Raw genomic sequence first — 115343 nt, 5'->3', positions numbered from 1 at the left:
TGGCTTTATTGACCTGATTATTCCAGGTTTGCACAAAGCGAATGGTATCAGCCGCCTGCTAAAACGCTGGAACCTGTCTCCGCAGAACGTGGTAGCAATTGGCGACAGCGGCAACGATGCAGAAATGCTGAAAATGGCACGCTACTCTTTCGCCATGGCAAACGCAGCCGAGAGCATCAAATCCATTGCCCGTTATCAGACCAGTGATAACAACCATCAGGGTGCTCTGAACGTGATTCAGGCCGTGCTGGATAACACCTCCCCCTTTAACGCCTGAGCCTGTCTACCGGAGTACTCCACTCCGGTTTTCTCTCTTTTTGCATTCTGCGCCCCTCATCAAATTATTAAACTTGCATTAACTTATTTATAACTTATATTGTCATATGTAAGTTAAATTAGTTTCGAATGAAGATTTATGTGAGGTGGTTATGGCTTTTACTTTTACCAGCGACACATTGCCTGCTGATCATAAAGCAGCAATCCGTCAGATGAAGCAGGAACTGCGGGCGCAACTTGGTGATGTCCAACAGATCTTCAATCAGCTTAGCGATACCATTGCCACGAGGGTGGCAGAGATCAACGCCCTCAAAGTGCAGGGTGATGCCGTCTGGCCGATGCTCTCTTATGCCGATATCAAAGCAGGTACTGTCACATCAGAACAGCGTGAACTGATTAAACGTCGCGGATGCGCGGTTATCAAAGGCCATTTCCCCCGCGAACAGGCTCTCGGCTGGGATCAGTCAATGTTGGACTATCTGGACCGCAACCGCTTTGATGAGGTCTACAAAGGACCGGGAGACAATTTCTTCGGTACCCTGAGCGCATCACGTCCTGAGATCTATCCGATTTACTGGTCACAGGCGCAAATGCAGGCCCGCCAGAGCGAGGAAATGGCTAATGCGCAGTCGCTTCTCAACCGGCTGTGGACGTTTGAAAGCGAGGGTAAACAGTGGTTTAACCCGGACGTCAGCGTCATCTATCCGGACCGCATTCGCCGCCGCCCACCGGGAACCACCTCTAAAGGCCTTGGAGCACATACTGACTCAGGTGCACTGGAACGCTGGCTGCTTCCGGCCTATCAGCGCGTTTTCGCCAACGTCTTTAATGGCAATCTGGCGAAATACGATCCGTGGCATGCGGCGCACCGCACTGAAGTCGAAGAGTACACGGTGGATAACACGACCAAATGTTCGGTGTTTCGTACATTCCAGGGCTGGACAGCGTTGTCCGATATGCTGCCAGGCCAGGGGCTGTTGCACGTAGTGCCTGTTCCTGAAGCCATGGCCTATATCCTGTTACGGCCACTTCTGGATGATGTCCCGGAAGATGAACTGTGCGGCGTAGCGCCAGGAAGAGTGCTGCCGGTTTCAGAACAATGGCATCCGCTGCTGATCGAAGCGCTAACCAGCATTCCACAACTGGAGGCCGGAGATTCCGTCTGGTGGCATTGCGATGTGATCCACTCTGTAGCCCCTGTAGAAAATCAACAGGGCTGGGGTAATGTGATGTACATTCCCGCCGCACCGATGTGCGAGAAAAATCTCGCCTACGCCCATAAGGTGAAGGCGGCACTGGAAAAAGGCGCATCACCGGGCGATTTTCCGCGCGAAGATTATGAAACCGACTGGGAAGGACGCTTTAGGCTGGAGGATTTGAATATCCACGGCAAACGCGCACTGGGAATGATTTAATCATCATACAGGCCTTCTCTCTCTACGGCGGTGCGTCGTTTTCCCTGACGTATCCGCCGGACTGATTCACGTATTGTCAACGCGCCATTAAGCAACAGAGTGCCAATCGGGGCATCGGGTCGCACCAGCCGTTGCTGAAGCATATGTACCGCCTCAATGCCCAACTCATCACGTGGAACGTGTACTGCAGTTAAGAGAACATCCTGAACTGCCGCCAGATTAAAGCCATCAATGCTCATCACCGAGACATCCTGTGGTACCCGTAGCCCGTGCTTTTGCAGGGCACTGATCGTCCCTGCCGCCATAAAATCCCCGCCAACCAGAAACGCGGTCGGTAGCGTTTTCGCCGACGTCTGCTTCAGCCATTCGCTTATTTGTAGCTCCGTTTCTTTTGCACTGAAACTGGGCACCACCAGTAGATCGCGTTTGTCATTAAATTTCAGATTTCGCGATTGCCACGCATCGCGGATCCCTGCCAGCCGAAGCTCCATGGTGTAACGACGCAGACAAAGCACGTTGATGATTTCCCGATGTCCCATTTCAAAAAGGTATTCGGCCGCCAGTTCGCCAACCGCACGATGATCGGGAGCGATTGCAGGCAAACGAACATGCCTGTCGCGACAATTGATCAACACACACGGTTTGCCGACATCAACCATAAGATCATGAATATGCGGATCGTCAATGCCCAGCAAAATCACCGCCTGCGTTTCCGGCTCATTGATGCGTGTCAGAAAAAGCTGTGCATCACTATCCAACTCCTCCAGCGCGCAGTAACGCAGCCGTACTTCATGGGAAGCCAAGCCTTTACTTAAACTTTGCAGAACGCGGAAATAAAAGATATCAGACCGCTCATCGAATGCCCGTTGCGGTGCAAAAACCAACAGATTATTCAGCAGCAGTCGACCCGCAGCCATTCCCTCCATCACCCCCAGTTCCCGCGCACATGCCAGCACCTTACTCCGTGCTTTTTCGCTGGTGTTGGCCTTCCCTGCGAGAACGCGGGAAACAGTGCTGATAGAGAGCTGCGTCCGGGCTGCAATTTCTGCGATTTTTAACCTTTTATCCATTTTGTGATCTCGGTCCACCAGGTAAATGAAAAAATTTTCACAGCGTTCAGATTAAGCAGTAACTGACCTCGAAAGCATGATGCCAAATTCAGATGCATGGTTATGAGAAAGCTTGCACAAATTCTGCTATTACCGACCAAATTTCTCGCTTAAGGTTAATTTGCACAACGCTTCCATACTAGTTTGATATCAGTATTAATTAAAAAAACAATTAACTATCAAAGTGATAGATATATATCAATCGAAATGGATTTCCCCCTACATCGTCCGTCTTGTGGAGAGAAAAAATGAGTCAGGACATTAACAACACGGTTGCAGCAAATAAAACTCGCCGGGTGATTAAAAATTTGCGCTGGTATGTGCTGGTGCTTTTTTTACTTGGCGTGACGGTTAACTACATCACCCGAAACTCTTTGGGTATTCTGGCTCCGGAGCTAAAACTGAGCCTGGGTATTACCACCGAACAATATTCCTGGATTGTCGGTGCCTTCCAGCTCGCCTATACACTTTTTCAACCTCTGTGCGGCTGGTTAATTGATGTAATCGGTCTGAAGCTCGGCTTTATGGTCTGCGCATGCTTGTGGGCCATTGCTTGTATCGCTCACGCGGGTGCTGGTAGCTGGCTGCATTTGGCGATCCTGCGCTTCTTTATGGGTGGTGCGGAAGCCGCCGCCACCCCAGCCAACGCCAAAACCCTTGGCGAATGGTTCCCGAAAGCTGAACGTCCTGTTGCTGCCGGTTGGGCTGGTGTGGGTTTCTCGATTGGCGCAATGCTGGCTCCACCAATTATTTATTTCGCGCACGCCTCATTTGGCTGGCAGGGCGCATTCATGTTCACTGGTGTGCTGGCGCTGCTGTGGGTCATTCTGTGGTGGGTGTTCTACCATAATCCGGAACAGCACCCGAATCTTAGCAAAGACGAGCTGGCCTGGATCAAGCAGGATAATGAAGCCGCCCCGGTAAAACTGCCCTTTTTCACCTCTCTGAAAGATGTCGCTAAAAACAAACGTTTTTACGGTATTGCCATCCCTGCTTTTATGGCCGAACCGGCCTGGGCAGTGTTCAGTTTTTGGATGCCGCTCTACTTCGCCAAAGAATACGATATGGATCTGAAGCAGATTGCCTTATTCGCCTGGCTACCGTTTCTCGCCGCCGACCTGGGTAGCGTAGCAAGTGGTTATCTGACCAAACTCTATACCCGCCTGTTCGGCTGTTCACGAGTTAACTCAACCATCGCCAGTTCTGTCACCGGCGCATTCCTAATGATTTCACTTGCCGTGGTAGCGCTCACCCGGGATCCGATTATTGCCGTGATCCTGATGTCCATTGGCGGCTTCGGGCATCAGATCATCTCCTGCATGTTAAGTGCGCTGGTCGTAGAGTCATTTGATAAAGGCCAGATGGCGACCGTGAACGGCATGCGTGGTTCGGCGGCATGGATCGCCAGCTTCCTGTTCTCCCTTTTAATTGGGGTTACCGCTGACAAAATCGGCTTTAACCCGCTATTCATCGCCATGGGTTTCTTCGACCTGATTGGCGCTATTTTCCTGGTGGCATTTATTGCTGAACGTCGCGCCAAGCGCGCTTGATAGTGGATGTATTGCATATGAAAACCCTGAAGACCTGGACCGTTAATAAGCAGTCGGCTCATCATCTGGAACTGCTGGTGGATAACCAGCACCACCTGTGCCTGTACGTACTGGAAGACAATCTGTTCCGCGTACTGATTAGACGCAAAGGTGAACTGGCGCTGGACAGAACCTGGAGCATCGCCCCGCAGCAAGATGTCCCCTGGGAGGGGCGTCATCGAGATGATTTAAGCGGTTTTACCTGCCCTGCGTGGACTCTGGAACAACAGGATGAAACGGTGACAATCAGCACTGAACAGCTACGGGTCACTGTACATCACCCCCTGTGGCTGGAATGGCACTATCGTAATGACGCCGGAGAATGGCAACCTCTTGCCAGCGATCGCGCAACCAGTGCCTACCTGCTAAATGCGCACGGAGATGGCGTGGCGCACTACCTGAGTCGTCGCAAAGATGAGCGTTTTTATGGCTTAGGTGAAAAAGCAGGTAATTTGCAGCGCAATGGCAAACGCTATGAAATGCGTAATCTTGATGCAATGGGTTATAACGCTGTCAGCACCGACCCGTTGTACAAACATATTCCGTTTACTATTACCCGTCGTGATGATGTGAGCTACGGTCTGTTTTATGACAATCTGAGCAGTTGCTGGCTGGATCTGGGAAATGAAATCGACAACTATCACACCGCGTATCGCCGCTGGCAGGCAGAAGCTGGTGATATTGATTACTACATGTTTACCGGAAAACGCGTCCTGGACGTCACCAAAGCGTTTGTACGTTTGACCGGAAAAACCCTGTTCGGACCTAAGTGGAGCCTGGGGTATAGCGGCTCGACGATGCATTACACTGACGCCCCGGATGCACAGAATCAGCTAATGAACTTCATTCGCCTGTGCGATGAGCATGCAATACCGTGCGATTCATTCCAGCTCTCTTCCGGCTATACCTCGATCAATGGTAAGCGCTACGTCTTCAACTGGAACTACGATAAAGTGCCGCAGCCGAAAGTGATGTCCCGCGCCTTCCATGAAGCTGGACTGAAACTCGCGGCAAACATCAAACCGTGCTTATTGCAAGACCACCCACGCTATAACGAAGTCGCCGAAAAGGGCCTGTTCATTCGTGATTCAGAAACGAATGCGCCGGAACGCTCAAGTTTCTGGGATGACGAAGGGTCTAACCTCGACTTTACCAACCCACAAACCATTCAGTGGTGGCAGGAAGGAGTTACTACCCAACTGCTGGAAATGGGCATCGACTCGACCTGGAACGACAACAACGAGTTTGAAGTCTGGGACGGTGAAGCACGCTGCAACGGCTTTGGTCAGGAGATTGCTATCAAGCACATTCGACCAGTGATGCCACTGCTCATGATGCGTGCCTCGCTGGAAGCACAACAGCGGTTTGCCCCGGAAAAACGTCCCTATCTGATCTCGCGTTCAGGCTGCGCCGGAATGCAACGCTACGTGCAAACCTGGAGCGGCGATAACCGTACCAGTTGGGACACACTGCGCTATAACACGCGGATGGGGCTGGGGATGAGTCTTTCCGGGCTGTATAACGTCGGTCACGACGTTGGCGGTTTTTCAGGCAACAAACCAGATGCCGAACTGTTTGTACGCTGGATACAAAACGGCGTGATGCACCCACGCTTTACTATCCATTCCTGGAATGATGACCATACAGTCAATGAACCCTGGATGTACCCAGCCGTCACCCCGGCCATTCGCAGCGCGATTGAACTACGTTACCGTCTGCTGCCCTACTTTTATACGCTGCTCTGGCAGGCGCATGCCGACGACGAACCAATGCTGCGTCCTACGTTCCTCGACCATGAACACGATGAGCAGACATTCGAAGAGTGCGATGACTTTCTGCTTGGCCGCGATATTTTAGTCGCCAGCGTGGTCGAGGCGGGCCAACGCCAGCGTCGCGTATGGTTACCGGACAATGAAACCGGCTGGTACGATTTCTACACCCACGAATGGTTCTCCGGCGGTCAGTGGATCACCCGCGATGCCCCGCTGGAAAAACTGCCGCTACTGGTGCGTGCAGGTGCCGGTTTGCCAGTCAGCGAACGTATCAGTCACGTCAGTGTAGAGGAAGACAATAAGCGTGAGCTGAAGTTGTTCCCAGTCAAAGGTGTGGGAACGGCAACAGGTCTGCTGTTTGAAGACGATGGTGAAAGCTGGGGCTATCAGAACGGTAATGCCTTGTGGGTTGAATGGGAGATGATATGTGACAGTTCAACCATTAACCTCAAGGTTAAATCCCGTGGCGATTATCGTCCGGCGTGGAAAGCGCTGAAAGTTTCGTTACCGATAGGGGAACAACGCCAACTGTTGGTGAATGGTAAAGACGGGAGTGAGTGGGTGGTGTAATTGAATGCCGGGTGGCAACTTCGCCTTACCCGGCTTACAAGGCAGACTATTGGCCCGGTCAGCGTAGCGCCACCGGGCCACAATGTTTAGCCGTCGATCCCTTTACTACGCAGATAATCTTCGTAGTTACCGGTGAAGTCGATTACGCGTTCCGGCGTAATTTCAATCACGCGAGTTGCCAGCGAACTCACGAACTCGCGGTCGTGAGAAACGAAGATCAGCGTGCCCTGATACATTTCCAGCGCCATGTTCAGCGATTCAATCGATTCCATATCCAGGTGGTTGGTTGGTTCATCCATCACCAGAATATTCGGTTTCTGCATCATCAGCTTACCGAACAGCATGCGCCCTTTTTCACCACCGGACAGCACCTTCGCAGGCTTTTTGATATCGTCCTGGCTGAACAGCAGGCGACCGAGGAAGCTACGTACAACTTGCTCATCGTCCCCTTCCTGTTTCCACTGGCTCATCCACTCGAATACGGTCAGATCGTTTTCAAACTCATATTCGTGATCCTGCGCGTAGTAACCTACTTGCGCGTTTTCAGACCACTTCACCGTACCGTTATCCGGCTGCAGTTCACCCACCAGCGTTTTCAGCATGGTTGATTTACCCACGCCGTTAGCGCCCAGGATGGCAATCTTCTCGCCCACTTCCAAAAGCAGGTTGAAGTTTTTAAACAGTGGGCCTTCATCAAAGCCTTTAGCCAGCGCTTCCACTTCCAGCGCGTTACGGAACAGTTTCTTATCCTGCTCGAAACGGATGAATGGGTTCTGGCGGCTGGAGGCCTTCACTTCATCGAGTTTGATCTTATCAATCTGGCGCGCACGAGAGGTCGCCTGACGAGATTTCGACGCGTTAGCACTGAAGCGGCTGACGAAAGATTGCAGATCGGCAATCTGCGCTTTTTTCTTGGCGTTATCTGCCAACAGACGCTCGCGAGCCTGCGTTGCCGCCGTCATATATTCGTCGTAGTTGCCTGGGTAAACACGCAGCTCGCCGTAGTCCAGATCCGCCATGTGCGTACAGACCATGTTCAGGAAGTGACGGTCGTGCGAAATGATGATCATGGTGCTGTCACGCTCGTTCAGCGTCTGCTCCAGCCAGCGGATGGTATCGATATCCAGGTTGTTCGTTGGTTCGTCGAGCAACAGAATATCCGGGTTAGAGAACAGCGCCTGTGCCAGAAGCACACGCAGTTTCCAGCCAGGAGCGACTTCGCTCATCGGTCCGTAATGTTGTTCTACCGGAATACCCACACCCAGCAGCAATTCGCCCGCACGTGCTTCTGCGGAGTAACCGTCCATCTCGCCGTATTTCACTTCGAGGTCGGCAACTTTATAGCCGTCTTCTTCGCTCATTTCCGGCAGCGCATAGATACGATCGCGTTCCTGCTTCACTTCCCACAGTTCAGCGTGCCCCATAATAACGGTGTCCAGCACAGTGAACTCTTCAAAAGCAAACTGATCCTGACGCAGCTTACCGATGCGTTCATTCGGATCGAGTGAAACGTTACCCAGCGTCGGCTCAAGATCGCCGCCGAGAATTTTCATAAAAGTGGATTTACCGCTACCGTTCGCGCCAATCAGGCCGTAACGGTTGCCGCCGCCAAATTTGACGGAAATATTTTCAAACAGCGGCTTACTGCCGAACTGCATGGTGACGTTGCTGGAAACTAACACTGGCGTATCCTGAAAGAAATATGTGACAAACCGCTTATTATGCCATAACTCTAAAATAAGATCGCGCCTTCGTGCTGAAGGGATAAAGTGAAAGCAAACGGAAAAAAATGTGATTTAGTACACATCCGAATTCCTTGTTGCTCAGAATGCACATATAATGCGTGCCCAACACTACATAAATCTCAACCCACTAGCCTGCTTGGCTTCAGAATCTCGCAAAAATGAATATGAAATTGACAACGCTTTTCGCGGCGGCGCTCGCGGTAGTTGGTTTTTGTAATACCGCTTCAGCCGTCACGTATCCGCTGCCTACCGATGGTAGTCGCTTGATTGGCCAGAACCAGGTCATCACCATCCCTGAAGGTAATACCCAACCGCTGGAGTATTATGCGGCTGAATACCAGATGGGTCTGTCCAACATGCTGGAAGCAAACCCAGGCGTGGACACCTTCCTGCCGAAAGGCGGTACCGTACTGAACATTCCGCAGCAGTTGATTCTGCCGGATACCGTACATGAAGGTATTGTTATCAACAGCGCTGAAATGCGTCTGTACTACTATCCGAAAGGCACCAATACCGTGATCGTTTTACCAATTGGTATCGGCCAGTTAGGCAAAGACACGCCTATCAACTGGACCACCAAAGTGGAACGTAAGAAAGCGGGCCCAACCTGGACGCCAACGGCGAAAATGCACGCTGAGTACCGCGCTGCGGGTGAACCTCTGCCAGCCGTAGTTCCGGCAGGCCCGGATAACCCGATGGGCTTGTACGCACTGTATATCGGTCGTCTGTACGCTATCCACGGGACCAACGCTAACTTCGGCGTCGGCCTACGCGTCAGCCACGGCTGCGTGCGTCTGCGTAACGAAGACATCAAATTCCTGTTTGAAAATGTTCCGGTCGGCACTCGCGTACAGTTTATCGATGAACCAGTGAAAGCCACCACTGAACCAGATGGTAGCCGTTACATTGAGGTGCATAACCCACTGTCAACCACTGAAGCGCAGTTCGAAGGCGGGGAAATTGTTCCGATTACCCTGAACAAGAGCATTACCAGCATCACCGGTCAGTCTGATGTTGATCAGTCCGTCGTTGAGCAGGCAGTACAAAACCGTTCCGGTATGCCGGTTCGTCTGAACTAAGCAGACCAGAAACGAAAAAGGCGGATGAATCATCCGCCTTTTTTATTGCCTCTTTGCCGCTATCACATCAGCAACAACAATCCATATCCTACCAGCATCGCCCATATCAGCATCGGCACCGAGTACAGATGAAAACGCCACCAGATACGCCGGTCGTTTGCCATCCGTAATGCAATAATATTCGCCAGCGATCCCTGCAACAGGCCAAAACCGCCAATATTAACAGCCCAGGCCAGCAACTGCGTCGGTGGCACATAGTTCAACAGCAAAATCGTACCGGGAACATTACTGATAAACTGTGACAAGCCGATTGCCGTCAACCATAGCCCCGGCGCTGAGAGCGCCCCAATCTGGTTAGCTATCCCTTGCAACAGGGGTAATTGCGTCAGCAAATGTACATCAATGAACATCGCCATAAACACCAGCAATAACGTCCAGTCCACGCTGAGTATCACGCGACGAGCCAGGACCGTGAACCCCGCAGCCACAATCGCCAGCCCCCAGAGTTCCTGCTTCAATTCCAGAGCCGTCAAAAAGACGATATAGAACACCAGACAACTCCACACCAGCCGAGGTTGCCAGTCAGGCGCAGATGTACCGGTATGATAATGCAAGGCTTTATGCGGAAAACTGAACCAGCAGAGCACCACCAGCGTCAGCATCATGGCGCCAGCAAGCGGTGCCATTTGCCAGGTAAACGCCGCAAATGAAAGGCCAGAGCGTCCCCACATCAGGATGTTCTGCGGATTTCCTATCGGCGTCAGCAACGATCCGGCGTTAACCGCCAGTGCCTCAAAGATGATGAGGCGGTTAACCGGGATAGCGCACAGTTTTTTCAGGGTAATCGTCAGCGGAACGACAATAAATAAAGCAACATCGTTGGTCAAAAACGTCGACAGTAACGCCGCAGCCAGCACCATAAATATTGCCAGCTGACGTTCCGTGTTGAAACGGCGAGTCATTTTTCGCCCTAACACGTCAAAGTAACCGCTTAACTCCACGCCTTTGGTGAGTAGCATCAGACCACTGAGCGTAATGATCGTGTGCCAGTCAATTGCCCCCGGCCAGCTCCGGGGCGCAAACGGCGTCAACAGACTTAGAATAATCCCGACGATGATTAGCAACTGGAAAAAGCGATCGCGCTGCAAAGCGCGTAGTAAAGGAAAACTCATTCAGAGCCTGTTCCATGTTGTTGCGTAAACCGGCTAAAAGCCTCCAGCGTTTCCTTGCTCACGTGGTGTTCCATGCCCTCCGCATCACGACGGGCAATTTCTGGACTGATCCCTAACATCAGCAGAAAATTTTCCACAATCTGATGACGCTCGCGACTCTCCTGAGCCAGCTTCTCGCCCTCTGCGGTTAAAAACACACCGCGCCAGGGGATCATTTCAATCAATCCTACTGACGCCAGGCGCTTCAGCATTTTGGCAACGGTGGGCTGGGAAACCCCAAGACGTGCCGCCATATCCACCTGGCGCGCTTCACCGACTTCGATAATGAGATCGGAAATCAGCTCAACGTAGTCATCAATCAGTTCGCGTCGATGCGCCTCCCTGACCTGGCGAAACCCTTCAACGTGTTCTTCAACATTCACCAATTGCGTCACTTTTTTTGTTGTTGGCGTACCTGCGCGACGACTCATTCTGCTTCCTCGTTACTGTGACGCGTTAACGGCATCTGATTAGAGAGCGCTCATTGTAAACCAGAGTTGCGTGGGCACAAAAAATTAACGTTTTAGCAATAGCTATATAATATAGCCTGTGCTATATCTGTATATAATAAAGACATCCCTCAAGGACTGATGGGATCGTGAAGTCAGGAGGTTCATATGAATGAATTCAAGAGGTGTATACGCGTGTTTAGCCATTCTCCCTTTAAAGTACGGTTGATGCTGATCTCTATGCTGTGCGACATGATTAACAGCAAACCAGAGCAGGAAAAACCTTCAAGTAAATAATGCGGCGTCGCGGTACGCCGCTTCATTTTCCTGCTGTAACGTAGTTACGGTGACAGATTACGCCCCAATAACCCTTCTTTTTGTCCGTTTTGCCACTGCCATCCCAAAACAATTTCTTTGTAGTAGTTGACCTTCTCCTGCGCACACTCTATCTTTTCGCAGCCCTGCGTATATTGCGGCTCGCAGATGCGGACCTCATCCCTCTTCTCGCTCTCTCAGGCAGGCAATGACCCTTTGCGCCAGGGTAAGCACATGGCGTTTTTGCAACAGTGGCATATGAATTTAACCCTCAAAGACTCACTTATTGCTCGTAGCCGGGCTATTAGCCCGTGGACTGGCCTTTATTTCTTACAGTCTCTGCTGATCAACCTTGCACTGGGCTACCCGCTTAGCCTGCTCTATAGCGCCGCTTTTACCTGTATATTGCTGCTACTTTGGCGTTATGCGCCGCGCACGCAGAAAGTGCTGATTGGCAGTTGCTCATTGATTGCGGCGATGTACTTTCCGTTCGGCCAGGCTTACGGCTCGCCAAACTTTAATACCTTGCTGGCGCTGCACTCGACCAACATGGAAGAGTCCACCGAGATCCTGACGATCTTCCCCTGGTACAACTACCTGGTTGGGGTATTTATTTTTGCGCTTGGCGTTATCGCCGTTCGCCGTAAAAAAGAGATGAACAGACCACGCTGGAATAAGCTCGATAGCCTGTGCTTGCTGTTTAGCATCGTGGCGTTCTTTGTTACTCCCGTGCAAAACCTGGCCTGGGGTGGTGTATTTAAACTGAAAGACACTGGCTACCCGGTATTTCGTTTTGCTAAAGACGTCATCGTTAACAACAACGAAGTGCTCGATGAACAGGAGCGGATGGCGAAACTGGCAAGCGTCAAAGATAGCTGGACAGTGACAGGGGTAAAACCCAAATACCATACCTATGTCGTGGTGATTGGTGAGAGCGCCCGACGCGATGCGCTAGGTGCGTTTGGCGGTCACTGGGATAATACCCCATTTGCCAGTAGCGTTAATGGCTATATCTTTGCCGATTACATTGCCGCGAGCGGTTCAACGCAGAAGTCACTTGGCTTAACACTGAATCGGGTGGTCGATAATAAGCCTCAGTTCCAGGACAACTTTGTCACCCTGGCTAACCGCGCTGGCTTCCAGACATGGTGGTTCTCTAATCAGGGGCAGATTGGAGAATATGATACAGCGATAGCAAGCATCGCGAAGCGGGCTGACGAAGTACATTTCCTCAAAAACGGTGACTTCGAAGCCGATAAAAACACCCGTGATGAAGCGCTGTTGAAGATGACCGCTCAGGTATTGGCAACCGAGCGCACCCAGCCACAACTGATTGTGCTGCATTTAATGGGTTCACATCCGCAGGCCTGCGATCGTACACAAGGGAAGTACGAAACATTCGTCCAGTCGAAAGAGACCTCCTGTTATCTGTACACCATGACGCAAACGGATGACCTGCTGCGCCAGCTTTACGATCAGCTACGTAACAGCGGGGATAGCTTCTCGATGGTCTATTTCTCCGATCATGGACTGGCCTTTAAAGAACGTGGAAAAGAGGTGCAGTATCTGGCACATGACGATCAGTTCCAGCAGAACTTCCAGGTTCCTTTTATGGTACTGTCCAGCGATGATAAAGCACATCGGGTGATTAAAGCCCGTCGCTCCGCGAATGATTTCTTGAGTTTCTTCTCTCAGTGGACAGGGATCAGTGCGAAGGAAATTACCAACAGCTACCGTTTTATCTCAGAGAAAAAAGCCGGGCCGGTTTACATCACCAACTTCAAATTGCAGAAGGTAGATTACAACCATCTGGGTACCGACATTTTCGAGACAAAATCACGCTAGCATCCAGAACCGCACGCAAAAAAAATCCGCCCCAAGAGGCGGATTTTTTATATCACCGAAGTGATTAGAAGCGGTAACCAACACCCGCGATCCAGGTACCTACGTCAACGCTACGAATACGGCTCTGCTCGTAAGAGAAGTCCAGAGCAACGTTTTCGATCGGGTTGAACTGCACACCGGCACCGTAAGAGAAACCGTAGTCGCTGGTGGTGTGGTTGTCAGCAGGAGTTGCTGCATCCTGGAATTTACCGTAACCAACACCTACAACACCGTAGATGCTCGCCCAGTCATTCAGACGGTACGCAGGACCAGCAGTGATGCCGTAGTACTGAGTTTTGTTGTAGTCGCCAGAAGCGTCGGTACGATCTTTTTCAGTGTAAGTGAAGGAACCGATTACGCCCAGCGGGCTGTTGTCCTGCTCGTAGCGATACTTCAGGTTAAAACCGTTCATTTTGTTCGCTGCGCCCTGAGCATCGCTCTGAGCGTAACCACCGGTAACGGTAGAAGTAGCAGCTACAGCGGTACCTGCGGAGAAAGCCAGAACAGCGGCCAGTGCTGAAAGACATGCAATTTTTTTCATAACCACCTCAAATGTGCTTCAAGTAAATCCTAAGTTTTAAATATACCAAAAATTGATGGGAAACTCTTTGCGATTAGCGATGTCTAACGAGAATTTTCATGTAACAGAACGTTTCAAAACACCGCTATCTCTTTCAATTAACATCACTTTTCCAACGAATTATGCCATTATTGCGCGCACAACATGGCACATTCATCCAGATGATTCCTAATCACGCAGATTATTAATCCATCATTTTCATGCCATTGTACGGATCTCAGTAATTTTTTTTTCAACGAATACTCAACCAGCTGAGCGTATTTCCATTACACTCGCTCTTTTACTTTTCTATACACAAACTCATCCAGGCCGCAGTCCAACAGAGGCGGCCCGCAGTAGCAGGTGTATTAACATCATTTGACAGGAGAAAGGATGCCGGGGTCGTCACGTAAAGCGCCAGTATGGTTGCCTATTTTGGTTTTGCTTATTGCTATGTCCTCCATTCAAAGCGGAGCATCGCTGGCGAAATCACTGTTCCCCCTTGTCGGCGCGCCTGGTGTTACCGCGCTGCGTCTTGCACTGGGAACGATAATCCTCATCGCATTCTTTAAACCATGGCGTTTACGATTTGCAAAAGAACAGCGTCTTCCTCTGCTGTTTTATGGCCTGTCACTAGGCGGGATGAACTATCTTTTCTACCTGTCAATTCAGACCGTGCCGTTGGGTATTGCCGTGGCACTGGAATTTACCGGACCGCTCGCGGTGGCGCTGTTCTCTTCCCGACGTCCCGTTGATTTTATTTGGGTTGCGCTGGCCGTACTCGGACTCTGGTTCCTGTTGCCGCTGGGCCAGGACGTATCACACGTTGACTTAACCGGTGCTGCGCTTGCTCTGGGTGCTGGCGCCTGCTGGGCTGTCTATATTCTGACTGGGCAGCGGGCCGGCGAAGAACATGGACCTGCAACCGTGGCGGTAGGTTCATTGATAGCAGCACTCATTTTTGTTCCGATTGGCGTGATGCAGGCTGGAGATGCGCTGTGGCACTGGTCAATACTCCCGCTAGGTTTGGCGGTGGCTGTTCTCTCCACGGCCCTTCCCTACTCACTGGAGATGATCGCGTTGACCCGATTACCGACGCGTACCTTTGGTACGTTAATGAGCATGGAACCCGCGCTGGCCGCCGTTTCCGGGATGATTTTCCTTGGAGAAACGCTGACGATGGTACAGACGCTGGCCTTAGGGGCAATCATTGCCGCCTCAATGGGGTCGACACTTACCATCCGCAGAGAGCCACAAATTAAGGAACTAGACGTTAAATAACCTTCCATTATTCTGCATGGTTTGCATAACCATGCAGAATATCCTGCTGTTTATCGCAGTAATTATTATTCTTACACTTAATCCATTCTCATAATCATATTCATCTGCATCAGATGCACGCAAAATAAATATCCGATACTGACACAATAACAATATATCCAAATGATTTTATTGAACATTTTATATTCACCTCGCTCTCCACTATTAAAGTGATAGGTAAGGCCAGAAAAATAAATCCAAAATAAGGTCTATACTTACTCCCGTTGAATGACCTGGGACGTAAATATCAAGAGGATATGAAATTATGACTACCGCAAAACTGGTAAAAACAAAAGCATCCACTCTCCTTTATACCCGCAACGATGTATCCGACAGTGATAAAAAAGCTACTGTGGAGCTGTTGAATCAGCAGGTGATCCAGTTCATCGACCTGTCACTCATCACTAAACAGGCTCACTGGAATATGCGCGGTGCCAATTTTATTGCCGTACATGAAATGCTCGATGGCTTCCGTACTGCGCTAACCGACCACCTTGATACCATGGCTGAGCGCGCCGTACAGCTGGGCGGTGTTGCACTGGGTACAACGCAGGTAATTAACAGCAAAACGTCACTGAAAAGCTATCCGCTGGACATCCACAGCGTTCAGGATCACTTAAAAGAGCTGGCCGAACGTTATGCCGTGGTCGCTAACAGCGTGCGTAAAGCTATTAACGAAGCAAAAGACGAAGATACTGCCGATATCTTTACAGCAGCATCACGCGATCTCGACAAATTCCTGTGGTTTATCGAAGCTAACATCGAATAATAACTGTCATAAGTATTCCCTATAACACCCTCGCTCCCGCGGGGGTTTTGCACTTTTATGGTGCACAACATTGATCGTTCGTCACTTCAAAGTAAAATATTTGTAATAATCACCTCACACAATCGTTAACGAAAGATTGTTTTATCTACAATTTTTACGCTAAATAGTCATACCGTTTGTACTGCACTATTCATGCACCAAATCAGTGCCCCGAAACGGTGCAAATCACCAGCATTGCCTTACTTATTGTGCAGTAAAACGAAAGGCCTCCTTTTTAAAACAATAAGTTGCAAAACTGGCACGATTTTTTCATTACGTTTTAAGCTCTCACAGGGGATCGCCCCGTGGATATAAAAGGAAATGCTATGAAGTCTGTATTTAAAGTTTCACTGGCTGCACTTACCCTGGCTTTTGCGGTGTCATCTCATGCCGCGGATAAGAAACTCGTTGTCGCAACCGACACCGCCTTTGTTCCATTTGAGTTTAAACAAGGTGATAAATACGTTGGTTTTGATGTGGATCTGTGGGCTGCCGTAGCTAAAGAACTGAAGCTGGATTATGAACTGAAACCTATGGATTTCAGCGGCATCATCCCGGCGCTGCAAACCAAAAATATCGATTTGGCTCTGGCTGGTATCACCATCACCGAAGAACGTAAAAAAGCGATCGACTTCTCTGACGGCTACTACAAAAGCGGTCTGTTAGTGATGGTTAAAGCAAACAATAACGACGTGAAAAGCGTGAAAGATCTGGATGGTAAAGTCGTTGCAGTGAAGAGCGGCACCGGTTCAGTGGATTACGCGAAAGCGAACATTAAAACCAAAGATCTGCGTCAGTTCCCGAACATCGATAACGCATATATGGAACTGGGTACAAATCGCGCAGATGCAGTACTGCACGATACACCAAATATTCTTTACTTTATCAAAACCGCGGGTAATGGCCAGTTCAAAGCTGTAGGCGACTCTCTGGAAGCCCAACAGTACGGTATCGCCTTCCCGAAAGGCAGCGACGAACTGCGTGAGAAGGTAAACGGTGCGCTGAAAACACTGCGTGAAAACGGCACCTATAACGAAATCTACAAAAAATGGTTCGGTACTGAACCTAAATAAAACAGCCTGAACATCGGCTCGTCGAGCCCGGTAGCACTTACGCATACCGGGCCTACGTTTTGGCCCCAGGTCGGATAATCCGACACTGCTGGCTGTTTGAATATTTTCACCACGGTAACAGGAACGACATATGCAGTTTGACTGGAGTGCCATCTGGCCCGCCATTCCGCTTTTGATAGAAGGCGCCAAAATGACCCTGTGGATTTCGGTCCTCGGTCTGGCAGGCGGTCTGATCATCGGACTAGCAGCGGGATTTGCGCGTACCTTCGGAGGTTGGATTGCCAACCACGTTGCGCTGGTCTTTATCGAAGTCATCCGCGGTACGCCGATCGTCGTACAGGTGATGTTTATCTACTTCGCCCTGCCAATGGCGTTTAATGACTTGCGTATTGATCCCTTCAGCGCCGCCGTTGTCACCATCATGATTAACTCAGGGGCCTACATCGCGGAAATCACGCGCGGCGCGGTACTCTCAATCCATAAAGGCTTCAGCGAAGCTGGACTGGCGCTTGGCCTCTCACGTACTGAGACCATTCGCCACGTTATTTTACCTCTCGCACTGCGTCGTATGCTGCCACCGTTGGGTAACCAGTGGATCATCAGTATCAAAGATACTTCGCTGTTTATTGTCATTGGCGTCGCTGAACTTACCCGTCAGGGTCAGGAAATCATTGCTGGTAACTTCCGCGCACTGGAAATATGGAGCGCCGTCGCGGTGTTCTATCTGATCATTACGCTGGTGCTGAGCTTCATTCTGCGTCGTCTGGAAAGAAGGATGAAAATCCTGTGATTGAATTTAAAAACGTCTCTAAGCATTTTGGCCCAACCCAGGTGCTGCATAACATTGATCTGAATATTGGTCAGGGTGAAGTGGTAGTGATTATCGGGCCTTCCGGTTCTGGTAAATCCACGCTACTACGCTGCATTAACAAGCTGGAAGAAATCACCTCGGGTGAACTGATCGTCGATGGCCTGAAGGTAAATGACCCGAAGGTAGACGAACGATTGATCCGCCAGGAAGCGGGAATGGTATTCCAGCAGTTCTACCTTTTCCCACACCTGACGGCACTGGAAAACGTCATGTTTGGTCCACTGCGCGTACGTGGAGCGACGAAAGAGCAGGCAGAGAAACAGGCCAAAGAATTATTAGCGAAAGTTGGTCTGGCCGAGCGTGCTCATCACTATCCTTCTGAGCTTTCCGGCGGTCAGCAGCAGCGCGTAGCTATCGCCCGCGCACTGGCGGTGAAGCCGAAAATGATGCTGTTCGATGAGCCGACTTCAGCACTTGACCCGGAACTGCGTCACGAAGTATTGAAGGTCATGCAGGATCTGGCGGAAGAAGGTATGACGATGGTTATTGTGACCCACGAAATCGGCTTTGCCGAAAAAGTGGCCTCTCGTCTGATTTTCATTGATAAGGGCCGTATTGCTGAAGATGGTAATCCGCAAGCTCTGATTGAAAATCCGCCAAGCCAGCGTTTGCAGGAATTTTTACAGCACGTTTCCTGATACAAATACCTCCCTTCCCCGAAGGGAGGTTCTACACCAGAATCCTCTCATTTCAATTTTCTCCCGCACTGACATCTATACTTATCCTTTTGAATTTCTTTTCTCATGGGAGGAGTCATGCGGTGGATCCTGTTCATCTTCTTTTGTCTGCTGAGCGTCCCGGCTCAGGCGGTGACAATACCCGGTGTGACGTCAACAGCGTCCACCAGCCCACAAACAGAACCAGCGCCTGAACCTGACGTTGAACAAAAGAAAGCCGCCTACGGTGCGCTGGCAGACGTTCTGGAGAATGAAGCTTCCCGTCAGGAGTTGATTGGCCAGTTGCGAAAAGTCGCGGCAACGCCTCCTCCCGATCCCGTACCAACTATCGTCCCACCCACACTGACTGAAGAAAAAACGGTTCTGGAAAACGTTACTGATATCAGCCGTCATTACGGTGAAGCTCTCTCCGGCCGCTTTGCTCAGCTTTATCGCAACATCACTGATGCGCCGCATAAAACTTTTAATTCGCAAACGTTCACCAATGCCCTGACCCATTTTTTAATGCTGGCTGTTTCGGTATTCGGATTTTACTGGCTGATACGCCTGTGTGCGTTGCCGTTATATCGAAAAATGGGGCAATGGGCGCGGCGGAAAAACCGCGAACGCAGCAATTGGCTACAACTTCCCGCAATGATCATCGGCGCGTTTATCATTGATTTACTACTGCTGGCGCTCACGCTGTTTATCGGACAGATACTGAGTGACAGAATGAACGCCGGTAGCCGTACCATCGCTTTCCAGCAAAGCTTGTTTCTCAATGCTTTCGCGCTGATTGAGTTTTTCAAGGCTATTCTGCGCCTGATATTTTGCCCGACAGTGGCAGAACTACGCCCCTTCAACATTCAGGATGCGGGCGCACGCTACTGGAATCGGCGTCTGAGTTCATTAAGCAGTCTGATTGGCTATGGACTTATCGTGGCGGTTCCCATCATTTCTAATCAGGTCAATGTGCAGGTCGGCGCCATGGCTAACGTTATCATCATGTTATGTATCACGCTGTGGGCGCTGTATCTGATTTTCAGGAACAAGAAAGAGATAACACAGCATTTGCAGAATCTGGCGGAGCGCTCGCTGGCTTTTTTTAGCCTGTTTATCCGCGCCTTTGCGCTTGTCTGGCACTGGCTGGCCAGTGCTTATTTTATTGTGCTGTTTTTCTTTTCACTGTTTGATCCAGGCAATAGCCTGAAATTTATGATGGGCGCGACGCTACGCAGCCTGGTGATTATCGGTATTGCGGCGTTTGTATCCGGTATGTTCTCCCGCTGGATAGCCAAAACGATTACGCTATCGCCACACACCCAACGCAGCTATCCGGAACTACAAAAACGACTCAATGGCTGGTTGTCGACGGCGTTAAGCGTTGCGCGGATCCTGACCGTCTGCGTTGCGGTAATGCTGCTACTTAATGCCTGGGGTCTATTCGATTTCTGGAACTGGCTGCATTACGGCGCGGGAGAAAAAACGGTTGATATCCTGATCCGCATTGCGCTGATATTATTTTTCTCCGCCATCGGCTGGACGATCCTCGCCAGCCTGATTGAAAACCGACTGGCATCGGATATTCATGGCCGCCCGTTACCCAGCGCACGAACCCGAACTCTGCTCACACTGTTTCGCAACGCGCTGGCGGTGATTATCAGCACTATCACCATTATGATCGTACTGTCAGAAATTGGCGTCAATATCGCTCCGTTACTGGCGGGCGCAGGTGCACTGGGTCTGGCGATTTCTTTCGGCTCACAGACGCTGGTGAAAGACATTATTACCGGGATTTTTATCCAGTTCGAAAACGGTATGAACACCGGTGATTTAGTTACCATCGGTCCGTTAACCGGTACGGTTGAGCGCATGTCTATTCGCTCGGTAGGCGTGCGGCAGGACACCGGGGCGTACCATATCATCCCCTGGTCTTCGATAACGACCTTCGCCAACTTCGTGCGGGGGATTGGGTCAGTAGTCGCCAATTACGACGTTGACCGCCATGAGGATGCTGATAAAGCCAATCAGGCGCTAAAAGATGCAGTCGCCGCTGTGATGGGCATGGAGGATATCCGGGGACTCATCATCGGTGAGCCGTCGTTCGCCGGAATTGTCGGCTTAACGAATACGGCGTTTACGCTACGGGTCTCCTTTACCACACTACCGCTGAAGCAATGGACCGTGCGTTTCGCGCTCGACAGTCAGGTGAAAAAATATTTTGATCTGGCCAATGTTCGCGCGCCGGTGCAGACCTATCAGGTACTGCCTGCACCGGGAAATAGCTCAACGCAGTCCGGTGGGCAACTGCCGCCAACTGAGCCTACGATTTAGCGTTTACGCGTCATAAAACGTCGGCGCTGATCGTTATCCATAAAGGTCCAGGCAATAAAGCGACTCTGCTTTTGCCCCTGGGCCATCTCTTTTTTAACCACTTTCACCGCACCTGCGTCCGTTAACGCATGATACAGCGGTGGCAAATTTTCACCGCGCGATACCAGCGTTGTGAACCACATGACCTGCCGACCAAAGGTCTGGCTTTCAGCGATCATTTTCTTGATGAATGCCACTTCACCGCCTTCACACCACAGCTCCTGCTGCTGTCCGCCAAAGTTCAGCGCATCATCTTTGTCCTGCCCCAGATTGCGGCGTTTGCGCTCGCTTCCTGCACGGGCGGAGGCTGCAGAATCGTGGAATGGCGGATTGCAAAGCGTGGCTTCGTACTGTTCATTTTTATGAATAATACCGGTGAAGATAGCCGACGCATCTTTCTGACGACGCAAACGGATAGCCCGGGTTAACCCAGGGTTAGCGTTGATGATCGCCTGTGCGCTACTAAACGCTTCGTCACTGGTCTCACTACCGGTAAATCGCCAGCCATATTCATGCACGCCGATAAGCGGATAAATACAGTTTGCCCCCACCCCGACATCCAGCACGCTCGCATTGGCAGGAATAGTTCCCGTCGTTTCCCCCAGTAGATCGGCCAGATGATGAATGTAATCCGCGCGCCCCGGCACTGGCGGGCACAGGAAACCTTGCGGAATATCCCAGTTTGCCACAGCATAATAATGTGCCAGCAATGCTTTGTTCAGCGCCTTCACAGCCTGGGGATTCGCGAAATCAACGCTCTGCTCACCACCCGGTGTAAGGGTGAGAAATTGCGTCAGTTCGGGCGTAACCTGGCATAAAGTCGCAAGATCATAACGGCCATTGTGGCGGTTTCGTGGGTGTAATCCCGGTTTCTGGGGGGGCATAGCTTTCTCCTTTTAACAGCGGCGTAAGATACCCGCATAACGCTAAGTGGTAAACACACACAACAGGGAATCTCGAATTAATTAGGGTATAGCGCTGATTAACACAAAATGAGTTGTTCAAAAAATGCGCAGTTCAACATCAATTTTTTGCGTTAATTGTCATGTGATGACGTCCTAAACTTATCAGGTACTACCTGTTGTTTCTCAGAGGATATCATCATGAAAAAATGCCTCACATTACTTGCCGCTACCGTACTCACCGGCATGACATTTGCTTCTTTTGCTGCACAGCCCATCACCAGTCCTGCCACCGGTCCACTACAGGCTTCCGGCACAGTATCCGCTACAGGGGCGTCCAACCTGAGCGATCTTGAAGATAAGTTAGCGGAAAAAGCGAAGGAGCAAGGCGCAAAAGGCTTTGTGGTTAATTCTGCTGGCGGCAAAAACCAGATGTATGGTACAGCAACTATCTATAAGTAACTCACCCTCAGCTCAACTGCATTCGCCCTGAATGCAGTTTTCTTTTTGATGTTCTCACCACTACCCGCACAAAATGTGACCATCATGTTGGAATTTTGAATCCAATGTAAATAAATGTATTTATTTTTGAATTAATGAATGCTAAAAAGCTGCACTGATTAGCAATGCTAATCAAAATCATTATCAATTACATCTTTCATTCCGGCGAGACCTGCAGGGCACAACATCCACAGAGATGTCCCTTCGCATGAGTGAAACCTTCTACTCAAAAAATAATAAGTTACTCATTAATATGGATAAAAATCGCAATTTGCCGTCCAGTAGTTTTCACTCCCTCACCTTTTTTGCCGGGTTGTGCATTAGCCTGACTCCGGTAGCTCAGGCTGTCGCCGCGGGTGATCAAGATAAGAAACAGGAAGATACGCTGGTTGTAGAAGCGGCTAAGCCATCGCTGTATGCCCCTACGCAGTCTGCCGATCCGAAATTTTCTCGTCCGATTGCGGATACCACACGCACCATGACGGTAATTTCTGAGCAGGTTATCAAGGATCAAGGGGCAACAAATCTGACCGATGCGCTGAAAAACGTACCGGGTGTGGGCGCATTTTTCGCCGGTGAAAACGGAAACTCCACCACCGGTGACGCTGTTTATATGCGCGGAGCTGATACGTCAAACAGCATTTATATTGACGGTGTTCGTGATATCGGTAGCGTCACACGCGATACTTTTAACACCGAACAAGTTGAAGTGATTAAGGGCCCTTCCGGTACCGATTATGGTCGCAGCGCACCAACCGGCTCTATCAATATGATCAGCAAACAGCCGCGCACCGACTCTGGAATTGATGCGTCTGCCAGTGTAGGCAGCGCCTGGTTCCGTCGGGGTACGCTTGACATTAACCAGGTCATCGGTGACACCACTGCGGCACGTTTAAATCTGATGGGCGAAAAAACGCACGATGCCGGACGCGATAACATTAAAAACGAGCGCTATGGCGTTGCCCCATCTATCGCCTTTGGGCTAGGCACCGAAAATCGACTTTACCTGAACTATCTGCATGTCACCCAGCACAACACACCAGACGGAGGCATTCCCACAATTGGTCTGCCGGGCTACTCTGCGCCTTCTGCAGGGACTTCCGCCCTGAACCATTCAGGGAAAGTGGATACAAATAATTTCTACGGTACCGACTCAGATTACGACGACTCGACGACCGACACCGCGACTATGCGGTTTGAGCATGATCTGAACGACAGCACAACCATTCGTAACACCACGCGCTGGTCACGTATTAAACAGGATTACCTGATGACTGCGGTAATGGGTGGTGCGTCAAACATTACGCAACCGACCAGCAGCGTCGATACATGGACCTGGTCACGCCTGTCGAATACCAAAGATGTCAGCAATAAGATCCTGACTAACCAGACTAACCTGACCTCAAAATTTTATACCGGCTCTGTCGGGCATGACATCAGCACTGGCGTAGAGTTGACGCGCGAAACACAGACCAACTACGGCCTGGTTCCACTCACGCCTCCACCGGTTAATATTTACCATCCCAACAGCAACGTGAACCTGGGCGGATTGTCCCGCAATGGCGCAAACGCCAACGGTCAGACTGACACCTTCGGCATTTACGCCTTCGACACCCTGCAAATTACCCGTGATATCGAACTGAACGGCGGTATCCGACTGGATAATTATCGTACCGAGTATGACAGCGCGACTGCATGCGGCGCTTCTGGTCGTGGCGCAGTTGCGTGCCCGGCAGGGGTAGCTAAAGGGTCACCAGTCACCACCATTGATACCGCAAAGTCAGATAATCTGGTGAACTGGAAAGCCGGTGCGCTTTATCATCTGACCGATAACGGCAACGTTTACATTAACTACGCCGTTTCTCAGCAACCGCCGGGCGGCAGCAACTTCGCCCTTGCCCAGAGCGGAACAGGTAACAGCGCAAACCGTACCGACTTCAAACCGCAAAAAGCGAAAACCAGCGAGATCGGCACCAAGTGGGAAGTACTGGATAAACGTCTGCTGTTAACCGCAGCGATTTTCCGCACGGATATTGAGAACGAAGTTGAACAGAATGACGACGGGACCTGGTCCCAGTACGGAGAGAAACGTGTTGAAGGGTACGAACTCTCTGTCGCAGGTAATATCACTCCTGCATGGCAGGTGATTGGGGGTTATACCCAGCAGCGTGCTACGGTGCACAACGGTAAAGATGTTGCCCAGGATGGCTCATCCTCGCTGCCGTATACTCCGGAACATGCGTTCACGCTGTGGAGCCAGTATCAGGCCACTGATGATGTTTCCGTAGGCGCAGGCGCACGCTACGTTGGCAGCATGCATCGCGGCTCTGACGGTGCGGTGGGTACACCATCCTATACCGAAGGGTACTGGGTAGCCGACGCCAAGCTGGGTTACCGAGTGAACCGCAATCTCGACTTCCAGTTGAACGTCTACAACCTGTTCGATACCGATTACGTATCCTCAATCAACAAGAGCGGATACCGTTACCATCCAGGTGAACCAAGAACCTTCCTGCTCACCGCCAACATGCATTTCTGATCCATTACGTGGGGCGCAAGCCCCACTCTCAGGAGAGACACTAATGATGTACCACATTCCCGGCATCCTGTCGGCGCAGGATGTAACCTGGTTTCGCGAACAACTGAGCACCACAGGGTGGGTTGATGGCCGCGTAACCACGGGCGCTCAGGGGGCGCAGGTTAAGAATAACCAACAGGTTGATACACGCGACGAACGCTATGCAGCATTGCAACAAGCAGTGCAGAACGCCGTTAACAACAACGCGCTTTTCTTTGCCGCTGCACTGCCAAAAACACTTTCAACTCCGCTGTTCAATCGCTATCAGAACAACGAAACTTACGGTTTTCACGTCGATGGTGCGGTACGCAGTCACCCGGAAAACGGCTGGATGCGTACAGATCTGTCTGCCACCTTATTCTTAAGCGATCCCGACAGTTACGAAGGTGGAGAACTGCTGGTGAATGACACCTACGGTCAACACGCGGTGAAGCTCCCGGCAGGCGATCTGGTTCTCTACCCCTCCAGCAGCCTGCATTGTGTAACGCCGGTCACTCGCGGCATTCGCGTCGCTTCATTTATGTGGATCCAGTCTATGATCCGTGATGATAAAAAACGCGCAATGCTCTTTGAACTGGATAAAAACATCCAGTCCCTGAAGTCACGCCATGGAGAAAACACAGAGATCCTTTCCTTGCTCAATCTCTACCATAACCTGCTGCGTGAATGGTCCGAAATCTGATGCGTCTCCCTGATGGTCGTTTTTCCCCCATAGCATTCGCTATACTTATTTGTATACCGACTATGGGGAGGCATATATGGCATCCGGATGGGCAAATGACGACGCGGTAAACGAACAGATCAACAATACTATTGAAGATGCTGTTGCCCGCGCCCGGGGTGAATTACCCACGGGAGAAAGTCTTTATGAGTGTGAGGAATGTGGTGATCCTATCCCTCAGGCCAGACGTGAGGCCGTTCCTGGCGTGCGCTTATGCATCACCTGCCAGCAGGACAAAGATTCACATAATTCGGCTTTCTCAGGATATAATCGCAGAGGTTCGAAAGACAGCCAGCTACGTTGACCTATCTTTACCGAAAGTTTCAGCGCATACGATTTACTTTACGAGCACGGTTTTTCACACACTGTGTAGCAAAATGTGCCGTCCAGACTTTCTCTGTAAAGTGCAATGGCAAGAACTGTAAATCTCCCCTTCTAATTTATTAATATTCAATAAGTTATTTGTCATTCAATTTATTTGATGGATGCCGTCAATTCTATTCGATTTTCTCTCACATAAAAAAGCGTGATACTTCTCACATCGACAGAACAACGTCTACTTAACAAAACAACTGACTAACAGAACAACCTGCGAGAGATTAATCATGAAAAATATCAAATATGCTGTTGCCGCCATCGCCCTCTCTACCCTGTCATTTGGCGCTTTTGCTGCCGAGCCGGTTACTTCAACCCAGGCACAAAGCATGAATAAAATTGGTGTGGTATCCGCTGATGGTGCCAGTACGCTGGATGGCCTGGAAGCAAAACTGGCTGAAAAAGCTGCTGCCGCAGGCGCTAGTGGTTACAGCATCACGTCCGCTGTCGGCAAAGACAAAATGAGCGGCACCGCGGTTATCTACAAATAACCAACAGAATTTTTGTAGTACCCAATGCTCCAACCCTCATTGACCCTGTTTGTTACCCTTTGTTTGCCCGTCCGTCACTGGACGGGCTTTTTTTTTGCCTACTGTTCTAGTTGTTGACGGAATTCCTGCAACACGGCATCCGACATGCCTATTTGCTGTGCCGCTTCGCAAATAGCCTGCCAGCTTCCGGCGTCAAGCGGGATCCCCTGAGCCAGTCGCTCCTGACGGGTTTTCACCTCCCACTCACCCGGTAACAGAATGGGCGCATCCTCAGCATGCGGCGACGCTTTTACCCATTCAGCAAAGGCCGAAACCTGATTATCGCAGTCCGGTGCGCCAAATAATTCCGGGTTAATAATGATAGTCGTCATGCAGTTAATAATGGCGTCAGCGCTATCCTGTAAACTTTCTTTGTGCGTTGTTTTACCACCAGAAAGTGCACCACCCATGATTTCGCACATTGCTGCCAGCGCATAGCCCTTGTGCTGGGCGAAAGTCAGTAGCGACCCAAGCGGCGAAACCTGCATGACAGCCGGATCGGTGGTCGGTACACCATCAGCATCGATCAGGCATCCCGCTGCAACCGGCTCCCCTTTATGCCATGCCACGCGCGTTTTTCCGAAGGCAATGGCGCTGGTAGCGTAGTCCAGCAGCAGCGGGAAGGCATTTTTACGCGGAAAAACAACGCAGAAGGGGTTGGTGCCAAAACGACTATCACGACCATTAAATGGTGCGACCATCGGAATCCCCACCACATTTACAAAGTGAACAGAGACAAAACCCGCTTCCGCACACTGCTCCGCCCAGTAGCCAATTCGCCCGATATGATGAGAGTTATGTAGCGCCACAGCTGCAATACCGTACTGGCGTGCTTTTTCAATACCCAGCGTGATGGCTTCATGCGCTGCCACCTGACCAAATGCACAATCGCCATCAAGCGTGATCACCGCCCCCGCATCTTTCACCACTTTCGCATGACGGTTGATCTGCAAATGCCCCTGAGAGAACGAGCGGATATAGCTTGGGATCATCCCAATACCGTGAGAGTCATGTCCGGCCAGGTTCGCGGCAATCAGATGATCGGCAACCAGTCGCGCTTCTTGCTCAACGCTTCCCATTTGGCGGAAAACGGCCTGAATAAAAGCGTGCAACGTTGGCACATGGAAGCGATGTCCACTGTTCATTGTTATCTCCTGTTATGTTGCGTGTTTGTTGTGTTTCTTATTTTTCAACAAACTATGCTGCGCCACGATGACCAGGAGATCAATAAACGTGCAGAAATTTCACGTTACAGGAAGGGGGAAGAGCCGACGGGTCAGGCAACGACCCGTCGGAAGAGTCAGATAATCAGAAGCATTGTTCGACGCGGGTAACCCCTTCAGCCAGCGTCCCGACTTCGCCGGTTGCCACCAGGCAGCACGCCATCTGAATTTTCAACGAGGCCGGTATCGGCTCGCTTCCGGCAAGACAACGCTCAATCCAGCGAGCCGTTGTTTCAGGATCTTTTGCCACTGGCAATGGCACCGGCTCGTCCGGCATATCACTCTGCCTGTCCTGCAATACCCGAACGCCGGAATAGTCTATCAAGCTTATCTGTGGGCAGCGCTGAGGGTTAGCATACACTTCACCTTCCGTACCATGCATCAGCAGGCCACGCCCCCCGATATCGCCAAAGAATTTCGCCACCCGCGACACATATTCCGGGTGCGAAACACTGGAAAGGCGCAGCGCAACGTCCTCAGCAAACGGCGTGGCTAATTTCGCCAGCGTATGCGCACTGTTGCGTACGCCCATCCGCCAGCGCATCGCCAGCTGCTTCTCCAGTGGAGGGCATAAGGCACTCACCGGGATAAACACCGGCTCATGTCCATCCAGTTTTGCCTGTGCCTGCCCGGCATGCAGCGTTGGCGCAATGCCCAGCAGTTCAAAAATGGTTTCCGTCAGTACGCGAGTCGGATCCTCACTGACACCGTGTACCACCACCGGGAAGCCCAGCTTATGCAGCAAAATGGCCAGCAGCGGGGTCAGGTTCGCCTGCTTACGCGCACCGTTGTAGGTGGGAATAACAATTGGCATGGGTTTGGCGACAGGCGGTGTCAGACGAATAGTATGGTTTTGCATCGCCTCATAAAAACCGAGCATCTCCGCTTCCCCTTCCCCTTTGATACGCAGCGCAATTAATACGCCGCCCATCTCAAGATCGGGCACGTCGCCATTCAACATGTGGGTATACAGTCCGCGAGCGGTATCCTGGTCCAGGTCACGCGCGTGATTTTTTCCTCGCCCAATCTCTTTAATGATTTTGCGGTAATCCATCGAAAACTCCTTGCCTGTTGCTCACATCGTTAACGCCGCCGACGGCGCGTGGGTTTCGCTTTTTCTTTTGGTTTTACTATAACGTCTGGCACAGCAGGTTGCTCTATAGGAAAAATGGGTAACGCATTCAGTAAACGCTTACCATAGTTTTTGGTCAATAAACGCTTGTCATAAATAACCACTTCACCCCAGCAGCCGTGGCTACGAATGAGTCGCCCGACCTGCTGGATCAAATTGAACGACGCCGCAGGTAAACTCTGCACCTCAAAGGGATAACGATTCAGGCTTTTCAGCCACTCGCCTTCGGTAATCACCACCGGGCTGTCGATAGGTGGAAACGCAATTTTGTGGATATGCACCTGAGTCAGCAACTCGCCTTTCAAATCTAAGCCTTCGGCGAAAGACTGTAAGCCAACCAGCACGCTACGTTCACCGCTTTCCACTCGCTTACGGTGCAGCTCCACCAGACGATAACGCGGTTGATCGCCCTGTACCAGCAACAACAGGCGCAGATCGGTCACATGCTCAAGAAAACGCTGCATCGCGCGCCCGCTGGCAAACAGCACCAGCATGCCCTGATGTTTTTTGCTTTCCAGTTGCTCGCGAAAATAGGCCGCCATTTCCGCTATATGCTGCTCTTCATTATCAATCAATGGCTCATAGCGCATCTGAGGAATAACGATCTTGCCTTGCTCGACATGATTAAACGGTGAATCGAGCGCGACAAACCTGTCTCCTGCTTTTTCTTTCAGGCCGCTCATTTCCTGCAGGCGCGAGAAACTGTTGAGCGAGCGTAAGGTAGCTGAAGTGACAATAATATGCGGTACGCTGCGCCACAGCAGCCGTTCAAGCTGATCGCTGACGCGGATCCCCACGCAGTGGAACCAGACATGGATCTGTCCGTCACGCACATCGCGCGTCACCCATTTAGTCACCGGCGCACCTGATGATTGCGCAAGCGACGCCAGCCGCCACAGTTTGCTTTGCGCTTCAAACATGCCCAGCGCCCGATTCATCTGCAAAATGACCCGGTGCAGACGCACGATATCGTGGCTGCCGGTTTTTTCGCTGAGATCGTTGAGGAACAGTTCCGCCAGACCGCGCAACATTTCCGTCAGCTTCGCCAGACGCTGACAAATTTCCATCACTTCCGCAGGCAACTCGCCCATTGCAAAGCGGTGTTCGGCCTCCTGCGTGGCGGGCAGATACAGATTGAGAATGTTGTTTAATGAAGCGATCAGTTCGTACAGTTCTTCGCAGTGGGCGTTCAGCCGCTCAGGATTAGCCAGCGGTGGCGTGGTTTTCGGACGGAACTGCTCCAGGCAGGTACCGACTAATTTGCTGAACAGATCCAACTGGAGTCGATACCAGGGTGCCGTAATTTCCGCACTCATTTCCAGCGCATCGCGTGCAACATCTGGCAAGTGGTGACCTTCATCAAGAACCAACAACAGGTTTTTCGGTTCCGGTAAAACGGCCTCGCTTTCCATAGCCGCCATCACCAGTGCGTGGTTCGCCACCACCACTTCAGCTTCCTGAATTTCCCGGCGGGCAACAAAAAATGGACATTCACGATAGTAGTGACAGTTACGGTTCAGACAACTGGCTTTATCGGTGCTCAGACGCTGCCAGAGTCCGTCGTCAATGGCGATATCCGTATGGTCGCGAAGCCCGTCCCACTTGTAGCTGTCGAGATCGCCTTTCAGCCTGGCACAGCGCTTTTGTTCTTCCTGGTTATTTGGCGTCAGTTCATCGTCGAGGAACGCCAGCAGATCCTGCTGATTAGGTTCGGTACTGGCTAATGCAGCTAAATTTCGTGGACAGACATAGCGTCCGCGACCAAAGGCAGCGGTAAAACGCAGATCAGGGATAATTTTTCGCAGCAGCGGCAGATCTTTACTGTAGATTTGATCCTGCAACGCAACGTTGGCGGTGCTGACCACCAGCGTTTTTTGTTCTTCACGCGCAATGGCAATACCGGGGATCAGGTACGATAACGTTTTCCCTACGCCAGTCGGTGCTTCAATCGCCAGATGCCGCCCTTCTTCTCCAGTCAGCGTTTTAGCGACATCAGCAATCATCTGCCGCTGTGGTGCACGGGGAATAAAGTCGGGGATCTGTTCCTGAAGCGCCTTATACCAGGCGGCAATTTGCGCTTTTAGCGCAGCAGTTAATGCCATGAGAAAACCTGAAATACTGTATAAACAGCCACTATTGTGGCACATTTCAGGCGCTGGATGTACCTTTTTCCCCCCATACTGGAAAGCGCTTCGCAACTCGGGTTCACTTTGCCGGATGTCGGCTTACGCCTTATCCGGCCTGCATTTATACATATTGCAGGCCGAATAAGCGTATCGGTTAATAGTATCCCAGTAGCTTCCACCACAGCATACCCACGGCAAAAATGATAATCACATTCACCGTCACCACGCAGAGGTTGATTTTGTAAAAGCGCGGTCGTTCAAAATAACCTTGCGCAAAATAGATTGGGCCAGGTCCGCCGCCATACTCCGTATTACCCCACATCAGATTGCTGAAAATACCGAAGCAAATAGCCACCATCATCGGCGGTGCGCCTGCTGCGATCGCGGTGGCCGCAAAAGGTGCGTACAGCGCCGCTACATGTCCGGTCGCGGTTGCAAAGAGATAATGGACGTAAATATAGAGGATCCCCAACATAATAAAGGACTCTATCGCGCCAAATCCCTGAATACCGCTACCCAGTTTGATCGTCATCCATTTAATGAAGCCCAGATCGGCAAGCCCGGTTGCGAGGCTGATAATGACGCTAAACCAGATCACCGTATCCCAGGCCGCATGGTCATTGAGCAGGCTTTTCCAGCTCACGGCGCCCGAGGCGAACAGATAAGCAGCCAATCCCAGTCCGACTGATGTCGCAGACAATCCTGTGATCAAACTGGTGCCCCAGCCAACCAACGCCAGCACAAAGCCGAAAGCGACTTTTTTCTCGTTGCTGCTCATCGCGCCGAGTTCCCCCAGCGCCTGCTTACCCATCGCTTTTGCCTCTGGCGTACGCTTAAGCTCAGGATCCAGCAACTTATAAACCAATAGCGGCATCAGGCAAAAACAAACCATCGCCGGGACCACTGCGGAAACAAACCACCCGCCCCAGGTTATCTCAACGCCTAATGAGGATTTCGCCAGGCTCGCCACCAGCGGATTCGCCGCCATCCCGGTGAGAAATATCGCCCCGGTAATCGGCGTAAACTGAAAGCACACCATGGTTAAGAAATCGCCAATACGTTTGCCCGTTACCCCAGGAGCCGAGCCCAGCACATCATTAATTGAACGCGTGATAGGGAAAATAATCCCCCCGGAACGCGCGGTCACCGACGGCATTGCCGGGGCCATAATCAGATCGGAAACCCCCAGCGAGTAGGCGATACCCAGACTGCTACCGCCAAAAAGCGACAGCATCTTATACGCAATACGTTTCCCCAGACCCGAGGTGACAAACCCCAGAGAAAGGACATAGGCGCAGAAGATGAGCCATACCGTGCCGGAAGCGAACCCGGAAAGCGCTTTCGCCTCTGGCAACGTTTTGGTAAAAATCACCACGCAAAGCGCAATCAACATGACCGCCCCCGAAGGGAGCGGTTGGGTCAAAATGGCGGCAATAGTGGCGGCAAAAATAGCAAACATATGCCAGGCCTGAGGCGTCAGCCCCTCAGGTACGGGATAAAACCAAATGATTCCGCCAATCGCCAGCGGTATCAGGAATGACAGAATGGATTTTCCCGTGACAGAATTCGTTGACATAAAAATATCCTTATTCCGTTAGCCCGAGATAATTCATTTCCGCGACATATATTTGGCCAGCACCTGATCGACCATCGCGGGTGCCATCCCCAGGTAATTTGCCGGGTCGGTCAGCTCCTCAATCAACTGCGGATCCAGACGTTCTGAGACTGACGGCATCGCATTCAGTACATCGGCCAGTCGTCCCCCCTGTTCATTAACGATACGGCAGGCGTCGTACACTACGTCATGCGCATCCTGGCGGCCAATATATGGCGCCAGACCCATCATGACCGCTTCGGCCACAATCAAACCATTGGTCATACCGAGGTTACGTTTCATCGCCGCTTCATCAACCACCAGCCCCGCCAGCATAAAGTTGGCCTGATGCAACGCCCCCGCGCTGAGGACGAAACTTTCCGGGATAGCAATCCACTCGGCATGCCACGGCCCGGTTGCCCGTTCCAGGTCCTGTACCATCGCATCCAGCATGAGCCCTGCTTGCTGACGTACGCCTTTGGCACAGGCCAGCATCAGCTCACTGGAGATAGGGTTTCGTTTCTGCGGCATGGTGCTGCTGGCGCCGCGTCCTTTAACAAACGGCTCGTACAGTTCGCCAAACTCGTTTGATGCCATCAGCATCACGTCATAAGCGATCTTGCCCAGAGAACCAGTCATAACCGCCAGCAGGTTTACGGCTTCAGCAAAACCATCGCGCGCGACGTGCCAGGTAGATGTAGGTACATTGAGTCCCAGCTCTTCCATCATGGCTTTTTGTACCGCCAGCCCTTTATCGCCCAACGATGCCAGCGTACCGGCTGCGCCAGCAAATTCACCGACCAGCACACGTGGACGCGCCTGAGCAAGACGCTCGGCATGGCGTTCGAACATATCCAGCCAAATGGCAGCTTTATAACCAAAGGTCACTGGTAGCGCCTGCTGCAGATGAGTTCTCCCCGCCATTGGCGTATCGCGGTACCGACGAGCAAGATCGGCCAGCGTCGCACGAAGTTTGTCCATATCGGATTCGATTAATGCAAAAGCATCACGAATTTGCAGCACTACCGCAGTGTCCATAATGTCCTGGGTGGTCGCCCCCCAGTGCACGTAACCGCCGGACTCACCGGCCTGTTTTGAAATCTGATGCACCAGCGGCAGGATCGGATAACCCACAATTTCGGTTTCATGACGCAGCAAATCAAAATCAAGCGTATCGGCATTGCATTTCTCAGCAATTTCCTGCGCCGCAGCCTCGGGTATCACGCCACAGCGTGCCTGGGCTTTAGCTAATGCCACTTCCACTTCCACGTATTTGCGCACCAGTTCGCGATCGTCAAACACCGCGCGCATTGCAGGTGTACCGAAAGAATCCCTGAACAGAACAGAATCAAGCACATTCGAAGCCATAAATCCCCCTGGAAAATCTGATAATGATAAGATGCGTGTTTCAGGCCGTTTGTTGGAAGAACAAAGACCGCCACAATGTCCAGACATACAACAATGTCCGTACATTTAAATGTACGGACATTTATAGTATTCACGAGGAATGTATGGAATAGTCCGTACATATTTTTGTGATGAAGATCATTAATTTTTTGATGAAACTGCGATGAAAGAATCTCTGTACAAGCGAATAGCACGTGAACTGGCGCAGCAAATATCGGTGGGTACTTTTGCCCCAGGCTCGCTGTTTCCCACAGAAATGGAGCTGTGTGAAACATGGCAGGTCAGCCGCCACACCATACGAGAGGCATTGAGGGAATTAACGGAACAGGGGTTGATTTCACGCCGTAAAGGCGCAGGAACCCGCGTTTGCGAACCACAGGCAAACGGCGTCAACCACCCATTATCGCATCTTGAAGATCTGTTACTGCTGGCGAAAAACAATCTGCGCGTGATTAAAAAAATCGATGAAATTGTCGCGGATATTGAGCTTTCCCAGATGATTGGTTGTCCGCCGGGCTCCCGCTGGCTGCACATTGCCAGCACCCGCGAAGATGCGCAAAACCCGGACGCGCCAATCTGCTGGACCGACAGTTATGCCAGTACGGATTACGCCAAGCTGCGCGCTTACATCCGCAACGATCCACACTCGTTAATTAGCGATTTGATCGAAACCCATTACGGTATTAAAAGCCATGAGGTACATCAAACGATTACAGCCGTGGGCGTGCCTAAAAAGGTGGCGAAAATCCTCAACGTAGAACCTGATTCACCGGCGATGAGAATTGTGCGTCGCTATATGGACAGGGAAGGAAAGGTATTTGAAACGACGATTTCGATTCACCCGGCAGGACGGTATACCTGCTCAATCGTGCTGAAACCGCAGAGTTCAGGTGAGTAAAAAAACCTGCCGACATGGCAGGTTTTTCATTCGATTACTGTGCTGAAGACGGTCTGCGAGGACGACGTGGCGGACGAGGCTTATCGCCTGCCGGTTTGCCTTCACTGCTGCGCGGCTTCGCTTTTGGCGCTCCGCCATCCTGACGACGCGGTTGCTGCCCACGCCCTGCACCACCCTGTCCGCGGCCACCACCACCGCCACGCTGTTGGCGTCCGTTCTGGATCGGCTCAGCTTTGATGGACGGGTCCGGCTCGTAGCCCGGGATAGCAATACGTGGGATCTCTTTTTTCAGTAGCTTCTCGATATCACGCAACAGTTTGTGCTCATCGACGCACACCAGAGATAACGCTTCACCCGTTGCCGCCGCACGGCCGGTACGACCAATACGGTGTACATAATCTTCCGGCACGTTCGGCAGCTCGTAGTTCACTACGTGCGGCAGTTCTTCAATATCCAGTCCGCGCGCGGCGATATCGGTCGCCACCAGAACCCGAATATCACCGGATTTAAAATCGGCCAACGCACGCGTACGCGCACCCTGAGATTTGTTACCGTGAATGGCTGCACTGCGAATGCCGTCTTTATTCAGCTGTTCTGCCAGGTGGTTAGCGCCATGTTTGGTACGGGTAAAGACCAGTACCTGCTGCCAGTTACCCTGGCCAATCATCTGCGACAACAATTCGCGCTTGCGTTTTTTATCAACAAAATGAACGTGTTGAGTAACCTGCTCAGAAGCGGTATTACGACGGGCCACTTCAATTTCCAGCGGGTTATGCAGCAGCTTTTCAGCAAGCGCTTTGATGTCGTCAGAGAACGTTGCAGAGAACAGCAGGTTCTGACGTTTTGCCGGCAATTTTGCCAGTACGCGACGAATGTCATGGATAAAGCCCATATCCAGCATACGGTCCGCTTCATCCAGCACCAGGATCTCAATCTGATCCAGTTTGACCGCGTTCTGATGTTCCAGATCGAGCAAACGACCGGGAGTCGCCACCAGCACATCAACGCCGCCACGCAGTTTCATCATTTGCGGGTTAATACTCACACCGCCAAAAACCACCAGTGAGCGGATATTCAGATACTTACTGTAATCGCGGACGTTTTCACCAATCTGCGCAGCCAGTTCACGTGTTGGTGTCAGAATCAGCGCACGCACCGGGCGACGGCTTTTGCCATGCGGCTGATGGGTAATAAGATGTTGTAGCAGCGGCAGGGTAAAGCCTGCTGTTTTACCTGTACCAGTCTGGGCGCTGGCCATCAGGTCACGGCCTTCCAGCACTGCGGGAATTGCCTGCTGCTGAATAGGGGTTGGTTCACGGTAACCCTGCTCGGCAACGGCGCGCAAAATATCAGGATTTAAACCAAGGGAATCAAAAGACATAACTACTCCGAACCGCCCCGACCGTTACCGGTGTCGTTTTCAGGGAGATACTCGCAAAAGAGATGACAAAAACCACAATGTCATGAAGGGGCGGAGTGTAGCAGTTTTTGTGATGTACCGCATAAATTATCCCGCCAGCCGAAAAAACAAAATAAACCACCACACTGGACAATATCGAACATCAGTCATAATCTTAATCAATCGATTGATTAAGATTATGACCGTGCAATGAATACACCAACCATGACAACAAAAGGTGAACAGGCAAAGAACCAGCTCATTGCCGCCGCGCTGGCACAATTCGGTGAGTATGGCCTGCACGCGACGACGCGCGATATTGCCGCCCTGGCCGGGCAGAACATTGCCGCAATTACCTACTATTTTGGTTCAAAAGAAGATTTATATCTTGCCTGCGCCCAGTGGATTGCTGATTTTATCGGTTCACAGTTTCGTCCCCACGCAGAGGAAGCTGAGCGCCTGTTTGCCCAGCCAGAGCCGGATCGGGCGGCAATGCGCGAACTTATTCTGCGCGCCTGCAAAAATATGATCATGCTGTTAACCCAGGACGACACCGTTAATCTGAGTAAATTTATTTCGCGTGAGCAGCTTTCGCCCACCGCCGCTTATCAACTGGTGCACGATCAGGTACTCAATCCTCTACATACACACCTGACACGCCTGATTGCTGCCTATACTGGCTGCGATGCCAACGATACCCAAATGATCCTACACACCCACGCCATACTCGGCGAGGTACTGGCCTTCCGGCTGGGTAAAGAAACCATACTGTTACGCACGGGCTGGTCACAATTTGATGAGGATAAAGCCGCGCTGATTTCCCAAACGGTCATCTTTCACATCGATCTTATTCTGCAAGGTTTAACGCAAAGGAGTCTGGACTCATGAAAAAACCTGTCGTTCTTGGGCTGGTTATCGCGACACTCGTGGCCGTGATTGCCGGTGGAACGTGGTGGTATCAAAGCCGACAAGATAACGGCCTGACCCTGTACGGCAATGTCGACATCCGTAGCGTCAACTTAAGTTTTCGTGTTGGTGGCAGACTGGCCTCGCTGGCCGTTGACGAAGGTGATGCCATTACCGCCGGTCAGGTGCTGGGCGAGCTGGACCATGCCCCATACGAAAACGCACTGATGCAGGCAAAAGCCAATGTTGCCGCTGCACAGGCGCAATACGACCTGATGCTGGCAGGGTATCGTGAGGAAGAGATCGCACAAACCGCAGCAGCCGTGAAACAGGCTCAGGCGGCATACGATTACGCACAAAACTTTTACAACCGCCAGTCAGGATTGTGGAAAAGTCGCACGATTTCCGCCAATGACCTGGAAAACGCCCGTTCTGCACGCGACCAGGCGCTGGCCACACTGAAATCTGCCCAGGATAAACTTTCGCAATATCGCAGCGGTAACCGCCCACAGGATATCGCCCAGGCGAAAGCAACACTCGAACAAGCTCAGGCCCAGCTGGCACAGGCTGAACTTGATTTGCATGATACAACTCTCACCTCACCGTCTGACGGCACGCTGCTAACCCGAGCGGTCGAACCCGGCAGCATGCTGAACGCGGGCGGCACCGTGCTGACACTGTCGCTTACCCGTCCGGTCTGGGTTCGCGCCTATGTTGACGAACGTAATCTGAGCCAGGCACAGCCAGGACGAGAAATTCTGCTCTATACCGATGGCCGTCCGGATAAACCGTATCACGGTAAAATAGGCTTTGTATCTCCTACCGCAGAATTTACGCCCAAAACGGTTGAAACCCCGGACCTGCGTACCGACCTGGTTTATCGCCTGCGTATTGTTGTGACAGATGCGGATGATGCATTACGCCAGGGGATGCCTGTCACGGTGAAATTCAGTGACGAGGCGCGGCATGAATGACGCCGTCATTACGCTTAGTGGACTGGTCAAACGCTTCAAAGGCCTGGAAAAGCCGGCGGTTGCACCGCTCGACTGTACCATTCACGCTGGCTATGTCACCGGTCTTGTAGGGCCAGACGGCGCAGGGAAAACGACCTTAATGCGTATGCTGGCGGGCCTGTTGAAGCCAGATGACGGTAGCGCGACAGTGATCGGTTTTGACCCGATAAAAGACGATAGCGCGCTGCATGCAGTGCTGGGCTACATGCCGCAAAAATTTGGTCTGTATGAAGACTTGACCGTCATGGAGAATCTCAATCTCTATGCCGATTTACGTAGCGTGACCGGTGAAAAACGCAAAGAGACCTTTGCCCGTCTGCTGGAGTTTACCTCGCTGGGGCCATTTACCGGGCGTCTGGCAGGAAAGCTCTCCGGCGGGATGAAACAGAAGCTGGGTCTTGCCTGTACCCTGGTTGGTGAGCCAAAAGTTCTGTTGTTGGATGAACCAGGCGTTGGTGTGGACCCCATTTCTCGTCGCGAACTGTGGCAAATGGTGCACGAGCTGGCCGGGGACGGCATGCTGATCCTCTGGAGCACTTCCTATCTTGATGAAGCCGAGCAGTGTCGTGATGTGCTGCTGATGAACGAAGGTGAACTGCTGTATCAGGGCGAACCGACCCGACTTACGCAAACCATGGCGGGACGTAGCTTTTTAATGAGCAGTCCGCAGGAAAACAACCGGAAGCTGCTGCAACGGGCGTTAAAACTGCCGCAGGTCAGCGACGGGATGATTCAGGGCAAATCTGTTCGACTGATCCTGAAAAAAGAGGCGACAGCGGATGATATTCGTCATGCCGATGGCATGCCGGAGATTAATATCACCGGGACTGCCCCACGCTTCGAAGACGCCTTTATCGATTTGCTCGGCGGAGCGGGAACCTCTGAATCTCCGCTGGGCGCCATCCTGCACACCGTGGAAGGAAAAGCGGGTGAAACGGTCATTGAGGCCAAAGCGCTGACCAAAAAATTTGGCGACTTTGCCGCCACCGACCATGTGGATTTCGCCGTACAGCGCGGTGAAATTTTTGGCCTGTTAGGGCCAAACGGGGCAGGCAAATCCACCACCTTTAAAATGATGTGTGGCCTGCTGGTCCCCACTTCCGGTAAAGCACTGGTGCTGGATATGGACCTGAAAGTCAGTTCAGGGAAAGCGCGCCAACATTTGGGCTATATGGCGCAGAAATTCTCCCTGTATGGCAACCTGACGGTTGAACAGAATCTGCGTTTTTTCTCTGGCGTTTACGGCCTGCGCGGTCGTGCGCAGAAAGAAAAAATTGATCGTATGAGCGAGGCATTCGGCCTGAAAAGTATCGCCTCACATGCCACTGACGAGTTGCCTCTGGGGTTTAAGCAGCGTCTGGCGCTGGCCTGCTCACTGATGCATGAACCCGATATTCTGTTCCTTGATGAACCGACCTCCGGGGTCGATCCCCTCACCCGCCGGGAGTTCTGGCTGCATATCAACAGCATGGTGGAAAAAGGCGTTACGGTGATGGTTACCACCCACTTTATGGACGAAGCAGAATATTGTGACCGTATCGGACTGGTGTATCGCGGTAAGCTGATTGCCAGCGGCACGCCGGACGATCTGAAAGCACAAGCCGCCGATAATGATACGCCGGACCCGACCATGGAGCAGGCGTTTATCACGCTTATCAATGACTGGGATAAGGAGCATGCGCATGAGTAACCATACTCTTTCCTGGCGACGCGTGCGGGCGCTGTGTGTGAAAGAAACGCGCCAGATCGTTCGCGACCCCAGTAGCTGGCTGATTGCCGTGGTGATCCCGCTACTGCTGTTGTTTATCTTCGGCTACGGCATTAACCTCGACTCCAGCAAGCTTCGGGTGGGGATTCTGCTCGAACAACAGAGCGAAGAGGCGCTGGACTTTACCCACGCCATGACCGGCTCGCCATATATTGACGCCACCATTAGCGATAGCCGCCAGGAATTGATTGAGAAGATGCAGGCCGGGCGAATTCGCGGACTGGTGGTTATCCCGGTAGATTTTGCTCAGCAGATGGCGCGGCCAAACGACATCGCCCCGATCCAGGTGATCACCGATGGCAGCGAACCCAACACAGCTAACTTTGTGCAGGGCTATGTGGAAGGCATCTGGCAGATTTGGCAAAAACAACGGGCGGAAGATCGGGGAGAATCATTCGAGCCGCTGATTGACGTGCAAACGCGCTACTGGTTTAACCCGGCGGCCATCAGCCAGCACTTTATTATTCCTGGCGCAGTCACCATCATTATGACGGTGATTGGCGCGATCCTCACCTCATTAGTGGTTGCGCGAGAATGGGAACGCGGGACGATGGAAGCACTGCTCTCGACTGAAGTGACCCGCGTCGAATTACTGCTGTGCAAACTGATCCCCTATTACTTTCTTGGCATGCTGGCGATGCTGCTCTGCATGCTGGTGTCGGTGTTTATTCTTGGTGTTCCCTACCGCGGTTCGCTGCTGATCCTGTTTTTTATCACCAGCCTGTTCTTGCTCAGCACGTTAGGGATGGGATTGCTGATCTCCACCATCACCCGCAATCAGTTTAACGCCGCGCAGGTGGCACTGAACGCCGCTTTCCTGCCGTCGATTATGCTGTCGGGATTTATCTTCCAGATAGACAGCATGCCGGCAATTATCCGCGCGGTGACCTACATTATCCCCGCCCGTTATTTTGTCAGTACCTTGCAAAGCCTGTTTCTGGCGGGAAATATTCCGGTAGTGTTGATTATCAACGTGCTGTTTTTAATCGCTTCGGCGGTGATGTTTATTGGTCTGACGTGGCTTAAAACCAAACGTCGGCTGGATTAAGGGGACAGGCATGTTTCATCGCTTATGGACATTAATTCGCAAAGAGCTGCAATCGCTACTGCGCGAGCCGCAGACACGCGCAATCCTGATTTTACCGGTGCTGATTCAGGTCATCCTGTTTCCGTTCGCTGCAACACTGGAAGTGACCAACGCCACTATCGCCATCTATAACGAAGACAACGGCAAACATTCGGTGGAGTTAACCCAGCGTTTTTCCCGCGCCAGCGCCTTTACTCATATCCTGCTGCTGAAAAATCCGCAGGAGATCCAGCCCACCATCGACACGCAAAAAGCACTACTGCTGGTGCGTTTTCCGGCCGATTTTTCGCGCAATCTGGATACCTTCCAGCAGGCGCCCATGCAGCTAATCCTCGACGGGCGTAACTCTAACAGCGCGCAGATCGCCGCAAATTATCTGCAGCAGATCGTCAAAGAATACCAGCAGGAGCTGATGGAGGGTAAAGCTAAACCGAACAACAGTGAACTGGTGGTGCGTAACTGGTATAACCCGAATCTGGATTATAAATGGTTCGTGGTGCCGTCACTGATCGCCATGATCACCACTATCGGCGTAATGATCGTCACCTCGCTGTCGGTTGCCCGCGAGCGCGAACAAGGTACGCTGGACCAACTGCTGGTTTCCCCGCTCACCACCTGGCAGATTTTCATCGGTAAAGCGGTGCCTGCGCTGATCGTTGCCACTTTTCAGGCCACCATCGTGCTGGCAATTGGCATCTGGGCGTATCACATCCCCTTTGCCGGTTCGCTGGGGTTGTTCTACTTTACGATGGTGATTTATGGGTTGTCGTTGGTGGGCTTTGGTTTACTGATTTCATCGCTGTGCTCAACACAGCAACAGGCATTTATCGGCGTTTTTGTCTTTATGATGCCCGCAATTTTACTCTCAGGGTATGTCTCTCCGGTCGAAAATATGCCGGTATGGTTGCAGAACCTGACGTGGATAAACCCTATCCGCCATTTCACGGACATCACGAAACAGATTTACCTGAAGGATGCGAGTCTGAAGATTGTCTGGGGAAGTTTGTGGCCGCTTTTGGTTATTGCGGCCACAACCGGTTCAGCGGCGTATGCGATGTTTAGACGCAAAGTGATGTAGTTTCTTGTCTTTCGCCAGCAGTGAGACCACTGCGGGGCCGGCAAGGATAACCAGTCCCGCCAGTGCCAGTAACACGTTATTTTGCAGCACGCGGGACAGCAGCCACAGTACGATCATCGCCGCACCGAAATACCACGTGGTCGTGAGCTCTTCCAGCACATCGGCCACATCGCGCCAGCGCTGCTCATGATGACGCTGTAACGCCAGCATCAGTAAAACTGTTACGCCATAAATGACGCATAATCCCAGACCGACGCGCACCAGCGTGCCACTCATCCAGCCCATTACCAGCAACGCCACTACCAGTAAATGCAACACAATCTGCCAGCAACTAAGACCCGTTGCGACACGAACACGTTGTTGCCACCTCATGGCTTTTCTCCTGAAGGATTTTTAACTAATTATTCAGAGTACCGGACTTTACGGAAAATTCCGTAACACCGCATCCTTTTGTGACGCCGACTACACTATTTAAAAGAAAAATGACGCCGACAGGAGACCCATGACCGAACCAACCGATCGATTTTCATTCAATGTGCTCACTATTAATACGCATAAAGGTTTTACCGCCTTTAACAGACGCTTTATTTTGCCTGAGCTACGTGATGCCGTCAGGACGGTCGGTGCGGATATTGTGTGTCTGCAGGAAGTGATGGGAGCGCACGACATTCACCCGCTGCATGTGGAGAACTGGCCGGATACCACACACTACGAATTTCTGGCTGATACGATGTGGAGCGACTTTGCTTACGGGCGTAATGCCGTTTATCCACAAGGGCATCACGGCAATGCGGTATTGTCACGTTATCCCATCGAACATGATGAAAATCGCGATGTTTCAGTCGGGGGAAGCGAAAAACGCGGCGTGCTTTACTGTCGCATCGTGCCGCCAATGTTACCTCGCCCTATCCATGTGATGTGCGTACATCTTGGGTTACGTGAAGCTCATCGCCAGGCACAGTTGTCAATGCTGGCCGATTGGGTGAATGCCCTGCCCGATGACGAACCTGTCGTCGTCGCCGGGGATTTCAACGACTGGCGGCAAAAGGCTAATCATCCGTTGAAAGCCCAGGCCGGTCTTGAAGAGATTTTTACCCGGGCCCACGGACGCCCGGCGCGAACCTTTCCGGTGCATCTGCCGCTACTACGCCTCGACAGGATCTACGTAAAAAATGCCAACGCCAGTACGCCAACTGCGCTGGCGCTCCACAACTGGCGACATTTGTCTGACCATGCCCCCCTCAGCGCGGAGATTCATTTATGAAAAATGGCTGGCGTGAAGGCAATCAAATTCAGCTACTGGAAAATGGCGACCAATACTATCCCGCCGTCTTTGAAGCTATTGAGCAGGCACAACAAAAGATAATCCTTGAGACCTTTATCTGGTTTGAAGATGAAGTCGGAATACGGCTGCATGCTGCGCTGCTGAGAGCCGCTCAACGCGGGATCAAAGCAGAAGTGCTACTGGACGGCTACGGTTCACCAGATCTCAGCGATCGTTTTGTCGACGAATTGACCGCCGCCGGAATTGTTTTTCGTTATTACGATCCGCGCCCTCGCCTGCTGGGCATGCGCACTAACCTGTTTCGGAGGATGCATCGCAAAATAGTCGTGATTGACGATCGCGTCGCCTTCGTCGGCGGAATTAATTATTCCGCCGAACATATGTCTGATTATGGCCCTGAAGCTAAGCAGGATTATGCCGTGCGGGTTGAGGGTCCTATCGTGGTCGATATCCTGACATTTGTACTGGAAAACCTGCCAGGACAAAGCGCCGTACGCCGCTGGTGGCGGCGCCATCATCGGGCGATTGAGAATCGTCAACCTGGCGAAGCGCAGGCGCTATTTGTCTGGCGCGATAACGAAGAACATCGCGATGATATTGAACGCCATTATCTGAAAATGCTGACTCAGGCCAGACGGGAAGTGATCATTGCCAATGCCTATTTCTTCCCAGGTTATCGACTGCTGCATGCGCTGCGCAAAGCTGCACGACGCGGGGTACGGGTGAAGCTTATCGTCCAGGGGGAGCCGGATATGCCGATTGTAAAGGTTGGTGCTCGCCTGCTGTACAACTATCTGGTGAAGGGCGGCGTCCACGTTTATGAATACCGACGCAAACCTCTTCATGGCAAAGTGGCACTGATGGACGATCACTGGGCAACGGTTGGCTCCAGCAATCTCGACCCACTCAGCCTGTCGCTCAACCTGGAAGCAAATATCATTATTCATGACCGCGCCTTTAACCAGACCCTGCGTGACAATCTGGACCCTATTATTGCGCAAGACTGCAAACGCGTTGATGAATCCATGCTTCCAAAACGCACCTGGTGGAATCTGACCAAGAGCGTGATGGCATTCCACTTTTTGCGCCATTTTCCGGCGCTGGTCGGCTGGTTACCCGCACACACTCCGCGCCTTGCCCAGGTTGAGCCGCCTGCCCAGCCCACTATGGAAACACAGGATCGCATTCAGGCAGAAGATGCCGGAGGGAAACCCTGATGGCAAAATCTCATCCGCGTTGGCGATTAGCGAAAAAAATCCTCACCTGGCTATTTTTTATAGCAGTCATCGTGTTACTGGTTATTTATGCCAGCAAGGTGAACTGGGAAGAGGTGTGGACGGTTATCCGTGATTACAATCGGCTCGCCCTGCTCAGCGCGATTGGACTCGTGATCGTCAGCTATTTGTTCTATGGCTTTTATGACCTGCTTGGACGGTATTATTGCGGGCATAAACTGTCAAAACGCCAGGTGATGCTGGTATCGTTTATCTGTTACGCCTTCAACCTGACATTAAGTACCTGGGTCGGTGGTATTGGGATGCGCTATCGGCTCTACTCGCGCCTTGGATTGCCGGGAAGTACTATCACGCGCATTTTCTCGCTCAGTATTACCACCAACTGGCTGGGCTACATCCTGCTGGGCGGTTTTATTTTTACCTTCGGCGTCGTTCAGTTACCCGCGCATTGGTATATCGATGAGCTTACGCTACGCATTCTGGGCGTGTCGCTGCTGCTGATTATTGTCGTGTATCTGTGGTTTTGCGCATTTGCCAAACATCGCCACATCACGATTAAAGGTCAAAAACTGGTACTTCCATCATGGAAATTCGCCCTTATTCAGATGGCAATATCCAGTACCAACTGGATGGTCATGGGGGCAATTATCTGGCTGCTGTTAGGCCAGGGCGTGGATTATTTCTTTGTACTCGGGGTGCTACTGGTGAGCAGTATTGCCGGGGTGATCGTGCACATTCCTGCGGGGATCGGTGTACTTGAAGCCGTATTTATCGCCTTGCTGGCAGGAGAAGAGACCTCGCAAGGCTTGATCATCGCCGCCCTGCTCGCGTACCGGGTGCTCTACTATTTTATTCCGTTGCTGCTGGCGCTGGTGTGTTATCTGGTACTGGAGAGTCGGGCGAAAAAGCTGCGGGTAAAGAACGAGAAGGCGATGGCAAAATAGCCGTGAGATTTATTGCCGGATAGCATTGTTAACACCGCCATCCGGCAACAGATATTTAACGACGATTGCCGAAAATACGCAGCAGCATCAGGAACAGGTTGATGAAGTCCAGATACAGCGTTAACGCCCCGAGAATCGCGTATTTACGCAGGTTAGAGCTGTCACGCAAGTCGATCTGCTCGCCGATATTTTTCAGCTTTTGCGTGTCATAGGCAGTCAGGCCGACAAACACGATCACTCCAATGTAGGTCACCGCCCACATCAGCGCTTCACTCTTCAGCCAGAAGTTAACCAACGAAGCCAGCACTATGCCGATCAACGCCATAAACAACATATTGCCGAAACCACTGAGATCGCGTTTGGTGGTGTAACCATACAGACTCATGATGCCGAACATTCCGCCGGTAACCACAAAGGTGCTGGCGATAGACGAGTAGGTATAAACGATAAAGATACTCGACAGCGTTAGGCCGGTTAATGCCGAGTAGAGCATGAACAGCGTGGTCGCCATTCCGGCACTGAGCTTTTGCACCATGCCCGAAAGAACAAACACCAGCGCAAGCTGGGCAATAATCAGCCCAAAGAAGGTAATTTTGCTTGAGAAGACAAACATCATTACCGCTGGCGTATTCGCCGCATACCACGCAATAAAGGCCGTCAGTAACAACCCACAGGTCATCCAGCCGTACACCTGCGCCATATACGTTTGCAGACCGGAACGGGCCTGTACAATAGAATCGGATCGTGGGAATCGGTCCATGACAATCTCCTGAATCAGTATGAGCCTACAACAATTGTACTCTACCAGCGTTTTGCTGCTTGTTTATCGCTGTCACGGGCGTCCACCCAACGTTCGCCTTCCGGCGTTGCTTCACGCTTCCAGAACGGCGCGCGAGTCTTCAGATAATCCATAATGAACTGGCCGGCATCAAACGCGCTGCTGCGATGTGCGCTGGTTACGCCGACGAAGACGATTTCATCCCCAGGCCACAGTTCGCCGATGCGATGTATAACCGTTACGCGACCTAACGGCCAGCGTTCGCGCGCCTCTTCGACGATTTCTGCCAGCGCTTTCTCGGTCATGCCTGGATAGTGTTCCAGCGTTAACGCCTTTACGCTGTCGCCGAGGTTGTGGTTCCGGACTTTACCGGTGAAAGTGACCACCGCGCCATCTTCGTCGCGCTCTGCCAGCCAGGGATACTCTTCCCCGACGCTAAACGGGGCATGTCCAACAACAATTCGCGTTTCAGCCATCTCAGCCTCCGGTTACCGGCGGGAAGAAGGCGACTTCATCTCCCGCTTTAACGGGATAATCAAAGCTGACCAGCGTCTGGTTAACCGCAGCCAGCAGTTTGCCGTCTTCGAGAGCCAGGGCCCAACGATCGCTTTTGGCGGCCAGATGCTGGCGCAGCGCCTCTACCGTAGGAAATTCTGCTGTGACGTCTAACGCATCCGTGTCCACCAGTTCACGTACCTGGGCAAAGAAAAGAACTTTAATCATGCGCATCCACCTTAAAATCTCCCGACTTGCCGCCGCTTTTCGCCAACAGCCGCACCGGACCAATCACCATATCCTTTTGTACCGCTTTGCACATGTCGTAGATGGTCAACGCAGCCACCGATGCCGCCGTTAAAGCTTCCATTTCGACACCGGTTTTACCGGTCAGACGACACAGCGACTCAATGCGCACACGGTTGTGCTCCGGCTCGGCGCGCAGATTAACTTCAACCTTGCTGAGCATCAGTGGGTGGCACAACGGGATAAGATCCCAGGTGCGTTTGGCCGCCTGGATACCGGCAATTCGGGCCGTAGCGAAAACGTCGCCTTTATGGTGGCTACCGTCGATAATCATTGCCAGAGTTTCGCTACGCATGGTGACGAATGCTTCAGCACGCGCTTCACGTACGGTTTCCGCTTTGGCGGAGACATCCACCATGTGCGCTTCGCCAGCGGCGTTAATATGAGTCAGTTGCGACATACTTATTTCTTCAAATGTGGGTGGAAATTACACGGACGTGTACGGGCATCAAGCTGCGGCGCAATAATGTTTTCCCAGGCGGTACGACACGCTTTAGTCGAACCCGGCATAGCGAAAATCAGCGTTTTATTGGCGACCCCGGCAATCGCACGGGATTGCAGCGTCGCAGTACCAATCTCTTCAAAAGAGAGCATACGGAACACTTCGCCAAAACCTTCGACTTCTCTGTCAAACAACGGCTGCAGCGCTTCCGGCGCCTGGTCTCCTTCAGTCAACCCCGTGCCACCAGTAATGAGCACTACCTGCACGTCGTCGCTGGCAATCCAGGCAGAGACCTGGGCGCGAATAGCGTAACGGTTCTCTTTGACAATTGCCTTATCAACAATCTGATGACCTGCTTCCAGTGCAGAGTCACGCAAATAATGACCTGAAGTGTCGTCTTCTTCACCACGACGGCTGGAAACAGTAAGAATAGCAATGCGTGTCGGGATAAATTCAGCGCTTACCTGACTCATCTTTAATCTCCTTTTTGTAGATTATCCACCGATATATGAGAGGTTCTGGGTTATGCCGGTATTGTTCTGATGCAGGAAGTGGGTTTGCTTTTTCTCTAGCAGAGCGGCAGAGATACGCTCTTCCAGCGCTTGCTGCTGCGTATCATCCTCCAGCAAATCACGCAGGCTAACGCCGCCTTCACCAAATAAACACAAATGAAGTTTGCCGACTGAAGAAACGCGCAGACGGTTACAGGTGGCGCAGAAGTCTTTTTCATAAGGCATGATCAGGCCGATCTCGCCGGCATAATCAGGATGACAGAAAACCTGCGCCGGACCGTCGCTGCGTTGACGTAGCTGGTGAATCCAGCCGCGACGCAGCAGTTCATCGCGCAGAACCTGCCCGGAGATATGGTGTTTACGAAAGAGAGAACTGCCTTCGCCGGTTTCCATCAGTTCAATAAAGCGCAACTGAATTGGACGCGGCTGGATCCAGGCAAGGAAGGTGTCCAGTTGATGATGGTTCACGTCACGCATCAGCACGGTGTTCACTTTCACTTTTTCAAAACCGGCATCAAATGCGGCATCAATACCAGCCATTACCTGCTGAAATTTGTCCTGTCCGGTAATGGCGTGAAACTGGCGAGCATCAAGGCTGTCGACGCTGACGTTCAGCGCCGTGAGTCCCGCTTCGCGCCAGGTAGCGGCATCCCGCGCCAGACGGTACCCGTTGGTGGTTACCGCAATCTGACGGATAGCGTCATTTTCACGCACGGCGGCGATGATGTCGGTAAAGTCGCGACGCAAGGACGGTTCGCCTCCCGTCAGACGCACTTTTTCCGTTCCCAGGCTGGCGAACGCACGTGTGACACGACGAATTTCATCAACGGTCAGAAAGCCGTTATTGGTAACGCCGCCGGGCTTATAGCCATCCGGCAGACAGTAGGTGCAACGAAAGTTACACACATCGGTAATCGACAAACGTAAGTAGTAAAACTTACGAGCGAAAGCATCAGTAAGTTGAGAGCCCATGTACACCTTTCCAAATACGGGAGGCGAAGTCATTTCTTCCTGCGCCCTGGTGACAATCTCATATAAGCATTGTCACGGCCAAAGCACCGTATCATTTGACCCAGGTGCAGTGGCTAGAGTGTTTATTGTGGTTATGCCGATACTAGCGTGTAAATGGTAGTTTTGCCATGTACACTTTCGCTGTATAAACACGTATATAACGACATGATCGTGCATTTTCGCTACAGAATAAGTAAAAACCACACTTTTGCATTGATATACATCATCTTGTCGTAAGGTGAGCCTCGTCAGAAAGAGGTAGATCACAGAAAATTTTTTCTCTGAAACCCGCTGGCTAATTGCTGAAAACACGCAATTTACGCTACTGTACGCTGATCAATTGATATCAGGAAAATATATGCGTACTCGCACGCTGGCGGATCTGGATCGCGTTGTCGCTCTCGGCGGAGGGCATGGATTAGGACGCGCTCTCTCTTCACTTTCCCCTTTAGGCTCACGCCTGACGGGCATTGTTACCACCACCGATAATGGCGGTTCCACAGGCCGCATTCGGCGCTCCGAAGGGGGTATTGCCTGGGGAGACATGCGTAATTGCCTGAACCAGTTAATTACCCAGCCAAGCGTCGCATCCGCCATGTTTGAGTATCGTTTTGGCGGTAATGGCGAGCTTTCCGGGCATAACCTCGGAAATCTGATGTTAAAGGCGCTGGATCACCTGAGCGTGCGGCCTCTGGAAGCCATCAATTTAATTCGCAGTCTATTGAAAGTGGATGCGCATTTAATTCCGATGTCAGAGCTGCCGGTGGATCTTATGGCTATCGACGATCAGGGACATGAGGTCTATGGCGAAGTGAATATTGATCAGCTCACTATTCCCCCTCAGGAGTTGATGCTTTCGCCAAAGGTCCCGGCCACGCGGGAAGCGATTGAAGCTATCGCGGAAGCGGATTTGATTCTGATAGGACCGGGCAGCTTTTACACCAGCCTGATGCCGATCCTGCTGCTCGATGAACTGGCGCAGGCATTGCGTCGCACTCCGGCACCGATGGTTTATATTGGCAATCTGGGGCGTGAATTAAGCCTGCCAGCCGCCAGCCTGACGCTCAGAGATAAGCTGGCAATCATCGAACAGTACGTCGGGAAGAAGGTCATTGATGCGGTAATTGTGGGGCCGAAGGTGGACGTTTCGGCCGTTACTGACCGCATTGTGATTCAGGACGTGCTGGAAGCCAGCGATATTCCTTATCGCCACGACCGCCAGCTATTGCACACCGCGCTGGAAAAAGTAGTACAGGCTTTAGGCTGAGCGAATTTGCCTGATGACGCTTATCAGGCCTACACCGACCTTGACGTTTGTAGGCCGGATAAAGGGTTTACCCCGCCATCCGGCAACGCGTTAAGACGCCGCAATAAACAGCTCGCGAAGCTGATGCAACTGGTCACGGATCTGTGCTGCCTCTTCGAACTCCAGGTTCTGCGCATGCTGCATCATCAGCCCTTCCAGCTCATGGATTTTCTGCTGCAGCGCCTTCGGCGTCATATCCAGCTCAACTACCTCGGACTTCGCCCCGGCGCGAGACTTCCCTCTGCCTTTGGCTTTTGTTTTGGCAATATTCTGACCCAACGCCAGAATATCGACCACTTTCTTGTTCAGTCCCTGAGGAGTAATACCGTGCTCTTCGTTGTACTGCTGCTGCTTCTCGCGACGACGTTCGGTTTCACTAATCGCCTTCGCCATCGAGGCGGTAATTTTATCGCCGTAGAGGATCGCTTTTCCGTTGATGTTACGTGCCGCACGACCAATGGTCTGGATAAGCGATCGCTCAGAACGCAAGAACCCTTCTTTATCTGCGTCCAGAATAGCCACCAGAGAGACCTCAGGCATGTCCAGGCCCTCACGTAACAGGTTGATGCCGACTAACACGTCAAACTCGCCCAGGCGCAGGTCACGGATGATTTCCATCCGCTCCACGGTGTCGATGTCCGAGTGCAGATAGCGCACTCTCTCGCCGTGCTCTTCGAGGTATTCCGTGAGATCTTCCGCCATCCGTTTGGTCAGCGTCGTGACCAGTACGCGCTCATTAATCGCCGCGCGGATACGAATTTCAGAGAGCAGATCGTCGACCTGCGTCGCTACCGGACGCACCTCAATAACCGGATCCAACAGACCGGTTGGTCGTACGACCTGATCGACCACTTCATCACCGGATTTCTCCAGTTCATAATTACCTGGTGTCGCAGACACATAGATGGTTTGCGGCGCCAGTGCTTCAAACTCTTCAAACTTCAGCGGGCGGTTATCCAGCGCAGACGGCAGACGGAAACCGTACTCGACCAGCGTCTCTTTTCGCGCCCGGTCGCCGCGATACATCCCGCCAATTTGCGGAATGGTGACGTGGGACTCATCCACTACCAACAGACCGTCGGCTGGCAGGTAATCAAACAACGTCGGCGGCGGCTCGCCTGGCCCTCGCCCGGACAAATAACGGGAATAGTTTTCAATGCCAGAGCAGTATCCCAGTTCGTTCATCATTTCCAGATCGAACTGCGTACGCTGGCTTAAGCGCTGTTCTTCCAGTAGTTTGTTGTTCGCCAGCAGGTTTTTACGTCTTTCGGCCAGCTCGACTTTAATGTCTTCCATGGCCTGCACAATGCGTTCGCGAGGCGTCACGTAGTGTGTTTTAGGATAGATGGTGTAGCGCGGGATGGTTGATTCAACCTGCCCGGTCAGCGGGTCAAACAATGACAGACGCTCAACTTCTTCATCAAACAGCTCCACGCGCAGCGCAATATCGTCAGACTCAGCCGGGAAGATGTCGATCACTTCACCGCGCACACGGAAAGTACCGCGCTGGAATGCCTGATCGTTACGGGTATATTGCAACTCCGCCAGACGGCGCAGAATGGCCCGCTGATCGATAATCATCCCCACCGTCAGGTGCAGCATCATTTTCAGATACAGGTCCGGGTCACCCAAACCATAGATCGCGGAAACCGAGGCCACGACCACCACATCCCGACGCTCCAGCAGCGCCTTGGTCGCCGACAGTCGCATCTGCTCAATATGCTCGTTTACCGACGCATCTTTCTCGATAAACGTATCAGAACTCGGCACATACGCTTCCGGCTGATAATAGTCGTAGTAGGAGACAAAATACTCAACCGCATTATCCGGAAAGAACTCTTTCATCTCACCATATAGCTGGGCTGCCAGCGTCTTGTTAGGCGCCAGCACCATTGTGGGACGCTGTAAGTCAGCTATCACGTTGGCAATGGTGAATGTTTTTCCCGACCCCGTTACGCCCAGCAGCGTTTGATGCGCAAGCCCATCCTCCAGCCCTTCTTCCAGGCGACGAATCGCCTCAGGCTGATCGCCAGAGGGTTTAAAAGCGGAATTCAGTTTGAACGGTTTACTCATGAGCAGCTACCTGAAGCAATGGGCGGGCAGGTGTGTAATTTTACTCGCAGTCGTACATTTTGCCAGTAAAATATACTGGATGAAAAAACAGTAACGCGCCAGAATATATCTGTTACGCCATCAGAAAGCCCGTCACTGTGGACGAAAATTTTGGCGCTGACGAGATAAAACACCAGTAAAAATGTGTTATCCCCAGACCAATGACTTTTTTAACATTTGTCAAGCTACCGGATGAAAGTTTTGTGGCAACGCATGACACTTCTGCGACAGCCATTGATTTTATCTAACAATTTGTATTTAAATGACTATTCTCTCGAGACGTCTTTCGCACCAATTTAGTCGCAAGCCGCGTCTTCTCTCGCTTACATTGTGTTTTCTAACTCTAATGCACAAGGTTATCCACAGGAATAGTGGATAACTGCCTCCAGCCCGTACTGACTGCCGCCTGGCGAAAACACATCTATGGTCTTTTCTGGGGTAATAAAAAAAAATTATCGCTAATTTTTGATATTTATCAGCTAACGAAGCGACCTGCAGCAGCCGAGATCTTGCTCGCATTTTCATCATTTTGCTATCTGCACCACCATGACGCTCACAAGCACTGGCAATGTGCACCCTGGTGCCGGAAATCATCTCTGTGCTTTGTCATTTAATGTACGCAAATCGCTTATCACGCTGTTTATCTCCCTGGCTCCTCTTCTGGCAAGAGATTTGCACTTTTCTTCCCACTCCCTGCTCGTGGGGCGGATAACATCATGATGGAGAAAATCTATGCTAAGTCTTCGCGCAGTGAATCACTATTACGGTAATCAGCACACGCTATGGGATGTGGATCTCGACTTGATGCCCGGTAAGTGTACTGGCGTGCTGGGACTGCCAGGTATGGGAAAAACCACACTGGTGAATTGCATCACCGGTAATTTACCTATCGAAAGTGGCACCATGTTTTGGCATCAGGCCGGTGCGCCACCGCGCGATCTGCGTCCAATCCCCGCGGCCAGTCGCATCGCGCTGGGTATTGGCTACGTTTCACAAGAGCGGCGTATTTTTTCGCAGTTGACGGTAGAAGAGAATCTGCATATTGCGCGTAAGGCGGTTGGCGAAAGCGAGGCAATGAGCAGCAGCGATATTTACCGCCTCTTCCCACAGTTGTACGTTCTGCGTCGCAGCAAAGGGGCGATACTGTCAGATGACAATCAGTACCAGCTGGCACTCGCCAGCGCTCTGGTTACGCGCCCACGTCTGCTGATCCTCGATGAACCGACGCGGGGGACGGGCCAAGCGTATATCCACAAGCTGGGAAATTTGATCGTGCGGCTGAGCCAGGAGCTGGGCATCGCGATTATGCTTGCGGAGCAAAGCTTGCCATTCATTCGCCGGGTCGCCGACTGCTATTGCCTGTTGCATCGCGGGCGCAATGTCGCACAGGGAGCGATGACACAACTCAACGATCCGCTTCTCAACGACTGGGGGACGCCAGAGATAAAACGCTAAGATCGATATATTGCCCTGTCGATACCCGCAGCGGATCTTCCGCCAGCCATGGGATCTCTCCCAGCAACGGTGCCGGGAGAGAACGCGTCAGCGTCGCCATATATTCAGCGTGACGTTTACCCGGCGGCATCACGTCATTAGCGACCCATCCGGCAAGCGTCAGGCCAGCCTGCAGCACCGCCTGCGCGGTCAGGATGGCGTGGTTGATACAACCAAGCTTCACGCCAACGACCAGAATGACCGGCAATTGCTCCGTTTGTACCCAGTCAGCAAAACTCAGCGTCGGCGAAAGCGGTGTAAACCATCCACCAGCCCCTTCCACCAGCACCCAGTCAGCCTGCTCTTCAAGCGCACGTAAACCGGCAGACATCACCGGGGCCAAAATCGGTCTTCCTTCGTCAGCGCTGATAATATGTGGCGAAGTGGGTTCAGCGAAGGTATACGGATTAATATCCACATATTCTATCTCCAGCGTACTGTTGCGCTGCAGCGCCAGAGCATCACTGTTACGCAGGCCATCAGCGGTCATTTCACTCCCCGAAGCCACTGGCTTATACCCGACTGCCCGGTATCCCCTCTCTGCGGCTGCCTGTAACAGTGCGCAGCTGGCGACGGTTTTACCTACCTCGGTGTCCGTCCCGGTGACAAAATACGTTTTAGTCACGTTGAATCACTCCCAAAAAAAGATGATACGTCAGCGGATATCTCCCCTGCTGACAGGGCCAGGCTAACTGTAACTGGTGTAGCTGTGAGCGGGTCAGCACACGCTGTTCACGACCTTCATGCAAATGCGTTGCTCCGATACCTTTGAGCGAACGCATCGCGCTCAGCGCGTCGTCAAACCATAACGTCACGGCATGGGTGTGGTAGCCAGCATCCCAGCCATGCAGGGCATTTTTAAGTTGCTCCACAGACAAAAAATTATTGGCATGCGCCCGGTTATCTACAGCCTGCCATGCCTGACGCAACTCCGGCATGGAGCCGTGTACCAGCGTACTAAAAGCCACCGTCCCACCAGGGCGTACAACCCGGTAAAGCTCGCTTAACGCGCTGCGTAAATCACCACACCACTGCACAGCCAGGTTGCTCCAGGCCAGGTCGAAGGTCGCTGTATCCTGCGGAATGGCTTCGATATCCGCCATCAGATAGTGATGGGCAACATTTTGTCGTTGCGCCTCCGCCAGCATCTGAGGCGAAAGATCCAGGGCGGTGACATCACACCCCCGCTCCCGCCAGTAAAGACTCATGCGTCCGGGTCCACAACCGGCGTCCAGTACATGTGCATATTCACGACCCGCCAGTAGCGCCAGTAACGCATCAGCGCTCTGGCGCTGTAACCCGGCGTGTTGTTCATAATAGGTAGCAGCACGTCCGAACGCAGCCGCAATGGCTTGCTTATTAACCAGCGCCATGCAATACCTCCAGCAAACGATCGATATCCTGGATTTCATGTGCCTGCGTCAGCGTCAGTCGCAGTCTGGCTGTACCGGCGGGTACGGTGGGAGGACGGATTGCTGTCACCCAACATCCCTGCTGGCGCAGGGCATCGGCCAGCCGTAAGGCTTTATGGTTATCACCAACGATTAGCGGCTGAATGGCGCTGTCTGAATTCACCAGTTTTAAATCTGGGGTATCCACTCCTGCCCGAAAACGTTGAATTAGCATCGCCAGCTTTGCTCTCCGCTCATCACCTTCACGACTGCGGATCACTGCCAGCGCAGCACGCAACGCCTGAGCTTGAGCCGGAGGCATACTGGTGCTGTAGATCAAGTGACGGGCAAACTGCAGCAGATAATCGGCTACACTGTCAGAGCAGAGGATTGCCGCACCGCCGACGCCAAACCCTTTCCCGAACGTCACCACCAACAGCTCAGGCTTAACCTGATGCCGCCAGCACGAACCGCGCCCTTCTTCACCGGTCACGCCAATGCCGTGCGCATCATCCACCAACAGCCAGCCATTATGCTGTTGCGCCGCCGCGTGGATTTCCGCCAGTGGTGCACTGTCACCATCCATGCTGAACACACCTTCAGTCACCACCAGTTGCTGCCCCGGACAGGGGGTAGCCAGCAGGCGGGCCAGATGCTGCGGATCGTTATGGCTAAAACGGCGCAACACTGCCGGGCTCAGGCTTGCGGCCTCCAACAGTGAAGCATGACTGAGGCGATCGGCGACGATACGATCGTTTTTTTCCATCAGTGCGGTAATGACCGCCTGATTGGCGGCAAAACCGGAGATAAATAACAGCGCACGTGAATAGCCCAGCCACTGCGCCAGCTCCTCTTCCAGTGCCTGATGCGCGATGGAATAGCCGCTTACGTGACCTGAGCCACCGCTGCCAACGCCAAAGCGTTCTGCTCCCTGCTGCCACGCGCACACAATCTGCGGATGGTGGCTTAAACCGAGATAATCATTACTGGAGAAATTCAGATACTGGCGACCATCGGCCTGTAGCCAGCGTCCTGCCCCCTGCGTCACCGCATAACGGCGGCGCAGGGCATCGACAGAACGACGCACCGCCAGCGCATCGTCTATTTTTTGCTGCCAGGTCATACTGTCGCCGCATTGTAGTAATCATCAGTGTCCGGCGTACGCAGAGCCTGCTCCAGACGCTGTTGCTGTTCGTTATCGCCCGCCAGTACCGCCGTTTGCTGCGGGTTAAGCCCCAGCTTGCGGAACAGCAGCAGATCTTTATCTTCGTTCGGGTTCCGCGTGGTCAACAGTTTGCAGCCGTAGAAAATAGAGTTGGCCCCGGCCATAAAACACATCGCCTGAGTTTGCTCATTCATCTGCTCGCGGCCAGCGGAAAGACGCACGTACGAGGTCGGCATCATGATCCGCGCTACAGCGATAGTGCGGATAAAATCAAATGCATCCACATCGTCGTTATCCGCCAGTGGAGTGCCTTTCACCTTCACCAGCATGTTGATGGGCACGCTTTCCGGCGGCGTGGGAAGATTCGCCAGTTGCAGCAACAACCCGGCGCGATCGGTGACCGTTTCACCTAACCCGACGATACCGCCTGAGCAGACTTTGATCCCGGCCTCACGCACTTTATCCAGCGTATCAAGACGTTCCTGATAGGAACGAGTCGTGATGATATTGCCGTAGAATTCTGGCGAAGTGTCGAGGTTGTGGTTGTAGTAATCCAGCCCCGCACGGGCAAGACGTTGGGCCTGCGTTTCATCCAGCGTTCCCAGCGTCATACAGGCTTCCAGTCCCAGTTCTTTCACGCCCTGTACCATCTGCTCCAGATAAGGCATATCGCGCTCGTGCGGATTCTTCCATGCCGCCCCCATGCAGAAACGTGTTGAACCCGCTTGCTTGGCTTTACGCGCAGAGTCCAGTACCTGCTCAACTTCCATCAATCGTTCTGTTTCCAGACCGGTTTTATAGCGGGAACTTTGTGGGCAGTATTTACAGTCTTCCGGGCAGGCACCGGTTTTAATCGACAGCAGTGTACTCACCTGTACCTGCCGCGGGTCAAAATGCTGACGGTGGATCTGTTGCGCCTCGAACAGCAGATCCAGCAGGGGTTTTTCAAATAATTCGGTGACTTGCGACATTGTCCAGCGAGAAGAGTGAGCCATATTGGTGTACGTTTCGTTGTTAGTTTGGTGTAGACTTGTAAACCTAAATCTTTTTAATTTGGTTTACAAGTCGATTATGACAACTGACGATATTGCCTTTGACCAACGCCATATTTGGCACCCTTACACCTCCATGACCTCCCCGTTACCGGTGTATCCGGTAGCGCGTGCCGAAGGTTGCGAACTGATTTTATCCAGCGGTGAGAGACTGATTGACGGCATGTCATCCTGGTGGTCAGCAATCCACGGTTACAACCACCCGCAGTTGAACGCCGCAATGAAAACGCAGATCGATGACATGTCACATGTGATGTTTGGCGGCATTACCCATGCCCCTGCCATTTCGCTGTGCCGCCAGTTGGTCGCCATGACGCCAGAGGCACTGGAATGCGTTTTCCTCGCGGATTCAGGCTCTGTTGCCGTCGAAGTGGCAATGAAAATGGCGCTGCAATACTGGCAGGCAAAAGGCGAATCTCGCCAGCGTTTCCTGACATTTCGTAACGGCTATCACGGAGACACCTTCGGCGCGATGTCGGTCTGCGATCCCGACAACTCAATGCACAGCCTGTGGAAAGGGTATCTGCCGGAAAACCTCTTCGCCCCTGCCCCGCAGAGTCGGATGGACGGCGAATGGAATGAGCTGGACATCGTGCCCTTTGCCCGTTTGATGGCCGCGCATCGCCATGAGATTGCAGCCATTATCCTGGAGCCGATTGTGCAGGGTGCAGGCGGCATGCGCATGTACCATCCTGAATGGTTAAAACGCATTCGCAGGATGTGCGACCGCGAAGGGATCCTGCTGATTGCCGATGAAATCGCCACCGGGTTTGGCCGTACCGGGAAGCTGTTTGCCTGTGAACACGCCAACATTGCGCCGGATATTTTGTGCCTTGGTAAAGCATTAACCGGCGGGACGATGACACTTTCCGCCACCCTGACCACCCGTCAGGTCGCGGCAACCATCAGCAACGGCGAGGCTGGCTGCTTTATGCACGGCCCGACTTTTATGGGTAACCCGCTGGCCTGCGCCGTCGCCTCCGCCAGTTTGTCTCTGCTGGAAACAGGCGAGTGGCGTGCGCAGGTCGCAGCTATTGAAGAACAATTGCGCAGCGAACTGGCACCTGCAGCTGATTCCGCATATGTCGCCGATGTACGCGTACTCGGCGCCATCGGTGTGATAGAAACCACGCATCCGGTGAATATGGCGGCGTTACAAAAGTTCTTCGTTGAACAAGGCGTGTGGATCCGGCCGTTTGGCAAACTCATCTACCTGATGCCGCCGTACATTATCCAGCCAGATCAACTGCGTCGCCTGACGCAGGTCGTGAACGATGCTGTGCGCAATGAAACATTTTTTAGCCAATAATCGGCGGTAAGTTATGAGGTTTCTGGCTACACTTTTTGGCTAACGAGAGGAGTCAGCATGAAACTAATGAGTAACGATCTGCGCGACGGGGAGAAGCTCCCGCATCGCCATGTATTTAACGGTATGGGGTATGACGGAGATAATATCTCCCCGCATCTGCTATGGGATGATGTACCTGCCGGGACCAAAAGCTTTGTTGTGACCTGTTACGATCCTGATGCGCCAACCGGCTCCGGCTGGTGGCACTGGGTGGTAGTCAACCTGCCTGCAGATACCCGTGTACTGACACAAGGATTCGGCTCCGGTCTGGTTGCGCTGCCGGAGGGAGTCATTCAGACACGCACGGATTTTGGTAAAGCGGGCTATGGCGGCGCGGCGCCACCAAAAGGAGAAACGCATCGTTATATCTTTACGGTTCATGCGCTGGATGTGGAGCGTCTTGATGTTGATGAGGGCGCCAGCGGAGCGATGGTCGGATTTAACGTCCATTTCCACTCGCTCGCCAGCGCGTCAATCACCGCACTGTTCAGTTAATCTCTGAGCCGGATAAGCGTCAGCGCCATCCGGCATTTTCTTACAGAAACTCGGGCACCAGCTTCAGCAAGGTTCCCTGCGCTAACAACTCGGTCGCGCACTCAATATCCGGGGCGAAAAAACGGTCCTGTGTATAGTGTGAAACCTGTTCACGCAATGCCTGACGCGCCTGTTCCAGCAGCGGGCTTGAGGTCAGTCCTTCTCGCAAATCGATTCCCTGACAGGCCGCCAGCCACTCCACGGCAATCACCCCGCGCGTATTGGCCGCCATCTCCCACAGTCGACGACCGGCCGCAGGCGCCATTGACACATGGTCTTCCTGGTTAGCCGAGGTCGGCAAACTGTCTACGCTGTGCGGGTGCGCCAGTGCTTTGTTCTCGCTGGCAAGCGCGGCGGCTGTGACCTGAGCAATCATAAAGCCGGAGTTGACCCCGCCGTTTTTGACCAGGAAAGGCGGTAACTGTGACATGTGCTTATCCATCATCAACGCAATACGTCGCTCTGATAAAGCACCTATTTCCGCAATCGCCAGCGCCAGATTATCCGCCGCCATCGCCACCGGTTCCGCATGGAAATTGCCGCCAGAAATAACATCCCCCTCTTCGGCAAACACCAGCGGGTTATCTGAAACTGCATTGGCTTCCACCAGCAGCACCTCCATAACCTGGCGCATTTGCGTCAGGCACGCCCCCATCACCTGCGGCTGACAGCGCAAAGAATATGGATCCTGCACTTTTTCGCAGTTATGGTGCGACTGCGAAAGCGCTGTGGAATCGGTCAGCACGTGGCGATAAAGAGAGGCGGCATCAATTTGCCCACGCTGTCCCCGGGCGGCATGAATACGGGCATCAAACGGACGTCGGGAGCCCAGCACCGCTTCGGTGGTCAGCGCCCCGCATACTGTCGCCGAGGCAAACAGTTCCTGCGCTTCAATCAACCCGCGCAGAGCAAAAGCCGTGGATGCCTGTGTACCATTCAACAACGCCAGCCCTTCCTTCGCCTCCAGCGTGATCGGCTCCAGCCCGGCCTTCTTCAGCGCTTCTGCGGCCGGAAGCCATTCTCCCCGCCAGCGTGCCTTACCCTCACCCAACAAGGTGAGCGACATATGCGCCAGCGGAGCCAGATCGCCCGATGCCCCGACCGAGCCTTTCGCCGGGATCAACGGGTAAACCTCCGCATTCACCAGTGCAATCAGCGCTTCAATCACGCTCAGGCGAATACCGGAGAAACCGCGCGCCAGACTGTTGATTTTCAGCACCATGATCAGACGCACCATCGCATCATCCAGCGGTTCGCCGACGCCCGCCGCATGAGAAAGCACCAGCGAACGCTGGAGATTTTGCAAATCTTCAGTGGCAATACGGGTCTGGGCCAGCAGTCCAAAACCCGTATTGATGCCGTAAGCCGTGCGGCCTTCGGCAACAATCTTATTGACGCAGTCCACACTGGCATTAATGGCGTCAACCGCGCTGGTATCCAGTCTCAACTGTACCGGCTGCTGCCAGATATCGCGCAACTGTGCAAAGCTCAGATGGCCCGGCGTTAAGGTAATGGTATTCATATCAGCGTTTCCCCTGCGTTGCGGCAACCATCGGCAAGTTCAGCCCTTCTTCGACAGCACATTCCACAGCAATGTCATACCCGGCATCGGCATGACGCATCACGCCCGTCGCCGGATCGTTATGTAATACCCGGGCGATACGTGCGGCGGCTTCATCAGTACCATCGCAGACAATCACCATCCCGGCATGCTGGGAGAAGCCCATTCCTACCCCGCCGCCATGGTGCAGTGATACCCAGGTCGCACCGCTGGCAGTATTAAGGAGCGCGTTCAGCAGCGGCCAGTCGGACACGGCGTCTGAACCGTCACGCATGGATTCGGTTTCACGGTTAGGGCTGGCAACCGATCCAGAATCCAGGTGATCGCGACCAATGACGATAGGTGCGGAAACTTCACCACTACGCACCATCTCGTTAAACGCCAGACCCAGCTTTTGTCGCCACTCCAGCCCTACCCAACAGATACGCGCAGGTAACCCCTGGAAATTAATCCGCTCACGCGCCATATCCAGCCAGTGATGGAGATGCTTATCGTCGGCCACGATCTCTTTTACTTTGGCATCGGTCTTATAAATATCCTGCGGATCGCCGGAAAGCGCCACCCAGCGGAACGGGCCAATGCCGCGACAGAACAGCGGCCGAATGTAGGCCGGCACAAATCCAGGGAAATCAAAGGCATTTTCCACACCCATCTCTTTTGCCATCTGACGAATGTTATTGCCGTAGTCAAATGTCGGAACGCCCAGTTTGCTAAAGGCCAGCATCGCCTGCACATGCGTCGCCATCGAACGTTTCGCTGCCTGAACCGTACCCTGCGGATCGGATATTGCTTTCGCCTGATACTCTTCCCAGCTCCAGCCGGACGGCAAATAACCGTGCAGCGGGTCATGGGCGCTGGTCTGGTCGGTAACCATATCCGGACGCACACCACGCTTGACCAGTTCAGGCACAATGTCAGCGGCGTTGGCACACAGCGCAATGGAAACCGCTTTCCCCGCGCGGGTGTATTTTTCGATACGCGCCAGTGCGTCATCAAGCGAAGTTGCCTGCTCATCCACATAGCGGGTACGCAGACGGAAGTCGATACGGCTTTGCTGACATTCAATGTTCAGCGAACAGGCGCCCGCCAGGGTTGCGGCCAACGGTTGCGCCCCGCCCATCCCCCCCAATCCGGCGGTCAGCACCCAGCGTCCGCTCAGGTTGCCTTGATAATGCTGACGTCCTGCTTCGACGAAGGTTTCATAGGTTCCCTGCACGATGCCCTGACTGCCAATGTAGATCCAGCTCCCGGCAGTCATCTGGCCGTACATCGCCAGCCCTTTCGCGTCCAGTTCGTTAAAGTGTTCCCAGGTCGCCCAGTGCGGGACCAGATTGGAGTTGGCGATTAAGACCCGTGGTGCATTGTCATGGGTTTTGAACACGCCGACCGGTTTACCGGACTGCACTAACAAAGTTTCGTCGGCTTCCAGTCCGGTCAGCGCCTTGATGATGGCGTCATAACATTCCCAGTCACGCGCGGCGCGACCAATCCCGCCGTAAACCACCAGCTCGTGGGGATTTTCCGCCACCTCGGGATCAAGGTTATTCATTAACATGCGCAGCGGCGCTTCGGTCAACCAGCTTTTGGCTGTTAAGTTCGTGCCTCTTGGGGCCCGAATATCCTGCTGACGATACTTGCTTTGGGGCATGGTAAAACACTCCTCACGAACGATCGGACAGATAAGTAACATATACTTGTCTATACAAGTTGTCGCAAGGCCGCATTTAACAAATGCGATACATTTTTGTTATATTGCGTCAGCAATCACGGTTTTTGCGTCCTCGTATCAGGACATAAAACGTCCCTGCAGACGGTAGCGGGAACCCGGAAAGAGCAAGTGGGCATGGGAGACAATATGTGACGCCGACCAGGTCCGGCGACGGATTAGCAGACAGGGATCGTGTTCTTTAATGTTCAGTAGCGCACACTCTTCTGCACTGGCTCGCACGGCTTCCACAATATGCTCACCTTCTGTCAGCGGCGCAATCAGCGACAAGTAAGCGTGCGGCGTGGTCTGGCTGTAATCCTGCGTCAGGTATTCCGGCACAATTTCCGCATTCACACAGCGATCTTCAATCTGCACCGGCTGATCGTTTTCATAGTGCACCATGATGGAGTGAAAAATGGACGTGCCCTCTGCAACGTTCAACGCCGTAGCCTGCAGAGCACTTGCCTGAGTTCTTTCCAGCGTCAAAACCTCGCACCGGTGCTGATGCTGCCGGGCAATGATTTCATCCGCGATACTGCGAATTTCGAACAGCGCAGACTGACCTTTTGGCTCGGCGACAAATGTCCCGACCCCCTGCAAGCGCACCAACAATCCTTCATCCGTTAGCTCACGCAGCGCCCGGTTAATGGTCATTCGACTAAAACCATACTGCGCCACCAGTTCCGCTTCCGACGGGATACGGTCGTGCGCTTGCCAGATGCCACTGGCAATTTTGTCGCTGATCTCCTGTTTGACCTTTTCGTAAAAAGGGGCCGGAGCTGAACGGTTGCGGGATGGGAGCATGCGTAAGCCTTCCTTAAGCAGAGAGTTTTAATTGCCAGATAGCGACCACGGCATCGGCCTGATAAGCGAACCACTATCAGGCATGTCAGCGCCACCAGTGCGCGATTTGCCAGCCAAGCCGCGCCGCAACGCGTGCTGCCCTGCCATCATCGTCAAAGCGGGGATTAAATTCAACCATGTCCACCGCCTGTAATTTACCACTGCAACAAAGAGGTTCAATTAAACCCAGTACCGTCGCCAGCGGAACGCCCAGCGCAGCAGGCGCAGACACCGCCGGCATTTCCCAGACCGGTAAAACGTCGAGGTCAATCGTCAGATAGATAACATCTACGCTGGCGACAAACTGTGCTATCTGTGCCTGCGCCTGATGGCAATGCAAATCTTCCACCACAGTGACACCGCGTCGTTGCGCTTCATCCCACAACGCCTGAGTGTTTGCCGCCCGACTGACACCCACGCAGGCGTAATAAAACTCGCGCTGCTGCTCGTCGCAAAGCTCTGCCAACTGGCGAAACGGCGTCCCTGATGTGGCCTGTTCGGCATGACGTAAATCCAGATGTGCATCGAGATTCACTATACCCACTTTTGAACGCGGGAACGCATCCAGTAGACCTGCACCGTGAGCGAATGCGGTTTCGTGCCCGCCACCTAATACAAAGGTGCGCATCTCTGCCAGCTGACAGCGTTGTATCGCACTGCGTAGCGCCTGCTGTGCACCTTCAAGGTCCGGGGACTGCGCTACAATATTTCCCAGGTCCACCAGCCTGTCATGACCACTGTGACTGGCTAAATTTGCCAGCGCCTTACGCAGCGCGTCGGGTGCACCGGCCGCCCCCGCACGCCCCTGATTACGTTTCACACCTTCGTCGCAGGCAAATCCAAGCAGCGCAATCTGTTCACGATACATTTCAGGGGCGAACGCCGGACTAAGCGTGATGGTCTGAAACAGACGCAACGCATTCGCTGACTCAACACGATCATCGCGTCCCTGCCAGAGCGCAGGTGATGCGGGTTGCCAGTTCATCATGATATTTGCCCTCTGAATACACGTTGATAAAGTGGGTTGCGGCCAGGTTCGTAGAGAATTTCCACCGGCAGTTGCGCATCCCAGACCACAAAATCGGCAACGAATCCGGCCTTCAGTTGTCCGTGAGTGTCATGACGACCAAGCGCACGAGCCGCATGACGGGTTACGCCAGCCCAGGCCTCCTCTGGCGTTAAGCCAAACTGTACGCAGGCCATATTCATCGCCCAGTGCAGGCTAATAAACGGACTGGTGCCAGGATTGAAATCCGTTGCCACCGCCATTGGCACCTGATAGTGACGCAGCCATTCCACTGGTGGGCGCTGCTGTTCTTTGAGGAAGTAAAATGCCCCCGGCAACAGAACCCCGACCGTACCACTTTGGCTCATCGCCACCACTCCGGCTTCATCCAGGTATTCAATATGATCGGCTGACAAACCGTGGTAGCGGCTTACCAGTTGCGCACCACCAAGCAATGAGAGTTGCTCAACATGACCTTTCACCGGGATGCCCAGTGCCTGAGCGGCCTGAAATACACGTTCACTCTGTGTCAGCGTGAACCCGACGCTTTCACAAAACAGATCGACGGTCTCAAACAGACCTTTTTTCCACAACTGCGGCAAAATAGTCTCGCATACCAGCGTAATGTAGCCATCAGGGTCGTCACGGTACTCCACAGGCGTGGCATGCGCAGCCAACAGCGTAGGGCTGATTTCAATGATATTTTCCGCCGCCAGTGCTGACACCACGCGTAATATCTTCTCTTCAGTCGCTAAATCCAGGCCGTAACCTGATTTAATCTCGAGTAGCGTAACGCCTTCGTTTTTTAGCTGCGCCATCCGCGCCTGCGCTACGCGAAAGAGTTGTTCGGCTGAAACGCGACGAGTCGCAGAGACGGTAGCATTGATTCCTCCCCCCTGGGCGCTGATTTGCTGATAGGAAACTCCGTTCAGTCTCTGTTCCCATTCGCCTGCGCGATTCCCGCCAAACACCAGGTGCGTATGACAGTCAATCAGACCCGGTGTAATCAGCCGCCCCTGCATATCAAATGTATTATCGTGGGTAAGGTATAACGATGATTCAGGCACAATATCTCGAATCTTACCCTGACGGACGATCAGCGCATGGCCATCCACCAGGCCATACGGTGTATCACGTTCAGGATCCATGGTCGCCAGGCGGACATTGCGCCAGATAGCATCATCAGGGAAAAACTGCTGCATTCGACTCACCACTTGTCATAGGTTGTATAGACATTTATTTTGCATCCTGCGGATGTTGTCAACCTGATGGACCACAATTGTTATCTAATTGTGATATAAGGACTCTCAACGCCAGACATTGCTGCGATAAAAAACAACTTTTTACCTTTTCGCCTTCCCGTTTCGCTCAACTTAGTATAAAAAAGCAGGCTTCAATGGATAACTTTCAAAGCCCGGAGCAACCTGTGAACATATCATCAGTTTCCCGTCTGGCGCTGGCTATGGCTTTTGGCGTGACGCTGACTGCCTGTAGCTCAACCTCGCCCGATCAAATTCCTTCCGATCAGACCGCGCCTGGCACCTCCTCGCGCCCGATTCTGTCGGCGAGTGAAGCCAAAAATTTCGTTGCCGCACACTATTTTTCAGCACTGACGCCAAATACTGCGCCGTGGACCCCTTCTTCTATTTCCCTGCCAGCGCAGCCTGATTTTGTTGTCGGCCCGGCAGGTACGCAAGGCGTTACCCACACCACTATTCAGGCGGCGGTTGATGCAGCAATCATAAAACGTACCAATAAACGTCAATATATCGCCATTATGCCGGGTGAATATCAGGGCACGGTCTACATCCCTGCTGCCACGGGTAGCCTGACCTTATACGGTACAGGCGAAAAACCACTTGATGTGAAAATCGGCCAGGCCATTGACGGTGATATGAGCACCGCAGACTGGCGTCGTTCAGTGAACCCGGGTGGTAAATATATGCCAGGCAAACCGGCGTGGTATATGTTCGATAACTGCCAGAACAAGCGCGGTCCGAATATTGGCGTGATGTGTTCTGCGGTGGTTTGGTCACAAAACAACGGCCTGCAATTGCAGAATCTGACCATTGAAAACAATCTGGGTGACAGCGTTGATGCAGGTAATCACCCGGCAGTTGCGCTGCGTACCGATGGCGATAAAGTTCAGATTAACAACGTCAATATCCTGGGTCGCCAGAATACCTTCTTCGTTACTAACAGCGGCGTGCAAAACCGTCTGGAAAACGATCGTCAACCGCGTACACTGGTCACTAACAGCTACATTGAAGGCGATGTGGATATCGTGTCTGGTCGCGGCGCGGTGGTGTTTGATAATACTGATTTCCGTGTGGTGAACTCACGAACTCAGCAGGAAGCTTACGTATTTGCCCCGGCAACGCTGTCGAACATTTACTACGGCTTCCTCGTCACCAACAGCCGCTTTACGGCAAGTGGCGATGGTGTGGCGCAACTGGGCCGCTCGCTGGATGTTGATGCGAACACTAATGGTCAGGTGGTTATTCGTGACAGCGTGATCAACGAAGGCTTTAACATGGCGAAACCATGGGCTGACAGTGTTATCGCCAAGCGTCCATTCGCGGGTAACACCGGTGCGGAAGATGATAAAGGTGAAATTCAGCGTAACCTGAACGACACCAACTTTAACCGCATGTGGGAATACAACAACCGCGGTGTCGGTAGTAAAGTGGTTGCAGAGCCGAAGCAGTAATTGTTTAGCGCGATCAAAAAGAGGGCCTGGAGCCCTCTTTTTGATTTCTGTACACCATTCTTACGTCTGCTTACTGAATCCCATAGAAAAGAAAATTCAGCGCTGATTTAATCGTATTTTCATAATCTGCCGCGCTACAAAATTCACAGCCCAAAACATGCTCAGGAATGCTGGCAAGCTCGTGTGTCATAAGCACAAAATCTTCCCCCTCTAAATTGAGCATCGGCGTCAATTGTTCACTACGTGGACCTATGTAGTTTCCAGCTGGAAATAAAGGAATCACAACGCGTGTATTTCTCCGCCCTATAATATCGCTCTGAACATCAAGCAAATAGGGGTAGGCTGTCGGTTTCCCCGTATTTTTGTAGGCCATAAATTGCATCGTCAAAACGTCCTGTAGGTATCCGATAGCAGTCCATTCTCTTCCGTTAACTGGTTAAGATAGTCAATGGCAGACTCATTCTCTTTCTTCCAACGGGCAACTTCCAGTTGGTGAATTTCAGCTTTGAGTGCATTCGTCAGGGTCTTTGACATATTGATCCCCGCCGCGCGCGCTTCCTGAATCAGTTGCGGCTCAATTGTTACAGTCACCGTTTTTTTAGTGCGCATTTTCGCGACTGGCATACGCCCCCCTAATACGTGTATTGATATGTGTCCCCTACACACAATATTATCACATATTGCAACACCTACAGAAAAAAAGCCAGCCCCGAACCAACGGGACTGGCTTAAGATAAGTGATGCGAATGCTTAATACGCGTTAACCACTACCCACATTGGGCCTTGTCCTACCGCATAGCGACCTTTCTCAGTCAGAAGTCCCTGCTCACCAGTGATTTCATACACCGCAATATGGTGTGACTTCTGCCCGGCAGCAATCAGGTATTTACCACTGTGATCGATATTGAATCCACGCGGCTGCGCTTCGGTTGGCTGGAAGCCCTCTTTATTCAGCACGCTACCGTCTTCTGAAACGCTGAACACAGTAATCAAGCTGGCGGTACGGTCACAGGCATACAGATGGCGGCCATCCGGCGTAATATGGATATCCGCAGCCCAGCGGGTATCAGAAAAATCAGCAGGCATCATATCCAGCGTCTGTACACACTCAATTTTGCCGTGCGGATCTTTCAATTCCCAGACGTCAACCGAACTGTTCAGCTCATTGACACAGTAGGCATATTGCTGATTCGGATGGAACGCCATATGGCGTGGCCCTGCACCTTCGACGGTGGTCACTTCCGCGGGATCCTGCGCTATCAGTTTGCCATCATCACTGAGGCCAAACAGGCAGATACGATCCTGCTTCAATGCGGGAACCCACAGAGTGCGATTATCCGGTGAGATATTAGCCGAGTGGCATCCGTCCAGACCTTCCACCACATCCACCAATTCAACCGGCAAACCATCCTCCAGACGCGTCACACTAACGCTACCGGCGTTATACGATCCAACAAAGACAAAACGCCCCTGATGGTCGGTGGAAATATGCGTCGGGCTTCCCGGCAGTGCGGATTCCGCAGCGAAGGTCAGCGCACCGTCATCTGGCGCAATACGGTACGCCAGCACACGAAACTCCGGGCGCACACCAACATAGAGGTAGCGCTTATCCGGGCTGACAACCATCGGCTGTACCTGACCCGGTACATCAACCACCTGCACAAGCGTTAGCGAACCTTCGTGATTCAGGCTCCAGACATGGATTTGCTGACTCTCAGGGCTGGCGGTATAAACGGTTTGCTTCATGAATACTCCTTTGCTTTTGGCAAGTGGCTGCAATTGCCTGATACACGCCTAAAGTAGACGCTTTTAACGGGGAATGCTTAATTAAGGCTCATAATTTTGTCCGGCTCCCGACTCGGTGTACCATTCCTGCAGACAAAATTATCAACCTTAATCTGGAAAAACCTATGACCGCACGCGTGATTGCCCTGGATTTAGACGGTACCTTGCTGACGCCGAAAAAAACCTTGTTACCATCCTCCCTCGAGGCCCTTTCTCGTGCAAGGGAAGCAGGCTACCAACTTATCATTGTCACAGGTCGCCATCACGTTGCTATTCATCCTTTTTATCAGGCACTGGCGCTGGATACACCTGCAATTTGCTGTAACGGTACTTACTTGTATGATTATCAGGCAAAAAACGTACTGGAATCCGATCCGCTTCCTGTGGAGCAGTCATTGCAGCTGATCGATATGCTGGATGAGCATCAGATCCATGGTCTGATGTACGTAGATGAGGCCATGTTGTATGAGCGCCCGACCGGGCATGTGGTTCGTACCGCTAACTGGGCGCAAACCCTGCCGCCGGAACAGCGTCCAACATTCACTCAGGTGTCGTCGTTGGCACAGGCCGCACGTGACGTTAATGCCGTGTGGAAATTTGCTCTGACCGACGAAGATATTCCAAAACTGCAGCAGTTTGGTAAACACGTTGAGCAACAACTGGGACTGGAATGCGAATGGTCCTGGCACGATCAGGTCGATATTGCCCGTAAAGGCAACAGCAAGGGAAGACGCCTTACCCAGTGGATTGAAGCGCAAGGCGGCTCAATGGAGAATGTGATAGCTTTTGGCGATAACTTTAACGATATCAGCATGCTGGAAGCCGCAGGAACCGGTGTTGCGATGGGTAATGCAGACGATGCCGTCAAAGCTCGCGCCAATATTGTGATTGGCGACAACACCACTGACAGCATCGCGAAGTTTATCTATTCTCACCTGTTGTAATCAGGCGGTAATCGATACGCTCTTAATTTGTGCGTACAACCACAGGCCAGGTTTGATGCCCAGCTCATCTCTGGCCCATGGGCTGATTCTTGCCCACAACGTTTTACCGCCCACCTCAAGCTGAACTTCCACCTGCCCGTTATCGTCATAACACTGCGCGACCTTCGCGCGTAATACGTTGCGAATACTGGTTTGCTGCGGCGGTTGTAATACCAGTGAAACATCAGATGCCTGAATGCGGATACGCAGCACGCTTTGCAGCGGCTCATCGAGCTTGTTTACCCACAGATGCTGATCGCCGAGCGCCAGAGCGGTCATGGCATAATGCGGGTGGTGCTCCAGCACACTGACTTTCAGAATACTGCTCTGTTGTTCCTTTGGCAGCCAGGGGTGCATAACGCTACTGCCCCAGACATCTTCCAGCGAGCCAAACGCTTTTACCTGCCCGTTTTCCAGCACCATCACTTTATCGGCCAGATGCAAAATCTCATCCAGAGAGTGGCTGACATATAGCATAGGAATATTGATTTCACGCGCAAGGCGTTGCAGGTAAGGCAACAGTTCCCGTTTACGCGGAATATCCAGCGACGCTAACGGTTCATCCAGCAGCAACAACTCCGGTGCGGTAAGCAACGCCCGACCAATAGCTACACGCTGTTTTTCACCGCCGGAAAGGCTACCCGGCAAACGGTCAAGCAACGGCTCAATTCCCAGCAGCGCCACCAGCTTATCAAACTGTCCGGTCATGCTTTTCGCCATGCCGTAGCGCAGATTACCGCGTACCTTATAATGCGGGAACAGTCGCGCATCCTGGAAAACGTAGCCCACCCGGCGTTTTTCAGGAGTTAAGCAGACTCCCTTTTCAACGTCATTCAACACCCGACCGTTGAGTACAATGCGTCCGGATTGCGGCTTAGTCAGTCCGCTAATCGCGTTAATCAGCGATGTTTTACCTGCGCCGGAAACACCAAAAATAGCCGTAATACCGCTGGCAGGCAGCGTTTCATTGAGCGTCAGACAGTGGGTTCCTAACGTCTGAGAGAAATTAAGTTCCAGCATGATTATCGCCCCGTCCGCTCGCGGCTAATCCGCGCCAGCCATTCAGAAATAAGCAGTGAAATCAGGGCCAGCACAATAGAAATAATGCATAACCTTGCCGCCGCGCTTTCGCCGCCAGGCGTCTGGATTAGGGTATACATCGCAGAAGGGATCGTGCGAGTTTCACCTGGAATGTTGGAAACAAAGGTAATGGTCGCACCGAACTCACCGAGTGATCGGGCAAACGCCAGTACTGTACCAACAATGATCCCAGGCAGCATCAATGGTAATGTGATGGTCAGGAATACGCGCCAGCGTCCAGCGCCCAACGTTCGAGCTGCCTGCTCCAGTTTGACGTCGACTGCCTCAAGCGCCAGACGGATAGCCCGCACCATGAGTGGGAAGGACATCACTGCCGCGGCAAGAACTGCACCGCGCCAGCTAAACGCAAAGGTAATACCAAACCAGTCATACAACCGCTCGCCGATAAATCCGCGCCGCCCCATGGCGATCAACAGCAGATAACCCACTACCACCGGCGGCAGAACCAGAGGCAAATGCAAAACGCTGTCGAGCAGCGCTTTACCTGGAAACTTGCATCGCACAAGCAACCAGGCAAAGAAGATCCCAAACGGCAGACTAAACAGCACGGCCAGGGAAGAAACTTTCAGGCTCAATATAACGGCCTGCCATTCAGGATCGCTGAGTATCATTACTTGGTCGTAAATCCATAACGTTTAAAGATTTCAGAAGCCTGCGGTCCTTTCAGATAGTCATAGAACGCGCTGACCGTTGCGTTTTTGTGCCCATCAACAATCGCGACAGGGTATTCCACTTTTTTGTGTGAATCTTCCGGGAAAGTCGCCACAACTTTTACGCCTTTGCTGGCAACAGCATCGGAACCGTAAACGATCCCCAGCGGCGCTTCATTACGCTCTACCAGCGCCAGCGCACCACGGACGTCTTCAGCAGGCGCCAGTTTTGGTGCCAGGGTATCCCATGCTCCCAGTTTTTGCAGCGCTTCTTTGGCATAAATGCCCGCCGGGACATGTTCCGGGTCACCAACAGCCAGACGTCCACCGTTCAACAGACTAGTCCAGTTAGTTTTACTGTCGATGGTAAAGTCTTTCTGTTCACTAGCTTTAGGAGCCACAACAACCAGGCTGTTCCCAAGCAGCGTCTTACGCGTTGCAGTATCGATAGACTTCTTCTCTACCGCATAATCCATCCATTTCTGGTCGGCAGAAATAAATAGATCGGCTGGTGCTCCAGCTTCAATCTGACGCGCCAGCGTAGAAGATGAGGCAAAAGAGGAGACAACATCGACATTCTTTTCTTTTTTATAAACCGCTGCAATGTCCTGCATCGCGTTTGTCAACGAAGCCGCTGCGAACACCGTAATTTTACCTTCATCCGCCAGCGCATGCCCGGCAACAGAAAGAGAGAGCGTTGCCCCTGCAAACAAGCGTAACCATGAACGTGCCATCTGTAACTCCTTTGAGTTTCGTTATGTATGCAACAATATAACGATTAAACCAGGGTTTTCCCAGTGGTTATTGATACCAATTAGAGGTTACACAAAGAAAATATCGGCAAGAAAAGCAGGATCTTGAGGAACGATGCACAAAGGATTTCGAGTGATATTGAGCGGAGGCAAATAACAAAAATGCGACTTAAAGGACGAAGAAGATAAAACGCCCGACTGAGCGGGCGTTTGGGGAATCAATGATTCTGTCTGGACTGGTCTTTCTGACCGATACCGGAAAAAATGTTGAACACTTCACCCAGTCCGTAAATCAGACCCAGAATGACGGCCATTACCACAGGTACCATGATTACGGCGAATACCAGACTTTTCAATAACTCTAACATGGTCAACTCCAGATATAGTCCTTAGTTGTATTCTAACCACATAACGTAGAAAAGCACTCCCCTTTTGTGCTGTCGGCTTTGCGCGCGCGCGGTTTTCCGTCACAATACCCTTTTTTGCCAGGAGCTCGTTATGCAGGCCGAAATCCTCCTTACCCTGAAACTTCAGGAAAAACTGTTTGCCGATCCCCGCCGCATTTCTCTGCTAAAGCACATTGCGCTTTCCGGCTCCATCAGCCAGGGCGCGAAGGATGCGGGCATCAGTTATAAAAGTGCCTGGGATGCCATTAACGAAATGAACCAGCTCAGCGAGCAGACGTTGGTTGAGCGTGCTACTGGTGGCAAAGGCGGCGGCGGCGCGGTATTGACCCGTTATGGTCAGCGCCTGATTCAACTGTATGATTTACTTGCACAAATCCAACAAAAAGCGTTTGATGTTCTGAGCGATGACGATGCGCTCCCGCTCAATAGCTTGCTGGCGGCTATCTCCCGTTTTTCACTGCAAACCAGTGCCCGAAATCAGTGGTTTGGCACTATTACCGCTCGCGACCACAATCAGGTTCAGCAGCATGTCGATGTCCTGCTGGCCGATGGCGAAACGCGGCTAAAAGTCGCACTGACGGCGCAAAGCGGTGAACGTCTCGGGCTTGAAGAAGGCAAAGAAGTTCTGGTTCTGCTTAAAGCACCGTGGGTAGGGATTACGCAGGATAAACGCGTGGCTCAGGCCGCTGACAACCAGTTGCAAGGGACAATTAGCCATATTGAGCGCGGGACAGAACAGTGCGAGGTGTTAATGACCCTACCCGATGGCCAAACGCTATGTGCCACCCTGCCACGTGAAGAGGCGGCAGACCTGACAGAAGGCACCGCTGTGACAGCGTATTTCAATGCCGACCGAGTGATTATCGCCACGTTGTGCTAAGTCGATTGACATCGACCCGCAGAACACGTATCCCTGTTATTAATCGCTGCAATAAATGGGATACAAAATGTCATCGTTGCAAATTTCGCAAGGCACGTTTCGTCTGAGCGACACGAAAACGCTGCAGTTGAATACCTTTGTTTTGAACGCAGGTGATAGCTGGGCGTTTGTTGGCTCTAATGGCAGCGGGAAATCCGCACTGGCCCGGGCACTGGCGGGAGAGCTACCGCTACTCAAAGGTGAACGCCAGTGCCACTTCACGCGTATAACCCGACTCTCATTTGAGCAGCTACAAAAGCTGGTCAGCGATGAATGGCAGCGTAACAATACCGATCTACTCAGTCCGGGTGAAGACGATACCGGACGAACCACCGCAGAGATTATCCAGGCTGAAGTTAACGATCCCGCCCGTTGTTCAACGCTGGCGCAACAGTTTGGTATTACCTCCCTGCTCGACCGACGTTTCAAATATCTCTCTACCGGTGAAACACGCAAAGCTTTACTTTGCCAGGCGCTGATGTCGGAACCGGAGTTACTGATACTTGATGAACCGTTTGACGGGCTGGACGTTGCGTCACGTCAACAGTTAGCGGATCTGCTCGCTTCGTTGCATCAGACGGGCTATACGCTGGTACTGGTCCTCAACCGCTTTGATGAAATTCCAGACTTCGTGCAGTTTGCAGGCGTGCTTGCCGATTGCACATTGACAGAAAGCGGCGAGAAAGCCGACTTACTGCAACAGGCGCTGATTGCCCAACTTGCTCACAGCGAACAACTTGACGGTATTACGTTGCCCGAGCCTGATGAACCTTCAGTCAGCCTCGCACTTCCCACAGACGATGCCCGCATTGTGCTCAAAGATGGCGTAGTCTCTTATAATGATCGTCCTATTCTCCATGGCCTGAGCTGGCAGGTAAAGCCGGGTGAACACTGGCAAATTGTCGGCCCTAATGGCGCAGGGAAATCGACCCTGCTCAGTTTAATCACCGGCGATCATCCGCAAGGTTATAGCAACGATCTGACCCTGTTCGGCCGCCGACGTGGCAGCGGTGAAACCATCTGGGATATTAAAAAGCACATTGGCTATGTCAGCAGCAGTCTGCATCTGGACTACCGGGTGAGTACCACAGTGCGCAACGTCATTCTCTCGGGTTTCTTTGATTCAATCGGCATCTATCAGGCGGTTTCAGACCGGCAACATAAGCTGGCGCAACGTTGGTTAGACATTTTGGGAATGGATAAACGCACTGCGGATGCCCCGTTCCACAGTCTTTCCTGGGGACAGCAACGGCTGGCACTGATTGTCCGCGCGCTGGTCAAGCATCCTACTCTGCTGATCCTCGACGAACCGTTGCAAGGGCTGGACCCGCTAAATCGTCAGTTGATCCGCCGTTTTGTCGATATCCTTATCAGTGAAGGAGAAACTCAGTTGTTGTTTGTTTCTCACCACGCCGAAGATGCGCCAACCTGTATAACTCATCGACTGGAGTTTATCCCTGAGGGCGATATCTATACCTATCGACAAACATCCCTGCGTTAGTTTTCATTCGCTGGCATTTAGAGGCGCCTTTTTTCACGATCTTTTTCGGATAAAAGGCGCAATCATTAAGAAACTCTATGAGTTACAATCAAATAATTGACGTCAATTTGTGATTTTATCCAAGTGTAAACGATTCCACTAATTTATTCCATGTCACACTTTTCGCATCTTTGTTATGCTATGGTTATTGCATACCATAGGCTTAACGGAGCGAATTATGAGAGTATTGGTTACAGGTGGTAGCGGTTACATAGGAAGCCACACTTGTGTGCAGTTACTGAAAAACGGTCACGACGTCGTGATCCTTGATAACCTCTGCAACAGTAAGCGCAGCGTCCTGCCGGTGATCGAACGTTTAGGTGGAAAGCATCCGACCTTCGTTGAAGGTGATATTCGTAACGAAGCACTGCTCACCGAAATTTTGCACGATCATGCCATTGATACGGTCATTCACTTTGCTGGCCTGAAGGCTGTTGGTGAATCTGTCACCAAACCGCTGGAGTACTACGACAACAACGTGAACGGTACTCTGCGTCTGGTAAACGCTATGCGCGCTGCTAACGTGAAGAACTTCATATTCAGTTCCTCCGCAACAGTCTATGGCGATCAGCCAAAAATTCCTTACGTTGAAAGTTTCCCCACTGGTACTCCGCAAAGCCCGTACGGCAAAAGCAAACTGATGGTGGAGCAGATCCTGACCGATCTGCAAAAAGCACAACCAGAGTGGAGCATTGCCCTACTGCGCTACTTCAATCCGGTTGGCGCACACCCATCAGGTGATATGGGTGAAGATCCGCAAGGTATTCCAAATAATCTGATGCCTTACATCGCTCAGGTTGCCGTTGGCCGCCGCGAGTCTCTTGCCGTATTTGGCAACGACTACCCTACCGAAGATGGCACTGGCGTTCGTGATTATATCCACGTGATGGATCTCGCTGACGGTCACGTTGCCGCCATGGAAAAACTGGCTGGTATTCAGGGCGTGCATATTTACAACCTCGGAGCCGGCGTCGGCAGCAGCGTTCTGGACGTGGTCAACGCCTTCAGCAAAGCCTGCGGTAAACCAGTTAACTACCATTTTGCGCCACGCCGTGACGGCGATCTTCCTGCTTACTGGGCTGATGCCAGCAAAGCTGACCGCGAACTGAACTGGCGGGTTACCCGTACGCTGGATGAAATGGCACAGGATACCTGGCACTGGCAGTCACGCCATCCGCAAGGATACCCGGACTAAGGATTTGTCATGACACAATTTAATCCCATCGATCATCCACATCGCCGCTTTAACCCGCTTACCGGGCAGTGGATCCTCGTTTCGCCACATCGCGCTAAGCGTCCCTGGCAAGGGGCGCAGGAAACACCGTCTAAGCAGGTTTTGCCCGCTCATGATCCGGACTGTTTCCTGTGTGCGGGCAACACACGCGTCACTGGCGATAAAAATCCGAATTACACGGGTACCTTTGTCTTTACCAATGATTTTGCTGCCCTGATGTCCGATACCCCGGACGCGCCAGACAGCCACGATCCATTGATGCGTTGCCAGAGCGCACACGGTACCAGCCGCGTTATTTGCTTCTCGCCCGATCACAGTAAAACGTTGCCGGAACTCAGCGTTCCTGCGCTGACGGAAATAGTGAAAACCTGGCAAGAACAGACAGCAGATCTGGGGAAAACCTACCCCTGGGTTCAAGTGTTTGAAAATAAAGGCGCGGCGATGGGCTGCTCAAACCCGCATCCACACGGGCAGATTTGGGCCAATAGTTTCCTGCCCAACGAAGCCGAACGCGAAGACAGGCAGCAAAAAGCATATTTCACCGAACAGGGCACGCCAATGCTGTTCGATTATGTCCAGCGTGAACTGACGGATGGCAGCCGTACGGTTGTGGAGACCGAACACTGGCTGGCGGTAGTACCTTACTGGGCAGCATGGCCGTTCGAAACGCTACTGCTGCCGAAAGCACATGTGCTGCGTATTACCGATTTGACCGACGAGCAACGTACCGACCTGGCGCTGGCACTGAAAAAACTGACCAGTCGATACGACAACCTGTTCCAGTGCTCTTTCCCCTATTCCATGGGATGGCACGGTGCGCCATTTAATGGCGAAGAAAATGAGCACTGGCAGTTGCATGCGCATTTTTATCCGCCCCTGCTGCGTTCCGCTACCGTACGTAAATTTATGGTCGGTTACGAAATGCTGGCGGAAACCCAGCGCGACCTGACGGCAGAACAAGCCGCTGAACGTCTGCGTGCGGTCAGCGACATCCATTTTCGCGAATCCGGAGTTTAAATAATGAGTCTGAAAGAAAAAACACAATCTCTGTTTGCAGAAACTTTTGGCTACCCTGCCACCCACACTATTCAGGCTCCGGGTCGCGTTAATTTGATTGGCGAACATACCGATTATAACGACGGTTTCGTCCTGCCTTGCGCCATCGACTACCAAACCGTTATCAGTTGTGCGACGCGGGACGATCGCAAGGTCCGCGTGATCGCAGCTGACTACGACAATCAGATTGATGAGTTCTCTCTTGATGCACCGATTATCGCCCATGACAGCCAGCAATGGTCAAACTATGTGCGTGGCGTCGTGAAACATCTGCAAAAGCGTAATAACACTTTTGGCGGTGCCGATCTGGTGATTAGCGGCAATGTGCCACAGGGCGCGGGCTTAAGTTCCTCCGCCTCGCTGGAGGTGGCCGTAGGCACCGTGTTCCAGCAGCTTTATCATCTGCCGCTCGATGGCGCACAGATTGCCCTGAACGGTCAGGAAGCCGAAAACCAGTTTGTTGGTTGTAACTGCGGCATCATGGATCAGCTAATCTCCGCACTGGGCAAAAAAGATCATGCGCTACTGATCGACTGCCGTACGCTGGGCACTAAAGCGGTTTCCATGCCTGAAGGTGTTGCTGTCGTGATCATCAACAGCAACTTTAAACGTACGCTGGTTGGCAGTGAGTACAACACCCGTCGTGAACAATGCGAAACCGGCGCGCGTTTCTTCCAGCAACCAGCACTGCGTGATGTCAGCCTTGAGACATTTAACACCGTCGCGCACGAACTGGATCCGATCGTAGCCAAACGCGTTCGCCACGTGATCACAGAAAATGCCCGCACCGTTGAAGCGGCAGACGCACTGGAAAAAGGCGATCTGCTGCGTATGGGCCAACTGATGGCAGAATCTCATGCTTCAATGCGCGATGACTTCGAAATCACCGTGCCGCAGATTGATACGCTTGTCGAGATTGTTAAAGCGACCATCGGCGATCAGGGCGGTGTGCGCATGACCGGCGGCGGTTTTGGCGGCTGCATTGTGGCGCTGATCCCGCAAGCTCTGGTTCCTGCCGTACAGCAGGCTGTCGCCACACAGTACGAAGCAAAAACAGGTATCAAAGAGACCTTCTACGTCTGTAAACCTTCACAAGGAGCCGGACAGTGCTGAATGAAATTCCCGTACTGGCCCCCGACGGCCAGCCGTTTCGCCTGCTAACCCTGCGTAATGACGCAGGGATGGTTGTCACCTTGATGGACTGGGGCGCGACTCTTTTGTCTGCCCGCATTCCGCTCAGCGATGGTAGCGTGCGCGAAGCATTGCTTGGCTGTGCCAGCCCGGAGCAATACCCGGATCAGGCCGCGTTTCTGGGCGCTTCAATAGGTCGCTATGCTAACCGTATCGCTAACAGTCGTTACACTTTCTCTGGTGAAATTATCGAATTACTGCCAAGCCAGGGTGAAAACCAGCTACATGGCGGGCCAGACGGTTTCGATAAACGACGCTGGCAGATAGTGAATCAAAACGACCGTCAGGTGTTGTTTGCATTAACGTCTGAAGATGGCGACCAGGGCTTCCCTGGCCATCTTTGCGCAACGGCGCAGTACCGTCTGACTGACGATAACCGCATTTCGATCACCTACCGCGCGACGGTCGATAAGCCCTGCCCGGTGAATATGACGAATCACGTTTATTTTAATCTCGACGGTGACAAAACCGATGTTCGTCAACATAAGCTACAGATTTTGGCCGATGAGTACCTGCCGGTTGATGAAACAGGGATCCCACGCGCTGGCCTGAAATCCGTTGCGGAAACCTCTTTTGATTTCCGCGCACCAAAAGTTATCGATAGCGAATTTTTGGCCGACGACGACCAGCGCAAGGTTAAGGGATACGATCATGCCTTCTTGCTACAGGCACAGGGCGATATCCGCAAACCGGTCGCTCACCTGTGGTCGCAGGATGAAAAACTGCACATGGAGGTCTACACCTCTGCTCCGGCATTGCAGTTCTACTCCGGGAATTTCCTCGGCGGCACCCCCTCTCGTGGACCAGAAGCTTATGCCGACTGGCAGGGTCTGGCGCTGGAAAGTGAATTCCTGCCGGACAGCCCGAATCATCAGGAATGGCCTCAACCAGACTGCTTCCTGCGCCCTGGCGAAGAGTACGCCAGCGTGACGGAATATCGATTTATTCCTGCCTGATAATTAACCGTAACGAGTCCGATAGCGTAAGTTTATCGGGCTCGTTGTTTATTACCCACATCAAACCCGCTCATAATCCCACCGTTCAAAGACAAAATAGCAACCTTGAGTTCACAAGAACCTTACACTGTGTCGCTATTTTCGCTATGGTTATGCGTAAGCATTGCCGCTGACGCATCACGGCAATATAATGAGAATTATTATCATTCGATAAAGCTTGAGGAGTGAGAGTATGGCTGTAACTAAGCTGGTTCTGGTACGTCACGGTGAAAGTCAGTGGAACAACGAAAACCGCTTCACCGGTTGGTATGATGTCGATCTGTCAGAGAAAGGCGTGGGCGAAGCAAAGGCAGCAGGTAAACTGCTGAAAGAGGAAGGCTACAGCTTCGATTTTGCTTACACCTCTGTGCTGAAACGTGCCATCCACACCCTGTGGAACGTGCTGGATGAACTGGATCAGGCCTGGCTGCCTGTTGAAAAATCCTGGAAACTGAATGAGCGTCACTACGGTGCGCTGCAGGGTCTGAACAAAGCAGAAACCGCAGAAAAATACGGTGACGAGCAGGTTAAACAATGGCGTCGTGGTTTTGCGGTAACCCCGCCAGAACTGACCAAAGACGATGAGCGCTATCCGGGTCACGATCCGCGTTATGCACAACTGACCGACAAAGAGCTACCGCTAACTGAAAGCCTGGCGCTAACCATCGATCGTGTTATCCCATACTGGAACGAAACCATTCTGCCGCGCATGAAAAGCGGTGAGCGCGTGATTATCGCCGCTCACGGTAACTCCCTGCGTGCGCTGGTGAAGTACCTGGATAATATGGGCGAAGATGAAATTCTGGAACTCAACATTCCGACCGGTGTACCGCTGGTGTATGAGTTTGACGAAAACTTCAAACCAATCAAACATTACTATCTGGGTAACGCCGACGAAATCGCAGCAAAAGCTGCTGCCGTTGCCAACCAGGGTAAAGCGAAGTAATGTATTTTGCCCGGTAGCGCAAGCTTACCGGGCCTACTATTGCTTATTCTGCTGTTCTTTTTATACGTCAATCACGCCGTCGAGTATCACCTGCGGCCTTCCCTGTGAACACCGTTCCACACGACCCCGAACATTGTACACTTCAGCCAAACTCTCTGCGGTAATGACCTCCTCAGGCTCACCGCTGGCAACCAGTTTCCCGTCTTTGAGCATTAACACGTATTCGCTATGGCGCAGCGCGATATTAATATCATGTACAACAACTACGGTGACCATATTGCGCGCCAGTGTTTCGCGATGGATTAAATCCATCACGTGGAACTGATAGTTTAAATCCAGTGCACTGAGTGGTTCATCTAACAACAGCAGGTCAGGTCGACGGATCAAAGACTGCGCCAGACCGACCAGTTGTCGCTGCCCACCAGAAAGTTGATCGAGGTAGTGCAGCGCCAGATGCGCAATCCCAAGTTGTTCAAGTATTGCCAGCGCCTGAGCGTTGCTGCTTTCATCATCTCTTCTACAGGACGCCCGCTGTGCAGCGATAATTGACTCCAGCACATGCAAATGAACACCCTGCGGCAGCGACTGTGGTAAAAACACCACCTTCTCAGCACGTTTAGCAAACGGCAACGATGTTAAATTCTCATCGTCAAGAATCACCTCACCGCTGGCTTTATTCAACCCTGCCAGCGAACGTAGCAATGTTGACTTCCCGCAACCGTTAGGTCCCAGTAATACAGTGATTTTACCCCGTGGCAGCTCGGCGACATTGAGATTATGAATCACTGGTTGTTTAGGATATCCCGCGTCCACTCCCCGGAGAATTAGCCCACTCATGACATGCTCCCCCGATGCCGCAGAATAATGCTCAGGAAAAAGGGGACCCCCACCAGCGATGTGACTATTCCAACAGGGATAATGATACCGGGAATAATGTTCTTCGACGCAATAGAGGCCAGCGAGAGCACCAGTCCCCCCGTCAGTACACTTCCGGGCAGGTAAAAACGATGGTCTTCACCAAATAGCATGCGTGAAATATGCGGTGCAACCAGCCCGATAAAGCCGATGGGGCCTACAAAAGCCACCGACAACGCCGACAATAAGCTGATGCGCAGAAGCGATGACAGGCGTAGCCGCCGCACATCAATGCCAAAACTCATCGCCCGATCTTCGCCCAGGCGCAGCGCCGTGAGTTGCCAGGCGCTACGCATTGACCATGGAAAGACAATGACAACAGCGACGGCCAGTACGCCAAGTTTTTCCCACGAAGCGCGGGCCAGACTACCCATTGTCCAGAAAACCAGTCCCTGTAGTGTGTCTTCATCGGCAACAAACTGCATCATTGACACCGGCGCGTTAAAGGTAAAGACCAGCGCAATGCCAAACAGCACCACACCGGATGTTGCTACACGGGTCCAGCGGGTGATGCCGTCAAGCAGTAAGGCGGAGAGCAGCGCAAAAATAAAGGCATTCGCAGGGATAAACCACGTGGCGGATACCCCCGGAATACCAATACCCAATACAATCGCCAGTGCCGCACCAAAGGCTGCCGCAGACGAGACACCAAGCGTAAACGGGCTCGCCAACGGGTTATTTAAGATAGTTTGCATCTCCGCCCCCGCCAGTCCGAGCGCCATTCCCACCAACAACGCCATTAGCGCGTAAGGTAAGCGGATATCCCAGACTATTACGCGGGTTCCGGCGTTGACACTTAGCGGATGGAGTAGCGCTTGCCAGAGATCGGCAAGAGCCAGGCCAGACGGGCCAAGGGTCGAATCCAGCACCAATGAGGCTGCTATCGCCAAAATAATCACCAGCGCCAGCACCCATCGCTTACGGATAACAAGACGATAGCGTTCGCCAATTGACTCCCGCATCTGTATATCAGCAGATGACGACATCATTTTCCTTATCTGCCGAATCATTTCGGCGGAGTGAGCACATCACTGACCTGTGAGTCACTGAGCGAGATACCAAAAAAATCGTGATAAAAATCACGAACTTCCTGGCGCATATCTATGTCAACAAAACGTTGTGGGTAAAGCGTTTTAGCCAGCCAGAGAAATTGCAGCGCCTCTTCGCTGGTCTCCCGACACCACCAGAACATACCTTTCGGATTAACATAGACTCGATGATGAATCACTGCATCGACTTGCGCCCACTGAGGGGAAGCCATAATGGCTTCTGCGTCGCGTTTATTCATTGCTACAATAACCGCCGGATTAGCCGCCACGATCTGTTCCAGCGCCACCTCCCCCGTTCGGTTTGATTTGCTGTCAAACCAGTGCTCAGCAATATTCCTTGCCCCAGCCAGATCCATCCAATCCTGATTAAGAGAGGGGCGACCGCTGGTTGTCAGCGGGTTGCCCATACTGTGATATATCGTCACTCGCTGATTGTCAGAGAGATCTTTTAAACGGTCCTTCACCAGCCCCACGTTATGGTCAAAATAGCGTTGGTAACGCAAGGCTTTCTGCTGAGCATCAGGTCCAAGAACATCCGCCGTTTTCTGTACCCGGGACGTTAATGCAGTCATGGAATTCGCTTCGAAGGCAAGAATACGCACACCAGCCTGCTGGAGTAATGATTCGCCTGGTACAGTCATCGATTTCGGCACGAATAACAGTTGCGTACCAAGCGAGATAATTTGCTCCGGATCCAACTCATGACCGCTGTTAACACTGACGACAGCGACATCATCAATACGCGGTAAACTCTGGCGAAAAAGCGGTATTTTCTTCGCTATCATTGATGTACCAACAATATTTTCGCCATAACCTAACATAGTGATAATGGTGTTTTGTGCGGGCCATGGCGATGCGATACGGACATCGCTTTGCGGTTGCGCGGCAAATAAGCTCCCCGCAACCAGACAGATCAGTGCGGGGAAAATACGGGTTAACGTCATCATTCCAGCCTTTAGAAATCTAACGTCACGGAAGCACGAACTTCGCGTCCGCTGCCGATAAATGCGCTCGGCGAACCGTTATCACCATCAGTCCCTGACGGGAAGATGGAGGCCCAGTAATGCTTATCGAACACGTTGTTCACGACAACCCGGAAGGTGGTAGGCACATTGCTGATTTTGGTTGTATAGCGAGTTCCTAAATCCCACGTGGTGTAGCTGCCAGCCCACGCGGTATTAGTGTCGTTAGCCGCTCGCTTACCGGTGTAGTGAATATTCGCGCTATAAACCCATTGCGGTATAGAAGGTAAACTGTATTCAGCCAACATATTAGCCTGTACTTTGGGAACCCCGACCACCTGCTTATCGCTGGTTGAATCGCTGGCCGTATCTTTCAATTTTGGATTGAGGAACGTCACACCACTATAAACGTTTAATCCCTGCCAGACGTTTCCGGATGCAGTCAGTTCCAGACCATTATTTACCTGATTACCCTGTTCTTTATAGACATCATCATTGGGATCTACATAGGCAAAAGGACGTTCGAGCCGGAACAGAGCCGCGCCCAAATTCAACCCTGAAACATCCGCTTTAAGCCCTACTTCATATTGCTTACTGCGGTACGGATCCAGCGTTTGTCCGGCATTTTTCACATCGCTGTTGATTGGTGCGGTTCCCCCCTGTTCCAGGGACTCTGCATAGCTAATATAGGTCATCACATTTGGCGTAATTTTATACATCAGCGCCGCATTCGGACTTAATCCATCCTCATCAATCTGGCTGGTTTTATGCCCGTTCTTATTATAACTCTGTGACTGGATCCAACTCTGGCTGAGGTAAAACATTGTTGACCATTTCGGTGTCAACGTGATCGTATCGCCCACGGTAATACTCTGTTGTGTATTCACTCCGGATTTATAGCGGTCACCGCTGGTTCTGATTTTTCCGTCGCCTTTCTCCGTCATCTCCGAAGGGTCATACATGTTAGTGGTGCCCCAGTTATAAGAAGAGCCGGTGCCTTTTGCACTGTACAAAGACCAAACATAACCCGTAGTTGAAAGTGCAATATCGTGCCCAATGGAGCCAGTATCCACATGACCATTGAGAGTGGCAGTATTGCTCAGTACACGAAAACGCCCCGCTGCAGTGGAGTCTTTCATCGTGCGGCTGATATCACCCTGATCATTTATTATTTTGCTCGATACGCTGCGCATCGCGCGATCCGCCTGCTGCCAGCCAACACCAGCCGTTACCGACCAGTCATCATTCAGATAATGAATCAGCCGTGTACTGACGGTATCCGTCGTCAGATCGTTACCGGCAGTACTGAGTGCAAGATTCTTATTTTTGGGATCAGGCGCAGAGGGTAATTTAATACCTGGACCATAGCTGAAGCTGCCCGGATATCCTTTCTGGACAAACTCATAGTGGCTGGCATCCAACTGCAACTGCGTACCGGGTTGAATATTCCAGTCCATCGCCACGGAGAGAAGCTTACGACGCAACGTACTATCGTCCAGGTTTCCTTCCCCTTCCTCATTCAGGATATTAACGCGATAGCCAAAACGGTTGTCATCATCAATATGCCCTCCCAGATCAACGTGCCCGGTGAACGCACTGCGACTCTGATAACCCAGAGTCACTTCACGTAGCGTCTCTTCCGTCGGACGTTTTGCAATAAAATTAAATTGCCCCGCCGGGCTGGCCGGGCCATACAATGCCCCCGTCAGGCTATTCAGTACATCCAGACGTTCCAGTGTTTCAACCGGGAACGCTGTTGTTGAAACAATATTCAGGCCATCCAGGCGACTGTTGGCAACGACGCTACCCTGCATACCACGGCTTTGCGGCCTACCAACATCCATACCGCCACGTGCCTGCATTTGCGTACTGGGTGAATATTTCAACAACTCACTCACGCTTTGCGCCTGCTGATTTTCAATCATCATTTTAGTGACCGTGGTCGTCGAATATGGCGTATCGACCCAGGCTTTATTTCCCTGCGGACCAACATCAATATCATTCGTTTTAAATCCTGCACCGGAAGGCGCAGAAGCTGGATTGCCGGAAGGCTGACTGGTGACGACAATTTCATCTTCAGACGCCGCTTCAGCGTGGACACTTTGGGATGCCAGAGTAATGAGAACAGGCAACAGTGTTGCTAAGTAAGTAGGTTTATTCATTTGTATTATCAATCGTTATGTAAAAATTTATATTACGATCGATATAGGTGTAAAATTTTGATCTCAGTCACGTCAAAACTTTTAAGAGCGTATCTAACTCTTTGTGATTATGAGAAATCAGAGATAAAAAAACCGGCCTGTTTAGCCGGTTTATAAACAAAGAAAAGGGTATTACTCGCCGCGACGAACCTTCACCGCTTTTGCCAGTTGGCGCAGCACAGAGTCAGTATCTTCCCAGCCAATGCAGGCATCGGTAATGCTCTTACCGTAAGTCAGCGGTTCGCCGCTATCCGGGTTCTGATTACCTTCAACCAGATGGCTTTCAATCATCACGCCAATAATCGCTTTTTCGCCACCGGCAATCTGCCCGCACACGTCTTTAGCAACATCCATCTGCTTTTTGAATTGCTTGCTGGAATTCGCATGGCTAAAGTCGATCATGACCTGCGGAGACAGACCCGCTTTGACCAGCCCTTCTTTGACGTCAGCAACGTGTTGAGCACTGTAATTCGGCTCTTTGCCCCCGCGCAAAATGATATGGCAATCGCCATTACCACTGGTATTCACAATTGCGGAGTGACCCCATTTGGTCACAGACAGGAAACAGTGCGGCGCACCTGCGGCATTGATTGCATCAATGGCGACTTTAATTGTGCCATCGGTACCATTTTTGAATCCAACCGGGCAGGAAAGACCAGAGGCCAGCTCACGGTGCACCTGGGACTCGGTAGTTCGCGCACCAATCGCGCCCCAGCTCATCAGGTCCGCGAGATATTGCGGGGTGATCATATCAAGGAATTCACCCGCAGCCGGTAAGCCGCTATCGTTAATATCCAGCAGCAACTTACGCGCTATACGCAGACCGTCGTTGATCTGGAAGCTGTTGTCCATATGCGGATCGTTGATTAGCCCTTTCCAGCCCACGGTAGTACGCGGCTTTTCAAAATAGACGCGCATGACGATTTCAAGCTCATCTTTCAACTCTTCACGCAGTGCCAGCAGGCGAGCAGCATACTCTTTGGCTGCAGCCGGATCATGAATAGAACACGGTCCGATAACAACCAGCAAACGATCGTCGCTCCCTTTCAGGATCTTATGGATCGCCTTACGGGCGTGAGCAACCGTATTTGCGGCATTTTCAGTAGCAGGGAATTTTTCCAGCAGTGCGACTGGCGGTAATAACTCGTTGATCTCTTTAATACGTAAATCGTCGTTCTGATAATTCATGATTATTCCAGCGTTGCCATACTTATATAAATGAATGCAATCCCTCCAATCTATATCTTCAATCATAAAGTGTAAACGGGGTTTTACAGTTTGGACGGATTAATCCTGGAATCAATCAAAAAAACGCAATAAAGTAGCGAAAAACGAGATCTAAACTACAATTTTTAACTGTAACAACTTACTTTTTCATTATTTTCAAGATTCTATGCTGGTTTTTATTTCCATGCTGAAACATTAAACCACACCCTGACGATTTAACTGGCACATGCACTGTTGGAAGAGGTTATCCGACATATTGACCATTACAGGAGCATATTATGCAAATGACAATGACAAAGCTGGCCTCACTCTTTCTTACTGCAACTCTTAGCCTCGCCAGCGGCGCAGCGCTGGCTGCAGAGACAAACGCTCAGTCCAATAACGGCCAGGCAAATTCTTCGGCGGATGCTGGTCAAGTAGCACCTGACGCCCGTGAAAACGTTGCACCAAATAACGTCAACAATAACAAAATCAATTCGGGTGGAACCATGCTGCACCCGAACGGTTCATCGATGAACCATGAAGGAATGACAAAAGACGAGGTGCACAAAAACTCTATGTGTAAAGACGGTCGCTGTCCGGATGTGAATAAGAAGGTCGAGACCGGAAACGGCATCAATAATGATGTCGATACCAAAACTGATGGTACCACCCAGTAAAGCTAAAATATGGCTAATAACAGGAGAGCAAAAGCTCTCCTTTTTAATTTTGTCAGCCCAAACCCGGTATGATGTCATACAGTAAAGATGAGAATAACAAAGGGATGACACTATGGCTCACTCGCACACTCATACTTCCCCGGACCAGCACAAAGATAACAATGCCCGTCGACTGCTGTTCGCATTCTGTATTACAGCAGGATTTATGCTGGTTGAGGTGGTGGGAGGAATACTTTCAGGCTCTCTGGCGCTACTGGCGGATGCCGGGCACATGCTTACCGATGCGGCCGCGCTACTTTTCGCACTGCTGGCCGTCCAGTTTTCCCGTCGTCCTCCCACTATCCGCCACACATTCGGCTGGCTGAGACTCACCACACTGGCCGCGTTTGTTAACGCTATTGCGCTGGTGGTGATCACTATTTTAATCGTCTGGGAAGCGATTGAGCGCTTCCATACGCCCCGACCAGTAGCTGGCGGAATGATGATGGTTATCGCCGTCGCGGGTTTGCTGGCTAATGTACTCGCCTTCTGGGTTCTGCATCGCGGAAGTGAAGAGAAAAACCTCAACGTCCGCGCCGCTGCACTACACGTGATGGGCGATTTACTCGGTTCGGTAGGTGCGATTATCGCTGCGCTGATCATTATATGGACCGGCTGGACGCCTGCGGATCCCATTCTTTCTATCCTGGTTTCCGTGCTGGTACTGCGCAGCGCCTGGCGTTTATTGAAAGATAGCGTGAATGAATTGCTGGAAGGTGCGCCACTTGCACTGGATATTGCTGCACTACAGCGCCACCTTAGTCGGGATATTCCTGAAGTTCGCAATGTGCATCACGTGCACGTCTGGATGGTGGGAGAAAAACCGGTAATGACATTGCATGTGCAGGTGATCCCACCACACGATCATGATGCCTTGCTGGAGCGCATTCAGCACTTCCTGACGCATCACTATCAAATTGAACACGCGACCATTCAGATGGAGTATCAGCCATGTAATGGACCGGACTGTCACCTTTATCAGGGACTGTCCGGTCATTCACATCACCATCACTAATGGGAAAGCGCGCGTGAGCCGCGTTCGCGCGCGCTGTTTATCCACATCCTGCTGCCGTTGAGGGCGATAACCGTCAGGATCATATATTCCAGCGACATAGCATACACGCCTTGCAGGGCAAAGATCACCACACTGATAACGTTAATGATCACCCACAAAAGCCAGTTCTCGACGTATTTGCGTGTCATCAGGATCATCGCCACAATTGACAGCACCATCATGCAGGAATCCCAGAACGGGAAAGCGTCGGGTTGAAGTTCTGGTGCGGCAACCTGTAACCCCAGCCCCTGCATAATATTCACTGCCATGCGGGTCAAAAACGCAAACACCGGATCGATATACACCGTCATCAAACCAATCGCCACCACGCAAGCAGCCAGCCAACTTAGCGCTTTTGGTAACGGCAGCCAGCGAATTTTCAGTTCAGCCTCATGCTGACTGGTTTGCCGGGACCATGCATACCAGCCGTAGATGTTGGCGGCAAAAAAGAACACCTGTAACAACAGGCTGGCGTAGAGTTGGATTTGAAAAAAAATAATCGCAAATAACGTAACGTTGATCAGACCAAAGAAATAATTGCTGATTTTCTCCAGGCTAGCCAGGCCAATACACAGTAAACCAGCGACAGTACCTACCGCTTCAATCCATGACAGGTCGTAACCACCTGCACCAATCGGAATATGAACCAGAATATTCTGCGTGCTAAAAAAATCCATCTTTCCCCCCAGAGCGAAACGCGATAATTAAGCTCGTAGTGTAGCCGCAAATTCCAGCATGCGGTTTAACGGCAATAGTGCCCCTTCTCGCAGTGCTGCATCAACCTGTATCTCATGAGCCACTCCACCCTGCTCAAGACCTTCAGCGATCGCCTTAAGGCCGTTCATCGCCATCCACGGACAATGTGCACAGCTGCGACAGGTTGCCCCCTCACCAGCCGTCGGAGCCTCGAGCAACTCTTTATCAGGAACAGCCTGCTGCATTTTGTAAAAAATGCCCCGATCAGTCGCCACAATAAGTTGTCTGTGCGGTAACGTTTTAGCTGCGTTAATTAGCTGACTGGTTGACCCTACTGCATCGGCCATATCAACAATCGACTGAGGGGATTCAGGGTGTACCAGAACAGCGGCGTCAGGATAAAGCCCTTTCATGCGCGTTAATGCCTGGGTCTTAAATTCGTCATGGACAATGCAGGCTCCCTGCCAGCAGAGCACATCCGCACCGGTCTGTTTTTGCACGTAGTTGCCGAGATGTCTGTCCGGTGCCCAGATGATTTTTTCACCTAAACTATCAAGATGTTCAATAAGTTCAACGGCGATACTGGATGTTACCACCCAGTCAGCACGCGCTTTAACGGCGGCTGACGTATTAGCGTAAACCACTACTGTGCGATCCGGGTGAGCATCACAAAATGCGCTGAAGGCGTCGATCGGACAGCCCAAATCTAATGAACACTCCGCCTGCAACGTTGGCATCAGGATAGTTTTTTCCGGGCTAAGAATTTTGGCCGTTTCTCCCATAAATCTGACGCCCGCAACCAGCAGTGTGGATGCTGGGTGTTTTGATCCGAATCGCGCCATCTCAAGTGAGTCAGAAATACAACCGCCGGTCTCTTCAGCCAACTGTTGGATTTCAGGATCGGTATAATAGTGCGCAACCATCACTGCATCGCGCTCTTTCAACAGGCGCTTGATTTTTTCGCGATAGAATTGCTTTTCATCCACACTCAGCGGTGCAGGCTTCGGCGGAAACGGATAGATTGCAGCTTCAGGGTCAAACATCACGCTCATCATGCTTTCTCGTTTTACTGGCTTAACGAAACAACCGACTTAAAGCGAGATGCACGCTGCAATCGGCTATATTTGTTTTATATGCTAAACAAGATAGCGGATTGGCGTATAAAAGTCACAATAATTGCGTTTGATGAATGCCGGATATGTTTTGTAAGCCTGATAAGCGAAGCGCATCAGGGAAGCAGGTTCGAATCTTATAAATCGCAGATAGCAAAAAGGCGCCTTTAGGGCGCCTTTTTACACTGGTGGGGCGTGCAGGATTCGAACCTGCGACCAATTGATTAAAAGTCAACTGCTCTACCAACTGAGCTAACGCCCCCATATGGGGTTTACTACTTTAACCTTTTCAGGATGGTGGGTCGTGCAGGATTCGAACCTGCGACCAATTGATTAAAAGTCAACTGCTCTACCAACTGAGCTAACGACCCTTTCGGGTATCACCTGAAATATTTTTACTCGACACCAATTTAATAAATTGGTGGGGCGTGCAGGATGACTCGACTTCGTCTCGCCCTACGGGCCGTTGCTGACGCAACGTTATCCTTCACGGCTAACACCTGAGTACGATGTTAATATTGGTGGGGCGTGCAGGATTCGAACCTGCGACCAATTGATTAAAAGTCAACTGCTCTACCAACTGAGCTAACGCCCCACTTTTCTCGCCGCTTTCGGGCTGTTTGATATCCCTTGGCAACGGCGGCATATATTACTGATTTCAGATTTTAGCGCAACAAAAATTTCGATGTAAATAACTCAACTGCTTAGGAATCACACGACGCGACCAGAAATAACGCGATTTCTGGTCGCATGGTGTGCATTACATCGCGCCAAGGCGTTTTTGCGCTTGTTTAGCGCCATCAGTGCCAGGATATTTAGTGATAACCTGCTGATAAACTGCTTTAGCTTTTGCTGTGTCACCTTTGTCCTGCATGATGACGCCAACTTTATACATTGCGTCTGCAGCCTTTGGTGATTTCGGGAAGTTTTTAACTACCGAAGCAAAATAGAACGCCGCATCATCTTTTTTACCCTTGTTGTAATTCAACTGACCCAGCCAGTAATTTGCATTGGGCAGGTAAGTCGAATCCGGATATTTTTTGATGAAGTTCTGAAATGCCACAATCGCGTCATCCTGGCGGGATTTATCCTGCACCAGAGCAATTGCTGCATTGTAATCGGTATTAGCATCGCCAGTTTGCGCGGGCACACCTGACGCTGCGGTAGCACCTGCATCAGGCGCAGGGGTTGCTGCCCCGCCCTGATCGCTATCCACAGACTGCGCTGCCGGCGCACTACCGCTGCCAAGATTATTCATCTGCAACAAAATCTGCTTCTGGCGCTCAACAACCTGATTCAGCTGATACTGACTTTCCTGAATTTGACCACGCAGGGAATCAATATCGGACTGATTATCGGAGAGTTGTTGCTGGAGTTGGGTTAAAAGCTGACTGTGAGCGTTAGAAATACGCTCGAGTTGAGTGACACGGTCTTCGACCGAGCCTGAGCCGACACTACTGATTGGCGCCTGAGCAAAAGCGGCCCAGGGGGCCGCTATGCCAACCAGTAACGACAGACTCAACAGGTGATGTCTGAAGTTACTGCTCATGCAATTCTCTTAGTAAACCAGTACGGCACGACGGTTTTTGGAGTAAGCCGCTTCGTCATGACCCAGTACTGCAGGTTTTTCTTTACCGTAAGAAACGATGGAGATCTGGTCAGCAGAAACGCCTTTACCCTGCAGGTACATCTTAACGGCGTTAGCACGACGTTCACCCAGGGAGATGTTGTACTCAGGAGTACCACGTTCGTCCGCATGACCTTCTACGGTGACTTTGTAAGACGGGTTGCTACGCAGGAAGTTAGCGTGCGCATCCAGCATTGCAGCGAAGTCAGAACGGATATCGTACTTATCCAGATCGAAGTAAACGATGTTGTTCTGCTGCAGCTGTTGCATCTGCAGACGCGCTTGCTCTTCGGAGGACATGTTGCCGCTGCCGTTTGCATCCATACCAGTGCCGGCACCCAGCATGCCTTCGCTGCCGTCATTGCTGGCGTTCTTGTTAGAAGAACATGCCGCAATTGCCATAACAGGCAGAGCGATCATCAGCCCTTTCAGCACTTTGTTCAGTTGCATTTCAATGATTCCTTTATTAATCAATTATTTATTATCACAGATACGGCGACCAGGCAGGGAATTTAACCTGTCCATCGGTTGCCGGAAGACGCGCCTTGAAACGCCCATCTGTAGAAACCAAATTCAGCACGGATCCCATCCCCTGAGAAGAGCTGTAGATTACCATAGTGCCGTTAGGTGCCAGACTTGGCGTTTCATCCAGGAACGTTGACGACAGAACTTGTACGCCACCCGCTACCAGATCTTGTTTGGCAATGTGTTGCTGCCCACTATTTGAGCTTACCATTACCATAAACTTACCGTCACTGCTTACATCAGCATCCTGGTTTTGCGAACCTTCCCAGGTAATACGCTGCGGAGCACCGCCGTTAACGTTAACTTTATACACTTGCGGACGACCTGCCTGGTCAGAGGTAAAGGCCAGGTTTTGACTATCCGGGAACCAGGTCGGTTCGGTGTTATTGCTACGACCATCAGTCACCTGACGGATTTGGCCTGAGCCAATATCCATCACATACAGGTTCAGGCTACCCGTTTTAGACAGAGCAAACGCCAGTTTGCTGCCATCCGGAGAGAATGCCGGAGCACCATTGTGACGAGGGAACGAAGCCACCTGACGAACTGCACCGTTAGACAGCGTCTGGATAACCAGCGCAGAACGTCCGCTTTCAAAGGTTACATAAGCCAGTTTAGAACCGTCCGGAGACCATGCCGGCGACATCAAAGGCTGCGGAGAACGGTGAACAACGAACTGGTTGTAACCATCGTAGTCAGAAACACGTAATTCGTACGGGAACTGGCCGCCGTTGGTCTGAACGACATAAGCAATACGGGTACGGAACGCGCCCTTAATACCGGTCAGTTTTTCAAACACTTCATCACTGGCAGTGTGACCCGCGTAACGCAGCCACTGCTTGTTCACTTTATACGTGTTCTGCGCCAGTACGGTACCCGGTGCGCCGCCAGTGTCTACCAGTTGATAAGCAACACTGTAGGAACCGTCCGGATTAGGCGTAACCTGACCCACAACCACAGCATCAATACCCAGCGCAGACCATGCAGCCGGCTGAACTTCTGCCGCAGTGCCCGGCTGCTGTGGCAGACGAGACCTGTCTAACGGGTTAAATTTACCGCTGTTACGCAGGTCTGCACCTACGATACCACCGATATCTTCGGGAGCAGCGCCCGGCCCAGCCCACTGGAACGGGACTACACCAATCGGGCGCGCCGAGTCCACCCCTTGGGTGATCTCGATACGTACTTCTGCATGCAGCACCGCTGCCCACAGCATCAGAAAACCAAATGCTACTCGTAATGCCTGCTTCATCATATCTCCCTTATCTGGACGGAAAGTCCACGATAATTTAGCAGAATGTTAACAAACTCAAATACACAAAACTACCAGAACTCTGTCTCAACCTTAGACCGTTTTCCCCGAAATCTCGGGGAAATGATTACAGTTTAAAGTCCAGTTTGGCATCTTTTACTTTTTCATAAACAGCCTGGCTAGGCGGTTTAGGAATTCTGGCTGTTTTTGCAGCCGTCAACGCAGCCTGACATAATGCTGGATCGCCACCTTCTTCGGTCACATCCAATAACAGTCCATCTGGTGCCAGCTTGATATGCAACACACAAGATTTGCCTGCATACAAATCAGCACCATACAGACGGCTCTGAATCGCATTACGAATTTGAGATGCGTAAGCACTGATATCAGCACCTGATGCGCCACCGTTTGCACCACTTGTACCACTATCTTTCGCTGGCTGACCGTTTCCTTTCGCTCCACCGCCCGATTTCGGCGCATTCTTACCGGAGCTTAAGTCACCTAACAAGTCGTCAACACCAGAGGCTGCGGCGGCTTTCTCTGCTGCAGCTTTTTTAGCGGCAGCCGCTTTATCTGCGGCGGCTTTTTTATCAGCAGCCGCTTTTTCGGCAGCAGCTTTCTTGTCTGCTGCAGCTTTTTCCGCAGCCGCTTTCTTATCGGCAGCGGCCTTTTCAGCGGCAGCAGCTTTTGCAGCAGCGGCTTTTTCTGCTGCAGCGGCAGCTTTCTCAGCAGCAGCCTTCTCGGCTGCAGCTTGCTTAGCGGCCTCAGCCTGTGCTTTCTTCGCAGCTTCAGCGGCGGCTTTAGCAGCCTGCGCCTCAGCGACTTTCTTGGCATCTGCAGCTGCTTTTGCAGCGGCTTCAGCCTCGGCTTTCTTCTGTGCGTCAGCAGCCGCTTTCTTCGCGGCTTCAGCGGCTTGTTTCGCCTGAGCATCAGCTTTGGCCTTCGCATCCGCAGCAGCCTTCGCTGCAGCTTCTTCAGCCTGTTTCTGTTGTTCTTGCGCTTTCGCAGCCGCGGCTTCCGCCTGCTTTTGCTGTTCCGTCTGCTCGCGCACTTTTTCCTGCGCGGCTAAACGTTCTTTCTCCAGCTGCTTCAGTCGCTCTTGCTCTGCCGCCTGCTTCTCACGAAGCTCTTCGGCTTGCTGCTGCGCCTGTTTTTCACGCTGTTCTTCTGCACGTTTCGCACTTGCCTGCTGTTGCTGCTGGCGATCGTACTGTTGGACAACGGCGCCAGGATCGACCATAACGGCGTCAATGGACGAACCGCCACCACCGCCGGCTGAAGCATCAATGTGCTCATCGAACGAACTCCAGATCAGTACTGCAAATAAAATAACATGCAGCACCGCTGAAATAATTATCGCCCGTTTGAGCTTGTCGTTTTGTTCGGTTGCCTTTGACACTCTCGGTTCCCAAAAAACTGTTCGCCTGTTACGCGCTATCTTTCAAGCCAGGAATACGCAGACATCAGATTGGCTGCGTCATCAAGCCAACAGATTTCACGCCCGCACTGTGTAACAAGTTCAGCGCTTTAATTATTTCATCATAAGGCACGTCTTTCGCACCACCGATTAAAAAGACTGTTTTCGGATTGGCCTGCAGGCGGCTTTTCGCTTCTGCGATAACCTGCTCTGGCGGCAGTTGATCCATACGATCTTTTTCAACTACCACGCTGTATTGCCCAATACCGGAAACTTCAATAATGACCGGCGGCTCGTCGTTGCTGCTGACGGCTTGCGATTCAGTCGCGTCCGGCAGATCGACTTCCACACTCTGGGTAATGATCGGCGCTGTTGCCATAAAGATCAGCAGCAGCACCAGCAATACGTCGAGCAGCGGTACAATATTGATTTCGGACTTGAGTTCGCGACGACCTCGTCCACGCGTTCTGGCCATGGCTTACCCCTTGTTGCTCTCGCTAACGGTAAACGCCTGGCGGTGCAGAATCGCGGTGAACTCTTCCATAAAGTTGTCGTAATTCTGTTCCAGCTTGTTTACGCGCTGATTCAGACGGTTATAAGCCATAACCGCCGGGATTGCCGCAAACAGGCCGATAGCTGTTGCAATCAACGCTTCCGCGATACCCGGAGCGACCATTTGCAGGGTTGCCTGTTTTACAGCACCGAGTGCGATAAATGCGTGCATGATCCCCCAAACCGTACCGAACAGACCGATATATGGGCTGATAGAGCCCACGGTTCCCAGGAACGGAATATGCGTTTCCAGCGTTTCGAGCTCACGGTTCATGGAGATACGCATCGCACGGGACGCCCCCTCAACAACCGCTTCCGGCGCATGATTATTTGCCCGGTGCAAACGAGCAAATTCTTTGAACCCGCTGTAGAAAATTTGTTCCGATCCCGCCAAATTATCACGACGTCCCTGGCTTTCCTGATACAGGCGCGACAATTCAATACCAGACCAAAACTTGTCTTCAAACGCTTCCGCTTCACGCGAAGCGGCATTAAGAATACGGGTTCGCTGGATAATAATGGCCCAGGATGCGATTGAGAAACCAATCAAAATCAACATGATAAGTTTAACCAGAAGGCTTGCCTTCAGGAACAAATCAAGGATATTCATGTCAGTCACTGCTTAAACTCCGCGACAATAGACTTGGGAAGCGCACGAGGCTTCATCTTGAGTGGATCAACGCAAACAATCAGAACTTCGGCTTCATTCAGCACGGTGTTCTCTGCGTTGACAATGCGTTGCGTGAAAACCAATGAGGTGCCACGCATTGACGTAATTTCGGTTTGGACTTCGAGCATATCGTCAAGCCGGGCAGGCGCAAAATACTCCAGGGTCATCTTGCGCACCACAAAGGCTACACGTTCGGCCAGCAGTACCTGCTGACTGAAGTGATGATGACGCAGCATCTCTGTGCGTGCTCTTTCATAAAAAGCGACATAACTGGCGTGGTAAACCACCCCACCGGCATCGGTGTCTTCGTAGTAGACACGAACCGGCCATCGAAATATATACTTATTCATTCCTGCTACCTCTTTGGCTTTGTCCACTGCCCCCGGGCACTTACTTCTGTAAGCGTCTGGAGATTCCTGACCTTGCCGTCTCGATGCTTCAAGAATGCTGTTGTATATAGCGTTGTATTCACTTTACATCCCGGTAATGCAACAAAAGTTAGTACTTTTAACCGGTGCTACTATACGCGCGGGAATGATGCTTTGGAATGGGGGAAAGTAAACGGAGAGTAAAAAATTATGGGCTTATGCAAGCCCATAAATATTTAAGGATGTTTCTTATTCAAAAGAAGAAGAAAATCAGACCAGCAACAAGCACGATATCCGCTATCAGCGGGCAGAAGATGCCCTGCCAGTGAACCGCACGAGGACGAAATCCAACGCCGTGGATTACGCCAGTACAAACCGCCCACATCAACAAAAATCCATGCCAGATTTCCAGCTCACTGGTTTTTGCCGCGAAGCGTGTGGGATCCCAGAATATGCAGCCAGCCAACACGATTGCCAGCACAAAGGAAAGCGCCCGCAAGGGGCGCTTATCCATTACCGCATAAATATACTTTATCATCCTTTAAGCTGCCTCTTTGTTGGCTGCACCTGCTCACCCCAGTCACTTACTGATGTAAGCTCCTGGGGTTTCGCAGCCTTGCCGCCGCGATGCACCTAAAACGATGTTGTATATTGCATCGCGATAATGTTGATCATTAACTTTCTTCTTGTCCGGCCTTGCCTGCTTCAACGTGCTCAAGCGCCAGCGCTGTGATTATCCCAAATGCACAGGCAAGAAGCGTTCCCAAAATCCATGCGAAATACCACATTTTTAGCTCCTTACTTAGTACAGAGAGTGGGTGTTGCTTTCAATATCTTCTTTGGTGATGCGACCGAACATCTTCCAGTAACACCAGCTGGTGTACAGCAGAATGATTGGTACAAACACCGCCGCAACCCAGGTCATCAGGTTCAATGTTCTCTGGCTGGAGGTAGCATCCCACATGGTCAGGCTCGCGTTCATCATGGTGCTGGATGGCATTACAAACGGGAACATTGCAATACCAGCAGTCAGGATGATGCAGGCCAGGGTCAGTGAAGAGAAGACAAACGCCCAGGCCCCTTTCTCCATACGAGAAGTCAGGATGGTCAACAGTGGCAGAACCACACCCAGAGCCGGAACCAGCCACAGGATTGGTGCATTGTTAAAATTCACCATCCAGGCACCCGCAACACGCGCCACTTCTTTAGTCATCGGGTTAGAAGCGGCATGGTGATCCAGTGCAGAAGTCACAACATAACCGTCAATACCGTAGATCACCCAGACACCAGCCAGAGCGAAGCAGACCAGAGTGACCAGCGCAGCAACCTGAGAAGTCGTACGTGCACGCAGGTGAAGTTCGCCTACGGTACGCATCTGCAGATAGGTCGCGCCCTGGGTGATGATCATCCCAACACTCACGATACCTGCCAGCAGACCAAACGGATTCAGCAACTGGAAGAAGTTACCGGTGTAGTACAAACGCATGTACTCATCCATGTGGAACGGAACCCCTTGCAGCAGGTTACCGAATGCCACACCAATCACCAGAGGCGGAACAAAGCTACCGATGAAGATGCCCCAGTCCCACATGTTGCGCCAGCGCATATCTTCAATCTTCGAGCGGTAATCGAAACCGACCGGACGGAAGAACAATGCCGCCAGTACAAGGATCATCGCCACATAGAAACCGGAGAACGCAGCGGCATAAACCATCGGCCAGGCAGCGAACAATGCGCCACCAGCGGTGATCAACCAAACCTGGTTACCGTCCCAGTGCGGGGCGATGGAGTTAATCATAATTCGACGCTCGGTATCATTACGACCGAGGAAACGGGTGAGCATGCCCACCCCCATGTCGAAACCATCGGTGACCGCAAAACCAATCAGCAGAATGCCAACCAGCAGCCACCAGATAAAACGCAATACTTCATAATCGATCATTTGACGACTCCTGTCTTAGCGTGCCGGCTGAGAAGTCACAGTGGACTGCTCGTAGTGATAACGACCGGTTTTCAGGCTGCTCGGACCACGGCGTGCGAACTTGAACATCAGGTACAGTTCAGCCACCAGGAACAGGGTATACAGGCCGCAAATCAACAGCATCGAGAAGATGAGGTCGCCAGCAGTCAGCGAAGAGTTCGCCACGGCTGTCGGTAACACTTCACCAATCGCCCACGGTTGACGGCCATACTCTGCCACAAACCAACCGGACTCAATGGCAATCCACGGTAATGGAATCGCATACAGCGCCGTGCGCAGCAGCCATTTTTTCTCGCCGATACGGTTACGGATCACGGTCCAGAAGGATACAGCGATAATCGCCAGCATCAGGATGCCGCACGCCACCATGATACGGAACGCGAAGTACAGCGGAGCAACACGAGGAATGGAATCTTTCGTTGCCTGCTGAATTTGCGCTTCGGTCGCATCGGTAACTTTATCGGTATAGCGTTTCAGCAGCAGACCATATCCCAGATCTTTCTTCATGCTGTTGAACTGGTCGCGAACGGCCTGATCGGTGGAGCCGGCACGCAGTTCTTCCAGCAGCTGATACGCTTTCATCCCGTTACGGATACGCTCTTCATGCTGCACCATCAGATCTTTCAGACCAATGACGGGTGTATCAACAGAACGGGTGGCAATGATGCCCAGCGCATAAGGAATTTGGATAGCGAAATGGTTCTCCTGCGCATCCTGGTCCGGGATACCGAACAGCGTAAAGGATGCAGGGGCAGGCTGAGTTTCCCATTCAGCTTCAATTGCGGCAAGTTTGGTTTTCTGCACGTCACCCATTTCGTAACCAGATTCATCACCCAGAACGATAACAGAGAGAATGGCAGCCATACCAAAGCTGGCAGCGATAGCAAAGGAGCGCTTAGCAAACGCGAAGTCACGACCGCGCAGCATATAGTAGGAGCTGATCCCCAGAACGAACATCGCGCCACAAACATAACCAGAAGCCACGGTGTGTACAAATTTCACCTGTGCAACCGGGTTAAGCACCAGTTCGGAGAAGCTCAGCATCTCCATGCGCATGGTTTCAAAGTTGAAATCTGCTGCAATTGGGTTCTGCATCCAGCCGTTCGCAACCAGAATCCACAGTGCGGACAGGTTAGAACCCAAAGCCACCAGCCAGGTGACGCACATATGCTGGACTTTACCCAGACGGTCCCAGCCGAAGAAGAACAGACCTACAAAGGTGGATTCGAGGAAGAAGGCCATCAAGCCTTCGATCGCCAGTGGCGCACCGAAGATATCCCCTACATAGTGGGAATAATAAGACCAGTTAGTCCCGAACTGGAACTCCATGGTCAGACCGGTAGCCACACCCAGAGCAAAGTTGATACCAAACAACTTGCCCCAGAACTTGGTCATATCTTTATAAATCTGTTTGCCGGAAAGGACGTAGACCGTTTCCATGATGGCCAACAAAAACGCCATACCCAGCGTTAGTGGCACAAACAGGAAGTGGTACATCGCGGTCAAGGCAAACTGTAAGCGCGACAGTTCGACTATATCTAACATCATGACTCCTTGCTCATCGCATGAAGACTCCGAGAGTGAACCCCGTTAGAAAGGGTCACACGCATGCCCCAATACAAATTTATTTGCTTCCATCCGCCGTTGCTCTTTCTTCTCATTTGAAGAAAAGGCAATGCCGAAAAGTTACAAACATGTTAATAAAACACTCAAATTGATCCCGCAATTATATTACGCCGTAAAATCCTTACAATAAACAGGTTTTTATCGAGGTAAATTTGCATTTTTCGATAGTGATCAATTTATAGCTAATTTATCACTTCCAGACCAATTTGATCTGCAGCAATTTAACCTCATTTTGTAGTGTTTACCAAGTTTTAAACATTGATTTAAATCAATTTTCAATTTTAATGTTAACAATGTTTACCACGAGGGTAACTAGTAAACATCATGTTAACGATTTGTTTTTCAATGAGTAATTGCCGTTACTACAAATGATAGATTATTTATTTAAATCTACACGATCTTTTAACCAGCTCAGACGGCAAAATGCGATAGCAGATAAAGAGTAACTATTGTTAGGTAGCTCACAGATTTTTTTTAGCAAGTCGTGGAATTTTAAATTTATACAAATTATTCATTTTAATTTTACTTATAATTAACACCAAAATGTAACTATCTCAGCTGGAAGAGAAACTCACTGCATTCTCAACCTCAATGAAGATACCTCCCCTTCTCAAATGCCATGCTTTCCTGTCCGAATCATCACCGCAAGTTATCACTCCCTCCCCTTTTGCGCATATGGTCCAAAGATTAAATATGTTCTGAACAATCTATTATCATTTTTATCTTAAATTTAACAAATAATATTTTTGACATATAAGATCAATAAATAAAAAACCGTTAGGTTGTTCACAAGTTATTTAGTAAGCATAAGTTTTTAAATTATTTAAAACGACACTTAAAAAAGGCTCACAACAAAATAAGATTTCGATCACAAACATAGCAAGTCATTTATTAGCGAATTCGCAAACAAATTAAGAAAACCTCAAAAGAAAAAACGCAATGCATTGTTTTTAAAGCCATTTATTAAAAACGAAATATAACAATCATTTTATGAAGGTTATTTTGAAAATAGATCAATTGCTTCCTTTTTCGCTTACACAGACACTCCAATCCTATTAAGAGGTTGCCACAATCCATGCTTTAAATATTAAAAAATAATTTTTACTTATTGACCATCAGCCCTACAGAGGATTACCCATGAAGAAATCTACACTTGTTATTGGCGTCATCGGTGCTGACTGCCATGCAGTAGGCAATAAAGTTCTGGATCGCGTTTTTACTGCTCATGATTTTCACGTAATCAACCTTGGGGTGATGGTGAGTCAGGATGAATATATTGATGCTGCGATTGAAACCGGTGCCGACGCCATCGTGGTGTCATCCATCTACGGTCACGGTGATATCGACTGCCTCGGTTTACGTGAGCGCTGCATCGAACGCGGCCTCGGCGACATTCTGCTCTATGTCGGCGGCAACCTGGTCGTAGGTAAGCATGACTTCGCCGAAGTGGAAATGAAGTTTAAAGAGATGGGCTTTAACCGCGTCTTCGCACCAAGTCACGATCTCGAAGATGTCTGTGCGCTTATCACCAATGATATCCATCAACATAATGGCCTCGAACAGCGTTGCCTTGAAGAGGCCATCTGATGCAAACAGTTTCTGTCGATATCGGCTCGACATGGACCAAGGCAGCCCTCTTCGCGCATGAAGGAGAGGAATTAACCCTGGTAAACCATGTCCTGACCCCAACCACCACACATCATCTGGCAGACGGTTTTTTTGCCAGCCTGAATCAGGTGCTGAATGTTGCCGATGCTCGCCCGTTACTGAAAAGTGGTGAAGTGCAGTTGAAATACTCCTCGTCTGCCAAAGGTGGACTCGCCGTTGCAGCAATGGGGCTGGTGCCTTCCATTACGCTGGAATCGGCGAAAGTTACCGCTCATTCGGCAGGAGCAAAAATCGCGCAATATTATTCATACAAGCTGAACCGCCATGACATTCGGGAGCTGGAGTCATCACCGCCAGACATCCTGTTGTTTACCGGCGGCACGGATGGTGGTGAAGAAAGCTACGGCCTGGCTAATGCGCATGCGCTGGCAGAGTCCACGCTTGACTGCGCCATTATTTACGCCGGAAACCGGGACATCCAGGACGATATACAGACGATTCTGGGGCATAAGGATCTGACCACGGTAGATAACATTCTGCCGGATCTCGATCACCCGAACCCGTTTGCCGCTCGTCAGGCTATCTGTGATGTGTTCTTGTCTCGCATCGTTAAAGGCAAAGGTCTGGACGTCATCGTTGGAGAAACCGGCGAAGAACCCATGCCGACGCCGTGGACAGTGTATGAACTGGTAAAAGCGATTAGCGATTACGACAGTGCATGGAAAGAATTCATGCTGATTGATATGGGCGGCGCCACTACGGACGTCTATTCAGCCAGCGCGAATATCCTCTCTCCCGACACCGTCCTGCATGGTGTTCCTGAACCTTTCGTCAAACGTACCGTTGAAGGCGATTTGGGAATGCGCGTTTCCGCCGTCGTGGTCGGAGAAAGCACGCAGGATATGGTGAAAGTTATCTTTGCCCAGCAGCCACAACGTGAGGAAGCATTTTATCGCTACCTGCGTCATCTGGTTGGGCATCCGGATTACCTGCCACTCAGCGAGGAGGAGAAATATTTCGACACTCTGCTGGCAGGTTTGTGCGTGGGCTATGCCACTGAGCGCCACGCGGGCACTAAAAAGCAGGTTTGTACCTGCGTAGGTAACGTGGATTTACAGATGGGTCGCGATCTCACCACCGTACGCAAAGTTGTCGGTTCAGGTGGATGGCTCTCGCGCGCCAGCCAGTTCGATATTCATAACTGGCTCAAATACCGGGAGCTGGACGACCAGGGTAAAAGAATTTTGTTACCTAATCAGTTTGAGTATTACCGCGATTCAAATGGCCTGCTCCCGCTACTGGCAAACGTCGCCAGGCTGTACCCGCAAGCCGCAGCTCGCACCAGCATTCAGTGTTTAACCCTATAACAATTAAGGCAGCTACGAATGGAACTTCGAAATAAAAAATTGACCCATGACGAATTCATGACCGAAAGGCATCAGGTGCTGCAAACCTGGGAAACCGGCAAAGACGTTGAGAACTTCGAAGATGGCGTGAAATACCAGCAAGCAATTCCAGATAAAAAACGCTTCTCCCTCGCGCTATTGAAGGCCGATCAGGAAGGTAAAACCCTGAGCCAGCCACGTGCAGGTGTTGCATTAATGGATGAGCACATTGAGTTGCTCAAAACCTTGCAGGAAGAGTGCGACCTTCTGCCAAGTACCATCGATGCCTATACCCGTCTGAATCGTTATGAAGAAGCTGCCGTCGGGATCCAGAAATCCATCGAAGCAGGAACCTCCAAGCTTAATGGTTTACCGGTGGTCAATCACGGGGTTGCTGCCTGCCGCCGTATGACTGAATCGCTGGAAAAACCTATCCAGGTTCGCCACGGTACCCCGGATGCACGCCTGCTGGCAGAGATCGCGATGGCCAGTGGCTTTACCAGCTACGAAGGCGGCGGTATCTCCTACAACATCCCTTATGCCAAACGTGTCACCCTGGAAAAATCCATCCGTGACTGGCAGTACTGCGACCGTCTGATGGGGCTGTACGAAGAAAACGGCATTCGTATTAACCGCGAGCCGTTTGGCCCATTGACCGGCACCCTGATCCCGCCGTTTATGTCTCACTCGGTCGCGATTATCGAAGGTCTGCTGGCGCTGGAACAAGGAGTGAAATCCATTACCGTCGGTTACGGCCAGGTGGGTAGCCTGACTCAGGATATCGCGGCGATTCAGGCTCTGCGTGAACTGTCCCACGAATACTTCCAGAATTATGGCTTCGATGATTACGAGTTGAGCACCGTATTCCACCAGTGGATGGGCGGTTTCCCGGAAGATGAAGCAAAAGCGTTCTCCGTTATCGCCTGGGGTGCTGCGGTTGCAGGTATGTCCGGTGCAACTAAAGTCATCACCAAAAGCCCGCATGAAGCGTTCGGTATCCCAACTGCTGCGGCTAATGCCCAGGGACTTAAAGCTTCACGCCAGATGCTCAACATGGTCAGCGACCAGAAATTCCCGCAATGCGCAGCTGTAGAGCAGGAAGTCGATCTGATTAAGAGCGAAGTTCGCGCGGTACTGAAAAGAGTATTCGAGCTGGGTAATGGCGACATTGCACGCGGCACCGTACTGGCTTTTGAAGCCGGTGTGCTGGATGTACCTTTCGCCCCTGCCGCCTGTAACGCCGGCAAAATCCTGCCAGTTCGTGATAACACTGGCGCAATCCGTATTCTCGAAGCCGGTGCGGTTCCGCTGCCGAAAGATATTCTCGCCCTGCACCACGACTACGTCGCAGAGCGCGCACATTTTGAAGGTCGTAAACCTTCTTTCCAGATGGTCATTGATGACATCAACGCCGTATCCCACAGTAAATTAATAGGAAGACCATAATGAAAATTAAACAGGCCCTTTTCACCGCTGGCTACTCCTCATTTTATTTTGACGATCAGCAAGCTATTAAAGACGGAGCTGGTCACGATGGGTTTATCTATACCGGCTCTCCGGTGACGCCTGGGTTTACCTCTGTTCGTCAGGCGGGTGAATGCGTTTCAGTGCAGTTGATTCTGGAAAACGGCGCGGTGGCCGTTGGTGATTGCGCGGCCGTACAGTACTCCGGTGCAGGCGGTCGTGACCCACTGTTCCTGGCTGAGAACTTCATTCCTTTCCTGAACGATCACATCAAACCGCTGCTGGAAGGTCGTGACGTAGATTCATTCTTACCAAACGCCCGTTTCTTTGACCAACTGCGTATTGACGGTCATCTGTTGCATACCGCTGTACGTTACGGTTTGTCTCAGGCGTTGCTTGATGCCGCAGCACTGGCCACAGGACGCCTGAAAACAGAAGTTGTTTGCGATGAATGGCAGTTGCCATGTGTACCGGAAGCAATTCCATTATTTGGTCAAAGCGGTGATGACCGTTATATCGCCGTCGACAAAATGATCCTCAAAGGCGTGGACGTACTGCCGCATGCGCTGATCAACAACGTAGAAGAGAAGCTGGGCTTTAAAGGCGAAAAACTGCGTGAGTATGTGCGTTGGTTGTCTAACCGCATCTTAAGCCTGCGTACCAGCGATCGTTATCACCCAACGCTGCATATTGATGTGTACGGCACTATCGGTCTGATTTTTGATATGGACCCGGTTCGTTGCGCCGAATACATCGCCAGCCTGGAAGCAGAAGCACAGGGTCTGCCGCTGTACATTGAAGGTCCGGTTGATGCTGGTAACAAGCCGGATCAAATCCGCATGCTGACCGCAATCACCAAAGAACTGACCCGTCTGGGATCCGGCGTGAAAATCGTTGCTGATGAATGGTGTAACACCTATCAGGATATCGTGGACTTCACTGATGCTGGCAGCTGCCACATGGTGCAGATCAAAACTCCGGATCTCGGTGGCATTCATAACATTGTTGATGCCGTGCTCTACTGTAACAAACACGCAATGGAAGCCTACCAGGGCGGAACCTGTAACGAAACCGAGATCAGTGCTCGCACCTGCGTACATGTCGCGCTGGCTGCGCGTCCAATGCGCATGCTGATCAAACCGGGTATGGGCTTCGATGAAGGTCTCAACATCGTGTTTAACGAAATGAACCGCACCATCGCGTTGTTGCAGACTAAGGATTAAGAAATGGCTCGCACATTTAAGATCTTATCGCCTACAGCTATTCTGGGTTATGGCTTCCCGGAAGAGAGTTTTCGTAAAGCCATGGAAGAATCGCCGGATCTTATTGCTGTTGACGCAGGCTCCTCCGATCCTGGCCCCCACTACCTGGGGGCAGGTAAGCCTTTCACTGATAGGGCCGGTGTGAAACGCGATCTGCGCTATATGATCGTGGCAGGCGTTAAGAATAACATCCCGGTCGTGATCGGTACCGCCGGAGGTTCCGGCGCAGCTCCACATCTGGAGTGGTGTCGCCAGATAATCCATGAGATCGCCCAGGAAGAAAAACTGTCTTTCTCCATGGCGTTGATCCCGTCCGATGTCGACAAAGAAGTCGTTCATCAGGCCCTGGATAACGGCAAAATCACCGCACTGGATTTTGTGCCTGAACTGACTCACGAAGCTATCGAAGATAGCACCTACATCGTTGCACAGATGGGCGTTGAGCCTTTCCAGCGCGCACTGAAAGCCGGTGCACAGGTTGTACTGGGCGGACGAGCCTACGATCCGGCATGCTTCGCTGCACTGCCGATTATGCAAGGCTTTGATGAAGGTCTGGCGCTTCATTGCGGTAAGATCCTTGAGTGTGCTGCCATCGCCGCCACCCCGGGTTCTGGCTCGGATTGTGCGATGGGAATCATCGACGACAACGGCTTTACGCTGAAAGCGTTCAATCCGAAGCGTAAGTTCACTGAAACTTCTGCTGCGGCACACACCCTGTATGAGAAGTCAGATCCGTACTTCCTGCCGGGACCGGGCGGCGTGTTGAACCTGAAAGCGTGTACCTTTACAGCGGTTAATGAAGGTGAAGTGTACGTCAGCGGTTCGCGTCATGAAGAGACACCGTATGCGCTGAAACTGGAAGGTGCGCGTCAGGTTGGTTTCCGCTGCCTGACCATCGCCGGAACGCGCGATCCGATTATGATTGCCGGTATCGACACCATTCTTGAAGAGGTACAGGCCAGCGTGGCACGTAACCTTTCACTGAATGACGACAGTATCCGCATGACGTTCCACCTGTATGGTAAGAACGGCGTGATGGGCAATCATGAGCCGATGAAAACTGCCGGTCATGAGCTGGGGATTTTACTGGACGTGGTCGCGCCAACCCAGGATATCGCCAACAGCGTTTGCTCACTGGTGCGTTCTACGTTGCTGCACTACGGCTATGAAAATCGTATTGCGACTGCGGGCAACCTCGCTTTCCCGTTCTCACCATCTGACATTCAGAGTGGGCCTGTGTATGAGTTCTCAATCTATCACCTGATTGAAGCAAGCGATGCACTGCGTTTTGATTTCCACATTGAACAGGTGACGCCAGAAGGAGTTCAGGCATGAAACAGTCTATTTGCTCACTGGCGCAAGTAATTCGCTCCAAAAACGCCGGACCGTATGAACTGGTATTAGATATTTTATTTAAAACCAGGGAAGACTATCAGCGAGTAAAAGCCTCGGAGCAATTAACACCGCAACTTATTGCTGGGTTATATAATGTCAAACCTGACTTTATTCATAATATTGTGTGGTTCGACCCAGCGAATGCAGTAAAAATCGTCATGCCGCGCGATATTATTTCCGGCAATGTCGGTGACAATGATGTTTATGGTGCGCAACAACACGCTCCATTATTAAGTATTGAGTTCGATCTGTAACAAAAAAACACAATAACAGCCATTGGAGCACAGAATTCAGCTGTATCACAGTGCTTCGAATTATTCATGCGGTTGGTCACAACAGGCGTGCATCTGAGCTGCTGTCCAGGCTCAGGTGCTCGCCACCCTACACAATTTCAATTACCAGCCTTTATCCGATGGAGTAAACATGAAGAAAATTAGTTTAACGAAGATGATCATATTAGGCCTGTTACTCGGCATGGTTGCCGGGGTGCTCATCAATAATATGGCCGCAGCTGAAACAGCTAAATCATATGCTCAGGATATTTCCATTTTCACCACTATATTTTTACGTATGGTGAAAATGATTATCGCTCCATTAGTTATATCAACTCTGGTTGTCGGCATTGCCAAAATGGGTGATGCAAAAACGCTGGGACGTATATTCTCCAAAACCTTTTTCCTGTTTATTTGCGCCTCACTGCTGTCAATCGCATTGGGTCTGGTTATTGTTAATATCTTCCAGCCGGGCGCAGGCATCAACTTTGTTCCGCATGATGTCGGCGCTGTCGCCGCCGTTAAGTCAGAGCCGTTTACGCTGAAGGTATTTATTTCGCACGCAGTACCGACCAGTATCGTTGATGCGATGGCGCGTAACGAAATCCTGCAGATCGTCGTGTTCTCGATTTTCCTGGGTTGCAGCCTGGCTGCGATTGGCGAAAAAGCTGAGCCTATCGTTAAGGTTCTCGACTCACTGGTCCACGTCATGCTGAAGCTGACTGGCTACGTAATGCTGTTCGCACCTCTGACCGTTTTTGCCGCTATTTCAGGTCTGATTGCCGAACGTGGTCTGGGTGTGATGGTTAGCGCCGGGATCTTCATGGGTGAGTTCTACCTGACGCTGGGTATGTTGTGGGCAATTCTGATTGGCCTGTCGACTATGATCGTCGGCCCTTGCATCAGCCGTCTTACTAAAGCCATCCTCGAACCTGCTCTGCTGGCCTTTACCACTTCCAGTTCTGAAGCAGCCTTCCCGGGCACGCTGGATAAACTGGAAAAGTTCGGCGTTTCTTCAAAAATCGCCAGCTTTGTTCTGCCTATCGGTTACTCCTTTAACCTGGTCGGTTCCATGGCCTACTGCTCATTTGCCACCGTATTTATTGCCCAGGCGTGCAATATCGAGCTGAGCATGGGCGAACAAATCACCATGTTGCTAATCCTGATGCTGACCTCTAAAGGGATGGCGGGTGTGCCTCGTGCCTCTATGGTGGTTATTGCCGCAACCCTGAACCAGTTCAACATTCCGGAAGCCGGTCTGATCCTGCTGATGGGCGTCGATCCATTCCTCGATATGGGTCGTTCAGCCACTAACGTAATGAGTAACGCAATGGGTGCTGCCATTGTGGGTCGCTGGGAAGGCGAACACTTCGGCCAGGGTTGTCGCGGCACTGCGCCAGTAAAAACCCCGGAACAGGAACGCCCGGTTACCGAAACGGAAGTTGCTTTGTCTTAATACCACAGTGAAACCGGATAGCGGCCGCGCTATCCGGTTTTCGAGACGGTTAATAACCCGTAAGCCGGAAGGTGGTAAGCCGCCCTCCGGCACCATGATGAGCACACCAACAGGAATGCACCATGAATAAAACTCTTCTCGGCGTGGGTATTTTTTCCTTCAGCGTATTATTTAGCGCAACCACATTCGCGCAAACCACGCCGGACTACGCCAGACTTATCGAACAGGCGCATCAGAAATACAAAAGTAACAATGACGGAAAAGTCGCCGACTATATCCCTGCCCTCGCGACCTACAGTCCCAACAATTTTGCTATCACCATCGCAACGGTTGACGGAAAAATCTTCCAGGTTGGCGATGTTAAAAAAGCATTCCCGATGGAATCACTGAGTAAAGTTTTCACCATGGCGCTCGCCATGGAACAGCACGGCCCTCAGGTTGTTCTGGATAAACTCGGTGCCAATGCCACCGGCATGCCATTCAATTCAGGCTTAGCCGTCGAACTGACCAAAGGCGCGCCGGAAAACCCACTGGTTAACGCAGGCGCGATGAGCACCGTTAGCCTGATTGAAGCCAAAGATAAAACCGACCGCTGGAACAAAATCCTCGACAACCTGAACGCGTGGGCAGATGCAAGTCTCACTGTTAACGAACCTGTTTTCAAATCCGAAATGGAGACCAATCAGCACAACCAGGCTCTGGCGAAACTGATGGAATCCTATAACAGCTTTTATGGCAACACGGATGAAGCCGTCGAAATTTATACCCGTCAGTGTTCCGTGGATATCACCGTTGAGCAACTGGCCAAAATGGGTGCCGTACTCGCCAACAAAGGTAAATCTCCGTTTAACGGCAAGCAGTTGCTGAATGAAAGTTATGTACCTCAGGTGCTGGCGGAAATGGCGATTGCCGGGCTGTACGACGGCAGTGGTAAGTGGCTGTACACCGTCGGCGTTCCGGCAAAGAGCGGTGTCGGCGGCGGAATGGTTGCGGTCGTCCCAGGTGAATATGCGATTGCCGTCTATTCCCCACCGCTGGATGAAGCGGGCAACAGCGTTCGCGCCCAGAAAACCATCGAATATGTCGCCGACGCGACAAAATCCAATGTCTTTTTAGCGCATTAAGCCAACGCCAGATAACGCTTATCTGGTATTGAAATCAGGCTCGAAATTTATACACAAAATAATTCAAGCTGCATCAAAGCGGCAACTACGTGAACCCCAGGAGCTTACATAAGTAAATGACTGGGGTGAACGCAGACAGCCAACAAAGAGGCAGCGTGAAGGATGACGTGTATCGGCAAAACACGAAAAGGTGAGAAGTACTATGTCTAAACCATTTGTCTGGCAGGAACTCTTTGTTCAGAGTAAAGATAATACAGAATACGAATTACTCAGTAACCAACACGTTACGGTAACAGAGTTAGACGGAGAGGAAGTGATCAAGGTTGCGCCCGAGGCGTTAACCCTGTTGGCACAGCAGGCATTTTATGAAGCTTCATTTTTCCTGCGCGCCGGACATTTGAAACAGATCGCCAGTATTCTGCACGATCCGCAGGCCAGCAGTAATGATAAATACGTCGCACTCCAGCTACTGCGCAATGCAGAGGTTTCGGCTAAAGGCGTATTGCCTAACTGCCAGGATACAGGGACCGCAACCATTGTGGCAAGCAAAGGGCAGAATGTCTGGACCGGGTGTGATGATGCCGAAGCATTAAGCCATGGCGTATATGCCACATTCACGGAAAACAACCTGCGCTATTCGCAAAACGCACCGCTGGATATGTATTCCGAGGTCAATACTCAGACTAACCTGCCCGCCCAAATCGACATTAGCGCCACCCCGGGTAATGAATACCGGTTCCTGTTCGTCAACAAAGGTGGTGGCTCAGCTAACAAAGCAGCGCTGTACCAGGAAACCAAATCAATTTTACAACCGGAAAAACTCACTGCCTTCCTGATTGATAAAATGAAATCACTGGGAACAGCCGCCTGCCCGCCATATCACATTGCATTTGTCGTTGGCGGTCTGTCTGCCGATCAGGCGCTGAAAGTCGCAAAACTGGCATCAACTAAATATTACGATAACCTGCCCACCAGCGGGAACGAATTGGGTCAGGCGTTCCGCGATACGGCACTGGAAGCCACTCTTCTCAATGCCAGCCGTGAGTTTGGCATCGGCGCACAATTTGGCGGCAAATACTTTGCGCACGATATTCGTGTTATTCGCCTGCCACGCCACGGCGGCTCCTGCCCTATCGCTATGGCACTCTCCTGCTCTGCTGACCGCAATATTAAAGCCAAGATTAATAAACAGGGTATCTGGCTGGAAAAACTCGAACATAATCCGGGCAAATTCATTCCCGATTCTCACCGCGTAGAAAATGGTGCTCAGACCGTACAGCTCAATCTGGACCGCCCGTTGCGCGACATTCTGCATGATCTGTCCACACTGCCGATTGGAACCCGACTATCGCTAAGTGGCCCGATTGTCGTCGCCCGTGATATCGCCCACGCAAAAATCAAAGAACGTCTGGATAACGGCGAACCGATGCCGGAGTACATGAAAAACCATATCGTTTATTACGCTGGCCCGGCAAAAACCCCAAATAATCAGGCTTGTGGCTCAATGGGTCCCACCACCGGCGGGCGCATGGATGGGTACGTCGATGCCTTCCAGGCAGCGGGTGGCAGTCTGATCATGTTGTCAAAGGGCAACCGCAGCAAGCAGGTAACCGATGCCTGCCACACGCATGGCGGATTTAACCTTGGCAGCATAGGAGGCGCAGCAGCCTTACTCGCACAGCAGTACGTGAAAAGCCTGCGCTGCCTTGAGTATCCGGAACTCGGCATGGAAGCGGTCTGGATGATGGAAGTCGAAAACATGCCGGCCTTTGTGCTGGTGGATGACAAGGGCAATAACTTCTTCAGTCAGTTTGAACAGCAACATCGCTGCTCAACCTGTCCGGCAGGGAAATAAGGAGCAACAATGGAAGCGCGAGTCAACAATGACAGACACCGCCAGCGCCAACAGAAACTGAAAGAACAGGTTGATACCCGCGTGGCGGCGGCAACGGAGAAGAAAGGAATTCTGATAGTCTTCACCGGCAACGGTAAAGGTAAATCCACCGCAGCCTTTGGGACGGCAACGCGCGCGGTAGGTCACGGAAAAACCGTTGGCATCGCGCAGTTTATTAAAGGCCAGTGGGATAATGGCGAGTACAACACGTTACAGCCGCTCGGTGTTGAATTTCATATTATGGGTACCGGTTTTACCTGGGAAACCCAGAACAGGGAAGCCGACATCGAGGCGGCAACAGCGGTCTGGCAGGAAAGTAAGCGCATGCTAGCCGATGCACATTACGACCTGGTGGTGCTGGATGAACTCACCTATATGCTGGCTTATCACTATCTGGATACGCAGGAGGTTATCAGCGCTATCGAGAATCGCCCTGCAGAACAGAGCGTGATCGTCACAGGACGTGGATGCCACACGCAATTACTGGAACTTGCCGATACGGTGAGTGAAATTCGCCCGGTTAAGCACGCGTTTGATAGTGGTATTCAGGCACAGGTCGGGATCGACTGGTAACGAGACTTTTGCCGGATAACATGTTCGCTTATCCGGCCTACCATTTCTTCAGATAGCAGACCGGCGTTATCATCCGGTATCAGCAGCCCACTTTAGAGACCACGGATTTATTCAATAACCAGTTGCGGAAAATCTGTAAATGCAGGGATTCCGATTTTTCTTCACGCCACGTCATAATGAAACGGTTCCCGGTACGCATAGGAACGTCGCAGGGAATGACCATATCACCACTGTCCAGATCGTGCTGAATAGCAAAACGGGGTAACAGAGCCACGCCCAAATTAGAACGCACGGCGGCGATCAGCATCGACAATAAATCAAAACGCGGACCTTTATTCACCAGTGGGCTACTGACATTGGACAGCGCAAACCACTCCTGCCAGCCTTTGATACGCGTGCTTTGGTGCAACAGGGTAAACTCATTTAGCAGATCATCGACAGCCAGTTTCTGATTGGATTCAGAGAGCAGACATCTGCTGCATACCGGCAAAATTTCCTCTTCAAAAAGATACTCAACCTCTGACCATGGCGAGTAAAAATCTTCCCGCATGATCGCGGCATCATACTCACGATTGAGAAAATCACCGATATTCGCCAAAGAATGGATATTAACGATAATATCAGGGTTAAGTTTGTTGAATTCGCGCAGGTTGGGGATCAACCAATGTGTACTGAAGGTAGGATTAACCGCCAGTTCGATAACCTGCACGGTCGGTTGCCAGGTCATTATTGTTGTCGTATCACGTTCAAGTTTGTTTAGCGTTTCCTTAACAATACTTAAATAATGTTTCCCAGCCGCATTTAAAAAAATGCGCTTTTTGGCATGATTAAATAACGATGTATTGAGAAAATCTTCCAGAGCATTAACCTGGCGGAAAACTGCGCTTTGTGTCAGAGCAAGCTCTTCTGCCGCCCGGGTATAACTTTCATGACGCGCAACCACTTCAAAAGTTACCAGCAACTCCGTCTTGGGTATTTTTCCTCTCATAACCTCTTCCATATGCAGCGTACAAAAATAGTTTAATTTATAAAAAATAATTCGATTCACCCAGATGAGCATCGAGAGTTATATTTTATTTTGTCCATTGATGTCATTGATCCAATCCATGATTTACTCACACTGGCGGCGGATAAATATTAACCAATAATACTCAAGCACAGCAATAAACACAATTTAAATAAGGTTAAATCCAGGCAAATAGTGCCAATAAGTTCTTAATAATTTTTCATGTTATCTTGTTTATTGCAGAAAAAACTTTGCGAGTTTAATCAATATTGTCCCTGCGATAATTTAGGACAATTTAGCGTTATAACTTATGGGCAAACGACTGCTTTTAATCATTCCGCAATGTAGTTTCTGCCATTTTTTTGTTAGCCGTGATAAAGGACACAATGTGAAAACTTTCGGAAAGGTCTGGCTCGTCGGAGCAGGTCCCGGTGATATTTCATTACTCACCCTCAAAGCGATGATGTGCATTAAACAAGCTGATGTCATTATTTACGATCGTCTGGTCAATCCTAAAATTCTGGAATGGGCATCCGCTGAGTGTAAACTTGTCAATGTCGGAAAAACCCCTGGCTTTCATTGTGTGCCACAAGATGAAATCAACTTACTGCTTATTCAGTACGCTGAAACGCATGACAACATCGTGCGTTTAAAAGGCGGTGATCCTTATGTTTTTGGTCGTGGAGCTGAGGAAGTTGAGGGACTCGTAGAGATCGGGATTCCATTTGAAGTCGTGCCCGGTATCAGTTCCACCATTGGCGGCCTTGCCTGCGCCGGTATTCCGGTCACTCACCGCGATTTCGCATCCGGGTTTCACGTAGTGACAGGCCATACACGAGAAGGCAACCAGCAGCAGGACTGGC

At 51.6% G+C, this 115343-nt stretch carries 108 protein-coding genes, 3 tRNA genes and 1 riboswitch (2 of these 112 cut by a window edge); of the genes, 53 read left to right on the top strand and 58 right to left on the bottom strand.

Annotation, left to right across the window (positions count from 1 at the left end; translation table 11 throughout):
- A protein-coding gene (locus OGY01_RS20345) for a Cof-type HAD-IIB family hydrolase (RefSeq protein WP_286493798.1) crosses the window boundary here: on the top strand, positions 1-277 show its 3' portion. Its footprint begins 566 nt before the window's first position; 277 of the gene's 843 nt are visible here — the last part of the coding sequence; the start codon falls outside the window, past its left edge; its stop codon occupies positions 275-277.
- A 151-nt stretch (positions 278-428) separates the two neighbouring features.
- Positions 429-1691, top strand: a complete 1263-nt coding sequence (locus OGY01_RS20340; protein WP_286493575.1) for a DUF1479 domain-containing protein — start codon at positions 429-431, stop codon at positions 1689-1691.
- Here OGY01_RS20340 and OGY01_RS20335 read toward each other — a convergent pair.
- Positions 1688-2761: a LacI family DNA-binding transcriptional regulator gene (locus OGY01_RS20335; protein ID WP_045441198.1), complete on the bottom strand. Its 1074-nt coding sequence runs from the start codon at positions 2759-2761 to the stop codon at positions 1688-1690. The two genes, OGY01_RS20340 and OGY01_RS20335, sit on opposite strands and share 4 nt — an antisense overlap.
- A gap of 287 nt (positions 2762-3048) precedes the next feature.
- On the opposite strand from OGY01_RS20335, the gene OGY01_RS20330 reads away from it, so the two are divergent.
- A complete protein-coding gene (locus OGY01_RS20330) occupies positions 3049-4350 on the top strand; it encodes an MFS transporter (RefSeq protein WP_045441197.1) in 1302 nt (433 codons plus the stop codon).
- 17 nt (positions 4351-4367) lie between these two features.
- Positions 4368-6731 (top strand): glycoside hydrolase family 31 protein, encoded by a 2364-nt coding sequence (locus OGY01_RS20325; RefSeq protein ID WP_286493574.1) that lies wholly within the window; start codon positions 4368-4370, stop codon positions 6729-6731.
- Between the two features lie 86 nt (positions 6732-6817).
- On the opposite strand, the gene OGY01_RS20320 is transcribed toward OGY01_RS20325, so the two are convergent.
- Positions 6818-8413 (bottom strand): ABC-F family ATPase, encoded by a 1596-nt coding sequence (locus OGY01_RS20320; RefSeq protein WP_048221791.1) that lies wholly within the window; start codon positions 8411-8413, stop codon positions 6818-6820.
- A 221-nt stretch (positions 8414-8634) separates the two neighbouring features.
- On the opposite strand from OGY01_RS20320, the gene ldtB reads away from it, so the two are divergent.
- Entirely contained in the window at positions 8635-9555 is a 921-nt protein-coding gene (gene ldtB / locus OGY01_RS20315; protein ID WP_045441194.1) for a L,D-transpeptidase, read from the top strand.
- 62 nt (positions 9556-9617) lie between these two features.
- On the opposite strand, the gene OGY01_RS20310 is transcribed toward ldtB, so the two are convergent.
- Both OGY01_RS20310 and mntR read right to left on the bottom strand, forming a co-directional pair.
- The gene (locus tag OGY01_RS20310) at positions 9618-10727 is read right to left on the bottom strand and encodes an anion transporter (protein ID WP_286493573.1); all 1110 of its coding nucleotides are present in this window, start codon (positions 10725-10727) and stop codon (positions 9618-9620) included.
- Positions 10724-11197, bottom strand: a complete 474-nt coding sequence (mntR, locus tag OGY01_RS20305) for a manganese-binding transcriptional regulator MntR (RefSeq protein WP_045441192.1) — start codon at positions 11195-11197, stop codon at positions 10724-10726. The genes OGY01_RS20310 and mntR overlap by 4 nt, the downstream gene beginning before the upstream one ends.
- A 186-nt stretch (positions 11198-11383) precedes the next feature.
- Here mntR and mntS point away from each other — a divergent pair, with 186 nt between their 5' ends.
- Entirely contained in the window at positions 11384-11512 is a 129-nt protein-coding gene (gene mntS / locus OGY01_RS20300) for a manganase accumulation protein MntS (protein WP_045441191.1), read from the top strand.
- Positions 11513-11788: 276 nt separating this feature from the next.
- On the top strand, positions 11789-13375 hold the full coding sequence (locus OGY01_RS20295) for a phosphoethanolamine transferase (RefSeq protein WP_200010665.1): 1587 nt from the start codon (positions 11789-11791) through the stop codon (positions 13373-13375).
- A 64-nt stretch (positions 13376-13439) separates the two neighbouring features.
- On the opposite strand, the gene ompX is transcribed toward OGY01_RS20295, so the two are convergent.
- On the bottom strand, positions 13440-13955 hold the full coding sequence (gene ompX / locus OGY01_RS20290) for an outer membrane protein OmpX (protein ID WP_048221793.1): 516 nt from the start codon (positions 13953-13955) through the stop codon (positions 13440-13442).
- 411 nt (positions 13956-14366) lie between these two features.
- On the opposite strand from ompX, the gene rhtA reads away from it, so the two are divergent.
- The 6 genes from rhtA (at position 14367) to ybiO (ending at position 21035) form a co-directional block, all read left to right on the top strand.
- On the top strand, positions 14367-15254 hold the full coding sequence (gene rhtA / locus OGY01_RS20285; RefSeq protein ID WP_045441189.1) for a threonine/homoserine exporter RhtA: 888 nt from the start codon (positions 14367-14369) through the stop codon (positions 15252-15254).
- Between the two features lie 304 nt (positions 15255-15558).
- Complete coding sequence (gene dps / locus OGY01_RS20280; protein WP_045441188.1) at positions 15559-16062, top strand: DNA starvation/stationary phase protection protein Dps; 504 nt, start codon at positions 15559-15561, stop codon at positions 16060-16062.
- 365 nt (positions 16063-16427) lie between these two features.
- Positions 16428-17174 (top strand): glutamine ABC transporter substrate-binding protein GlnH, encoded by a 747-nt coding sequence (gene glnH, locus OGY01_RS20275; protein WP_045441187.1) that lies wholly within the window; start codon positions 16428-16430, stop codon positions 17172-17174.
- Between the two features lie 130 nt (positions 17175-17304).
- On the top strand, positions 17305-17964 hold the full coding sequence (gene glnP / locus OGY01_RS20270; protein WP_003035248.1) for a glutamine ABC transporter permease GlnP: 660 nt from the start codon (positions 17305-17307) through the stop codon (positions 17962-17964).
- Positions 17961-18683, top strand: coding sequence for a glutamine ABC transporter ATP-binding protein GlnQ (gene glnQ, locus OGY01_RS20265; RefSeq protein WP_045441186.1), 723 nt, complete (start codon positions 17961-17963; stop codon positions 18681-18683). Before glnP ends, glnQ begins: the two co-directional genes overlap by 4 nt.
- A gap of 117 nt (positions 18684-18800) precedes the next feature.
- Entirely contained in the window at positions 18801-21035 is a 2235-nt protein-coding gene (gene ybiO / locus OGY01_RS20260; RefSeq protein WP_045441185.1) for a mechanosensitive channel protein, read from the top strand.
- Here the strand turns inward: ybiO and rlmF are convergent.
- The gene (rlmF, locus tag OGY01_RS20255) at positions 21032-21958 is read right to left on the bottom strand and encodes a 23S rRNA (adenine(1618)-N(6))-methyltransferase RlmF (RefSeq protein WP_048221794.1); all 927 of its coding nucleotides are present in this window, start codon (positions 21956-21958) and stop codon (positions 21032-21034) included. The genes ybiO and rlmF overlap by 4 nt on opposite strands.
- Before the next feature lie 219 nt (positions 21959-22177).
- Between rlmF and mcbA the strand changes: the two genes are divergently transcribed.
- From mcbA to ybiJ, 5 genes are all read left to right on the top strand, one after another.
- Entirely contained in the window at positions 22178-22438 is a 261-nt protein-coding gene (gene mcbA / locus OGY01_RS20250; RefSeq protein WP_045441183.1) for a DUF1471 family periplasmic protein McbA, read from the top strand.
- A 292-nt stretch (positions 22439-22730) separates the two neighbouring features.
- On the top strand, positions 22731-25016 hold the full coding sequence (locus OGY01_RS20245; protein ID WP_225760682.1) for a catecholate siderophore receptor Fiu: 2286 nt from the start codon (positions 22731-22733) through the stop codon (positions 25014-25016).
- Positions 25017-25059: 43 nt separating this feature from the next.
- Entirely contained in the window at positions 25060-25737 is a 678-nt protein-coding gene (gene ybiX / locus OGY01_RS20240) for a PKHD-type hydroxylase YbiX (protein WP_045441182.1), read from the top strand.
- 76 nt (positions 25738-25813) lie between these two features.
- The gene (locus tag OGY01_RS20235; RefSeq protein ID WP_048221795.1) at positions 25814-26080 is read left to right on the top strand and encodes a DksA/TraR family C4-type zinc finger protein; all 267 of its coding nucleotides are present in this window, start codon (positions 25814-25816) and stop codon (positions 26078-26080) included.
- Between the two features lie 301 nt (positions 26081-26381).
- The gene (gene ybiJ, locus OGY01_RS20230; RefSeq protein ID WP_045441180.1) at positions 26382-26642 is read left to right on the top strand and encodes a DUF1471 family protein YbiJ; all 261 of its coding nucleotides are present in this window, start codon (positions 26382-26384) and stop codon (positions 26640-26642) included.
- 98 nt (positions 26643-26740) lie between these two features.
- Here the strand turns inward: ybiJ and OGY01_RS20225 are convergent, their stop codons facing one another.
- The 5 genes from OGY01_RS20225 to OGY01_RS20205 form a co-directional block, all read right to left on the bottom strand.
- Complete coding sequence (locus tag OGY01_RS20225; protein ID WP_200041974.1) at positions 26741-27826, bottom strand: malate/lactate/ureidoglycolate dehydrogenase; 1086 nt, start codon at positions 27824-27826, stop codon at positions 26741-26743.
- 163 nt (positions 27827-27989) lie between these two features.
- Positions 27990-28958 (bottom strand): DNA-binding protein YbiB, encoded by a 969-nt coding sequence (gene ybiB / locus OGY01_RS20220; protein WP_045441178.1) that lies wholly within the window; start codon positions 28956-28958, stop codon positions 27990-27992.
- Between the two features lie 29 nt (positions 28959-28987).
- A complete protein-coding gene (gene dinG, locus OGY01_RS20215; RefSeq protein ID WP_200010651.1) occupies positions 28988-31138 on the bottom strand; it encodes an ATP-dependent DNA helicase DinG in 2151 nt (716 codons plus the stop codon).
- Between the two features lie 178 nt (positions 31139-31316).
- A complete protein-coding gene (locus OGY01_RS20210) occupies positions 31317-32738 on the bottom strand; it encodes a DASS family sodium-coupled anion symporter (RefSeq protein WP_048221798.1) in 1422 nt (473 codons plus the stop codon).
- Positions 32739-32771: 33 nt separating this feature from the next.
- Positions 32772-34124, bottom strand: a complete 1353-nt coding sequence (locus OGY01_RS20205; protein WP_045441175.1) for a class-II fumarase/aspartase family protein — start codon at positions 34122-34124, stop codon at positions 32772-32774.
- Positions 34125-34326: 202 nt separating this feature from the next.
- On the opposite strand from OGY01_RS20205, the gene OGY01_RS20200 reads away from it, so the two are divergent.
- Positions 34327-35061 carry a GntR family transcriptional regulator gene (locus OGY01_RS20200; protein ID WP_048221800.1) on the top strand — a complete coding sequence of 245 codons (735 nt, stop codon included), beginning with the start codon at positions 34327-34329 and terminating at the stop codon, positions 35059-35061.
- 34 nt (positions 35062-35095) lie between these two features.
- On the opposite strand, the gene rhlE is transcribed toward OGY01_RS20200, so the two are convergent.
- A complete protein-coding gene (rhlE, locus tag OGY01_RS20195) occupies positions 35096-36442 on the bottom strand; it encodes an ATP-dependent RNA helicase RhlE (RefSeq protein ID WP_045441173.1) in 1347 nt (448 codons plus the stop codon).
- Between the two features lie 228 nt (positions 36443-36670).
- On the opposite strand from rhlE, the gene cecR reads away from it, so the two are divergent.
- The 5 genes from cecR to OGY01_RS20170 are packed head-to-tail and all read left to right on the top strand — an operon-like array spanning position 36671 to position 42312.
- Positions 36671-37348 carry a transcriptional regulator CecR gene (gene cecR, locus OGY01_RS20190; RefSeq protein ID WP_045441172.1) on the top strand — a complete coding sequence of 226 codons (678 nt, stop codon included), beginning with the start codon at positions 36671-36673 and terminating at the stop codon, positions 37346-37348.
- Positions 37345-38340 (top strand): secretion protein HlyD, encoded by a 996-nt coding sequence (gene hlyD / locus OGY01_RS20185; RefSeq protein ID WP_045441171.1) that lies wholly within the window; start codon positions 37345-37347, stop codon positions 38338-38340. Before cecR ends, hlyD begins: the two co-directional genes overlap by 4 nt.
- A complete protein-coding gene (locus OGY01_RS20180) occupies positions 38333-40069 on the top strand; it encodes an ATP-binding cassette domain-containing protein (protein ID WP_284096544.1) in 1737 nt (578 codons plus the stop codon). Before hlyD ends, OGY01_RS20180 begins: the two co-directional genes overlap by 8 nt.
- On the top strand, positions 40062-41195 hold the full coding sequence (locus OGY01_RS20175) for an ABC transporter permease (RefSeq protein ID WP_200041972.1): 1134 nt from the start codon (positions 40062-40064) through the stop codon (positions 41193-41195). Before OGY01_RS20180 ends, OGY01_RS20175 begins: the two co-directional genes overlap by 8 nt.
- Positions 41196-41205: 10 nt before the next feature.
- Positions 41206-42312 carry an ABC transporter permease gene (locus OGY01_RS20170; RefSeq protein WP_045441168.1) on the top strand — a complete coding sequence of 369 codons (1107 nt, stop codon included), beginning with the start codon at positions 41206-41208 and terminating at the stop codon, positions 42310-42312.
- Here OGY01_RS20170 and OGY01_RS20165 read toward each other — a convergent pair.
- Positions 42274-42684, bottom strand: a complete 411-nt coding sequence (locus OGY01_RS20165) for a YbhQ family protein (protein WP_045441167.1) — start codon at positions 42682-42684, stop codon at positions 42274-42276. The genes OGY01_RS20170 and OGY01_RS20165 overlap by 39 nt on opposite strands.
- Positions 42685-42814: 130 nt before the next feature.
- Here OGY01_RS20165 and OGY01_RS20160 point away from each other — a divergent pair, with 130 nt between their 5' ends.
- From OGY01_RS20160 to OGY01_RS20150, 3 genes are read left to right on the top strand one after another with little or no spacing between them, the layout of a single operon-like run.
- Complete coding sequence (locus OGY01_RS20160; RefSeq protein ID WP_200041971.1) at positions 42815-43576, top strand: endonuclease/exonuclease/phosphatase family protein; 762 nt, start codon at positions 42815-42817, stop codon at positions 43574-43576.
- The gene (gene clsB / locus OGY01_RS20155; protein WP_045441165.1) at positions 43573-44814 is read left to right on the top strand and encodes a cardiolipin synthase ClsB; all 1242 of its coding nucleotides are present in this window, start codon (positions 43573-43575) and stop codon (positions 44812-44814) included. The genes OGY01_RS20160 and clsB overlap by 4 nt, the downstream gene beginning before the upstream one ends.
- Entirely contained in the window at positions 44814-45776 is a 963-nt protein-coding gene (locus OGY01_RS20150) for a lysylphosphatidylglycerol synthase domain-containing protein (protein ID WP_045441164.1), read from the top strand. Before clsB ends, OGY01_RS20150 begins: the two co-directional genes overlap by 1 nt.
- A gap of 55 nt (positions 45777-45831) precedes the next feature.
- Here OGY01_RS20150 and OGY01_RS20145 read toward each other — a convergent pair whose 3' ends face one another.
- The 6 genes from OGY01_RS20145 to moaA form a co-directional block, all read right to left on the bottom strand.
- The gene (locus tag OGY01_RS20145) at positions 45832-46536 is read right to left on the bottom strand and encodes a Bax inhibitor-1/YccA family protein (RefSeq protein ID WP_040230421.1); all 705 of its coding nucleotides are present in this window, start codon (positions 46534-46536) and stop codon (positions 45832-45834) included.
- 41 nt (positions 46537-46577) lie between these two features.
- Complete coding sequence (gene moaE / locus OGY01_RS20140; protein WP_048221808.1) at positions 46578-47030, bottom strand: molybdopterin synthase catalytic subunit MoaE; 453 nt, start codon at positions 47028-47030, stop codon at positions 46578-46580.
- Between the two features lies 1 nt (position 47031).
- The gene (moaD, locus tag OGY01_RS20135) at positions 47032-47277 is read right to left on the bottom strand and encodes a molybdopterin synthase sulfur carrier subunit (RefSeq protein ID WP_045441162.1); all 246 of its coding nucleotides are present in this window, start codon (positions 47275-47277) and stop codon (positions 47032-47034) included.
- The gene (moaC, locus tag OGY01_RS20130) at positions 47270-47755 is read right to left on the bottom strand and encodes a cyclic pyranopterin monophosphate synthase MoaC (RefSeq protein WP_045441161.1); all 486 of its coding nucleotides are present in this window, start codon (positions 47753-47755) and stop codon (positions 47270-47272) included. The genes moaD and moaC overlap by 8 nt, the downstream gene beginning before the upstream one ends.
- 2 nt (positions 47756-47757) lie before the next feature.
- Positions 47758-48270: a molybdenum cofactor biosynthesis protein B gene (gene moaB, locus OGY01_RS20125; RefSeq protein WP_045441160.1), complete on the bottom strand. Its 513-nt coding sequence runs from the start codon at positions 48268-48270 to the stop codon at positions 47758-47760.
- A gap of 21 nt (positions 48271-48291) precedes the next feature.
- A complete protein-coding gene (gene moaA / locus OGY01_RS20120) occupies positions 48292-49281 on the bottom strand; it encodes a GTP 3',8-cyclase MoaA (protein ID WP_286493571.1) in 990 nt (329 codons plus the stop codon).
- A riboswitch (molybdenum cofactor riboswitch) is annotated at positions 49269-49414 on the bottom strand. It overlaps the preceding gene by 13 nt.
- A gap of 264 nt (positions 49415-49678) precedes the next feature.
- On the opposite strand from moaA, the gene yvcK reads away from it, so the two are divergent.
- Positions 49679-50587 carry a uridine diphosphate-N-acetylglucosamine-binding protein YvcK gene (gene yvcK / locus OGY01_RS20115; RefSeq protein ID WP_286493569.1) on the top strand — a complete coding sequence of 303 codons (909 nt, stop codon included), beginning with the start codon at positions 49679-49681 and terminating at the stop codon, positions 50585-50587.
- A 90-nt stretch (positions 50588-50677) separates the two neighbouring features.
- Here the strand turns inward: yvcK and uvrB are convergent, their stop codons facing one another.
- Positions 50678-52699, bottom strand: a complete 2022-nt coding sequence (gene uvrB / locus OGY01_RS20110) for an excinuclease ABC subunit UvrB (protein ID WP_045441157.1) — start codon at positions 52697-52699, stop codon at positions 50678-50680.
- Between the two features lie 771 nt (positions 52700-53470).
- Here uvrB and OGY01_RS20105 point away from each other — a divergent pair.
- The gene (locus tag OGY01_RS20105) at positions 53471-54193 is read left to right on the top strand and encodes an ABC transporter ATP-binding protein (protein WP_045441156.1); all 723 of its coding nucleotides are present in this window, start codon (positions 53471-53473) and stop codon (positions 54191-54193) included.
- Here OGY01_RS20105 and bioD read toward each other — a convergent pair.
- From bioD to bioB, 4 genes are read right to left on the bottom strand one after another with little or no spacing between them, the layout of a single operon-like run.
- A complete protein-coding gene (gene bioD, locus OGY01_RS20100; RefSeq protein WP_045441155.1) occupies positions 54159-54857 on the bottom strand; it encodes a dethiobiotin synthase in 699 nt (232 codons plus the stop codon). The two genes, OGY01_RS20105 and bioD, sit on opposite strands and share 35 nt — an antisense overlap.
- Positions 54850-55605 carry a malonyl-ACP O-methyltransferase BioC gene (gene bioC / locus OGY01_RS20095; protein WP_045441154.1) on the bottom strand — a complete coding sequence of 252 codons (756 nt, stop codon included), beginning with the start codon at positions 55603-55605 and terminating at the stop codon, positions 54850-54852. The genes bioD and bioC overlap by 8 nt, the downstream gene beginning before the upstream one ends.
- A complete protein-coding gene (gene bioF / locus OGY01_RS20090; RefSeq protein WP_286493568.1) occupies positions 55592-56746 on the bottom strand; it encodes an 8-amino-7-oxononanoate synthase in 1155 nt (384 codons plus the stop codon). Before bioF ends, bioC begins: the two co-directional genes overlap by 14 nt.
- Entirely contained in the window at positions 56743-57783 is a 1041-nt protein-coding gene (gene bioB / locus OGY01_RS20085; RefSeq protein ID WP_286493567.1) for a biotin synthase BioB, read from the bottom strand. The genes bioF and bioB overlap by 4 nt, the downstream gene beginning before the upstream one ends.
- A gap of 76 nt (positions 57784-57859) precedes the next feature.
- Here bioB and bioA point away from each other — a divergent pair, with 76 nt between their 5' ends.
- Together bioA and OGY01_RS20075 are read left to right on the top strand one after the other, a co-directional pair.
- Positions 57860-59149, top strand: a complete 1290-nt coding sequence (bioA, locus tag OGY01_RS20080) for an adenosylmethionine--8-amino-7-oxononanoate transaminase (RefSeq protein ID WP_284096550.1) — start codon at positions 57860-57862, stop codon at positions 59147-59149.
- A 57-nt stretch (positions 59150-59206) separates the two neighbouring features.
- The gene (locus OGY01_RS20075; protein WP_045441150.1) at positions 59207-59683 is read left to right on the top strand and encodes a kinase inhibitor; all 477 of its coding nucleotides are present in this window, start codon (positions 59207-59209) and stop codon (positions 59681-59683) included.
- Positions 59684-59723: 40 nt separating this feature from the next.
- Here the strand turns inward: OGY01_RS20075 and hutH are convergent, their stop codons facing one another.
- From hutH to hutI, 5 genes are all read right to left on the bottom strand, one after another.
- Positions 59724-61244: a histidine ammonia-lyase gene (gene hutH / locus OGY01_RS20070; protein WP_200010629.1), complete on the bottom strand. Its 1521-nt coding sequence runs from the start codon at positions 61242-61244 to the stop codon at positions 59724-59726.
- 1 nt (position 61245) lies between these two features.
- The gene (gene hutU / locus OGY01_RS20065) at positions 61246-62931 is read right to left on the bottom strand and encodes a urocanate hydratase (RefSeq protein WP_048221815.1); all 1686 of its coding nucleotides are present in this window, start codon (positions 62929-62931) and stop codon (positions 61246-61248) included.
- Positions 62932-63069: 138 nt separating this feature from the next.
- Positions 63070-63795, bottom strand: a complete 726-nt coding sequence (locus OGY01_RS20060; RefSeq protein ID WP_045441147.1) for a histidine utilization repressor — start codon at positions 63793-63795, stop codon at positions 63070-63072.
- Positions 63796-63880: 85 nt separating this feature from the next.
- Positions 63881-64822, bottom strand: a complete 942-nt coding sequence (gene hutG, locus OGY01_RS20055; RefSeq protein ID WP_225760674.1) for a formimidoylglutamase — start codon at positions 64820-64822, stop codon at positions 63881-63883.
- The gene (gene hutI / locus OGY01_RS20050) at positions 64819-66042 is read right to left on the bottom strand and encodes an imidazolonepropionase (protein WP_286493566.1); all 1224 of its coding nucleotides are present in this window, start codon (positions 66040-66042) and stop codon (positions 64819-64821) included. The genes hutG and hutI overlap by 4 nt, the downstream gene beginning before the upstream one ends.
- A gap of 224 nt (positions 66043-66266) precedes the next feature.
- Between hutI and OGY01_RS20045 the strand changes: the two genes are divergently transcribed.
- On the top strand, positions 66267-67550 hold the full coding sequence (locus OGY01_RS20045; protein WP_286493565.1) for a putative acyl-CoA thioester hydrolase: 1284 nt from the start codon (positions 66267-66269) through the stop codon (positions 67548-67550).
- A gap of 70 nt (positions 67551-67620) precedes the next feature.
- Here OGY01_RS20045 and OGY01_RS20040 read toward each other — a convergent pair whose 3' ends face one another.
- From OGY01_RS20040 to pgl, 3 genes are all read right to left on the bottom strand, one after another.
- Complete coding sequence (locus tag OGY01_RS20040; RefSeq protein WP_045441144.1) at positions 67621-67932, bottom strand: CcdB family protein; 312 nt, start codon at positions 67930-67932, stop codon at positions 67621-67623.
- A gap of 2 nt (positions 67933-67934) precedes the next feature.
- Positions 67935-68174, bottom strand: coding sequence for a type II toxin-antitoxin system CcdA family antitoxin (locus OGY01_RS20035; RefSeq protein ID WP_045441143.1), 240 nt, complete (start codon positions 68172-68174; stop codon positions 67935-67937).
- Positions 68175-68300: 126 nt separating this feature from the next.
- Complete coding sequence (gene pgl / locus OGY01_RS20030) at positions 68301-69296, bottom strand: 6-phosphogluconolactonase (RefSeq protein WP_286493563.1); 996 nt, start codon at positions 69294-69296, stop codon at positions 68301-68303.
- Between the two features lie 164 nt (positions 69297-69460).
- Between pgl and OGY01_RS20025 the strand changes: the two genes are divergently transcribed.
- Positions 69461-70279: a pyridoxal phosphatase gene (locus OGY01_RS20025; RefSeq protein ID WP_286493561.1), complete on the top strand. Its 819-nt coding sequence runs from the start codon at positions 69461-69463 to the stop codon at positions 70277-70279.
- On the opposite strand, the gene modC is transcribed toward OGY01_RS20025, so the two are convergent.
- From modC to OGY01_RS20005, 4 genes are all read right to left on the bottom strand, one after another.
- A complete protein-coding gene (gene modC / locus OGY01_RS20020; protein ID WP_200010618.1) occupies positions 70280-71338 on the bottom strand; it encodes a molybdenum ABC transporter ATP-binding protein ModC in 1059 nt (352 codons plus the stop codon).
- 2 nt (positions 71339-71340) lie between these two features.
- The gene (gene modB / locus OGY01_RS20015; protein WP_045441139.1) at positions 71341-72030 is read right to left on the bottom strand and encodes a molybdate ABC transporter permease subunit; all 690 of its coding nucleotides are present in this window, start codon (positions 72028-72030) and stop codon (positions 71341-71343) included.
- On the bottom strand, positions 72030-72803 hold the full coding sequence (gene modA / locus OGY01_RS20010) for a molybdate ABC transporter substrate-binding protein (RefSeq protein WP_045441138.1): 774 nt from the start codon (positions 72801-72803) through the stop codon (positions 72030-72032). The genes modB and modA overlap by 1 nt, the downstream gene beginning before the upstream one ends.
- 236 nt (positions 72804-73039) lie before the next feature.
- Positions 73040-73189 carry an AcrZ family multidrug efflux pump-associated protein gene (locus tag OGY01_RS20005; protein WP_045441137.1) on the bottom strand — a complete coding sequence of 50 codons (150 nt, stop codon included), beginning with the start codon at positions 73187-73189 and terminating at the stop codon, positions 73040-73042.
- 130 nt (positions 73190-73319) lie between these two features.
- On the opposite strand from OGY01_RS20005, the gene modE reads away from it, so the two are divergent.
- The 7 genes from modE (at position 73320) to gpmA (ending at position 81109) form a co-directional block, all read left to right on the top strand.
- Positions 73320-74108: a molybdenum-dependent transcriptional regulator gene (modE, locus tag OGY01_RS20000; RefSeq protein WP_048221822.1), complete on the top strand. Its 789-nt coding sequence runs from the start codon at positions 73320-73322 to the stop codon at positions 74106-74108.
- 67 nt (positions 74109-74175) lie between these two features.
- Positions 74176-75648 (top strand): molybdate ABC transporter ATP-binding protein ModF, encoded by a 1473-nt coding sequence (gene modF / locus OGY01_RS19995; protein WP_284096553.1) that lies wholly within the window; start codon positions 74176-74178, stop codon positions 75646-75648.
- A gap of 217 nt (positions 75649-75865) precedes the next feature.
- On the top strand, positions 75866-76882 hold the full coding sequence (gene galE / locus OGY01_RS19990) for a UDP-glucose 4-epimerase GalE (protein ID WP_045441134.1): 1017 nt from the start codon (positions 75866-75868) through the stop codon (positions 76880-76882).
- A 9-nt stretch (positions 76883-76891) separates the two neighbouring features.
- Positions 76892-77938 carry a galactose-1-phosphate uridylyltransferase gene (galT, locus tag OGY01_RS19985; protein WP_286493560.1) on the top strand — a complete coding sequence of 349 codons (1047 nt, stop codon included), beginning with the start codon at positions 76892-76894 and terminating at the stop codon, positions 77936-77938.
- A gap of 3 nt (positions 77939-77941) precedes the next feature.
- Complete coding sequence (gene galK, locus OGY01_RS19980; RefSeq protein WP_225760672.1) at positions 77942-79090, top strand: galactokinase; 1149 nt, start codon at positions 77942-77944, stop codon at positions 79088-79090.
- The gene (galM, locus tag OGY01_RS19975) at positions 79084-80124 is read left to right on the top strand and encodes a galactose-1-epimerase (RefSeq protein ID WP_045441131.1); all 1041 of its coding nucleotides are present in this window, start codon (positions 79084-79086) and stop codon (positions 80122-80124) included. Before galK ends, galM begins: the two co-directional genes overlap by 7 nt.
- A gap of 232 nt (positions 80125-80356) precedes the next feature.
- On the top strand, positions 80357-81109 hold the full coding sequence (gpmA, locus tag OGY01_RS19970) for a 2,3-diphosphoglycerate-dependent phosphoglycerate mutase (RefSeq protein WP_045441130.1): 753 nt from the start codon (positions 80357-80359) through the stop codon (positions 81107-81109).
- A 60-nt stretch (positions 81110-81169) separates the two neighbouring features.
- Here gpmA and OGY01_RS19965 read toward each other — a convergent pair whose 3' ends face one another.
- From OGY01_RS19965 to aroG, 5 genes are all read right to left on the bottom strand, one after another.
- Entirely contained in the window at positions 81170-81946 is a 777-nt protein-coding gene (locus tag OGY01_RS19965; protein ID WP_045441129.1) for an ABC transporter ATP-binding protein, read from the bottom strand.
- Entirely contained in the window at positions 81943-83013 is a 1071-nt protein-coding gene (locus OGY01_RS19960) for a FecCD family ABC transporter permease (RefSeq protein WP_502873417.1), read from the bottom strand. The genes OGY01_RS19965 and OGY01_RS19960 overlap by 4 nt, the downstream gene beginning before the upstream one ends.
- 17 nt (positions 83014-83030) lie before the next feature.
- Complete coding sequence (locus OGY01_RS19955) at positions 83031-84017, bottom strand: ABC transporter substrate-binding protein (RefSeq protein ID WP_284096572.1); 987 nt, start codon at positions 84015-84017, stop codon at positions 83031-83033.
- A gap of 11 nt (positions 84018-84028) precedes the next feature.
- Positions 84029-86197: a TonB-dependent siderophore receptor gene (locus OGY01_RS19950; RefSeq protein WP_045441126.1), complete on the bottom strand. Its 2169-nt coding sequence runs from the start codon at positions 86195-86197 to the stop codon at positions 84029-84031.
- 171 nt (positions 86198-86368) lie between these two features.
- Entirely contained in the window at positions 86369-87424 is a 1056-nt protein-coding gene (gene aroG, locus OGY01_RS19945; protein ID WP_048221829.1) for a 3-deoxy-7-phosphoheptulonate synthase AroG, read from the bottom strand.
- 323 nt (positions 87425-87747) lie between these two features.
- Here aroG and OGY01_RS19940 point away from each other — a divergent pair, with 323 nt between their 5' ends.
- Positions 87748-88122 carry a YbgS-like family protein gene (locus OGY01_RS19940; RefSeq protein ID WP_045449506.1) on the top strand — a complete coding sequence of 125 codons (375 nt, stop codon included), beginning with the start codon at positions 87748-87750 and terminating at the stop codon, positions 88120-88122.
- Positions 88123-88234: 112 nt separating this feature from the next.
- On the top strand, positions 88235-89176 hold the full coding sequence (gene zitB / locus OGY01_RS19935; RefSeq protein ID WP_225760667.1) for a CDF family zinc transporter ZitB: 942 nt from the start codon (positions 88235-88237) through the stop codon (positions 89174-89176).
- Here the strand turns inward: zitB and pnuC are convergent.
- From pnuC to cydA, 16 genes are all read right to left on the bottom strand, one after another.
- Positions 89173-89892, bottom strand: coding sequence for a nicotinamide riboside transporter PnuC (gene pnuC, locus OGY01_RS19930; RefSeq protein WP_045441123.1), 720 nt, complete (start codon positions 89890-89892; stop codon positions 89173-89175). The two genes, zitB and pnuC, sit on opposite strands and share 4 nt — an antisense overlap.
- Before the next feature lie 27 nt (positions 89893-89919).
- Positions 89920-90963: a quinolinate synthase NadA gene (gene nadA / locus OGY01_RS19925; protein ID WP_048221831.1), complete on the bottom strand. Its 1044-nt coding sequence runs from the start codon at positions 90961-90963 to the stop codon at positions 89920-89922.
- Between the two features lie 246 nt (positions 90964-91209).
- Positions 91210-91285, bottom strand: a tRNA-Lys gene (locus tag OGY01_RS19920).
- 33 nt (positions 91286-91318) lie between these two features.
- A tRNA-Lys gene (locus OGY01_RS19915) sits at positions 91319-91394 on the bottom strand.
- Positions 91395-91542: 148 nt separating this feature from the next.
- Positions 91543-91618 (bottom strand) — tRNA-Lys (locus OGY01_RS19910).
- Positions 91619-91783: 165 nt separating this feature from the next.
- Complete coding sequence (gene cpoB, locus OGY01_RS19905) at positions 91784-92572, bottom strand: cell division protein CpoB (RefSeq protein ID WP_048221832.1); 789 nt, start codon at positions 92570-92572, stop codon at positions 91784-91786.
- Positions 92573-92581: 9 nt separating this feature from the next.
- Entirely contained in the window at positions 92582-93100 is a 519-nt protein-coding gene (gene pal, locus OGY01_RS19900; protein ID WP_006685431.1) for a peptidoglycan-associated lipoprotein Pal, read from the bottom strand.
- Positions 93101-93134: 34 nt separating this feature from the next.
- A complete protein-coding gene (gene tolB / locus OGY01_RS19895) occupies positions 93135-94427 on the bottom strand; it encodes a Tol-Pal system beta propeller repeat protein TolB (RefSeq protein ID WP_045441120.1) in 1293 nt (430 codons plus the stop codon).
- A 127-nt stretch (positions 94428-94554) separates the two neighbouring features.
- Positions 94555-95826, bottom strand: coding sequence for a cell envelope integrity protein TolA (gene tolA / locus OGY01_RS19890; RefSeq protein WP_048221834.1), 1272 nt, complete (start codon positions 95824-95826; stop codon positions 94555-94557).
- A gap of 64 nt (positions 95827-95890) precedes the next feature.
- Positions 95891-96319, bottom strand: coding sequence for a colicin uptake protein TolR (gene tolR, locus OGY01_RS19885; protein ID WP_045441118.1), 429 nt, complete (start codon positions 96317-96319; stop codon positions 95891-95893).
- Positions 96320-96322: 3 nt separating this feature from the next.
- On the bottom strand, positions 96323-97015 hold the full coding sequence (gene tolQ, locus OGY01_RS19880; RefSeq protein ID WP_136345302.1) for a Tol-Pal system protein TolQ: 693 nt from the start codon (positions 97013-97015) through the stop codon (positions 96323-96325).
- Positions 97012-97416: a tol-pal system-associated acyl-CoA thioesterase gene (gene ybgC, locus OGY01_RS19875; protein WP_045441116.1), complete on the bottom strand. Its 405-nt coding sequence runs from the start codon at positions 97414-97416 to the stop codon at positions 97012-97014. The genes tolQ and ybgC overlap by 4 nt, the downstream gene beginning before the upstream one ends.
- A 271-nt stretch (positions 97417-97687) precedes the next feature.
- On the bottom strand, positions 97688-97972 hold the full coding sequence (ybgE, locus tag OGY01_RS19870) for a cyd operon protein YbgE (protein ID WP_045441115.1): 285 nt from the start codon (positions 97970-97972) through the stop codon (positions 97688-97690).
- A gap of 136 nt (positions 97973-98108) precedes the next feature.
- Positions 98109-98222, bottom strand: a complete 114-nt coding sequence (cydX, locus tag OGY01_RS19865; protein ID WP_071828905.1) for a cytochrome bd-I oxidase subunit CydX — start codon at positions 98220-98222, stop codon at positions 98109-98111.
- 14 nt (positions 98223-98236) lie between these two features.
- Positions 98237-99376: a cytochrome d ubiquinol oxidase subunit II gene (gene cydB / locus OGY01_RS19860; protein ID WP_045441114.1), complete on the bottom strand. Its 1140-nt coding sequence runs from the start codon at positions 99374-99376 to the stop codon at positions 98237-98239.
- 15 nt (positions 99377-99391) lie between these two features.
- On the bottom strand, positions 99392-100960 hold the full coding sequence (cydA, locus tag OGY01_RS19855; RefSeq protein ID WP_045441113.1) for a cytochrome ubiquinol oxidase subunit I: 1569 nt from the start codon (positions 100958-100960) through the stop codon (positions 99392-99394).
- 1218 nt (positions 100961-102178) lie between these two features.
- On the opposite strand from cydA, the gene glmS reads away from it, so the two are divergent.
- The 10 genes from glmS to cobO all read left to right on the top strand — a co-directional run bounded on the left by glmS (position 102179) and on the right by cobO (position 113474).
- Positions 102179-102628: a methylaspartate mutase subunit S gene (glmS, locus tag OGY01_RS19850; protein ID WP_045441112.1), complete on the top strand. Its 450-nt coding sequence runs from the start codon at positions 102179-102181 to the stop codon at positions 102626-102628.
- Entirely contained in the window at positions 102628-104016 is a 1389-nt protein-coding gene (gene glmL / locus OGY01_RS19845) for a methylaspartate mutase accessory protein GlmL (protein ID WP_045441111.1), read from the top strand. The genes glmS and glmL overlap by 1 nt, the downstream gene beginning before the upstream one ends.
- A gap of 18 nt (positions 104017-104034) precedes the next feature.
- The gene (locus OGY01_RS19840) at positions 104035-105480 is read left to right on the top strand and encodes a methylaspartate mutase subunit E (protein ID WP_045441110.1); all 1446 of its coding nucleotides are present in this window, start codon (positions 104035-104037) and stop codon (positions 105478-105480) included.
- Positions 105480-106721: a methylaspartate ammonia-lyase gene (locus OGY01_RS19835; RefSeq protein WP_045441109.1), complete on the top strand. Its 1242-nt coding sequence runs from the start codon at positions 105480-105482 to the stop codon at positions 106719-106721. The genes OGY01_RS19840 and OGY01_RS19835 overlap by 1 nt, the downstream gene beginning before the upstream one ends.
- A gap of 3 nt (positions 106722-106724) precedes the next feature.
- A complete protein-coding gene (locus OGY01_RS19830; RefSeq protein ID WP_045441108.1) occupies positions 106725-108095 on the top strand; it encodes an acyclic terpene utilization AtuA family protein in 1371 nt (456 codons plus the stop codon).
- Positions 108092-108409: a DUF4387 domain-containing protein gene (locus OGY01_RS19825; protein ID WP_045441107.1), complete on the top strand. Its 318-nt coding sequence runs from the start codon at positions 108092-108094 to the stop codon at positions 108407-108409. Before OGY01_RS19830 ends, OGY01_RS19825 begins: the two co-directional genes overlap by 4 nt.
- A gap of 169 nt (positions 108410-108578) precedes the next feature.
- Positions 108579-109883: a dicarboxylate/amino acid:cation symporter gene (locus tag OGY01_RS19820; protein WP_045441106.1), complete on the top strand. Its 1305-nt coding sequence runs from the start codon at positions 108579-108581 to the stop codon at positions 109881-109883.
- 122 nt (positions 109884-110005) lie between these two features.
- Positions 110006-111007 (top strand): glutaminase A, encoded by a 1002-nt coding sequence (gene glsA, locus OGY01_RS19815; RefSeq protein ID WP_286493559.1) that lies wholly within the window; start codon positions 110006-110008, stop codon positions 111005-111007.
- A 202-nt stretch (positions 111008-111209) separates the two neighbouring features.
- Positions 111210-112862 (top strand): class I fumarate hydratase, encoded by a 1653-nt coding sequence (locus OGY01_RS19810; RefSeq protein WP_045441104.1) that lies wholly within the window; start codon positions 111210-111212, stop codon positions 112860-112862.
- 9 nt (positions 112863-112871) lie between these two features.
- The gene (cobO, locus tag OGY01_RS19805) at positions 112872-113474 is read left to right on the top strand and encodes a cob(I)yrinic acid a,c-diamide adenosyltransferase (RefSeq protein WP_045441103.1); all 603 of its coding nucleotides are present in this window, start codon (positions 112872-112874) and stop codon (positions 113472-113474) included.
- Between the two features lie 79 nt (positions 113475-113553).
- Here the strand turns inward: cobO and OGY01_RS19800 are convergent, their stop codons facing one another.
- A complete protein-coding gene (locus OGY01_RS19800; RefSeq protein WP_045449505.1) occupies positions 113554-114462 on the bottom strand; it encodes a LysR substrate-binding domain-containing protein in 909 nt (302 codons plus the stop codon).
- A 406-nt stretch (positions 114463-114868) separates the two neighbouring features.
- Here OGY01_RS19800 and cobA point away from each other — a divergent pair, with 406 nt between their 5' ends.
- On the top strand, positions 114869-115343 hold the 5' portion of the coding sequence (cobA, locus tag OGY01_RS19795; protein WP_286493558.1) for a uroporphyrinogen-III C-methyltransferase. It continues 314 nt past the right edge of the window; only the first 475 of its 789 coding nucleotides appear in the window; it begins with the start codon at positions 114869-114871; the stop codon falls past the right edge of the window.

The organism is Citrobacter sp. Cm038 (assembly GCF_030333105.1).
In the GTDB taxonomy this organism is placed as follows: Bacteria; Pseudomonadota; Gammaproteobacteria; order Enterobacterales; family Enterobacteriaceae; genus Citrobacter; species Citrobacter murliniae.
The sequence above is the reverse complement of the archived record's forward strand: the minus strand, read 5'-3'. Positions and strand labels throughout refer to the sequence as shown.

Bases quoted from the DNA above. Each gene is read 5' to 3' on its own strand.
- OGY01_RS20040 (WP_045441144.1), bottom strand. From the start codon at position 67,932: ATGCAATTTATGGCCTACAAAAATACGGGGAAACCGACAGCCTACCCC.
- hlyD (WP_045441171.1), top strand. From the start codon at position 37,345: ATGAAAAAACCTGTCGTTCTTGGGCTGGTTATCGCGACACTCGTGGCC.
- gpmA (WP_045441130.1), top strand. From the start codon at position 80,357: ATGGCTGTAACTAAGCTGGTTCTGGTACGTCACGGTGAAAGTCAGTGG.
- OGY01_RS20035 (WP_045441143.1), bottom strand. From the start codon at position 68,174: ATGCCAGTCGCGAAAATGCGCACTAAAAAAACGGTGACTGTAACAATT.
- rhtA (WP_045441189.1), top strand. From the start codon at position 14,367: ATGCCGGGGTCGTCACGTAAAGCGCCAGTATGGTTGCCTATTTTGGTT.
- ldtB (WP_045441194.1), top strand. From the start codon at position 8,635: ATGAATATGAAATTGACAACGCTTTTCGCGGCGGCGCTCGCGGTAGTT.
- bioC (WP_045441154.1), bottom strand. From the start codon at position 55,605: ATGGCGCTGGTTAATAAGCAAGCCATTGCGGCTGCGTTCGGACGTGCT.
- mntS (WP_045441191.1), top strand. From the start codon at position 11,384: ATGAATGAATTCAAGAGGTGTATACGCGTGTTTAGCCATTCTCCCTTT.
- moaE (WP_048221808.1), bottom strand. From the start codon at position 47,030: ATGGCTGAAACGCGAATTGTTGTTGGACATGCCCCGTTTAGCGTCGGG.
- moaD (WP_045441162.1), bottom strand. From the start codon at position 47,277: ATGATTAAAGTTCTTTTCTTTGCCCAGGTACGTGAACTGGTGGACACG.
- rlmF (WP_048221794.1), bottom strand. From the start codon at position 21,958: ATGCCCCCCCAGAAACCGGGATTACACCCACGAAACCGCCACAATGGC.
- OGY01_RS20025 (WP_286493561.1), top strand. From the start codon at position 69,461: ATGACCGCACGCGTGATTGCCCTGGATTTAGACGGTACCTTGCTGACG.
- OGY01_RS20205 (WP_045441175.1), bottom strand. From the start codon at position 34,124: ATGGCTTCGAATGTGCTTGATTCTGTTCTGTTCAGGGATTCTTTCGGT.
- cydX (WP_071828905.1), bottom strand. From the start codon at position 98,222: ATGTGGTATTTCGCATGGATTTTGGGAACGCTTCTTGCCTGTGCATTT.
- modB (WP_045441139.1), bottom strand. From the start codon at position 72,030: ATGATACTCAGCGATCCTGAATGGCAGGCCGTTATATTGAGCCTGAAA.
- OGY01_RS20180 (WP_284096544.1), top strand. From the start codon at position 38,333: ATGAATGACGCCGTCATTACGCTTAGTGGACTGGTCAAACGCTTCAAA.
- OGY01_RS20335 (WP_045441198.1), bottom strand. From the start codon at position 2,761: ATGGATAAAAGGTTAAAAATCGCAGAAATTGCAGCCCGGACGCAGCTC.
- dinG (WP_200010651.1), bottom strand. From the start codon at position 31,138: ATGGCATTAACTGCTGCGCTAAAAGCGCAAATTGCCGCCTGGTATAAG.
- bioB (WP_286493567.1), bottom strand. From the start codon at position 57,783: ATGGCTCACTCTTCTCGCTGGACAATGTCGCAAGTCACCGAATTATTT.
- OGY01_RS19810 (WP_045441104.1), top strand. From the start codon at position 111,210: ATGTCTAAACCATTTGTCTGGCAGGAACTCTTTGTTCAGAGTAAAGAT.
- pgl (WP_286493563.1), bottom strand. From the start codon at position 69,296: ATGAAGCAAACCGTTTATACCGCCAGCCCTGAGAGTCAGCAAATCCAT.
- tolB (WP_045441120.1), bottom strand. From the start codon at position 94,427: ATGAAGCAGGCATTACGAGTAGCATTTGGTTTTCTGATGCTGTGGGCA.
- modA (WP_045441138.1), bottom strand. From the start codon at position 72,803: ATGGCACGTTCATGGTTACGCTTGTTTGCAGGGGCAACGCTCTCTCTT.
- ompX (WP_048221793.1), bottom strand. From the start codon at position 13,955: ATGAAAAAAATTGCATGTCTTTCAGCACTGGCCGCTGTTCTGGCTTTC.
- glmS (WP_045441112.1), top strand. From the start codon at position 102,179: ATGAAGAAATCTACACTTGTTATTGGCGTCATCGGTGCTGACTGCCAT.
- hutI (WP_286493566.1), bottom strand. From the start codon at position 66,042: ATGCAGCAGTTTTTCCCTGATGATGCTATCTGGCGCAATGTCCGCCTG.
- moaC (WP_045441161.1), bottom strand. From the start codon at position 47,755: ATGTCGCAACTGACTCATATTAACGCCGCTGGCGAAGCGCACATGGTG.
- OGY01_RS20225 (WP_200041974.1), bottom strand. From the start codon at position 27,826: ATGAACAGTGGACATCGCTTCCATGTGCCAACGTTGCACGCTTTTATT.
- zitB (WP_225760667.1), top strand. From the start codon at position 88,235: ATGGCTCACTCGCACACTCATACTTCCCCGGACCAGCACAAAGATAAC.
- OGY01_RS20175 (WP_200041972.1), top strand. From the start codon at position 40,062: ATGAGTAACCATACTCTTTCCTGGCGACGCGTGCGGGCGCTGTGTGTG.
- galE (WP_045441134.1), top strand. From the start codon at position 75,866: ATGAGAGTATTGGTTACAGGTGGTAGCGGTTACATAGGAAGCCACACT.
- hutG (WP_225760674.1), bottom strand. From the start codon at position 64,822: ATGATGAACTGGCAACCCGCATCACCTGCGCTCTGGCAGGGACGCGAT.
- OGY01_RS20310 (WP_286493573.1), bottom strand. From the start codon at position 10,727: ATGAGTTTTCCTTTACTACGCGCTTTGCAGCGCGATCGCTTTTTCCAG.
- glsA (WP_286493559.1), top strand. From the start codon at position 110,006: ATGAATAAAACTCTTCTCGGCGTGGGTATTTTTTCCTTCAGCGTATTA.
- OGY01_RS20145 (WP_040230421.1), bottom strand. From the start codon at position 46,536: ATGGACCGATTCCCACGATCCGATTCTATTGTACAGGCCCGTTCCGGT.
- pnuC (WP_045441123.1), bottom strand. From the start codon at position 89,892: ATGGATTTTTTTAGCACGCAGAATATTCTGGTTCATATTCCGATTGGT.
- OGY01_RS20105 (WP_045441156.1), top strand. From the start codon at position 53,471: ATGCTAAGTCTTCGCGCAGTGAATCACTATTACGGTAATCAGCACACG.
- moaB (WP_045441160.1), bottom strand. From the start codon at position 48,270: ATGAGTCAGGTAAGCGCTGAATTTATCCCGACACGCATTGCTATTCTT.
- OGY01_RS20165 (WP_045441167.1), bottom strand. From the start codon at position 42,684: ATGAGGTGGCAACAACGTGTTCGTGTCGCAACGGGTCTTAGTTGCTGG.
- aroG (WP_048221829.1), bottom strand. From the start codon at position 87,424: ATGAATTATCAGAACGACGATTTACGTATTAAAGAGATCAACGAGTTA.
- glmL (WP_045441111.1), top strand. From the start codon at position 102,628: ATGCAAACAGTTTCTGTCGATATCGGCTCGACATGGACCAAGGCAGCC.
- glnP (WP_003035248.1), top strand. From the start codon at position 17,305: ATGCAGTTTGACTGGAGTGCCATCTGGCCCGCCATTCCGCTTTTGATA.
- galK (WP_225760672.1), top strand. From the start codon at position 77,942: ATGAGTCTGAAAGAAAAAACACAATCTCTGTTTGCAGAAACTTTTGGC.
- OGY01_RS20210 (WP_048221798.1), bottom strand. From the start codon at position 32,738: ATGTCAACGAATTCTGTCACGGGAAAATCCATTCTGTCATTCCTGATA.
- OGY01_RS19820 (WP_045441106.1), top strand. From the start codon at position 108,579: ATGAAGAAAATTAGTTTAACGAAGATGATCATATTAGGCCTGTTACTC.
- OGY01_RS19835 (WP_045441109.1), top strand. From the start codon at position 105,480: ATGAAAATTAAACAGGCCCTTTTCACCGCTGGCTACTCCTCATTTTAT.
- mntR (WP_045441192.1), bottom strand. From the start codon at position 11,197: ATGAGTCGTCGCGCAGGTACGCCAACAACAAAAAAAGTGACGCAATTG.
- yvcK (WP_286493569.1), top strand. From the start codon at position 49,679: ATGCGTACTCGCACGCTGGCGGATCTGGATCGCGTTGTCGCTCTCGGC.
- OGY01_RS20150 (WP_045441164.1), top strand. From the start codon at position 44,814: ATGGCAAAATCTCATCCGCGTTGGCGATTAGCGAAAAAAATCCTCACC.
- OGY01_RS19840 (WP_045441110.1), top strand. From the start codon at position 104,035: ATGGAACTTCGAAATAAAAAATTGACCCATGACGAATTCATGACCGAA.
- OGY01_RS20170 (WP_045441168.1), top strand. From the start codon at position 41,206: ATGTTTCATCGCTTATGGACATTAATTCGCAAAGAGCTGCAATCGCTA.
- mcbA (WP_045441183.1), top strand. From the start codon at position 22,178: ATGAAAAAATGCCTCACATTACTTGCCGCTACCGTACTCACCGGCATG.
- ybiB (WP_045441178.1), bottom strand. From the start codon at position 28,958: ATGGATTACCGCAAAATCATTAAAGAGATTGGGCGAGGAAAAAATCAC.
- dps (WP_045441188.1), top strand. From the start codon at position 15,559: ATGACTACCGCAAAACTGGTAAAAACAAAAGCATCCACTCTCCTTTAT.
- OGY01_RS20330 (WP_045441197.1), top strand. From the start codon at position 3,049: ATGAGTCAGGACATTAACAACACGGTTGCAGCAAATAAAACTCGCCGG.
- OGY01_RS19965 (WP_045441129.1), bottom strand. From the start codon at position 81,946: ATGAGTGGGCTAATTCTCCGGGGAGTGGACGCGGGATATCCTAAACAA.
- cydA (WP_045441113.1), bottom strand. From the start codon at position 100,960: ATGTTAGATATAGTCGAACTGTCGCGCTTACAGTTTGCCTTGACCGCG.
- OGY01_RS19940 (WP_045449506.1), top strand. From the start codon at position 87,748: ATGACAATGACAAAGCTGGCCTCACTCTTTCTTACTGCAACTCTTAGC.
- modF (WP_284096553.1), top strand. From the start codon at position 74,176: ATGTCATCGTTGCAAATTTCGCAAGGCACGTTTCGTCTGAGCGACACG.
- OGY01_RS19830 (WP_045441108.1), top strand. From the start codon at position 106,725: ATGGCTCGCACATTTAAGATCTTATCGCCTACAGCTATTCTGGGTTAT.
- OGY01_RS19950 (WP_045441126.1), bottom strand. From the start codon at position 86,197: ATGAATAAACCTACTTACTTAGCAACACTGTTGCCTGTTCTCATTACT.
- clsB (WP_045441165.1), top strand. From the start codon at position 43,573: ATGAAAAATGGCTGGCGTGAAGGCAATCAAATTCAGCTACTGGAAAAT.
- rhlE (WP_045441173.1), bottom strand. From the start codon at position 36,442: ATGTCTTTTGATTCCCTTGGTTTAAATCCTGATATTTTGCGCGCCGTT.
- bioA (WP_284096550.1), top strand. From the start codon at position 57,860: ATGACAACTGACGATATTGCCTTTGACCAACGCCATATTTGGCACCCT.
- uvrB (WP_045441157.1), bottom strand. From the start codon at position 52,699: ATGAGTAAACCGTTCAAACTGAATTCCGCTTTTAAACCCTCTGGCGAT.
- hutH (WP_200010629.1), bottom strand. From the start codon at position 61,244: ATGAATACCATTACCTTAACGCCGGGCCATCTGAGCTTTGCACAGTTG.
- modE (WP_048221822.1), top strand. From the start codon at position 73,320: ATGCAGGCCGAAATCCTCCTTACCCTGAAACTTCAGGAAAAACTGTTT.
- OGY01_RS19800 (WP_045449505.1), bottom strand. From the start codon at position 114,462: ATGAGAGGAAAAATACCCAAGACGGAGTTGCTGGTAACTTTTGAAGTG.
- galT (WP_286493560.1), top strand. From the start codon at position 76,892: ATGACACAATTTAATCCCATCGATCATCCACATCGCCGCTTTAACCCG.
- ybiJ (WP_045441180.1), top strand. From the start codon at position 26,382: ATGAAAAATATCAAATATGCTGTTGCCGCCATCGCCCTCTCTACCCTG.
- moaA (WP_286493571.1), bottom strand. From the start codon at position 49,281: ATGGGCTCTCAACTTACTGATGCTTTCGCTCGTAAGTTTTACTACTTA.
- bioF (WP_286493568.1), bottom strand. From the start codon at position 56,746: ATGACCTGGCAGCAAAAAATAGACGATGCGCTGGCGGTGCGTCGTTCT.
- glnH (WP_045441187.1), top strand. From the start codon at position 16,428: ATGAAGTCTGTATTTAAAGTTTCACTGGCTGCACTTACCCTGGCTTTT.
- ybgE (WP_045441115.1), bottom strand. From the start codon at position 97,972: ATGATAAAGTATATTTATGCGGTAATGGATAAGCGCCCCTTGCGGGCG.
- OGY01_RS19960 (WP_502873417.1), bottom strand. From the start codon at position 83,013: ATGATGTCGTCATCTGCTGATATACAGATGCGGGAGTCAATTGGCGAA.
- ybiX (WP_045441182.1), top strand. From the start codon at position 25,060: ATGATGTACCACATTCCCGGCATCCTGTCGGCGCAGGATGTAACCTGG.
- nadA (WP_048221831.1), bottom strand. From the start codon at position 90,963: ATGAGCGTGATGTTTGACCCTGAAGCTGCAATCTATCCGTTTCCGCCG.
- OGY01_RS20340 (WP_286493575.1), top strand. From the start codon at position 429: ATGGCTTTTACTTTTACCAGCGACACATTGCCTGCTGATCATAAAGCA.
- pal (WP_006685431.1), bottom strand. From the start codon at position 93,100: ATGCAACTGAACAAAGTGCTGAAAGGGCTGATGATCGCTCTGCCTGTT.
- OGY01_RS20160 (WP_200041971.1), top strand. From the start codon at position 42,815: ATGACCGAACCAACCGATCGATTTTCATTCAATGTGCTCACTATTAAT.
- modC (WP_200010618.1), bottom strand. From the start codon at position 71,338: ATGCTGGAACTTAATTTCTCTCAGACGTTAGGAACCCACTGTCTGACG.
- tolR (WP_045441118.1), bottom strand. From the start codon at position 96,319: ATGGCCAGAACGCGTGGACGAGGTCGTCGCGAACTCAAGTCCGAAATC.
- cpoB (WP_048221832.1), bottom strand. From the start codon at position 92,572: ATGAGCAGTAACTTCAGACATCACCTGTTGAGTCTGTCGTTACTGGTT.
- OGY01_RS20235 (WP_048221795.1), top strand. From the start codon at position 25,814: ATGGCATCCGGATGGGCAAATGACGACGCGGTAAACGAACAGATCAAC.
- cydB (WP_045441114.1), bottom strand. From the start codon at position 99,376: ATGATCGATTATGAAGTATTGCGTTTTATCTGGTGGCTGCTGGTTGGC.
- cecR (WP_045441172.1), top strand. From the start codon at position 36,671: ATGAATACACCAACCATGACAACAAAAGGTGAACAGGCAAAGAACCAG.
- OGY01_RS19955 (WP_284096572.1), bottom strand. From the start codon at position 84,017: ATGACGTTAACCCGTATTTTCCCCGCACTGATCTGTCTGGTTGCGGGG.
- cobO (WP_045441103.1), top strand. From the start codon at position 112,872: ATGGAAGCGCGAGTCAACAATGACAGACACCGCCAGCGCCAACAGAAA.
- ybiO (WP_045441185.1), top strand. From the start codon at position 18,801: ATGCGGTGGATCCTGTTCATCTTCTTTTGTCTGCTGAGCGTCCCGGCT.
- OGY01_RS19825 (WP_045441107.1), top strand. From the start codon at position 108,092: ATGAAACAGTCTATTTGCTCACTGGCGCAAGTAATTCGCTCCAAAAAC.
- OGY01_RS20005 (WP_045441137.1), bottom strand. From the start codon at position 73,189: ATGTTAGAGTTATTGAAAAGTCTGGTATTCGCCGTAATCATGGTACCT.
- OGY01_RS20200 (WP_048221800.1), top strand. From the start codon at position 34,327: ATGAAAGAATCTCTGTACAAGCGAATAGCACGTGAACTGGCGCAGCAA.
- OGY01_RS20075 (WP_045441150.1), top strand. From the start codon at position 59,207: ATGAAACTAATGAGTAACGATCTGCGCGACGGGGAGAAGCTCCCGCAT.
- OGY01_RS20245 (WP_225760682.1), top strand. From the start codon at position 22,731: ATGGATAAAAATCGCAATTTGCCGTCCAGTAGTTTTCACTCCCTCACC.
- OGY01_RS20295 (WP_200010665.1), top strand. From the start codon at position 11,789: ATGAATTTAACCCTCAAAGACTCACTTATTGCTCGTAGCCGGGCTATT.
- hutU (WP_048221815.1), bottom strand. From the start codon at position 62,931: ATGCCCCAAAGCAAGTATCGTCAGCAGGATATTCGGGCCCCAAGAGGC.
- ybgC (WP_045441116.1), bottom strand. From the start codon at position 97,416: ATGAATAAGTATATATTTCGATGGCCGGTTCGTGTCTACTACGAAGAC.
- OGY01_RS20325 (WP_286493574.1), top strand. From the start codon at position 4,368: ATGAAAACCCTGAAGACCTGGACCGTTAATAAGCAGTCGGCTCATCAT.
- OGY01_RS20060 (WP_045441147.1), bottom strand. From the start codon at position 63,795: ATGCTCCCATCCCGCAACCGTTCAGCTCCGGCCCCTTTTTACGAAAAG.